At 57.9% G+C, this 115343-nt stretch carries 106 protein-coding genes and 3 pseudogenes (2 of these 109 cut by a window edge); 41 read left to right on the top strand and 68 right to left on the bottom strand.

Annotation, left to right across the window (positions count from 1 at the left end; all coding sequences use genetic code 11):
* The 3 genes from H7850_RS10425 to H7850_RS10435 all read right to left on the bottom strand — a co-directional run.
* A protein-coding gene (locus tag H7850_RS10425) for a transporter substrate-binding domain-containing protein (protein ID WP_227369466.1) crosses the window boundary here: on the bottom strand, window positions 1-448 show its 5' portion. The gene continues 326 nt to the left of window position 1, outside the view; 448 of the gene's 774 nt are visible here — the first part of the coding sequence; the start codon lies at window positions 446-448; its stop codon lies beyond the left edge, outside the window.
* 108 nt (window positions 449-556) lie between these two features.
* Window positions 557-2869, bottom strand: a complete 2313-nt coding sequence (locus H7850_RS10430) for an aminotransferase class III-fold pyridoxal phosphate-dependent enzyme (protein WP_227369467.1) — start codon at window positions 2867-2869, stop codon at window positions 557-559.
* A 57-nt stretch (window positions 2870-2926) separates the two neighbouring features.
* Window positions 2927-4420 carry an aldehyde dehydrogenase family protein gene (locus H7850_RS10435; RefSeq protein ID WP_227369468.1) on the bottom strand — a complete coding sequence of 498 codons (1494 nt, stop codon included), beginning with the start codon at window positions 4418-4420 and terminating at the stop codon, window positions 2927-2929.
* Between the two features lie 126 nt (window positions 4421-4546).
* On the opposite strand from H7850_RS10435, the gene H7850_RS10440 reads away from it, so the two are divergent.
* The 5 genes and pseudogenes from H7850_RS10440 (at window position 4547) to H7850_RS10460 (ending at window position 11164) form a co-directional block, all read left to right on the top strand.
* Entirely contained in the window at window positions 4547-5470 is a 924-nt protein-coding gene (locus H7850_RS10440) for a LysR family transcriptional regulator (RefSeq protein WP_227369469.1), read from the top strand.
* A 187-nt stretch (window positions 5471-5657) separates the two neighbouring features.
* A pseudogene (locus H7850_RS10445) lies at window positions 5658-7048 on the top strand (VOC family protein).
* A 201-nt stretch (window positions 7049-7249) separates the two neighbouring features.
* Complete coding sequence (locus tag H7850_RS10450) at window positions 7250-9451, top strand: thiamine pyrophosphate-dependent enzyme (protein ID WP_227369470.1); 2202 nt, start codon at window positions 7250-7252, stop codon at window positions 9449-9451.
* Window positions 9444-10505 carry an ACP S-malonyltransferase gene (locus H7850_RS10455; RefSeq protein ID WP_227369471.1) on the top strand — a complete coding sequence of 354 codons (1062 nt, stop codon included), beginning with the start codon at window positions 9444-9446 and terminating at the stop codon, window positions 10503-10505. The genes H7850_RS10450 and H7850_RS10455 overlap by 8 nt, the downstream gene beginning before the upstream one ends.
* Before the next feature lie 158 nt (window positions 10506-10663).
* Window positions 10664-11164, top strand: coding sequence for a hypothetical protein (locus tag H7850_RS10460; protein WP_227369472.1), 501 nt, complete (start codon window positions 10664-10666; stop codon window positions 11162-11164).
* 85 nt (window positions 11165-11249) lie between these two features.
* Here H7850_RS10460 and H7850_RS10465 read toward each other — a convergent pair whose 3' ends face one another.
* The 5 genes from H7850_RS10465 to H7850_RS10485 form a co-directional block, all read right to left on the bottom strand.
* Entirely contained in the window at window positions 11250-11414 is a 165-nt protein-coding gene (locus tag H7850_RS10465) for a hypothetical protein (protein ID WP_227369473.1), read from the bottom strand.
* A 155-nt stretch (window positions 11415-11569) separates the two neighbouring features.
* Entirely contained in the window at window positions 11570-12589 is a 1020-nt protein-coding gene (locus H7850_RS10470; protein ID WP_227369474.1) for a hypothetical protein, read from the bottom strand.
* A gap of 208 nt (window positions 12590-12797) precedes the next feature.
* On the bottom strand, window positions 12798-13142 hold the full coding sequence (locus H7850_RS10475) for a hypothetical protein (protein ID WP_227369475.1): 345 nt from the start codon (window positions 13140-13142) through the stop codon (window positions 12798-12800).
* A 70-nt stretch (window positions 13143-13212) separates the two neighbouring features.
* Window positions 13213-13620, bottom strand: a complete 408-nt coding sequence (locus H7850_RS10480) for a PIN domain-containing protein (protein ID WP_227369476.1) — start codon at window positions 13618-13620, stop codon at window positions 13213-13215.
* Window positions 13617-13874 carry an AbrB/MazE/SpoVT family DNA-binding domain-containing protein gene (locus H7850_RS10485; RefSeq protein ID WP_227369477.1) on the bottom strand — a complete coding sequence of 86 codons (258 nt, stop codon included), beginning with the start codon at window positions 13872-13874 and terminating at the stop codon, window positions 13617-13619. Before H7850_RS10485 ends, H7850_RS10480 begins: the two co-directional genes overlap by 4 nt.
* Window positions 13875-14052: 178 nt before the next feature.
* On the opposite strand from H7850_RS10485, the gene H7850_RS10490 reads away from it, so the two are divergent.
* From H7850_RS10490 to purU, 3 genes are all read left to right on the top strand, one after another.
* Window positions 14053-15369 (top strand): hypothetical protein, encoded by a 1317-nt coding sequence (locus H7850_RS10490; protein ID WP_227369478.1) that lies wholly within the window; start codon window positions 14053-14055, stop codon window positions 15367-15369.
* An 86-nt stretch (window positions 15370-15455) separates the two neighbouring features.
* On the top strand, window positions 15456-15629 hold the full coding sequence (locus H7850_RS10495) for a hypothetical protein (protein ID WP_227369479.1): 174 nt from the start codon (window positions 15456-15458) through the stop codon (window positions 15627-15629).
* A 109-nt stretch (window positions 15630-15738) separates the two neighbouring features.
* Window positions 15739-16605 (top strand): formyltetrahydrofolate deformylase, encoded by an 867-nt coding sequence (gene purU / locus H7850_RS10500; RefSeq protein WP_227369480.1) that lies wholly within the window; start codon window positions 15739-15741, stop codon window positions 16603-16605.
* Here the strand turns inward: purU and H7850_RS10505 are convergent.
* Window positions 16602-17771, bottom strand: coding sequence for an alpha-hydroxy acid oxidase (locus H7850_RS10505; RefSeq protein WP_227369481.1), 1170 nt, complete (start codon window positions 17769-17771; stop codon window positions 16602-16604). The genes purU and H7850_RS10505 overlap by 4 nt on opposite strands.
* Before the next feature lie 127 nt (window positions 17772-17898).
* On the opposite strand from H7850_RS10505, the gene H7850_RS10510 reads away from it, so the two are divergent.
* From H7850_RS10510 to uxuA, 8 genes are all read left to right on the top strand, one after another.
* Window positions 17899-18648, top strand: a complete 750-nt coding sequence (locus H7850_RS10510; RefSeq protein ID WP_227369482.1) for a GntR family transcriptional regulator — start codon at window positions 17899-17901, stop codon at window positions 18646-18648.
* A complete protein-coding gene (manD, locus tag H7850_RS10515; protein ID WP_227369483.1) occupies window positions 18645-19856 on the top strand; it encodes a D-mannonate dehydratase ManD in 1212 nt (403 codons plus the stop codon). Before H7850_RS10510 ends, manD begins: the two co-directional genes overlap by 4 nt.
* Window positions 19857-19882: 26 nt before the next feature.
* Window positions 19883-20905 carry a Zn-dependent oxidoreductase gene (locus tag H7850_RS10520; RefSeq protein ID WP_227369484.1) on the top strand — a complete coding sequence of 341 codons (1023 nt, stop codon included), beginning with the start codon at window positions 19883-19885 and terminating at the stop codon, window positions 20903-20905.
* Window positions 20906-20951: 46 nt separating this feature from the next.
* Window positions 20952-21920, top strand: coding sequence for a TRAP transporter substrate-binding protein (locus H7850_RS10525; protein ID WP_227369485.1), 969 nt, complete (start codon window positions 20952-20954; stop codon window positions 21918-21920).
* A 92-nt stretch (window positions 21921-22012) separates the two neighbouring features.
* Window positions 22013-22582 carry a TRAP transporter small permease gene (locus tag H7850_RS10530; protein WP_227369486.1) on the top strand — a complete coding sequence of 190 codons (570 nt, stop codon included), beginning with the start codon at window positions 22013-22015 and terminating at the stop codon, window positions 22580-22582.
* Window positions 22582-23859 (top strand): TRAP transporter large permease, encoded by a 1278-nt coding sequence (locus H7850_RS10535; RefSeq protein ID WP_227369487.1) that lies wholly within the window; start codon window positions 22582-22584, stop codon window positions 23857-23859. Before H7850_RS10530 ends, H7850_RS10535 begins: the two co-directional genes overlap by 1 nt.
* A gap of 5 nt (window positions 23860-23864) precedes the next feature.
* Window positions 23865-25319: a mannitol dehydrogenase family protein gene (locus H7850_RS10540; RefSeq protein ID WP_227369488.1), complete on the top strand. Its 1455-nt coding sequence runs from the start codon at window positions 23865-23867 to the stop codon at window positions 25317-25319.
* A 30-nt stretch (window positions 25320-25349) separates the two neighbouring features.
* A complete protein-coding gene (uxuA, locus tag H7850_RS10545) occupies window positions 25350-26528 on the top strand; it encodes a mannonate dehydratase (RefSeq protein ID WP_227369489.1) in 1179 nt (392 codons plus the stop codon).
* 65 nt (window positions 26529-26593) lie between these two features.
* On the opposite strand, the gene H7850_RS10550 is transcribed toward uxuA, so the two are convergent.
* Window positions 26594-27262: an HAD family hydrolase gene (locus tag H7850_RS10550; protein ID WP_227369490.1), complete on the bottom strand. Its 669-nt coding sequence runs from the start codon at window positions 27260-27262 to the stop codon at window positions 26594-26596.
* Window positions 27259-28245, bottom strand: coding sequence for a sugar kinase (locus H7850_RS10555; protein WP_227369491.1), 987 nt, complete (start codon window positions 28243-28245; stop codon window positions 27259-27261). Before H7850_RS10555 ends, H7850_RS10550 begins: the two co-directional genes overlap by 4 nt.
* An 89-nt stretch (window positions 28246-28334) precedes the next feature.
* On the opposite strand from H7850_RS10555, the gene H7850_RS10560 reads away from it, so the two are divergent.
* From H7850_RS10560 to H7850_RS10580, 5 genes are all read left to right on the top strand, one after another.
* The gene (locus tag H7850_RS10560; protein ID WP_227369492.1) at window positions 28335-29756 is read left to right on the top strand and encodes a coniferyl aldehyde dehydrogenase; all 1422 of its coding nucleotides are present in this window, start codon (window positions 28335-28337) and stop codon (window positions 29754-29756) included.
* A gap of 10 nt (window positions 29757-29766) precedes the next feature.
* Window positions 29767-30294 carry a hypothetical protein gene (locus H7850_RS10565; protein ID WP_227369493.1) on the top strand — a complete coding sequence of 176 codons (528 nt, stop codon included), beginning with the start codon at window positions 29767-29769 and terminating at the stop codon, window positions 30292-30294.
* Between the two features lie 22 nt (window positions 30295-30316).
* Window positions 30317-31921 carry a GMC family oxidoreductase N-terminal domain-containing protein gene (locus tag H7850_RS10570; protein WP_227369494.1) on the top strand — a complete coding sequence of 535 codons (1605 nt, stop codon included), beginning with the start codon at window positions 30317-30319 and terminating at the stop codon, window positions 31919-31921.
* A 97-nt stretch (window positions 31922-32018) separates the two neighbouring features.
* Window positions 32019-32414 (top strand): putative zinc-binding protein, encoded by a 396-nt coding sequence (locus tag H7850_RS10575; RefSeq protein ID WP_227369495.1) that lies wholly within the window; start codon window positions 32019-32021, stop codon window positions 32412-32414.
* A 276-nt stretch (window positions 32415-32690) separates the two neighbouring features.
* Window positions 32691-33608 (top strand): LysR family transcriptional regulator, encoded by a 918-nt coding sequence (locus H7850_RS10580; protein ID WP_227369496.1) that lies wholly within the window; start codon window positions 32691-32693, stop codon window positions 33606-33608.
* A gap of 37 nt (window positions 33609-33645) precedes the next feature.
* Here H7850_RS10580 and H7850_RS10585 read toward each other — a convergent pair whose 3' ends face one another.
* From H7850_RS10585 to H7850_RS10620, 8 genes are all read right to left on the bottom strand, one after another.
* Entirely contained in the window at window positions 33646-34926 is a 1281-nt protein-coding gene (locus H7850_RS10585; RefSeq protein WP_227369497.1) for a TRAP transporter large permease, read from the bottom strand.
* The gene (locus H7850_RS10590) at window positions 34923-35597 is read right to left on the bottom strand and encodes a TRAP transporter small permease (RefSeq protein WP_227369498.1); all 675 of its coding nucleotides are present in this window, start codon (window positions 35595-35597) and stop codon (window positions 34923-34925) included. The genes H7850_RS10585 and H7850_RS10590 overlap by 4 nt, the downstream gene beginning before the upstream one ends.
* Before the next feature lie 142 nt (window positions 35598-35739).
* A complete protein-coding gene (gene dctP / locus H7850_RS10595; RefSeq protein ID WP_227369499.1) occupies window positions 35740-36768 on the bottom strand; it encodes a TRAP transporter substrate-binding protein DctP in 1029 nt (342 codons plus the stop codon).
* Between the two features lie 86 nt (window positions 36769-36854).
* Window positions 36855-37820: an agmatinase gene (speB, locus tag H7850_RS10600; protein WP_227369500.1), complete on the bottom strand. Its 966-nt coding sequence runs from the start codon at window positions 37818-37820 to the stop codon at window positions 36855-36857.
* Window positions 37821-38225: 405 nt separating this feature from the next.
* A complete protein-coding gene (locus H7850_RS10605; RefSeq protein WP_227369644.1) occupies window positions 38226-39788 on the bottom strand; it encodes a BCCT family transporter in 1563 nt (520 codons plus the stop codon).
* A gap of 271 nt (window positions 39789-40059) precedes the next feature.
* Window positions 40060-40530, bottom strand: coding sequence for a thioesterase family protein (locus tag H7850_RS10610; RefSeq protein WP_227369501.1), 471 nt, complete (start codon window positions 40528-40530; stop codon window positions 40060-40062).
* Window positions 40530-41486, bottom strand: a complete 957-nt coding sequence (locus tag H7850_RS10615; RefSeq protein WP_227369502.1) for an L-carnitine dehydrogenase — start codon at window positions 41484-41486, stop codon at window positions 40530-40532. Before H7850_RS10615 ends, H7850_RS10610 begins: the two co-directional genes overlap by 1 nt.
* Window positions 41483-42391 carry a 3-keto-5-aminohexanoate cleavage protein gene (locus H7850_RS10620; RefSeq protein WP_227369503.1) on the bottom strand — a complete coding sequence of 303 codons (909 nt, stop codon included), beginning with the start codon at window positions 42389-42391 and terminating at the stop codon, window positions 41483-41485. The genes H7850_RS10615 and H7850_RS10620 overlap by 4 nt, the downstream gene beginning before the upstream one ends.
* 172 nt (window positions 42392-42563) lie before the next feature.
* Between H7850_RS10620 and H7850_RS10625 the strand changes: the two genes are divergently transcribed.
* Window positions 42564-43331 carry a sulfite exporter TauE/SafE family protein gene (locus H7850_RS10625; RefSeq protein WP_227369504.1) on the top strand — a complete coding sequence of 256 codons (768 nt, stop codon included), beginning with the start codon at window positions 42564-42566 and terminating at the stop codon, window positions 43329-43331.
* 5 nt (window positions 43332-43336) lie between these two features.
* On the opposite strand, the gene H7850_RS10630 is transcribed toward H7850_RS10625, so the two are convergent.
* The gene (locus tag H7850_RS10630; protein ID WP_227369505.1) at window positions 43337-44233 is read right to left on the bottom strand and encodes an AraC family transcriptional regulator; all 897 of its coding nucleotides are present in this window, start codon (window positions 44231-44233) and stop codon (window positions 43337-43339) included.
* A 182-nt stretch (window positions 44234-44415) separates the two neighbouring features.
* Between H7850_RS10630 and H7850_RS10635 the strand changes: the two are divergent.
* Window positions 44416-44526, top strand: a pseudogene (locus H7850_RS10635) (NAD(P)-dependent alcohol dehydrogenase); the annotation flags it as partial.
* A gap of 41 nt (window positions 44527-44567) precedes the next feature.
* Window positions 44568-45569, top strand: a complete 1002-nt coding sequence (locus H7850_RS10640; RefSeq protein WP_227369506.1) for an NAD-dependent epimerase/dehydratase family protein — start codon at window positions 44568-44570, stop codon at window positions 45567-45569.
* A 658-nt stretch (window positions 45570-46227) separates the two neighbouring features.
* On the opposite strand, the pseudogene H7850_RS10645 reads toward H7850_RS10640, so the two are convergent.
* Window positions 46228-46596: pseudogene (locus H7850_RS10645) on the bottom strand (AraC family transcriptional regulator); the annotation flags it as partial.
* Between the two features lie 182 nt (window positions 46597-46778).
* Here H7850_RS10645 and H7850_RS10650 point away from each other — a divergent pair.
* The 3 genes from H7850_RS10650 (at window position 46779) to H7850_RS10660 (ending at window position 49794) form a co-directional block, all read left to right on the top strand.
* Window positions 46779-47831, top strand: coding sequence for an NAD(P)-dependent alcohol dehydrogenase (locus tag H7850_RS10650; protein ID WP_227369507.1), 1053 nt, complete (start codon window positions 46779-46781; stop codon window positions 47829-47831).
* A 62-nt stretch (window positions 47832-47893) separates the two neighbouring features.
* The gene (locus H7850_RS10655) at window positions 47894-48322 is read left to right on the top strand and encodes an organic hydroperoxide resistance protein (RefSeq protein ID WP_227369508.1); all 429 of its coding nucleotides are present in this window, start codon (window positions 47894-47896) and stop codon (window positions 48320-48322) included.
* 95 nt (window positions 48323-48417) lie between these two features.
* Window positions 48418-49794 carry an NAD-dependent succinate-semialdehyde dehydrogenase gene (locus H7850_RS10660; RefSeq protein WP_227369509.1) on the top strand — a complete coding sequence of 459 codons (1377 nt, stop codon included), beginning with the start codon at window positions 48418-48420 and terminating at the stop codon, window positions 49792-49794.
* 119 nt (window positions 49795-49913) lie between these two features.
* Here the strand turns inward: H7850_RS10660 and metH are convergent, their stop codons facing one another.
* A complete protein-coding gene (gene metH, locus H7850_RS10665) occupies window positions 49914-53654 on the bottom strand; it encodes a methionine synthase (RefSeq protein ID WP_227369510.1) in 3741 nt (1246 codons plus the stop codon).
* A 209-nt stretch (window positions 53655-53863) separates the two neighbouring features.
* Between metH and nfuA the strand changes: the two genes are divergently transcribed.
* Together nfuA and H7850_RS10675 are read left to right on the top strand one after the other, a co-directional pair.
* Window positions 53864-54451, top strand: coding sequence for a Fe-S biogenesis protein NfuA (gene nfuA / locus H7850_RS10670; protein ID WP_227369511.1), 588 nt, complete (start codon window positions 53864-53866; stop codon window positions 54449-54451).
* A 130-nt stretch (window positions 54452-54581) separates the two neighbouring features.
* Window positions 54582-55280: a haloacid dehalogenase type II gene (locus H7850_RS10675; RefSeq protein ID WP_227369512.1), complete on the top strand. Its 699-nt coding sequence runs from the start codon at window positions 54582-54584 to the stop codon at window positions 55278-55280.
* A gap of 25 nt (window positions 55281-55305) precedes the next feature.
* On the opposite strand, the gene H7850_RS10680 is transcribed toward H7850_RS10675, so the two are convergent.
* The gene (locus H7850_RS10680; protein ID WP_227369513.1) at window positions 55306-56271 is read right to left on the bottom strand and encodes a DNA-binding protein; all 966 of its coding nucleotides are present in this window, start codon (window positions 56269-56271) and stop codon (window positions 55306-55308) included.
* A 270-nt stretch (window positions 56272-56541) separates the two neighbouring features.
* On the opposite strand from H7850_RS10680, the gene H7850_RS10685 reads away from it, so the two are divergent.
* Window positions 56542-57660: a tyrosine-type recombinase/integrase gene (locus tag H7850_RS10685; protein WP_227369645.1), complete on the top strand. Its 1119-nt coding sequence runs from the start codon at window positions 56542-56544 to the stop codon at window positions 57658-57660.
* A 120-nt stretch (window positions 57661-57780) separates the two neighbouring features.
* Here the strand turns inward: H7850_RS10685 and H7850_RS10690 are convergent, their stop codons facing one another.
* Complete coding sequence (locus H7850_RS10690; RefSeq protein ID WP_227369514.1) at window positions 57781-58614, bottom strand: hypothetical protein; 834 nt, start codon at window positions 58612-58614, stop codon at window positions 57781-57783.
* A gap of 81 nt (window positions 58615-58695) precedes the next feature.
* Window positions 58696-59079, bottom strand: coding sequence for a hypothetical protein (locus tag H7850_RS10695; RefSeq protein WP_227369515.1), 384 nt, complete (start codon window positions 59077-59079; stop codon window positions 58696-58698).
* Window positions 59080-59413: 334 nt separating this feature from the next.
* On the opposite strand from H7850_RS10695, the gene H7850_RS10700 reads away from it, so the two are divergent.
* On the top strand, window positions 59414-59830 hold the full coding sequence (locus H7850_RS10700) for a SufE family protein (RefSeq protein ID WP_227369516.1): 417 nt from the start codon (window positions 59414-59416) through the stop codon (window positions 59828-59830).
* A 28-nt stretch (window positions 59831-59858) separates the two neighbouring features.
* Here the strand turns inward: H7850_RS10700 and yidD are convergent, their stop codons facing one another.
* The 11 genes from yidD to gorA all read right to left on the bottom strand — a co-directional run bounded on the left by yidD (window position 59859) and on the right by gorA (window position 71556).
* The gene (gene yidD, locus H7850_RS10705) at window positions 59859-60239 is read right to left on the bottom strand and encodes a membrane protein insertion efficiency factor YidD (RefSeq protein WP_413614152.1); all 381 of its coding nucleotides are present in this window, start codon (window positions 60237-60239) and stop codon (window positions 59859-59861) included.
* Window positions 60157-60600 (bottom strand): phosphoribosyl-AMP cyclohydrolase, encoded by a 444-nt coding sequence (hisI, locus tag H7850_RS10710; protein WP_227369518.1) that lies wholly within the window; start codon window positions 60598-60600, stop codon window positions 60157-60159. Before hisI ends, yidD begins: the two co-directional genes overlap by 83 nt.
* Before the next feature lie 31 nt (window positions 60601-60631).
* A complete protein-coding gene (locus H7850_RS10715; protein ID WP_227369519.1) occupies window positions 60632-61603 on the bottom strand; it encodes an alpha-L-glutamate ligase-like protein in 972 nt (323 codons plus the stop codon).
* 3 nt (window positions 61604-61606) lie between these two features.
* On the bottom strand, window positions 61607-63115 hold the full coding sequence (locus H7850_RS10720) for an inactive transglutaminase family protein (RefSeq protein WP_227369520.1): 1509 nt from the start codon (window positions 63113-63115) through the stop codon (window positions 61607-61609).
* 7 nt (window positions 63116-63122) lie between these two features.
* Window positions 63123-63968: an ATP-dependent zinc protease gene (locus H7850_RS10725; RefSeq protein ID WP_319799278.1), complete on the bottom strand. Its 846-nt coding sequence runs from the start codon at window positions 63966-63968 to the stop codon at window positions 63123-63125.
* A gap of 185 nt (window positions 63969-64153) precedes the next feature.
* Window positions 64154-65401 carry an acyltransferase family protein gene (locus H7850_RS10730; protein ID WP_227369522.1) on the bottom strand — a complete coding sequence of 416 codons (1248 nt, stop codon included), beginning with the start codon at window positions 65399-65401 and terminating at the stop codon, window positions 64154-64156.
* Window positions 65402-65545: 144 nt separating this feature from the next.
* Window positions 65546-67156, bottom strand: coding sequence for a glucan biosynthesis protein G (locus H7850_RS10735; protein ID WP_227369523.1), 1611 nt, complete (start codon window positions 67154-67156; stop codon window positions 65546-65548).
* 378 nt (window positions 67157-67534) lie between these two features.
* A complete protein-coding gene (locus H7850_RS10740; RefSeq protein ID WP_227369524.1) occupies window positions 67535-67960 on the bottom strand; it encodes an ectoine synthase in 426 nt (141 codons plus the stop codon).
* 92 nt (window positions 67961-68052) lie between these two features.
* Complete coding sequence (ectB, locus tag H7850_RS10745) at window positions 68053-69333, bottom strand: diaminobutyrate--2-oxoglutarate transaminase (RefSeq protein ID WP_227369525.1); 1281 nt, start codon at window positions 69331-69333, stop codon at window positions 68053-68055.
* Between the two features lie 46 nt (window positions 69334-69379).
* Complete coding sequence (gene ectA, locus H7850_RS10750; protein WP_227369526.1) at window positions 69380-69958, bottom strand: diaminobutyrate acetyltransferase; 579 nt, start codon at window positions 69956-69958, stop codon at window positions 69380-69382.
* A gap of 233 nt (window positions 69959-70191) precedes the next feature.
* The gene (gorA, locus tag H7850_RS10755; protein ID WP_227369527.1) at window positions 70192-71556 is read right to left on the bottom strand and encodes a glutathione-disulfide reductase; all 1365 of its coding nucleotides are present in this window, start codon (window positions 71554-71556) and stop codon (window positions 70192-70194) included.
* A gap of 133 nt (window positions 71557-71689) precedes the next feature.
* On the opposite strand from gorA, the gene can reads away from it, so the two are divergent.
* Entirely contained in the window at window positions 71690-72349 is a 660-nt protein-coding gene (gene can, locus H7850_RS10760) for a carbonate dehydratase (RefSeq protein WP_227369528.1), read from the top strand.
* A 65-nt stretch (window positions 72350-72414) separates the two neighbouring features.
* On the opposite strand, the gene msrA is transcribed toward can, so the two are convergent.
* The 4 genes from msrA to H7850_RS10780 all read right to left on the bottom strand — a co-directional run bounded on the left by msrA (window position 72415) and on the right by H7850_RS10780 (window position 80101).
* Entirely contained in the window at window positions 72415-73053 is a 639-nt protein-coding gene (gene msrA / locus H7850_RS10765; RefSeq protein WP_227369529.1) for a peptide-methionine (S)-S-oxide reductase MsrA, read from the bottom strand.
* 75 nt (window positions 73054-73128) lie between these two features.
* Window positions 73129-77226: a translocation/assembly module TamB domain-containing protein gene (locus H7850_RS10770; RefSeq protein WP_227369530.1), complete on the bottom strand. Its 4098-nt coding sequence runs from the start codon at window positions 77224-77226 to the stop codon at window positions 73129-73131.
* The gene (locus H7850_RS10775; protein WP_227369531.1) at window positions 77223-79109 is read right to left on the bottom strand and encodes an autotransporter assembly complex protein TamA; all 1887 of its coding nucleotides are present in this window, start codon (window positions 79107-79109) and stop codon (window positions 77223-77225) included. The genes H7850_RS10770 and H7850_RS10775 overlap by 4 nt, the downstream gene beginning before the upstream one ends.
* A 143-nt stretch (window positions 79110-79252) precedes the next feature.
* The gene (locus H7850_RS10780) at window positions 79253-80101 is read right to left on the bottom strand and encodes a hypothetical protein (RefSeq protein WP_227369532.1); all 849 of its coding nucleotides are present in this window, start codon (window positions 80099-80101) and stop codon (window positions 79253-79255) included.
* Window positions 80102-80326: 225 nt separating this feature from the next.
* On the opposite strand from H7850_RS10780, the gene H7850_RS10785 reads away from it, so the two are divergent.
* The gene (locus H7850_RS10785; protein ID WP_227369533.1) at window positions 80327-80905 is read left to right on the top strand and encodes a superoxide dismutase; all 579 of its coding nucleotides are present in this window, start codon (window positions 80327-80329) and stop codon (window positions 80903-80905) included.
* A 117-nt stretch (window positions 80906-81022) separates the two neighbouring features.
* Here H7850_RS10785 and H7850_RS10790 read toward each other — a convergent pair whose 3' ends face one another.
* Both H7850_RS10790 and galU read right to left on the bottom strand, forming a co-directional pair.
* The gene (locus tag H7850_RS10790) at window positions 81023-82309 is read right to left on the bottom strand and encodes a nucleotide sugar dehydrogenase (protein WP_227369534.1); all 1287 of its coding nucleotides are present in this window, start codon (window positions 82307-82309) and stop codon (window positions 81023-81025) included.
* A 4-nt stretch (window positions 82310-82313) separates the two neighbouring features.
* The gene (gene galU / locus H7850_RS10795) at window positions 82314-83204 is read right to left on the bottom strand and encodes a UTP--glucose-1-phosphate uridylyltransferase GalU (protein ID WP_227369535.1); all 891 of its coding nucleotides are present in this window, start codon (window positions 83202-83204) and stop codon (window positions 82314-82316) included.
* Window positions 83205-83514: 310 nt separating this feature from the next.
* Between galU and H7850_RS10800 the strand changes: the two genes are divergently transcribed.
* From H7850_RS10800 to H7850_RS10810, 3 genes are read left to right on the top strand one after another with little or no spacing between them, the layout of a single operon-like run.
* On the top strand, window positions 83515-84867 hold the full coding sequence (locus tag H7850_RS10800; RefSeq protein WP_227369536.1) for a TRZ/ATZ family hydrolase: 1353 nt from the start codon (window positions 83515-83517) through the stop codon (window positions 84865-84867).
* Window positions 84864-85601, top strand: coding sequence for a bifunctional 2-polyprenyl-6-hydroxyphenol methylase/3-demethylubiquinol 3-O-methyltransferase UbiG (ubiG, locus tag H7850_RS10805; protein WP_227369537.1), 738 nt, complete (start codon window positions 84864-84866; stop codon window positions 85599-85601). Before H7850_RS10800 ends, ubiG begins: the two co-directional genes overlap by 4 nt.
* The gene (locus H7850_RS10810; protein ID WP_227369538.1) at window positions 85598-86278 is read left to right on the top strand and encodes an HAD-IA family hydrolase; all 681 of its coding nucleotides are present in this window, start codon (window positions 85598-85600) and stop codon (window positions 86276-86278) included. The genes ubiG and H7850_RS10810 overlap by 4 nt, the downstream gene beginning before the upstream one ends.
* A 96-nt stretch (window positions 86279-86374) precedes the next feature.
* On the opposite strand, the gene H7850_RS10815 is transcribed toward H7850_RS10810, so the two are convergent.
* The 15 genes from H7850_RS10815 to H7850_RS10885 form a co-directional block, all read right to left on the bottom strand.
* The gene (locus tag H7850_RS10815; protein ID WP_227369539.1) at window positions 86375-86557 is read right to left on the bottom strand and encodes a hypothetical protein; all 183 of its coding nucleotides are present in this window, start codon (window positions 86555-86557) and stop codon (window positions 86375-86377) included.
* A 43-nt stretch (window positions 86558-86600) separates the two neighbouring features.
* Window positions 86601-87362: a YciK family oxidoreductase gene (locus tag H7850_RS10820; RefSeq protein WP_227369540.1), complete on the bottom strand. Its 762-nt coding sequence runs from the start codon at window positions 87360-87362 to the stop codon at window positions 86601-86603.
* A 30-nt stretch (window positions 87363-87392) separates the two neighbouring features.
* Window positions 87393-88154, bottom strand: coding sequence for a tol-pal system protein YbgF (ybgF, locus tag H7850_RS10825; protein ID WP_227369541.1), 762 nt, complete (start codon window positions 88152-88154; stop codon window positions 87393-87395).
* Between the two features lie 21 nt (window positions 88155-88175).
* Complete coding sequence (pal, locus tag H7850_RS10830) at window positions 88176-88730, bottom strand: peptidoglycan-associated lipoprotein Pal (RefSeq protein ID WP_227369542.1); 555 nt, start codon at window positions 88728-88730, stop codon at window positions 88176-88178.
* A 41-nt stretch (window positions 88731-88771) separates the two neighbouring features.
* Window positions 88772-90061, bottom strand: a complete 1290-nt coding sequence (gene tolB, locus H7850_RS10835; protein WP_227369543.1) for a Tol-Pal system beta propeller repeat protein TolB — start codon at window positions 90059-90061, stop codon at window positions 88772-88774.
* On the bottom strand, window positions 90061-91176 hold the full coding sequence (gene tolA / locus H7850_RS10840; RefSeq protein ID WP_227369544.1) for a cell envelope integrity protein TolA: 1116 nt from the start codon (window positions 91174-91176) through the stop codon (window positions 90061-90063). Before tolA ends, tolB begins: the two co-directional genes overlap by 1 nt.
* 9 nt (window positions 91177-91185) lie before the next feature.
* Window positions 91186-91626, bottom strand: coding sequence for a protein TolR (tolR, locus tag H7850_RS10845; RefSeq protein WP_227369545.1), 441 nt, complete (start codon window positions 91624-91626; stop codon window positions 91186-91188).
* 37 nt (window positions 91627-91663) lie between these two features.
* On the bottom strand, window positions 91664-92353 hold the full coding sequence (gene tolQ / locus H7850_RS10850) for a protein TolQ (protein ID WP_227369546.1): 690 nt from the start codon (window positions 92351-92353) through the stop codon (window positions 91664-91666).
* 28 nt (window positions 92354-92381) lie between these two features.
* The gene (ybgC, locus tag H7850_RS10855; RefSeq protein ID WP_227369547.1) at window positions 92382-92777 is read right to left on the bottom strand and encodes a tol-pal system-associated acyl-CoA thioesterase; all 396 of its coding nucleotides are present in this window, start codon (window positions 92775-92777) and stop codon (window positions 92382-92384) included.
* The gene (gene ruvB, locus H7850_RS10860) at window positions 92774-93847 is read right to left on the bottom strand and encodes a Holliday junction branch migration DNA helicase RuvB (RefSeq protein ID WP_227369548.1); all 1074 of its coding nucleotides are present in this window, start codon (window positions 93845-93847) and stop codon (window positions 92774-92776) included. The genes ybgC and ruvB overlap by 4 nt, the downstream gene beginning before the upstream one ends.
* A gap of 8 nt (window positions 93848-93855) precedes the next feature.
* Complete coding sequence (gene ruvA, locus H7850_RS10865; protein WP_227369549.1) at window positions 93856-94467, bottom strand: Holliday junction branch migration protein RuvA; 612 nt, start codon at window positions 94465-94467, stop codon at window positions 93856-93858.
* A 231-nt stretch (window positions 94468-94698) separates the two neighbouring features.
* The gene (gene ruvC / locus H7850_RS10870) at window positions 94699-95235 is read right to left on the bottom strand and encodes a crossover junction endodeoxyribonuclease RuvC (RefSeq protein ID WP_227369550.1); all 537 of its coding nucleotides are present in this window, start codon (window positions 95233-95235) and stop codon (window positions 94699-94701) included.
* A gap of 24 nt (window positions 95236-95259) precedes the next feature.
* Entirely contained in the window at window positions 95260-96009 is a 750-nt protein-coding gene (locus H7850_RS10875) for a YebC/PmpR family DNA-binding transcriptional regulator (protein WP_227369551.1), read from the bottom strand.
* A 119-nt stretch (window positions 96010-96128) separates the two neighbouring features.
* Window positions 96129-97910, bottom strand: coding sequence for an aspartate--tRNA ligase (gene aspS, locus H7850_RS10880; protein WP_227369552.1), 1782 nt, complete (start codon window positions 97908-97910; stop codon window positions 96129-96131).
* A gap of 74 nt (window positions 97911-97984) precedes the next feature.
* A complete protein-coding gene (locus tag H7850_RS10885) occupies window positions 97985-98296 on the bottom strand; it encodes an FmdB family zinc ribbon protein (RefSeq protein ID WP_227369553.1) in 312 nt (103 codons plus the stop codon).
* Window positions 98297-98460: 164 nt separating this feature from the next.
* Between H7850_RS10885 and H7850_RS10890 the strand changes: the two genes are divergently transcribed.
* From H7850_RS10890 to H7850_RS10900, 3 genes are all read left to right on the top strand, one after another.
* Window positions 98461-99408 carry a D-2-hydroxyacid dehydrogenase gene (locus H7850_RS10890; protein WP_227369554.1) on the top strand — a complete coding sequence of 316 codons (948 nt, stop codon included), beginning with the start codon at window positions 98461-98463 and terminating at the stop codon, window positions 99406-99408.
* A gap of 35 nt (window positions 99409-99443) precedes the next feature.
* The gene (locus tag H7850_RS10895; protein ID WP_227369555.1) at window positions 99444-100364 is read left to right on the top strand and encodes a ribokinase; all 921 of its coding nucleotides are present in this window, start codon (window positions 99444-99446) and stop codon (window positions 100362-100364) included.
* 61 nt (window positions 100365-100425) lie between these two features.
* Window positions 100426-101367 (top strand): nucleoside hydrolase, encoded by a 942-nt coding sequence (locus H7850_RS10900; protein WP_227369556.1) that lies wholly within the window; start codon window positions 100426-100428, stop codon window positions 101365-101367.
* 165 nt (window positions 101368-101532) lie between these two features.
* On the opposite strand, the gene H7850_RS10905 is transcribed toward H7850_RS10900, so the two are convergent.
* On the bottom strand, window positions 101533-101805 hold the full coding sequence (locus H7850_RS10905) for an acylphosphatase (protein WP_227369557.1): 273 nt from the start codon (window positions 101803-101805) through the stop codon (window positions 101533-101535).
* Between the two features lie 144 nt (window positions 101806-101949).
* Between H7850_RS10905 and H7850_RS10910 the strand changes: the two genes are divergently transcribed.
* The gene (locus H7850_RS10910; RefSeq protein ID WP_227369558.1) at window positions 101950-102999 is read left to right on the top strand and encodes a Glu/Leu/Phe/Val family dehydrogenase; all 1050 of its coding nucleotides are present in this window, start codon (window positions 101950-101952) and stop codon (window positions 102997-102999) included.
* A gap of 5 nt (window positions 103000-103004) precedes the next feature.
* On the opposite strand, the gene H7850_RS10915 is transcribed toward H7850_RS10910, so the two are convergent.
* A complete protein-coding gene (locus H7850_RS10915; protein ID WP_227369559.1) occupies window positions 103005-103946 on the bottom strand; it encodes a YihY/virulence factor BrkB family protein in 942 nt (313 codons plus the stop codon).
* An 86-nt stretch (window positions 103947-104032) separates the two neighbouring features.
* Complete coding sequence (locus H7850_RS10920) at window positions 104033-105271, bottom strand: O-antigen ligase family protein (protein WP_227369560.1); 1239 nt, start codon at window positions 105269-105271, stop codon at window positions 104033-104035.
* Between the two features lie 124 nt (window positions 105272-105395).
* Between H7850_RS10920 and H7850_RS10925 the strand changes: the two genes are divergently transcribed.
* Window positions 105396-106466, top strand: coding sequence for a bifunctional nicotinamide-nucleotide adenylyltransferase/Nudix hydroxylase (locus H7850_RS10925; RefSeq protein ID WP_227369561.1), 1071 nt, complete (start codon window positions 105396-105398; stop codon window positions 106464-106466).
* 58 nt (window positions 106467-106524) lie between these two features.
* Here H7850_RS10925 and H7850_RS10930 read toward each other — a convergent pair whose 3' ends face one another.
* The 8 genes from H7850_RS10930 to H7850_RS10965 form a co-directional block, all read right to left on the bottom strand.
* Window positions 106525-107442: a LysR family transcriptional regulator gene (locus H7850_RS10930; RefSeq protein WP_227369562.1), complete on the bottom strand. Its 918-nt coding sequence runs from the start codon at window positions 107440-107442 to the stop codon at window positions 106525-106527.
* 109 nt (window positions 107443-107551) lie between these two features.
* Window positions 107552-108970 (bottom strand): cardiolipin synthase, encoded by a 1419-nt coding sequence (gene cls / locus H7850_RS10935; RefSeq protein ID WP_227369563.1) that lies wholly within the window; start codon window positions 108968-108970, stop codon window positions 107552-107554.
* Window positions 108971-109059: 89 nt separating this feature from the next.
* Complete coding sequence (locus tag H7850_RS10940; protein WP_227369564.1) at window positions 109060-110565, bottom strand: fumarate hydratase; 1506 nt, start codon at window positions 110563-110565, stop codon at window positions 109060-109062.
* 102 nt (window positions 110566-110667) lie between these two features.
* Entirely contained in the window at window positions 110668-111369 is a 702-nt protein-coding gene (locus tag H7850_RS10945; protein WP_227369646.1) for an ABC transporter ATP-binding protein, read from the bottom strand.
* 14 nt (window positions 111370-111383) lie between these two features.
* A complete protein-coding gene (livG, locus tag H7850_RS10950) occupies window positions 111384-112154 on the bottom strand; it encodes a high-affinity branched-chain amino acid ABC transporter ATP-binding protein LivG (protein WP_227369565.1) in 771 nt (256 codons plus the stop codon).
* Entirely contained in the window at window positions 112147-113400 is a 1254-nt protein-coding gene (gene livM / locus H7850_RS10955) for a high-affinity branched-chain amino acid ABC transporter permease LivM (RefSeq protein ID WP_227369566.1), read from the bottom strand. Before livM ends, livG begins: the two co-directional genes overlap by 8 nt.
* Complete coding sequence (gene livH, locus H7850_RS10960) at window positions 113400-114320, bottom strand: high-affinity branched-chain amino acid ABC transporter permease LivH (protein WP_227369567.1); 921 nt, start codon at window positions 114318-114320, stop codon at window positions 113400-113402. The genes livM and livH overlap by 1 nt, the downstream gene beginning before the upstream one ends.
* 106 nt (window positions 114321-114426) lie before the next feature.
* Window positions 114427-115343: the 3' portion of a branched-chain amino acid ABC transporter substrate-binding protein gene (locus H7850_RS10965; protein WP_227369568.1), read on the bottom strand. The gene runs 196 nt beyond the window's last position; the window shows 917 of its 1113 coding nt (coding positions 197-1113); its start codon lies beyond the right edge, outside the window — the gene reads right to left on this strand; the stop codon is at window positions 114427-114429.

Here is a 115343-nt window from a genome sequence, read left to right on the forward strand (position 1 = left end):
TGTCGGTAACGTAGTTGTCCTGAAGCGTGCCGCGCTGAACGCCGATAGTCTTGCCTTTCAGACCGTCCGAATCGATCTCGTCCAGCTCTGAGTCGCTTTCGCCAAACCAGGCGGAGTAGGGTTTGATGTAGGGGGCGGAAAACAGCACGGTTTCGCGTCGCGAGTCATTGATCGTCATGGACGACATGATGGCGTCGTACTTGCGGGCCAGCAGGGCCGGGATGATCCCGCTCCAACCTTGAACTATCCATTCGCATTCGAGCCCTAGGGATTCGCATAGGGCGTTGCCTAGATCGATGTCGAAGCCGGTGAGTTCGCCGTTAGGCAGGCGATACTCCATGGGAGCCGTGGGGACATCCACGCCGAAGCGCAGCGAGTCGTCAGCCTGGGCGACGCTGGTCAATGACAGCAGCACACCGGCGGTAAAGGTTACGAGTTTGTTGTTCATGGTGATGAAATCCTATGGCTATTGGAATGTTGTTGCCGAAAGACAGCATCCTGCGACGTTGCTTGCACCCTCTTTTGAGTTGGAAAAATTCGCTTCCATGTATGCCAGTCAATGGCAGTACAGATCGAAACTGGCCTCGAGCTTGGTCAGAAAGTTGTCGACGTCTTCCCGCTGTATGGCCAGCGGTGGCTTGATCTTGAGCACGTTGTCGTCCGGGCCGTCGGTGGATAGCAAGACGCCGTTGAGACGCAGGTAGTGGCAGATGCGCTTCGCCGTGGCCTTGTCCGGGGCGAGCGTAGACGGGCCGTCGATGATCTCGACGCCGATGAACAGCCCTTGCCCGCGCACCTGGCCGACCCGGGCAAAGTTTGATGCCAGAGCCTCGAGGCGTGCCTTCAGCTCAGTACCGAGAGTCGCCGCATGGACCTGCAGCCCCCCAGCCTCGATCTCTTCCAGTACCGCGAGGCCGATGGCGCAGGACACGGGGTTGCCGGCGAAGGTATTGAAGTACTCCATGCCGGTGCAAAAGGCGTTGGCGATGGCGCGGGTGGTCACGACGCCGGCGATAGGATGGCCGTTGCCCATAGGCTTGCCCAGAGTGACGATGTCCGGCGTGACGGCGTACTGCTCGAAGGCCCAGAAGCTGCTGCCGGCACGCCCGAAGCCGACCTGCACCTCGTCGGCGATGTAGACGGTGCCGCGCTCTCGCAGAGTCTGGGTGATGCCTTCGATATAGCGACTCGGCCATACCCACTGGCCGCCGACACCAGCGAAGCTCTCGGCGAAGAAGGCCGCGGGGGGCTCCCGGGCAGCGTCGAGGGTCGCCAGCGCGTCTTCCAGGTAGCGCTCGGCGGCAGTGTCGCCGCGATAGCAGCCACGGTAGTTATCCGGGAAGGGCAGCTTGATCACATGATCCGGCGTTCCCTGCCCGCCGGGACCGTCATGCTTGTAGGGGCTGATGTCGATCATGCTCGACAGGTGGCCGTGGTAGGCGTGATCGATCACCGCCACGTCGTGGCGCCGGGTATATTGACGCGCCAGGCGTAGGGCAAGATCGTTGGCCTCGCTGCCGGAGTTGACCAGGAACACCACTTCCAGATGATCCGGCAGGGTCGCGAGCAGGCGCTCGGAGTAGGCGACGATGGTGTCGTGCAGGTAGCGCGTGTTGGTGTTCAGCTCGGCCATCTGTCGGGCGCCGGCCTCGACGACGCGAGGATTGGCGTGGCCGACGTGACAGACGTTGTTGACCAGGTCCAGATAGCGACGGCCATCCTCGGCGATCAGATAGGCCATGTCGCCGCGCAGGATCTTGAGTGGATGGCGATAGGCATGGCTCAGGGTTGGCGAGAGCATCTGACGGCGGGCCTGGAGCAAGGTGCCGATGCTGTTTCGCCCCGCGTAGGATCCGTCCTGACCGGGTGTCAGGGAGTCATCTTCGGCCAGGCAGGCGGCGTCTAGTGCTTGCGCCATGACTTCGGGAGTTAATGTCGCGAAAGCGTGCCATTGGGTCAGAACTTGCTCTTGGGAGATCGCCACGTAAGGATCGTCCCGACCCTCATCGACGGCCTTCAGGTAGTTCAGCCGGCTTAGCAGGATACGTAGTAGTATGAGGCGTGGCAGGCACTCGAGCTCCACCGCCGTCAACGGCCGGACGCTGTGATAGCCCAGGGTGAGCTGCTCGAGGGCCTCCAGGCGGTCGGGACAGCGGTCGGTCAGATACACGGCGGCGACGGCGAGTTCGTTGACGGTGAAGGCGAGGCAAGCATCGCCGAAGTCGATCAGCCCGCTTGGATACTCGCTATCCGGCGCCTTGAGGAACAGGTTGTAGTCGTTGGCATCGTTGTGAATCAACTGAGTGGGCAGCGCTTCCTCGCGCGCCATGACGAACTCGATGCAGGTCGTCATCATTTCACGCATGCCGGGTTCCAGGGCGTTCGCCTCGGGGCGGGCCGGCAGGCGCTTGTATTGAGACAGGTCCCAGTCATGGCACGGCCCCTGGGGCCAATGCATGTCCTGCAGGGCTAGATCCAGGCGGGCCAGGCACTCGCCGGTGGTGAACAGCTGGGCCTCGCTGGGCGCCATACTCTCGGCCCACAGGCTGCCTGGAATAAGGCTCATGAGACGTAGCCGCCACGTCTCGCCGTCGAGGCTGATGGGCACGCTCAGACGGCCCTCGCGGTCGCGGCGGTGGCGCGGGATCTCGATGCCTCCCAGGTCATGCGTCTCCAGCGCCGCCATCAACTCGGCCTCGGCGAGGGTGCCCGTTGCCTGGCTCAGCTTCGCGATCAGCGATTCGCCATCCGCGAGCGTCAGGCGGAAGTTGAGATCCGCGTAGCCATCGAGTCTCTCGAGGGTGCCGGTAAAGCCGTAAGCGCGCTCTATCGCTTGGGCAATCGTGATGGCTTGAGGACTTGATGGCATGAGGGCATCCTTACGAAGGCGTGCTTGGGGCGACTCCAGGAAGCCGCCCTTGTCTGCTCAATCGAACTTGATCCCTTGAGCCAGGGGCAGTTCGCGGGAGTAGTTGACGGTATTGGTCTGGCGACGCATGTAGCTTTTCCACACGTCCGAGCCGGACTCGCGGCCGCCGCCGGTTTCCTTCTCGCCGCCGAAGGCGCCGCCAATCTCCGCGCCGCTGGGGCCGATGTTGACGTTGGCGATACCGCAGTCGCTGCCCACATCCGAGGTGAACATCTCCGCCTCGCGCACGTCGCAGGTGAAGATGCAGGATGACAACCCTTGGGGCACATCGTTATGCACTCTCATCGCCTCATCGAACTCGCGATAGCTCATGACATAGAGGATCGGGGCGAAGGTCTCGCGCTTGACCAGCTCATCCTGCTGTTCGACTTCGACGATAGAGGGGCTGACGTAGTAGCCCTCTGAGCACTGCTCGATCTGTTGGCGTTCGCCACCGAACACCCTGGCACCCTGTTCCTTGGCCTTGCCGAGCACCGACTGCATCTGCTCGAAGGCCTGGCTGTCGATCAGCGGGCCGACCAGATTCCCCTTCATGGGATCGCCGATGGAGACGCCGCTATAGGCCTTCTTGAGGCGTTCGATTACCTCGTCCTTGACGGATTCATGAACGATCAGGCGGCGCAGGCTGGTGCAGCGCTGCCCCGCAGTGCCCACCGCCGAGAACAGGATGGCGCGCACCGCCAGGTCCAGATCGGCGCTGGGCGCCAGGATCATGGCGTTGTTGCCGCCCAGTTCGAGGATGCTGCGACCGAAGCGTGCCGCGACCCGAGGGCCCACGTCGCGACCCATACGGGTGCTGCCGGTGGCGCTGAGCAGCGGGATTCGGGGATCGTCGGCTAGCTTTTCGCCGGCGGCACGATCTCCGACGATCACCTGGCTTAGATTCTCGGGGGCCTCGTCGCCGAATTCAGCCATGGCGCGCTCCAACAGCGCCTGGCAGGCAAGGGCGGTGAGCGGCGTTTTCTCAGAAGGCTTCCAGATCAAACTGTTGCCGCATACCAGTGCCAGGGCGGCGTTCCAGGCCCAGGGTGCCACCGGGAAGTTGAAAGCGGTGATCAGGCCGACCGGGCCGAGCGGATGCCAGGTTTCACGCATGTGATGCCCCGGGCGTTCGGAGGCGATGGTCAGGCCGAACAGTTGCCGCGACTGACCGACTGCCAGATCGCAGATGTCGATCATCTCCTGCACTTCACCCTGGCCCTCCGGCAGGATCTTGCCGCACTCGTGAGAGACCAGAGCGCCCAGGTCGTCCTTGTGGCGGCGTAGCTGCTCGCCGAACAGGCGTACCAGCTCACCGCGTCGCGGTGCCGGCACCCGACGCCACTGTTCGAAAGCCTGCACGGCCTTGGCAATATGCGCATCCACCGCCTCAGCGTCTTCCAGGCGAACCTTGCCGATCACACTGCCGTCGGTCGGTGTGGTCACATCATAGTCGCCCTGCTGGTACTGCTCGGTCGTTACACCGAGACGCTGCATGAGGGAATCGATCATTGTTCCTCCTGGAAATACTGTGAATCGCGAACACTGCCCAGCAGTATCACCAGAGGCATTGACCCGCCTCAAACGACGTTTTATACAGATGTCATTCCTTTTTTTCTTGATCCTGAGGTGAGAAGCATGAATCGTCAGCATCTGCCGTCTTTAACGGCCATGCAGTGCTTCGAGGCAGCAGCGCGGCATCTGAGCTTCACTCGTGCGGCGGCGGAGCTGTGCCTGACCCAGAGCGCGGTGAGCAAGCAGGTGGCACAGCTCGAGTCGATCCTCGAGCAGCGCCTGTTCCGGCGTGTTCGCAAGCGCCTGCAAGTGACGCCGGAAGGCTCGCTGTATCTCACCGATGTGCGCAAGATTCTGGCTCAGGTCGAGATGTCCATGCGCTACATGCAGTCCTATGGCGGTGAGAGCGAGGTGCTCAAGGTAACTACCCTGCCCACCTTCGGCGCCCGTTGGCTGATACCCCGGCTCAATGGATTCCGCTTTCGCCATCCCAAGGTCTATCTCGATATCAGCAACCGTATCGAACCCTTCGACCTGGAGAAGGAGCGCGTCGATGTGGCCTTCTTCTTCGGTCACGGAGCCTGGCCCAGGGCGGAATGCATCAAGCTGCTCGACGAGGAAGTGGTGCCGGTGTGTGCCCCGACGGTGTTGCCGACGCAGCGTTTGAGCGATCCATTGGCGTTGACCAAGTTGGTGTTGCTACAGAGTGCGACGCGCCCCGAAGCCTGGCACGAGTGGTTCGAGGCGCAGGGTTGCTATACCGAACACAGCTACCACGGGCCGCGCTTCGACACCTTCTCCATGGCGCTACGCGCCGCTAGGGCCGGCTGCGGCGTGGCGTTGGTGCCGCGCTTTCTCGCCGAGGAAGAACTCGAGACGGGCCAGTTGATCATCCCCTGGACGTTCGCCCTGAAAAGCTACGATGCGTATTATCTGGCTTATCCCGAGCATATGGGCGAGGTGGCCAAGGTGCGCGGCTTCATCGACTGGATTCTCGAGCATCGTGAGACGGCAGCTGCTCCGTCTCTTGCTGCGAGCGTTTCATGAAGATCATGCACGATTATTGCCAGGCCTCGGGTGCATTGAGTCTCGCATCAAGAAAAAAAGGAATATGTAGCCCGCCTTTTTTCGCTTGAGCCGCTGCCCTCGGGCTGTTCTCATCTTACCTATCTTTGTCATCGGGCAACTCCGCCAGCAAACCCGATACAGTAATGAACCTTCTCAGGAGTACTGCATGACCACGACGTCCTTCGTCTCCAGCGACGAGATTCGCACGCGTTTCTCTCAGGCGTTATCCGCCATGTACCAGGCGGAGGTGCCGCAGTACGGCACGCTGCTGGAGCTTGCCGATCAGGTCAACCAGGAAACACTTGCGGCCAATCCCACCCTCGCCGAGCGCCTTGAATCTGATAGTGAGCTTGATCGGCTGGACGTCGAGCGCCACGGTGCGATCCGCGTCGGCACAGCGGAAGAACTTGCCATGCTGCGCCGCCTGTTCGCGGTGATGGGCATGCAGCCGGTGGGCTATTACGATCTCTCCGAGGCCGGTGTGCCGGTACACGCCACCGCATTTCGCCCCGTCGACGAGGCAGCCCTCAAACGCAACCCCTTTCGTATCTTTACCTCATTGCTGCGCCTGGAGCTGATCGAGAGTGCTGAGCTGCGCGAGCGAGCTTCGGCCATTCTTGCCGAGCGCGACATCTTTACCCCGGGCGCCCGGGAACTGATCGCACTTTACGAGGAACAAGGCGGCCTCAGCGATACGCAGGCGGATCGCTTCGTTGAAGAGGCGCTGGAGACCTTCCGCTGGCATCACGACGCCACCGTGGATCACAAGACCTATCAGGCGCTGCTCGAAGAGCACCGCCTGATCGCCGATGTGGTCTGCTTCCGCGGGCCGCACATCAACCATCTGACGCCACGCACTCTGAACATCGACGAGGTGCAGCGGCGCATGCCGGACGTCGGCATGAATCCCAAGGCGGTGATCGAAGGCCCGCCCCGGCGCAATTGCCCGATCCTGCTGCGTCAGACCAGCTTCAAGGCCCTGGAGGAGCAGGTGCATTTCGACGGCGAGCACCAAGGCACCCATACCGCCCGCTTCGGTGAGATCGAACAGCGCGGTGCGGCGCTGACAGCCAAGGGACGCGCTCTCTATGACCGGCTTTTGGCAACCGCCCGGAAGCAAACCGCGGGCCTTGATAATCGTGCCCATCAGCAGAGGCTGAGTGAGATATTCGCCGAGTTTCCGGACAGCGAAGAGCAACTTCGCCGCGAAGGTCTAGCCTTCTTCGATTACCGGCTCACCGATAAAGGACGTGAGGAAGGGGCCGAATGCGACGAGGACGAAGAACTGGAAACGCTGATCGCCCAAGGGCTGGTCAGCGCCCGGCCGATCACCTACGAAGATTTTCTGCCGGTGAGCGCGGCGGGCATCTTTCAGTCGAACCTGGGGGGGGCAGTCACGAAACCTACGCCGGCAATGCCAACCGGGAGGCCTTCGAGGCAGCGCTGGGTGCTCCTGTGACCGATGAGTTAGCGCTATACGCCGCCCTTGAAAAGGCTTCCGCCGAGCGGGTGCGAGAGTGCCTGGCCGAAGCCTCTAAACTTGAAGTCGATGGATGATCACGCCGCCTGATTGACTGGGGCCAACAAGAATTAGCGAATCGCTGAATAAATCGCCGAGTGAAATGAAGTGCAAGGCGCACGAAGCACAGAAGACGAGACATAACATGGGGTTAGGCGAGTCTTCGAGCACCGCGCAACACAGCAATTCGTTCATGCAGGCATTTATTCAGTGATTCTTTAGCGAGGAGCCAAACAACAATGAACCCCTTCCCCTTGGAAGAGCGCCTGTTCGAGGTATTACGCGACGGTGACTGGCCGAGCCCCGCCCAGGCGTGGCGTCTCGATGAAGTGGGGCTGACGGCGCCGATGCTTGCGGAGCTGTTCGAGTCCCAGGTGCTCAGCCGCCAACTGGACCTGCATGCCCGGCGGCTGCAGGCCCGCGGCGAGGCGTTCTATACCATCGGCAGCTCCGGCCACGAAGGCAACGCGGCGATCGCCGCCGCGTTTCGGGTGACCGACCCAGCGTTCCTGCACTATCGCGACGCGGCTTTTCTGCTCCAGCGCAGCAAGCAGTTGCCCGGGCAGACGCCAATCTACGACATGCTGCTGAGTTTCGCCGCCTCGAGCGAAGACCCGATCTCCGGTGGCCGCCACAAGGTGCTGGGCTCCAAGGCGCTCAACGTGCCGCCCCAGACCAGCACCATCGCCTCGCACCTGCCCAAGGCGGTGGGTGCCGCCCATGGCCTCGGCCTGTGGCGTCGCATACGCGGATCGGGGGAGTGGCCAACGGACAGCGTGGTGCTGTGTAGCTTCGGCGATGCCTCCTTCAACCACTCGACGACCCAAGGGGCGCTCAACGCAGCGGCCTGGGCGGCCTACCAGGGCACGCCGATGCCCCTGGTCATGATCTGCGAGGACAACGGCATCGGCATCTCCACGCCGACCCCCGCCGGCTGGATCGAACGAAGCATGCGCGGGCGCCCCGGCTTTCACTACATCAGTTGCGACGGGCTCGATCTGCTTGATACCTACCGTGCTGCTCGTGAGGCGGAACGCCTGGCGCGACGCCTCAAACAGCCGGTGTTTTTGCACATGCACTGCGTGCGCCTGATGGGCCACGCCGGTTCCGACGCTCAGCAGTCTTATCTCTCGGCGAAGCAGATCAAGGCCGCCGAGGCTCGCGATCCGCTGCTGTACAGCGCCGGCCTGTTGATACGTCATGGCGTGCTCGAACCCGAGACCATTCAGGCGCTTTACCATCATATTGGCGAACGGGTCGCCCAGGTCGCGGAAGTGGCGATTCGCCAGCCCAAGCTGGAAAGCGCCGAGGCGGTGATGGCCTCCATCGTGCCGCCGCATCGCCCCAGCCGTCGTCAGTCCATCGAAAGTGAAGTCGATAAAACGCCGGCGACCATGGCCCGGCTGCTCAGCCAGACCCTGTATCGGCTGATGGCGGAATACCCGCACCTGGTCATGGCCGGGGAGGACATCGGCCGCAAGGGCGGCGTCTACGGCGTGACCCAGCGGCTGCAGGCCAAGTACGGCGCCTATCGCATCATCGATACCCTGCTCGACGAGCAGAGCATTTTAGGGCTGGGCATCGGCCTGGCCCAGAACGGCTTCGTGCCCATCGTCGAGATACAGTTCCTGGCCTATCTGCACAACGCCGAGGACCAGCTGCGCGGCGAGGCCTCCACGCTCAGCTTCTTCTCGAAGGGGCAGTACACTAACCCCATGGTGATACGCATCGCCGGTCTCGGCTATCAGAAGGGCTTCGGCGGGCATTTCCACAACGACAACGCTATCGCCGTGCTGCGCGACATTCCCGGCCTGCTGGTGGCTTGCCCGTCGAACGCCGCAGACGCGGTGGGGCTCTTGCAGGAGGCGGTGCGCCTGGCGGACGAGGAGCAGCGCATCGTGGTGATGCTCGAACCCATCGCCCTGTATCACTGTCGCGATCTCATTGAGGAAGGCGATCAGCGCTGGAGCTTTGCCGATCCCGGCCCGGAATATCATCTGCCCGTGGGTTCGCTGGGCCAGTGGGGCGAGGGGCGCGATCTGGCGATCCTCACCTACGGCAACGGCGTCTATCTCGCGCATCAGGCCCGGGAGCGGCTCGAGGCCCAGGGCATCCAACTTCGCATCATCGATCTGCGCTGGCTGACGGCGCTGGATCACGACGAGATACATCGTCGGGTCAACGACTGCGCCCAGATATTGTGCGTGGACGAATGCCGCCGCAGTGGCTCGCCCAGCGAGGAGGTCATCACCGGCCTGGTGGAGCGAGGCGTGGAGTCTCATCGCCTGCACCGCCTGACCGCCGAGGACAGCTTCATCCCCCTGGGGCCGGCGGCGACGGTCACGCTGCCCTCGGTCGCGGCGATCATCGAGCGTGCGAAAGCCTTGTTCCCAAGCAAACCGCGTCTGAACGGACAACAACAGGAAGCCGGACATGAGTGAGCTGACCCAGCCATCCCCCAAGGAACGCCTGTTGATCGTCTGCCCCGGGCGCGGCACCTACAACCAGGCGGAGTGGGGCACCCTGACCCGCCACGCCACCGGCAGCGAATGGCTTGCGCGCTTCGATGCGCTGCGTCGCGAGCAAGATCAGCCCACCCTCAGCGAACTCGACGGCGAGACCCCGTTCCGTTTGAGCTTGCACGGCCGCGGCGATCACGCCTCGCCGCTGATCTACGCTTGCGCCCTGACGGATGCGCTGGCCATCGACCAGGAGCGTTACGAGATCTGCGCCGTAACCGGCAACTCCATGGGCTGGTACATCGCCCTGGCCCTCGGCGGCGCGCTGTCCCAGAACGACGCCTTCACGCTGATCAACACCATGGGCCACCTGATGCAGACCACCCTCAATGGCGGACAGCTGCTCTATCCCTGGGTCGACGACCAGTGGCGGCCACAGCCCGAGCGCCGCCGGGAACTGCTGGCGTTGATCGAGAAACTGCATGGCCAGGACGGCAGTGAGCTTTATCTTTCCATCGATCTTGGCGGCATGCTGGTATTCGGCGGCAACGAAGCAGGGCTCAAGCGGCTTACCGAGGAGCTACCGCCAATGGAGCGCTTTCCCATGCGCCTGCATCAGCACGCGGCTTTTCACACGCCGATGCAGGAAGGCGTGAAGGCTGAGGCCAGAACGCGCCTGCCGGCGACGCCGTTTCAGGCGCCCGAGGTGCCGTTGATCGACGGCCGCGGCAAGCTCTGGACGCCCTGGAGCACCGATCCGGAAGCACTGTGGGACTATACCCTCGGCGAACAACTGGTAACACCTTACGACTTCACCGCTGCCCTCAAGGTGGGTGTGCGCGAGTTCGCCCCGGACCGCATCGTCATTCCCGGCCCTGGCTCGACCCTCGGCGGCGCCGTTGCCCAGGCGCTGATCCAGCTCAACTGGTGGGGGCTCGACAGCAAGGCGGCGTTTCAGGCCATGCAGCAGGATGACCCAAGACTGATCAGCATGGGGATTGAAGAGCAGCGAGAGTGGTTGGTGGGAAAGAAGTAGTAGATTAGGTATTTCGTATTGAATGGTGGTGTGTTCGTGAGTGAGCGTCTGTTTGTTTGCGACCCAAAGCGGTCATGCTGAAAAAGGCAGCCGGCACCTTTATTAGCAAAATACAGTGTGCGGTCTAATCACTGTTATTCATAAAAAGAGAAAGTTAAGTGGAAAATATCACACTGCATTCTATAGACAGAGCATCTGAAGAAGCAGTCAGCCTTTGGTCGCTTGCAAGCAGCCAATACCCACTGAAGAACCGACTGATTCAGGAGTATGCAAATACAACAATAATAGAGGTTTTAAGTTCCTTTTCTCTGAATGCTCGTCGAGCAATGGAGGTGCTACCACCAAAAGTTAAATACCCATTAAATTCAGCTCGGTGGCAATGGGAACCGACCAGCAAAGGTGAAAAAGTAGCAGACCTATGGGATGCACTAAACAGAATAATACACGCTCAAAAATTATATGTTGGTTTTGAGCGTTTACCTCATAGTGTGTCGGTTATTGATGGCGGTGCAATAATTGTTCCATATATTCAGGCAGAAACAGACCGAAAGGAATTGGCATTTATCGATCCGTTTTCCTTATCTCATGCATTTTTGTATGATGCATTGCCAGCTCTTATTGAGGCGAGGAGAAATATATCGACCGGTAAAATCCACTGAATGCATAACAAGGCCATCCGCTTCCTTCGGTCGCCGGACGCTTCTTGCGCCGCGCCGTTTATGACAACGCTACATTGCGACAATCCTAATGATCGATGTCGTCATGCTCGTCCATAAAGGCCATCAGCTTGACCTGAGCGCATTGCTCAGGCGTCTGCGCCTGGACTGGCCCAATAGGATTTTTTCGTAGCTCTTGTTTAGCGATCTGATGAACGAGCACGTTCTTCGACCAGCCGAACTTGCGGGTCATGCGTAGCTAGATGCAGAGCGTCGGATGATAGGCTGAGCTTCTGAACGGCAATTAAATATGGGGCAAGATCTTTATTGCCATCTCTAAAGAGATATTAAATCGCTATCACCGAGCCGTTGTTTGAATAGAGGATTTGAGCTGTGGTTACGTTAGTGTTACTCTTTGAAATTTAACATTTCCACAAACTCTGCATCGCTGGGTATGTGCACATTGCTTGTATCTATTTTATCAGTGACCTCTAGCCTATCACATTCAGGCTCAGTGCCTTTGGTAGCTAGACCAATCTGTGCTTTGTTCATTTTTATATATATAACTTTTGCTTTATGACCGTACTTTTGTAAAAGTCCTAGTCTAACTTTTTGCCAATATGAAGGCTTTGAGCTATTGACTTTAATTTCGAATGCTATGCACTCTCCATTCTTATTTCCGATGAAATCATAACGCCCAGGATGTCCAGCAGGGAATTTCTTCATCGCCGTTCGATTTGCTTGTTTCATGCGCTCTTCAGATTCTGTGTCTTTTCTAGCTCTGGCTTTCATTATTTCATCACCAGGATAGGGAAGAGCTTCAGTCTTCATATGCTTACGCCAGCAAGCCATTACATAGTCACTTATTAGCATATTTGTAAGTATGAAATCTTTTCCATAAGGCGCCACTTGTTTGTGTTTGCCGAGAAGCATATCAGTAAAATGATCAAGACAGTGAGTAACCAGTCTATGGCCCTTTAGCTTAATCTCTAAACCATTATTATCATAGGTAGCATGGAAAAAGGGGTTGTATGGCTCAATGCTGTCAAGCCAGTCCTTTTCGAGAAAAGCTTGTATGTTTGCACAAGGAGCTTGATCAGGTAGATTGTCCCGCATAGCGCAGGATGAGCAATCACGACATTCAATCGCTAAATTTTTTATTAGTTGCTGCGGATGGTCTGCCCAGCGAGGCGCTACAGGATCTATCCATTCAGTCTGTAAGCCGCAACCATAATTAAAGCCGAACAACCCCCATGAGTAACCGATTCCCTGATCTGGAATGTTAGGAATCGTAGTGACCTTGTGCATAATCTCCTTGCTACTCGAACTACATCCGAACCTAACTAATTCGTAACCTTCTGCTTCGAGGTGCTTCTGGGCAATATATTCGCCAATATCACCAATCACTGATTGCTTTGTGGTTGCCATTATCTCGCTTATTTGATGTATATGTGGTAATTATACATTAACTTCAACCAATAAATCAGCGGGGCGGCATAAAGTTCTAAGCACAAAATCATTGGAATGTACCCGGTTCAGCGACTGATTTTTTTCAAACAGTGGTTGGTGTATCTCTCAGCTGGTACAGATCCCGAGGAAAACCTTCCTCCGCCGGAGTAACGGCGAGGGGGAAACGTCAGGCTACTGCCGTCAGCGTGAAGTCGACATGCACGGCATCGAAAGGAAATACGATCTGGCCGTCGTCGGTGCGATCCAGAATGCCGGCGTCGAGTAGCGCATGGATATCGCCATGCACCGTCTTTACGTCTCGTTCGACTCGCCGGGCTGCCTCGCGAATGCTCATGGCTTTTTGGCCAGTCATCGCCTTGAGCAGTTGCCAACGTTTACGTGTCATGGTTTGCCACAGCAAGTCCAAGGACGAGAAGGAGATATGAGTGCCTTGCCGCTTACCCTCGAAGGCCGCCAGCGCGCGCCGGGTGACGTCATCGCGTGAAGCGACAGAAAGCGTTACGGTCGTCATGTGCGCCTCCATTGGTCCAAATCGGACTAGAAATTGACCATCAGTTTCGGGAAAGTCGGCGCGCAGTTCGTCACCTGACTTCCTTGGTGCCAGGCAGGGCAAGCGCTCGGCGATCGAAGGTATAGGTTCCCGAGAACGGCTCGTCTTTCGAGCGTGCAAGATAGGCGGCTTTTCTGGCAATCAAGGCATCGGGGAAATCCGCATTCGACTGGCGATAATCCTGCAAAGCCTGCCATACCGTCTCGTCGTCCTCGAACATCAGCGTCGGCTCTTGTAGCAGGCTGTTAATGACGTCGATCAGCGCTTGCTTGTCGGCGCGGTACTTCTTGCCTTTCAGTGTCCAGAGCGTTTCGACAAGGACGATATCCGTTATCAATACCAGGTTATCGCCCTGGATCAGTGCCTTGGCCCGGCGCGCCTGGGCCTCATCATCCTGCAATAGATAGCGCAAGAGCACATTGGTATCGATGGCGATCACGTCGCCGATTTCCGGCTGGCATCGCGCTGCTCCAGTGCTTCTTGCAAGGAGTCTTCATCGCTCAGAGAAGGGTCTCCCGAAAGATGGGCAAGCGCACCCTCGGCCGCGCCAAGGCGTTGTTTCATCAGAGTGATTTGCCCGTCGTGGATGAACACCTTGATCTTGTCTCCAGGCGTAATGCCTACCTCCCGACAAAGATCGATGGGTAGCGTGATTTGCCGCTTCGAGCTGATGGTAGCCAGGGTCTTGGCCATGTGCTTCGCTCCTTTGCGCATCAGGATGCGTAAATATTGAGTATGCTTTACTTTTCGTTAATAGTAAATTTCAAAGCGGCGTCAGCAAATCCATCGATAAACAGCAGTGGTAGCTGATAGAGGAAAGGCAAGCTGTTAGGCTGCTCACACTATTTGTCACCGGCCGCTATAACTCGTCATGCCCACCTCGGCTTCTCCCTTGACGCGCCATGTTCTGGCCGGCCTGCTGATCCTTTCCGGCCTGCTGCTTCAGATTCTTAGCTTCACTGATTTCGTTCCGGCGCCGCATCTGGTGGGTTACGCCTTCTGGCTGGCGACGCTGCTGCTGTGGCGCGACCTGCCCGGGCGTACCCGGCTTCAGGCGGGTATTCTCGCCGGGCTCGGGCTTGCCATGCTGCTGCTGACCGATCTCTATTACGGGGAGCCACTGCACTGGCCTAGTGTGCTCGATGGCAATACCCATGTGGTGGCGATGCTGGTGGGGGTCAGTTTTATCGGATTGATCGGCAACCGCCGGAAACGCTCTCTCGGGCGCTCTGTCACTGGAGTGCGTGGTACCGCCGGCACCTGGCTGGGCGTCCATCTGCTGGGGACCATTCTCAATCTCTCGACGGTCTTCATGATCGGCGATCGTCTGGCCCGGCATGGCCCTCTTTCTTTACCCCAACTGTTGGCCCTCAATCGTGGCCTTTCCAGCGCGGCGCTGTGGTCGCCCTTCTTTGCTTCCATGGGCGTGGTGATGACGCTTGCGCCGGAGATGACCTATCTGAACGTGCTGGCGGTAGGCTTGCCGCTGGCGCTGCTGGCTGGTGTGGTCACGCTGGTCGATCTCTCCCGACGCTTCGATCTCTCGGAAGTGGCAGGGTTTTCCCTCTCGCCGCGCAGCTTGATGATGCCGTCTGGCATGGCGCTGCTGGTGCTGCTCTTTCACTACCAACTGCTGCCGGGGTTGCAGATCATCAGCATCATTACCTTTCTGCTACCGGCAGTTGCACTGATCAGCAATCTGGTTCAAGGGCCACGCTGGACGCTCAAACGCGTTCGTCAGCATGCGCTGGAGCGGCTGCCTGCCATGCGCGGCGAGATCTCTCTTTTTCTCTGCGCGGGGCTTTTTACGCTGGGTCTTTCGAGTTTGATCGATGCCGCGACCGGCGGTGAATGGACGCTTTTTGCCGAGTTTGGCGCTATTCAAGGGGTAATCAGTTTCCTGGTCATCGTGGCCAGCGCTATCGTCGGCCTGCATCCCATCATCGGCGTGTCGGTGCTCGCCTCGATGTTGGAGCTCCAAGGTGGCGAGCAGACCCTGTTTGCCTTCGTCGCCCTCGGTGCCTGGGCGGTGGGTACCGCCGCCGGCCCGCTTTCCGGCATCAATCTCTCATTACAGGGGCGCTATGGCATCAGCAGTTACCGCATGATGAAGCACAACCTGGGTTATGCAGCGGTGATGGCCGGGTTGGTATCGGCGGGCATCTTCGGGCTCGATTTCTGGTTGTGAGGTGAGGAGGTCGATAAAGCCTTCTTGTTAGATCCGCCTCGAATATAGTGGCTACATTTTATTCTCAATAAGAATAGGAGACCGCTATGTCCTGGGAGTTCTTGCTGATGTCATTCGTCGTCGTGCTGTTGCCGGGCACGGGTGTGATCTACACGCTTGCCGTCGGCCTGATCCGCCGCCCCGGAGTCTTGCAATGGATCAGGCGCGCCTTCGCGGGGGCCTTCGGTTTCCTCGGGGCCAGGCTGGCGACTTCTGAGTAATAGTGTCTTGTTGCCGTGTTTCTGGGGCTAAACATGGCGTTTATTCCCAATCCTCGACGCTGGCTGGTTAGAATGGTTATTGCCTTTCATCTTGATCGAGGAGCCTCGCATGAGCGCCACCGACACCTGGATTCTCGCCGCCCAGTGCCCCAGCCTTCTGGGCACCGTGGATGTGGTCACGCGCTTCTTGAAGGAGCAGCGCTGCTACATCACTGAGCTCAACTCCTTCGACGATCGCTTGGCAGAGCGCTTTTTCATCCGTGTCGAGTTTCGTCCCGAAGAAGCGGGTTTCGATGGCGAGTGCTTCCAAGCCGAGTTTGCCCCTCGGGCGCAGGAGTTCGACATGAGCTTCGAGCTGACCCCGCCGGGCCGGCGTACCCCGGTAGTGATCATGGTCTCGAAGACGGATCATTGCCTGAACGATCTGCTGTATCGCTATCGTACCGGTCAGTTGCCCATCGACGTGCGGGCGATCATCTCCAATCATCCGGATCTCGAACCCCTAGCCGCCTGGCACGAGATACCGTATTACCACTGCCCGATCACACCGGAGACCAAACCCCAGCAGGAAGCCGAGGTGTGGCGCATCATCGAGGGAACCGGCGCCGAACTGGTTATCCTGGCGCGCTACATGCAGGTGCTGTCGAGCGATATGTGTGCGCGCCTGAGCGGCTGGGCGATCAATATCCACCACTCGCTGCTGCCGGGGTTCAAGGGGGCCAAGCCCTACCATCAGGCCTACGAGAAGGGCGTCAAGCTGGTTGGCGCCACGGCCCACTACATCAACGACGACCTTGATGAAGGGCCGATCATTACCCAAGGAATCGAGCCGGTGGATCATAGCCACTACCCCGAGGATCTGGTGGCCAAAGGCCGAGACATCGAACGCCAGACCCTGGCTCGGGCGGTGGATTACCACTTGCAGCGCCGGGTGTTTTTGCACGCCAAGCGCACGGTGGTGTTTGCGGGAAGTTAGTGCGTCACCATCTCTGGCCGCAATTCCGACACGCTGCTGCAACCCAGCAGGCCGATGGTCCTGTCGATTTCTCGTTGCAGGATATCGAGGGTGTGCTCGACACCGGCCTGACCGCCGGCGGCCAGGCCATATAGCGTTGCGCGCCCAAGCCAGACGGCATCCGCGCCCAGGGCCAGCGCCTTGACCACGTCCGTGCCGCGCCGAAAGCCGCTGTCGACGTAGAGCTGGCACCGATCACCCACTAGACGTCTGGCCTCGGGGAGCACCTCGAGCGGTGAGCGTGCATGGTTGAGCTGCCTGCCGCCGTGATTCGACAACAGGATGCCATCCACGCCCAGGTTGGCGGCTTTCTCGGCTTCTTCTCCCGAGAGAAGGCCCTTGAGAACGAGCTTGCCCGGCCAGTAGTCGCGCAGCCAGGCGATATCGTCCCAGTTCAGGGAAGGGTCGAGCTGCTCGCCGATCACCGCCGAGGCGCCTTGCACGGTGTCCTTTCCTGGCGGCAGCAGATCACCCAGATTCTTGAAGGTGGGTACGCCGTGTGGCACCAGGACGTCGAAAATCCAGCGTGGACGCGAAAGCACGTGCAGCAGGTTGCGCGCATCAAGCTTCATGGGTTTACGGAAGTTGCGCAGATCCCACTCCCGGTTGCCGTATATGGCGCTGTCAGTGGTGACGACGAGGGTTTCATAACCCGCGCTGCGGCAGCGCTCTATCAGTTTCCTGACGTAGTCGCGATCGCGATAGAAGTAGATCTGCATCCAGGCGTTCACCCCCTCCACGTCGGCAATGTCTTCGAGCGACGTCGTCGAGACGTTGCTGAGCACGAAAGGAATGTGCTTGTTCGCCGCGGCCGTGGCGAGCTTGGTATCGCCATTCTGGGTTACCAGCCCGTTATAGCCCGTGGGGCCGATCACCAGTGGCATGGCGCAGGCAGTGCCCAGCAGCGGCGTGGCGAGGTCGCGCTTGCCGACCTTCGTCAGTGTTCTGGGCTGGAACAGGTAGTCGTCGAAGATGGCGCGATTGCGGGCGAGGGTTTGTTCGTCATCCGCACCGCCATAGATGTACTCGAAGACGAAATTGGGCAGCCGCCTTCGCGCGATACGCTCCAGGTCACCGATGCTCAGTGCCTTGTGATAGCGGGTTCCTGCATAGGGCCGGCGTTTCATCGTCTTTCTCGCGATCTAAATTAAACTAAGGTCTAAGATAAAGTGCTTTCACTCTTCCTTGCATACTACCATACTAGTTGTATCAGATAAGCTAGAGCTGCTCCTACCTAAATAGAGGCGCTTCGACTTGAACACGAGATTGCTGACGCTATGGCAGAAAACAGATGATCGCGGCGCCGTGCGTCAGCGTCTCTATCATGTCCTGCGTCAGTCGATCATTCGTATGGTGCTGGCGCCGGGCCAGGCGCTTTCGGAAAAAGAGATCGCCGACACCTTCGATGTGAGTCGACAGCCGGTGCGCGAAGCCTTCATTCGCCTCTCCGAGGCGGGACTGGTGGAGGTGCGACCGCAGCGCGGTACCTATGTGGTACGGATCTCTCGGCAGGCGGTGCTGGAAGCGCGCTTCGTGCGCGAGGCGGTCGAGGTCGCCGTGGCGAAACTGGCCGCGGAACAGGGGCTGGACGAGGCGACGCTGAACGAGCTTCGGGAGTTGATCGAGCGCCAGCGGCGCTGCGTCGACCCTCAAGACTATGACCGCTTTTTCCAACTCGACGAGGCCTTCCACCGCACCCTGGCCCTGGGCGTCCATCAGCAGGCCGCCTGGCGTGTCACGGAGGAGGTCAAGGCGCAGCTGGATCGTGTGCGTTATCTCAGCGTGCCCGACAGTACCCCGATCGACAAGCTGATCGGGCAGCACACCCGCATCGTCGACACCATCGCACGGCGCGACGTCGAGGCGGCGGCTGAGGCCATGGCCGTGCATCAACGAGAAATCTGGCAGTCGCTGCCCGACCTGGTGCGCCGCTTTCCGGCGATGTTCGAGGATTCGGCAAGCGCGACGCTCGGAGCCGAACGGACCACGGAGGCGGACCTATGAAGATCCGGGATGCCTATGTGATTGTCACAGCGCCAGGACGCAACTTCGTGACGCTCAAAATCGTCACCGCCTCGGGCATTTACGGCATCGGCGACGCCACTCTGAATGGCCGCGAGCAGGCGGTGGTCGCCTATCTCGAGGAGCACGTCATCCCCACCCTGATCGGTCGCGACGCCAGCCGTATCGAGGATACCTGGCACTATCTCTATCGCGGTGCCTACTGGCGGCGCGGGCCGGTGACCATGAGTGCCATCGCCGCGGTGGACATGGCGCTGTGGGACATCAAGGCCAAGGCCGCTGGCATGCCGCTCTATCAGCTGCTCGGCGGAAAGAGCCGTGAAAGGGTCATGGCCTACGCCCACTGCACCGGCCGGGACATCGAGGCTTGCCTCGCCGAGGTGGCCCGCCATGTGGAGGTGGGCTATCAGGCAGTACGCGTGCAGGCCGGCATCCCCGGCATCCCCACCATCTACGGCGTCGCCAAGCGCGAGGGCGAGCGCTACGAGCCGGCGGATGCCGAACTGCCCGCCGAGCACGTATGGAGCAGCGAAAAGTATCTCAATCAGGTGCCCAAGCTGTTCGCCGCGGTACGCGAGCGCTTCGGTGATGATTTGCACGTGCTGCACGACGTCCACCACCGTCTTACCCCGATCGAGGCGGCCCGGTTGGGCAAGGCGGTCGAGCCCTACCATCTGTTCTGGCTGGAGGACTGCGTGCCCGCCGAGAACCAGCAGAGCCTCAAGCTGGTGCGCGAGCACACCACCACGCCCCTGGCCATCGGCGAGGTGTTCAATTCGATCCACGATTATCGCGAGCTGATCGAGAACCAGTGGATCGACTATATCCGCACGCCCTTGACTCACGGCGGCGGCATTACCCATGTCCGCCGGATCGCCGATCTGGCCGCGCTGTATCACATTCGCACCGGCTTTCATGGCCCCACCGACCTGTCGCCGGTGTGTCTCGGCGCGGCGATCCACTTCGATACCTGGGTGCCCAATTTCGGCATTCAGGAACATATGCCGCATGACGTCGCGACCGATCAGGTATTTCCCCACGACTACGTCTTCAAGGACGGCCACTTCCTGGTAGGCGAAACGCCGGGTCACGGCGTCGATATAGACGAAACCCTGGCGTCCCGGTACCCCTACAAGCGTGCCAGCCTGCCGGTCAACCGGCTCGAGGACGGCACACTCTGGCATTGGTAGCCCACCGAATGATTAAGGAGAGAAGCATGCAAGCATTCCAGGTCAACGCCCCCCACGAGTTCGGTATCGTGGATATCGAAGCGCCCCAGGCCAAGGCCGGTGAAGTGCTCGTCGCCGTCGCTTTCGCGGGTATCTGCGGTTCCGACATGCATATCATCCACGGCAACAACGCTTTCGTCCGCTTCCCGCGGGTCACTGGTCACGAGTTCGCCGGGGTGATCGAGGCGGTCGGCGAGGGCGTCGAGGGCATCGCCGCCGGCGAGCGGGTGTGTGTCGATCCGGTGGTCAGCTGTGGCGAGTGCTATCCGTGCCGCATCGGGCGTCCTAATATCTGCACCCGACTGGAAGTCATCGGCGTGCACCGCGACGGCGGCTTCGAACAGCGGGTCGGCGTGCCGGCGGCCAACGTACATCGCCTGCCCGAGCATGTCGGCCTCGATCAGGCGGCCCTGGTCGAACCCTATTCGATCGCCACCAACGTGCTCGATCGCATGCAGCCCATCGAAGGCGATGGCCTGCTGATCTTCGGCGCCGGCGTCATCGGCCTGACCATCCTGCAAGTCGCCCGGGCCAAGGGCCTGACCGATATCACCGTATGCGACGTCATCGATGCCCGCCTGGAGACGGCTCGCTCCCTGGGCGCCAGCCATGTCGTCAACGGCGAAAGGGAAGACATCGAGGCGGTGATGGCCGAACGCACCCAGGGGGAGGGCGTGCCGCTGATCGCCGATGCCGCCTGCGTGCCGGCGCTGTTCCCGTCGCTGGTGCGCATGGCCTCGCCGGCGGGGCGCATCGGCCTGCTGGGCTTCAATGCCACGCCCTGCGATCTGGTGCAGCTCGAGGTGATCAAAAAGGAGCTGACCCTGGTCGGTTCGCGGCTCAACAATCGCAAGTTCCCCGAAGTCATCGAGATGCTCGCCAGCGGGCGGCTCGATGCCACGGCGTTGGTCAGCCATCGGCTGCCCTTCGCCGAGATGAGTGAGGCGATCCACATGATCGATCATCATCCCGAAAGCGCGCGCAAGGTCTTGATCGACCTGAGTGCTTGAACTCCATAGAAATAACAGCCACAACACTGCGTCAGGAGTGACCACCATGCTCAAGCAACTTTTCGCTAGTACCCTTATCGGCTCGACGCTGCTCGCGGCGCCTTTCGCCATGGCCGCCGACTACACCCTCAAGTTCGGCCACCTGGCCAACGAGCAGCACGTCTGGAACCAGGCCGCCAAGCATTTCAAGCAGCAGGTCGAGGAGAACTCCGACGGCCAGATTGAAGTGCAGATTTTTCCCAACGAGCAGTTGGGCAATGAGATGGATACGATCAATAGCATCCAGCTCGGCACTGCCGACATGACCATCACCGGGGAAAGCCTGCAGAACTGGGCACCCCTGGCCGCGATGATGGCAGTACCCTACGCCTTTCGCGATTCGGAGCACCTGCGCAAGGCCGTCGAAGGCGAGGTCGGTGAGCAGATCGAGACTCAGATCGAGGAAAAGACCGGTCTGGTGCCGCTGACCTGGTTCGAGCGCGGGCCTCGTGAATTGACCTCCAACCGTCCCATCAAGAGTCCGGACGAGCTCAATGGCCTGCGTCTGCGTGTGCCCAACGTGCCGCTGTTCGTGGATACCTGGCAGGCGCTGGGCGCCAAGCCGACGCCGATGTCCTTCAGCGAGGTGTTCACGTCGCTGCAGCAGGGCACCATCGACGCCCAGGAGAATCCGTTGTCGTTGATCGAGAGCGCCAGCTTCAACGAAGTCCAGGACTACGTGAACATGACCGATCACGTGCGTAGCTGGATCTACGTGGTGGTCGGCAAGAACAAGCTCGAATCGATGCCGGACGAGCTGCAGCAAGTCGTCATGGATGCCGCCGAGTCGATGCACGAGTTCGAGGCCGAGAAGTTCACCGAGGACCAGAAACGCCTCGAACAGGCCCTCAAGGATGCCGGCATGGAGTTCGTCGAGGTCGATCAGCAGGCCTTCGCCGAAAAGGCCAAGCCCGCCGTCGAAGCCTCGCTGAACGAAGAGCAGCAGGCGCTTTACGAGGCCATCCAGGACCTCTAAGCCATTGCACAACCGGCTTCGCATCCTGAATGGCGAGGTGTGCGAAGCCGGTAATCTCGAAATGAAGTGCATAAAGTATCAAGGGCGCTTACATGAATGAATCCGACATGCAGCCTGGCGACTCTCTCCATGTCATCGCCGAGATACCTCCCTTGGGTGGAGCGTTTGGGCGGCTGGTAACGTGGCTTGATCGCTTGTTCGGTGTCCTGGCCTCCTTGGCGTTGCTGGGCATTGCGGCGGTAGTGTTGTTGCAAATTTTTGCGCGCCTGGCGCTGCCTAGCTCACCGGCATGGACGGAAGAGCTGTCGCGTTATCTCTTCATCTATATGGTGGCGCTCTCATCAGGGCTGGTGCTGCGGCGTAATCGGCATGTCAATGTAGAGTTGTTTCATCAGTTTCTCCCCTGGCGCGGGCAGTTGGCTTATCGCGCCCTGATATGCCTGTTGGTGGGAGGGTTCGCCCTGCTGATGGTGCCCTATGCCATGCAGTACGCACAGATCGGCGCCTTCCAGACGTCGCCGACGCTCAAGGTGCCGATGATTTATATCTTCTTTTCCACTGCTGTCCTGTTTGGACTCAATGTTCTTTACGCGGCGCTGAGCCTGATCGAGGCCGCCGTGGCTATCGTTCGTGGTCCGTCGTCTTACCAGGAGCGCGTGTGATGGAAATCGCCATACTCTTCAGCGTGTTTCTTGTGCTGCTCCTGTTGGGCATGCCAATCGCCTTTGCCCTGGGCATTTCGTCGCTGAGCTATCTGCTTATCGAGGGCATCTCCCTGACGATCGTGCCACAGAAGCTGTACGGCGGTATCGACTCCTTCGTGCTGCTGTGCATTCCCGGCTTCGTCCTGGCCGGCAATCTGATGAACGTGGGCAACATTACCGACCACATCATCCGCTTCTGCAATGCCCTGGTGGGTCATGTGCGCGGCGGACTAGGGCTGGCCAACGTCGGCGGCTCGATGCTGTTCGGCGGTATTTCCGGCACCGCGGTAGCCGATGCCGCCAGCATTGGCTCGGTGATGATCCCCGGCATGGCGCGTGCGGGCTATGACAAACCCTTCGCCGCTGCGGTGACCGCCGCCTCGTCCACCATTGGTCCGATCATTCCGCCCAGTGTGCCGATGATCATCGTCGGTTCGCTGGGCGGCGTCTCGGTGGGCAAGATGTTCCTGGCCGGCGCCATACCCGGGCTGTTGCTAGGAGTGGCGATGATGATCACCACCTACATCCTAGCGGTACGGCGCGGCTACCCGCGGGAGCGGCGCTCGAGCCTCAAGGAGCTGCTCAAGGAAGGGCGCAGCGCCTTCTGGGCATTGCTGATGACCTTCATCATTCTTTACGGGATCATCGGCGGCCTGTTCACCCCCACGGAGGCCTCGATCGTCGCCAGCCTGTATGCCTTCGTCATCGGCATGTTCGTCTACAAGGGACTCAACTGGCGCAACCTGCCACAGATCATCGTTGATACGGTGCTGACCTCGGGGTCGCTGATGCTGCTGGTGGGGCTGGCCAATCTATTTGGATGGATTCTCACCAGCCAGCAGATTCCCCAGCTGATCGCCGACGGCATTCTCAACATCAGCGAAAAACCCATCGTGGTCATCCTGATCCTCAACCTGATCTTGTTGGTGGTGGGATCGTTCATGGAAACCATCGCCGCCCTGATCATCCTGTTCCCGGCACTTCTCGGCGTAGCGACGGGGGTCGGCATGGATCCGATCCATTTCGGTTTGATGGCGGTGCTCAACCTGATGATCGGCCTGACCACACCGCCGGTGGGGGTCTGTCTGTTCGTCGTCTCGGGTATTGGCAAGCTGCCCATGCTGCGCGTGGCCCGCGCCATCCTGCCATTTTTGATCTGCAACCTGATCGTGCTGCTGTTGGTGTCGTATATCCCAGCGCTTTCCCTGTGGCTGCCCAACCTGTTGATGGAGTAACGCCAATGACCCAACTGAAGCGTGCTCCCGCCGCACCGCGCCAGGGCCGGATCGGTATCGTCCATCTGGGCTTGGGCGCATTCCACCGTGCGCATCAAGCGGTCTATTTGGAGCGCTATAGACAGCGAACGGGCGACGCCGCTTGGGGAATAAGCAGCGCCAATCTACGTTCGAGCGTCGGGCTGGTCGATACCCTGCGCGAGGCGGGTCATTGCCATCACGTGGCGGAATACGCCGACAGCGAAAGCGTGACGCTGCGCGAGATCGGCGTGATCGAAGAGACTCTGTTCACCGGCCAGGAGGATGGCCAATGGGGTCGCGATCTCGAGGCGTTGCTGACGCGTATGACCGCCCCCGAGACCCGTATCGTCACCCTGACCGTCACCGAGAAGGGCTATTTCCTGAGTCCGGCCAGCGGCGATTTGCTGATCGATGACCCCATGATCGCCTTCGATATCGCCAATCCCGCTTCACCGCGCACTGCGCCGGGTATCCTGGTCGAGGCCCTGGCGCGGCGCCGAGCGGCTGGCGTCGCTCCCTTCACGGTGCTTTCCTGCGACAACATGCCGGACAACGGCAAGCGTACCCGGGCTGCGGTGAGCCAGTTGGCGGCACGCCGTGACGCGGCGCTCGCCGAATGGGTCGAGCGCGCGGTGGCCTTTCCCTGCAGCATGGTCGATCGCATCGTGCCGGCCATGACCGAGACGGATTTTGCGCGTCTGGCAGAACTCGGTGTCGAGGACAAGAACGCCGTGGTCTGCGAAGCCTTCGCCCAGTGGGTGGTCGAGGAAGACTTCCCCCAGGGCCGCCCGGCCTGGGAGGCGGACGGCGTCGAGATGGTCTCCGATGTCGCGCCGTTCGAGGCCATGAAGCTCAGGATGCTCAACGGCAGCCATTCGCTGCTCGCCTACCTGGGGGCGCTCGACGGCATCGCGACCGTCTTCGAGGCGGTGAGCCGCGACGATCTTGAGACCCTGCTGCGCCGCTACATGCTGGAAGAGGCCGCACCGACCCTGGCCATGCCCGAGGGTACTGACCTCGAGGAGTACGCCGAGCGGCTCATCGCGCGTTTCGCCAACGACAGCCTGCGCCACCGTCTGCAGCAGATCGCCATGGACGGCAGTCAGAAACTGCCCCAGCGCTGGCTCGACGGTGCCGGAATGCGCCTTGAAGCCGGCGAGCCGGTGCCCTGCACGACGCTGGGCATCGCCGCCTGGATTCGCTATACCAAAGGCGAGGATTTAAGCGGCAACCCCTATCCGGTGGACGACCCCCTGGCGGAGCATTTCCAGGCACTGCATCAACGCCACGGCGAAGATGCGGACACGCTTGTGCGGGCCTTTCTCGCTGAAGACGCCATCTTCGCGCCAGAGTTGGCACAAATGCCCGGTTTCCGCGAAGCAGTCGTCACCGCCTACCATACCCTGACACAGCGCAGCTTGAGCGCGGCGCTCGCTTAGCTCGAGCGCGTCTGACACGAGGACATCATCATGGAACATACCTGGCGCTGGTTCGGCCCCAACGATCCCATCCGCCTCGACGAGGTCCGCCAGACCGGGGCCACCGGCATCGTCACCGCACTGCACGACGTTCCCAACGGCGAGGTGTGGACGACCGAGGCGATCGGCGAGCGTAAGCGGATGATCGAGGCGGCCGGCCTCTCCTGGTCGGTGGTGGAGAGCGTGCCGGTCACCGAGGCGATCAAGAAAGGACTGCCCGAGCGCGACGCGCACATCGAGACCTACTGCCAGACCCTGCGCAACCTGGCGGCCTGCGGTATCGACACCGTCTGCTACAACTTCATGCCGGTGCTCGACTGGACCCGTACCGATCTCACCTACCGCATGTCCGACGGGGCACTGGCGCTACGCTTCGACCAGACCGCCTTCGCCGCCTTCGATCTCTACCTGCTCGAACGCCCCGGCGCGGCGCAGGAGTACGGCGACGACGAGAAGACCGCCGCGCAGGCCTATCTCGACACCCTCGACCAGCCGGCTCGGGACAAGCTCACCAATAACATCATCGCCGGGCTGCCCGGTGCCGAGGAACACTATACCCTCGCGCGCTTCCGCGAGGTGCTGGCCGAGTATGCCGAGATCGACGCTGCCACACTTCGCGAGCATCTGGGTTATTTCCTGCAGGCCATCATCCCGGTGGCCGAGGAGGCGGGCATCCGCATGGCGATTCATCCGGACGATCCGCCCCGGCCACTGCTCGGCCTACCCCGGGTGGTTTCCACTGCCGAGGATGCCCAGTGGATTCTCGATACCGTGCCGAGCAAAGCCAACGGCCTGACCCTGTGCACCGGCTCCTACGGGGTGCGCGCGGACAACGACCTGGCGGACATGGCGCGGCGTTTCGGCCCTAAAATCTACTTCACCCATCTGCGCTCCACTCAGCGCGAACAGCCGGACCCGCGCTCCTTCCATGAAGCGCCGCATCTGACGGGGGATGTGGACATGGTGGCGGTGATCGCGGCGCTGGTGGAAGAGGAGCGCCGCCGCGAGCGCGAAGGCGGCCCGCGCCTGCCGCTGCGCCCGGACCACGGCCACTACATCCTCGACGACCAGCACCGCGACACAGCGCCGGGCTACCCGCTCTACGGCCGCCTGCGCGGCCTGGCGGAACTGCGTGGGGTGGAGGTTGCGGTGAAGCAGTTGATGAAGTGAACGTTATCGCCATTAGGCAACACGCGCCCATTATTCGGCGGGACTGATGGGGACGCGTTGCCGACCTAGCGGTTTTGCGCGTTAAGTCCAGCGATAGCCTCAGCCAACTCGCTGGCGTGACGGATTTCGATGGCGCCTTCCGGTGCGGTTTCTTTCTCGGGAAAGTGGTTGAGATGGACTACCCTCATGCCCGCTTCTAGCCCGGCGGCCACGCCGACGGCGGCATCGTCGATCACCACGCAGCGTTCGGGCGGGTAGCCCAGAGCCTCCGCTGCCTTGAGATAGAGTGCCGGGTCGGGCTTCCACACGTTCAGGGTATAGGCGCTGAACAGGTTGTCGCCGAAGTGGTGGGCAAGGCCGGCGCTTTCCATGGCGCAACGGATCTTGCGTTCGGGGCCGTTGGAAACCACCGCCTTGGTGTGATCGGCAAGTGCCTCAAGAACTTCTGGCATACCGGTGATGGGTTCGAGTTCGGCGCGCATGCGAGCCTCCATCATCTCGCGCATGTCGGCTTCCATCCTGGGGAACAGGTTTTCGGCCAGAGCGCCATAACGCGCCTCCTGCGTCTGGACGATGGTAAGAAAGCGCACGCCACGAAATTCCTGCATGTACTGCGCCGCGGTGAAGGGCAGGCCGTAGCGCGGCAGTACCTCCGCCATCACCTGGGCGAGCAGGATTTCGCTGTCGACCAGGGTGCCGTCGGAGTCGAAGAGCAGGCAAAGGGGAGCGGTCATGGTTGACTCCAGGCATTGGCCTCGAGGGCGTCGAGCCGGGCGCGGCTGGGCAGCCCTTCCATATCGCCAAGCACCTGCACCGCGAGAGAGCCGATCAGGTTGCCTCGGCGTGCCGCCTCCTGGGGCGAGCGTCCGTCGAGCAGGGCGCTGACCGTTCCCACGGCGAAGGCATCGCCGGCGCCCACGGTATCGATCACCTCGGCCACCGGGAAGCCGGGCACGGTGACTTCCTCGTTTTGGCCGCCCAAGGTACCGCGATAGTAGCTGCCTTCAGGGCCGAGCTTGATGATTACCGCCTTGGCACCCTGATCCAGATAGAAGCCGGCGATGTCGTAAGCCGTCTCGTAACCGGTGAGCAGGCGGCCCTCGGCGAGCCCTGGCAGCACCCAGTCGGCGTCGGCCGCCAGTTCGTTCAAAGTGTCGCGCATGACGCTTTCACTTTCCCACAGGCTGGGACGCAGATTGGGGTCAAAGGAGATGCTGGCGCCGGCGGCTCGAGCGCGCGCCAGCAGATGGCGGGACAATTCCCGACAGCTTGCCGAGATAGCCGGGGGGATGCCGGTGGCATGTAGATGGCGCAGAGCGGAAAAGTCGACGTTCTCGGCATCTTCAGTAGTGAGATGGCTGGCGGCGCTGCCCCGGCGAAAGTATTCGGTACGCGGATCCGTGCCGCCCACGGCACGCTCCTTGAACATCAGCCCGGTGGGGTGTTCGGGATCGACATTCAGATGGCGACAATCCAATCCTTCCGCTTCCAAAGTTCGGCGAATGAAGGTGCCGAAGCTATCGTCCCCGATCCGGCTTAGCCAACCGACATTAAAGCCCAGCCGCGAAAGGCCGATGGCAACATTGGTATCGGCCCCGGCGATACGACGCTGGAAGCGCTCGACATCCGCCAGATCGCCGGAGGTCTCGGCGATGAATAGCGCCATCGCCTCGCCGAAGGTAAGGATTTCGGGGCCGGAAGTAGGCGATTGCGTCATACTTTTCTCCTTTGGATAGTGGGCCTATATCGTACCGCGTCACAGCGAGTGATATAACGCAGAAGACGCAACGCCAACCGGGATGTTTCATGACCGATCGTTCAAACCTCAAAGTCGATCTTGAATGCTCGCTCGCTGCCCAGCGTGAGGCTTTCAATCGTGAGCCCATGCCGGAAGCGGCGGAGCGCATTGGCCAACTCAAGGCGCTCAAGGAAAGCCTGATTCGCCATCAGGAGGCGCTTTTCGAGGCAATCAGCCGCGACTTCGGGCATCGCTCGCCGGACGAGACCCGCTTCGCGGAGATAGTGCCGGCGGTGCAGGGCATCGATTACACCGTCAAGCGCGTGCGCCGCTGGATGAAGCCTTCCCGGCGCCGGGTCGGGATAGCCTTTCAGCCGGGCCGGGCGCGGGTGGTGTATCAACCGCTCGGCGTGGTGGGCATCATCGTGCCCTGGAACTATCCCCTCTATCTGGCCCTGAGCCCATTGATCGCCGCGCTGGCCGCGGGCAATCGAGCGATGCTCAAGATGAGCGAGTTTACCCCGGCCACCGCCGAAGTGGTGACCCGCTTGCTGGGTGAGGTCTTCGAGGAAGACCGGGTCGCGGTGGTCACTGGCGAGGCGGACGTCGGCAAGGCGTTCTCGCAGTTGCCTTTCGATCATCTGCTGTTTACCGGCAGCACTGCGGTAGGCAAGCACGTGATGCGTGCCGCCGCGGACAATCTGACCCCGGTGACCCTGGAACTGGGTGGCAAGTCGCCGGCGATCATTTCCCAGGACGTGTCCATCGAGCACGCCGCCGAGCGCATTGCCTTCGGCAAGGGTCTCAATGCCGGCCAGACCTGTATTGCCCCGGACTATGTGCTCTGTCCGCGAGAGCGGGTCGATGAACTGGTGGAGGCGCTGCGTCAGCAGTTCACGCGTCTTTATCCAAGCCTCGTCGACAACCCGGACGTCACCTGGATCGTCAACGAGCGCCAGCACAGCCGGCTCGTCGATGTGCTTGATGATGCCCGGGCTAAGGGGGCGCAACTTATTACCGTCAATCCGGCCAATGAGAGTCTTGAAGGAACGCGTATACTCCCGCCAACCCTGCTGCTCGATGTCACTGACGACATGCGGGCCATGCAGGAGGAAATCTTCGGCCCACTGCTGCCGATCGTCCCGGTCGAGAGCATCGAGGAGGCGATGGAGTACGTGGCACGACGTCCGCGTCCGCTGGCGCTGTACTACTTCGGTTACGACAAGGCCGAGCAGCAACGTCTGATGCAACATACTCACGCCGGTGGCATGTGCGTGAACGACGCCGTGCTGCACGTGGCTCAGGAGGATCTGCCCTTCGGTGGCATCGGTGCCTCGGGCATGGGGCATTATCATGGCCACGAGGGATTCCTCACCTTCAGCAAGGCCAAGGGGGTGTTCATCAAGCAGCGTCTCAACACGGCCAAGCTGATCTATCCGCCCTACGGCGGACGGTTGCAAAAGCTGATTTATCGCTGGTTTGTGCGGTAAAGGAGCGCCGATGCCTGTGATGCTTTCACGCCGCGAACTCCTGAAGCTGGGTTTTGGGGCCAGCCTGACCCTGACCACGGTGGGAGTTACGGCGAGCCTCGCGGGTTGCTCATCCGCTCAGCCCGCTGCGGGCTTCATGGTGCTGCGTGACAGCGATTTGGTGCTGCTGACCGCATTGCTTCCTACGGTGATCGGCCCTCATCCTGCATTGCAGCGAGAGGAGAACGCTGCCGAGGCGACGCTTCGTCAGCTCGATCGTAGCCTAGCGGCCATGTCGTCGGCCATTCAAAAAGATGTTCAGGAACTGCTCGACCTGCTCAACCTGCCGCTCACCCGAGTCCCCCTGACCGGTGTTTGGGGCGCCTGGGAAAAGGCATCACCCGCCCAGATCGATGCCTTTCTGGTTCGCTGGCGCGACAGCCGCTTTGATCTGCTTCGCCAAGGGTACAAGGCGCTCAATCAGCTGCTGTCGATGGCCTGGTACGCGCTGCCCATGGCCTGGGCCGAGACTGGCTATCCCGGGCCGCCACGCGTATGAATGATCACAGGAGATAAACCCCATGCCGGTAGCCGATCCGTTCCTGCAGGGCGTCGCCCGGGGGTGGCGTGTACTGGACGCCGCCCGGCTCGATGAGGGTAAGGTCTTCGAGGCCGACGTGATCATCGTCGGTACGGGGGCCGGGGGTGGCACCAGCGCTGAGATCTTGACTAGGGCCGGGCTCTCCGTGGTGCTGGTGGAGGAGGGTTCGCTCAAGACCTCTTCGGATTTCGAGAACGACGAGGCTAAGGCCTACGCCGAGCTCTATCAGGAAGGCGCCGCCCGCATGACGAAAGATGGCGGGATCAGCATCCTTCAAGGACGAACGGTTGGCGGCTCTACCACCGTCAACTGGACCAGCAGTTTTCGCACCCCGGAGTCGTCCCTGAACCACTGGGCCGAGGCCCACGCGGTGACGGGCCTCGATGCCGAAACCCTCGCACCCTGGTTCGAGCGCATGGAAGCACGACTCGGCATCGCTCCCTGGATCGTCCCGCCGAATCCCAATAATGACGTGCTGCGAGCCGGCTGCGAAGCGCTTGGCTGGCACTGGTCAACGATCCCGCGCAACGTGCGCGGCTGCTGGAACCTCGGTTATTGCGGCACTGGCTGCCCGACCAACGCCAAGCAGTCGATGCTGCTGACCACCCTGCCGGCGGCCCTGGAGAAAGGTGCGACTCTGATTCACCGTGCTCGTGCGGAGCGCCTGATAGTGGAAGGCGAGCGGGTCCTGGGTGTGTCATGCCGGGGCATGAACGCCACCCTGAGCCGGGCCGACGGACCTCGCCTGGAGCTTCGTGGCCGCCATGTGGTACTGGCCGGCGGCGGCATCAACACACCGGGGTTGCTGTTGCGCTCCAAGGCGCCGGACCCATTCGAGCGACTTGGCAGGCGTACCTTCCTGCATCCGGTGGCGCTGACGGTGGCCCGGTTCGATCAACGCATCGATGGCTATTATGGCGCGCCGCAATCCGTGCATAGCGACCATTTTCAATGGCGCGAAGGCGTGACCGGCCCTTTGGGCTTCAAGCTGGAGGTGCCGCCCATGCAGCCATGCATCATGGCGGCGCTGTTCGGCGGTCACGGAAGGGAAGGCCTTGCGCGCATGGGTCGGCTCTCTCACAGCAGTGTGGCGATCGCCCTGATGCGCGATGGCTTTCATCCCGAGAGTCAAGGCGGGCAGGTGGTATTACGAAAAGACGGCTCGCCGGTGCTGGATTATCCTCTCAACGACTATCTCTTCGATGGGGTCAGGCGCGCCTACCTGGCCATGGGCGAATTGCAGTTTGCCGCCGGTGCCGAGGCCGTGATGCCGGGGCACAGTCAAGCTCGTCTCAGTCGGGATTGGCCGGATTTTCGCGCGCAGGTGGAGCATCTTAGCTATGCGTTACATGACGTGCGCCTGGCCAGTGCCCACGTGATGGGCGGCTGCGCCATGGGAGACGACCCCCGACATGCGGTGGTCGACAGTCGCGGGTGTCATCATCAGCTCGAGAATTTGTCGGTCCTCGATGGCTCGTTGTTTCCGACCAGCATCGGCGCCAATCCACAGCTTTCCATCTACGCCATCGTTGCCTGCCTAGCGAGCCGGCTCGCTGAGGAGATGAATAGTCAGCGCCATCCTTGACCTCACTCAACATGCCGATGTCGTTAGCGTGCGACCATGATCGATATCGGGGGGTTCAGCCCTCTTTTGTCGTCTCTCATCATTACAGGGAGGAATCATGACCAGCATGCAACGTCCAAGTAAGCCTCGCACCCTGATCTATTCCTGCTCGGGTTGCTCCGACGTGGCGCAGCTCGCCAATGAAACCGCCGTGCGCCTCGATCATGCCGGCGTGGCGGAGATGTCCTGCATCGCCGGGGTCGGTGGCGGCGTGCCCGGGCTGGTGAAGACCGCCCGTTCCGGTCGGCCGATCGTCGCTATCGACGGCTGCCAGATGCACTGCGTCAGCCACTGTCTGGACAACGCCGGCGTCACCGCCACCGAACACGTCAAACTCTACGAAATGGGCTACAAGAAGCGTCGCGGCAAGCGCTACAGCGAAGAAGAGATCGGCCAGGTCTGTGACGATGTCGCTGACCTGATTGCGCGACTGCCTATGCACGAAGGCCTCTGAACCACTTCGAGGCGAACCCAGCACCGCTCAGGCGGTGCGCTTTCCTTCTCCCTTCCGCTTCACGCTCTTGCTAGACTCCTCCCATGCGACTCGACTATCCAGATTCCTCTCCCGAGCCCGTGGGCTTTTTACTGATCCGAAATGTTCTCCGGTGCAGCATAAGCGCTAAATTATAATGGACTACAACGTGGTAGCGCGGGCAAAGTGCTATTGGGCTGATCAGTTTAGAGGTCTTTGAGGTTCGAAGGATCGCGCCCATCAAAGTAAGGTAGGATCATGAGATATTCGGCCAAACATGTGCAAACATTTTGTACTGTCGTGGAAAGTGGCGGCTTCACAGGGGCTCAGTCCCTACTGGGCATGAGCCAGCCTGCCATCAGCACTCATATCCGTGATTTCGAGATTCGCTTGGGTTTTCAACTCTGTCATCGTGGACGGGGCGGCTTTACCTTGACCGAAAAGGGAACCCTCGTATATCAAAAGTGTCGCCAGATGCTTAACGGTATTGCCGATTTTGAGGCCGAGCTAGGTGAGTTGCGCAATCTATTGACCGGTACCCTACGCATCGGATTAATCGATAACACTATTACTGATCCTCATTTTCCTGTCAGTAAGGCCATCAACCGCTTCTATCAACGCCAGGGGGATGTCTCGCTAAAACTAGTCATACTGCCACCAGAAGACTTGGAGCGAGAAATACTCAATCACAATATACATGTGGCCATCGGCCCTTTTCCCAACCGGAATAGTAGATTGAATTACCAACTACTATACAGAGAAGAACATGCCCTATATTGCGGTAATAGGCATCCGCTGTTTCATGTCCCGGATGTCGATCTTGATTTAATAACTATTGGAAAGCATGCAATTTCTTTACGTACTTATCTACAGCATTCCAATCTTTCCAGCATGGAAAATACTCAACGTATTGCCTCGGTCTCTAATATGGAAGCCGAAGCCATTTTGATCAAGAGTGGTATTTTTCTTGGCTCTTTGCCTATCCATTACGCTCGACGATGGGTGGAAAATAGTGAGATGCGTGCCTTCAGTCATCCCGAATTCAAATACCACTCTGAATTTACTTTAGTCACGCGTCAATCGCCCGAGCCTCAATACATCACTAAGCTTTTTATAGAGGACCTGAAAAACGTCGTCTCCAACTCAAGCATTGCCAGCCATGATGATAATGCTTGATATCGTGACATCGATACATCTGCCCCCGAAACTACCTTTACCTGAAGGCAAGGTCTCTTAAGAAAAGCGATATTTGTGGAAAAGCTATCAGCATAACTGTTGCAAACAACAGGATTATAAGGAAGGGAGGAAGACCACGAATCACGTCCACAAATGGTCGCCGGAATACTGCCACGGCAGTGAAGATGTTACATCCGAAAGGTGGTGTGGCCGCACCAATGGCCAATTGTAAAGTAATGAGTACGCCGACCAGAACGGGATCCAGTCCGGCAGCTTTAACCAGAGGTGAGAAAATAGGCACCAAAATAAGGATGACAACGATTGAATCGACGAACATACAACCGATAAAGAAGGCAATATTGATCGCGATCAGAGTAACTACGGGGCCTGCACCATCCAGACCGATGGAGGAAATGATCTGTTGCGGTACTTGAGCGAAGGATAGTACCCAAGAAAAGACAGCGCCAGCGGCGATCAAAATAAACACCATCGACGTTATCGCTCCCGTAGATAGCGCTATGTCATAAAAATCACGTAGCTTGATCGAACGAAATACGACCCACTCTAGAATCAATGCATATAGCACACAGACAGCTGCTGCCTCGGTAGGGCTAAAGATGCCGCCATAGATACCACCCACCACAATTAACGGAAAACCAAGCGGCCACAATGCGCGCCGAATGGAAATAAAACGTTCCTTCCAGGTGGCCTTTTCCTCTACAGGTATATCATGACGTTTGGCATACCAGATACAATATAAAGAGAACAAGATGATAATAAGGAAGCCGGGACCTAAGCCTGCAATGAATAGTTCGGAAATTGACGTGCCTGAGATGACGCCGTAGATGATCATCCCAATGGAGGGAGGGATTAAATAAGCTAAATCTGCGGCGTTGACGATCAAGCCAATGGTAAAACTATCCTTGTAGCCCGCTTTCAACATACGTGGGCGCATGGCCCCTCCGACAGCCACCACGGTAGCCTGTGTTGAACCACATACTGCCCCGAACAAGGCACATGCAGAAGTGACAGATACGGCTAACCCGCCTCGGATATGTCCCATAAAGCGCATTACCACATCGACCAGGCGATCGGCAGAGTGGCCTCGAGTGATGATATCCGCAGCCAATATGAACATCGGCACTGCAATCAATGCGGCTGGCTGTATTCCACTGATCATCTGTTGAATCGTTAACTGTAGGCTCAGGCCGGGAATATAAAAAATAAAAGCGGCAATCGCCGCGACCAGTAACGGCATCATCATGGGGAACCCAATCAGCAGTAAAACCGTCATTACGCCTAGCATCATTACCGTCATGGCCGGCCCTCCCCGTGATCGTCACTGCTAGCCTTATCGCTTCTTGTGCCTCTTTCACCCTCGGCACCGGATAGCTTATGGTCCTGCTCATAAAGATGTAATATTTCAGCGGTTTCGGGGTCTTCGTACTCATCGACTTGGCTATAAGAGATATAGACATTGGTATCGGAAAAGTTAAGATTTTTCAGAACAGTCAAAATGTACTGTACACCCGTAATCAAGAATCCAATAATTACCCAGATATAGGTGAGATAAAGTGGAAACTGCAGTGCTGGGGTGATTTGTCCTCTTCTGGCGATTTTCTGCACATATTCAAAGGCGTACCAAGCCAGTAACAGCATGACAGCCCCAGTTAAAGTGGCGATAATTATCATGAAAATCTTTTGAACACGCGGTGATAGTGCATCATATACGGCGGACATACGAATATGCTGCCCCTTACGTGTTACATAACCGAGGCCGAAGAAGGTAACGATAAGAATAAGAAACTGGTTAAGTTCTTCAGAAAAATAGATGCTCTGTGAAAAAACATAACGCCCAATCACATTTGCTATCGTATTGGTCGCCATGATAATAATTCCCCAAGCAAGCACGAAAGCTTCCGCCTTGCCGATCCAGTTATCTACCTTGGCCACGAAATGAGTCAGATTGGAATTATTGTTGGTCAGCATCTTTACCTCCAGACACGATATGGCTAGGTCACTCAATGAGCGCTCAAGGTGTGATGCCAGAATAAAGGCAGCTTAATCAACATCTGGCCCCCATGCTTGGAACATGCAAGTGTTGCGCCGCCCAAGGCGGCGCAACGTGATGCTACTTTTCCATGGAATCGATTTCTTGGTTTAAATCGTCGAGCAGTTTTTTACCGCGCTTACCGGTAATGTCGGTATAGGCTTTATAAGTATCTCGGGTACGTTCTTCAAAAGCTTTCTGCTCTTCTTCGCTAAGCTCTATAATTTTAATATCTGGCTTGTTTTTCTTGATATTTTCCAGTTTTTCTTTGTTGTAATCGGCAACGGTGTCGTAAATGAATCCCTCCATATCTTGTAAAGTGTCGTCAATCAACTGTTGCCGTTCAGGTGCCAAGGATTCATACCAGTCGCTTCCGGATACGACGGCAGTAACCAGATCTCCTGCACCGGCCCAAATCATATAGTCAGACACCTCATAAAACTTCATCTCTTCTATGGCTGGCACGGGGTTGACTTGCCCATCCACTTGGCCTAGCTGGAGCGCCCCATAGACCTCACCGAAGTCCAGTGGCGTGGGGCTAGCCCCCATATCTTCATAAGCCTCAAGCAGGATTGGCGAAACCATGACTCGCATTTTGAAGTTATCGAAATCTTCGGGAGTACGTATCTCACGATTGGTCGTCCATACTTGCGGGCCTTCGGAATACAGGGTTTGAAGTTTTAGCCCCTTGGATTCGAAATCATTTCCTAGTTCGTTATAAATAACATCGCTTTCACTGAGGACGCGAGAAAGCTTCTCTTCATCGGACGGAAGAGTATAAGGCAATAGGAAAATTTGTGACTCGGGAACGATTGTCCCCAGGTTACCTATCGAAACATTGGCAAATTGGACGACACCATCGGCTGCCAGCCCCACTAATTCTGTTGGAGTCCCCAAGGAGCCAAGATGGTAGATAGTGACAGTGATATCGCCATTTGTTTCAGACTCGATACGCTTCTTGAACTCCTGCGCATAGGCATCCATGATGGAGTTGGGGATTTCCTCAACGGCGAATTTCCACTGTTCCGCCATTGCGATAGCCGGCACAAGCGTTGCGGCTAATGTGGTAGATAGTAGGATGTTTTTCAACAACGTTTTTTGGTTGAACATTGTAACACCTCATGTTTGTTCTTATATAATTATTAATTTTATTATTAAATAAAATTAATAATGCATGGTTAACTCTAAATCTCTTGTTATTTGTTCTGACGTAACTTTCTTCCGTGGAATACATAGCCTATTAAGTTCATCAGGACTTGGGCCGCCAGAATGCTGGTGGAGTCGGTGGGATCGTAGTCAGGGGCCACCTCGCAAAGATCGATACCGACCACTTCACCTTGGTAAGCGATTTGCTGCAGGATTTCCATGACTTCGTAGTATTGAAAGCCTCCATGACTTGGAGTGCCTGTTCCTGGCGCAATGGAGGGATCGAACCCATCGATGTCGATGGTAATATAGTAATTCACTCCTTTCGGAATCCGATCTAATACGCCCTGCACTCCCAGTTCACGTACTTGACGTACGGACAGAATCGTAGAACCGGCCGTTTCTGCTTGCTTGTGGTCTTCCCGGTTGGATGAAGATACATTCCGGATACCCAGTTGTGTCAGACCACTGATGAAGTCCTGTTCGCTGGCACGACGCATCGGATTGCCGTGTCCATAGCGCACCCCATGACGCTCATCGACGAAATCCAGGTGCGCATCGATTTGAATGATATGAATCGGGCCGCGGCCTTCAAACGCGCGTACGCAGGGCGCATTGACAGAATGGTCCCCTCCCACGACGACAGGCAGCGCGCCAGACTCGAGAATCTTGCGGACGCCATACTCGATGTTGGCGTGGCTAGTCTCGGTATTGGTATGCACCATATCCGCATCGCCGATATCGACGATGTCCACATCTCCCAGATACATCGTATCTTCTTCGTAGGAGTAGGCGCCGCCGTGGCCGAAAGAAAATAGTGTCGATGCTTCACGTACTGACCGGGGTCCCATCCGTGCCCCCGAGCGCCACTGGGTGCCACAATCGAAAGGGGCCCCCATGAAAGCGACGTCCGCTTTGATATTATTCCAATTCTCGCAGATAGGATTTTTTCCGAAGGTACAGATGCCGACAAACGGCAGGTTCAGACGGCCAGACTCATAGTTGTTACTCTCCATCTTTTCCTCTCCCCTAAATACGCTGTAACGGATTTTGCTATTGGTAATAGCTCAGTCCATCAAGCTCGAACCTCATATTCTGTGGAGCTCCTGAGCGTCGCTTAACTATTGCAAAGGGTTTTACATAGAAAAATACATAAATTCGTATATTCACATTATAAATTTTGATGTTTCGTGGCGAGGTTGCATCTCCTCTTGCCTTGGCTATCTGGCTCACGAAATAGGAAATCTATCGTCGCGTTGTTTGCCAACAGCCCGATGGCGTAAGGCCTGGCATGAAAGCGATAAAAACGACCAGCTTTATTGAAGGGCAATATAGTCGGTATAAATAATAGACAATTCCGACAGGCCGCTATAGAAAATCGCCGCGGCGGTGCTGGGTTGCGCCCGGCGATTTAGTGGGGCCTAATCCTTTGCCAGTCGCGCCCGACGCGATTCCTGGAACAGCGACACCAGCACGCCAAGCGTCATGATCAGGATGACCACGCTCAGTGGCAGGGCAGCGGCGATCAGGGCGGTCTGCAGCGCCTCGAGCCCGCCGGCGACCAGCAGTGCGGCGGCCACCAGGCCGATCACTACGCCCCAGAACACCCGAAAACGCTGAGGAGGGTCGTCGCTGCCCAAGGACAGGATGGTGGTCAGCACCAGGGTGCCGGAGTCCGAGGAGGTGACGAACCAGCTCATCAGCAGAAAGACCATCATCGCCGAGAGGGTCCAGCCGAGGGCGCCGGTGCCGGCGATGCCGTCGGCGCTGGCGAACAGCGCGGCAGGCAGGTTCCAGGCATTGACCAGCTCTATGATGCCTGCCGTGCCGGGGCCACTCGATGCATGCAATTCCTGGTAGAGCGCGGTACCGCCGAAGATGACCAGCCACACGAAGATGATCAGGGTCGGCACCAGCAACACGCCGAGCACGAACTCGCGCAGAGTGCGGCCCTTCGAGATGCGCGCGATGAACAGTCCGACGAAGGGCGCCCAGGCGAGCCACCAGCCCCAGTAGAAGATGGTCCAGGCCTGTTGCCACTGGGCCGGTCCCGGCTCATCGGCGAACCACAGCCCCATGGGCACGAAGTTGACGGCATAGTCCGCCATGGTCTCGCCGAAGATCGTGATCAGCCACAGGGTAGGGCCACCGATCAGAAAGGCGCCCACCACCAGTACCGAGACACAGATGTTGAGCTCGGAGATGATCTTGATGCCTCGCTTGACCCCGGAGACGGCGGAAAGGATGGAAACCACCGAAATCAGTGCGATGAGTATCAGCTGGGTGTCGAGGCCGGCGCTGACGCCGATCAGGCGCTCAAGGCCCACCGACATCTGGCTGACACCGAGACCCAGCGAGGTAGCGACGCCGAACACGCAGCCCAGCACGCCGAGGACGTCGACCACGTGGCCGATTGGGCCGTAGATGCGATCGCCGATAAAAGGATAGAGCGAGGACCGCAGCGCCAGCGGAAGGCCGCGGCGATAGGCGAAGTAGGCCAGCGCCATGCCGACGATGACGTAGACGGCCCAGCCGTGCAGGCCCCAGTGGAAGACCGCCACGCGCAGGGCATCCACGGCGCGTTCGTGGCCGATGGCGGTGGCGCCGGCCATGTCGGCGTGGGGGTTGTTGGGATAGCCGAAGGAGCCGCTGTCGTCCAGGTAGAAAATCGGCTCGGCGACGCCAAAGAACAGGATGCCGATACCGATACCCGCGGAAAAGAGCATCGAGAACCAGGAGAAGTTGCTGAACTCCGGGCGGCTGTCGTCGGCGCCGAGGCGTACGCTGCCGTGTCGGCTCAGCACGATATAGAGGCAGACGGAGATCAGCAGCATGATAGTGATCAAGTAATAGCTGTCGAAGGTGGTTTCGATCCAACCTCGGGCCGTGCCGAAGACGCTGCCGGAGAACTCCGGATCGATCCCGGTAAATAGGACGAAGGCGAGTACCAGCAGCGCGGAGGTGATGGTCATGCCCTTGTGCATATTGCGAAAGAAGCCACGGTGTGTCAGGACGGCGTCCGGATAGGTATGTTGAGATTTGGAAGCGTCAGGGGTGGCTGGTTGTTGTGATGATGGCATGGTCGGTTCCTTTGATGACGAACGAGGATCAGGCGTATCTATAGAGAGATTCCTTCTGTTGGCCGGGCAAGGGGCCGGCGGTCCCTGCGCGCTGTCTGAAAACTGGCTACCGTTCGCCGATTTTCAGACAGCGCTTGAGGGCTTCACGGTACACGCGAAGATACCGGGTAAGCGTCTAGCGATGTGCTGGTGGCAGGCCGATACGCCGGCCGGCGAGCTTGGGCCAGGCGTCCTGTGCGGTATGGGGCAGGCGCTCGATCTGTTTTGCCACTGGGGCCGGGAACGGCGCCGGGCGGCCACTGTCGCTGCCCATGCCCATGCCCATCAGCATCTGCTCGCTGGTGGCAAGGCACTGGCCATCGGCGTCCTGCATCTCCATGAAGACATGCAGGCGTTTGGCGTCCTTGTCCAGCAGCATCACTTCGACGGCGAGTACCTGACCTTCATGGGCCTCCCGGCGGTAGCACAGGTGGGTCTCCAGAGTGTAGATGGTGTAGGCGTGCTCGGCGCGGCCCGCTTTATCCAGGCCGATGCGACCCATCAAGGCTTCCAGGGCCAGGGAGAAGACGCGGGCGTACTCCGCGTCGTTCATGTGACCGTTATAGTCCACCCACGCTGGCGCGACCCGGGTATCGAGGATACGCATCAGATGCGCCCCTGGAGCCCTTCGGCTTCCGGCCAGTACTTGTGCACCAGATCGAGCAGCTCCACCAGGAAGTCGTCCCGGCGCTTATCAAGCTGCGCGACGCTGCGATCTCCGGCCTGATGCTCGCAGCCTTTGACGACCTTGTCGATCAACTCGTCGGTGAGTTCCGGGGCTTCCAGCTTGGTCCAGGGTAGCTTCAATGCCGGGCCGAACTGCTCGAGCATGTGACGCATGCCCGCATCGCCCCCGGCCAGATGAAAGGTCAGGAAGGTGCCCATCAATGACCAGCGCAGACCGCAACCGTAGACCACCGCCGCGTCGATTTCCTCGGTGGTGGCCACGCCGTCGTTGACCAGATGCAACGCTTCCCGCCATAGGGCTTCCATCAAGCGGTCGGCGATATGACCCTCGATTTCCTTGCGTACGATCAGCGGGCGCATGGCCATGGCCTGATACAGCGCCTGGGCGGTTTCTATCTGCGCCGGTGTGGTGGCGTCGCCGCCCACCAGCTCCACCAAGGGTAGCAGATAGACCGGGTTGAAGGGGTGGGCGACGATCACCCGGCCCGGGGCGTTGGTGCAATCCTGCTGCAGATCCGTGGGCTTGAAGCCGGAAGTGGACGAGCCGATGATCGTGGCCTCCGGGGCAGCTGCATCCAGCTTGGCGAGAATCTCGCGCTTGAGTTCGATGCGCTCCGGCACGTTCTCCTGCACCAGATCCGCGTTTGCGACCGCTTCCTCCAGGCTATCGACGAAGCGCAGCCGCTCCTGACTGGCGCCGTCTGCCAGGCCGAGTTTTTCCAGGGAGGGCCAGGCGTTTTTCACCGCGTTGCGAGTGCGCTGCTCGGCACCTTCCATGGGATCAAACGCTACCACGTCGAAACCTTGCGCCAATGCCCGGGAAATCCAGCCATTGCCGATTACCCCGGTGCCGATGACTGATAGCTGCCTGCTCATGCCTGGCCTCCTGCAGTTTTACCAGTGTTGGGATCACGCAGCTTCAGGAAGGCGCGAGTCTCGGCAGGTGTCATGACCTTGCCGCCCAGGTTCTCGATGATGCCGGCGGCCTTTTCCACCAGCTGGCCGTTAGTGGCCTTGACCCCTTTGCTCAGATACAGATTGTCTTCCAGACCGACCCGGGCATGACCGCCCAGCAGCATGGCCTGAGCGACCATGGGCATTTGCATGCGGCCGATGCCGAAGGCGGCCCAATTGGCGTTGGCCGGCAGCTTGTTGCGCATGGTCATCATGGTTTCAGTGTCCGCTTCCGCGCCCCAAGGGATGCCCAGGCAGAGCTGGAACAGCGGATCGCCGTCCAGCAGTCCTTCGTCCTGCAGCTGACGGGCGAACCACACATGGCCCAGATCGAAGCATTCGAGCTCCGGCTTGACGCCGGCCTGCTGCACAAGACGTGCGTGCTCGCGAAGCCAGTCCGCGGTATTGATATAGACCATATCGCCGAAGTTGAGGCTGCCGCAGTCCAGGGTGCACATCTCCGGCAGCAGCTCGCCCACCGGGGCATGGCGCTCTGCCGGGGTTTGCATATCGGTACCTGGGCCGCCCCGAGTCGGATCGTCGGCATCCGGAATCCAGTCGCCGCCGCCGCCAGCGGTGATGTTGATGACGATGTCGGTGTCGGCCTCGCGGATGCGCTGCACTACTTCACGAAAATGCTCGATGGAGTGGCTGATGCCGCCGGTTTGTGGGTCGCGCACGTGCAGATGGGCCACGCTGGCCCCAGCTTTGGCCGCTTCGATGGCGGCATCGGCAATCTGCTCAGGCGTCACGGGAACGTTGGGGTTCTTATCAGAGGTATCGCCGGCACCGGTCAGGGCACAGGTAAGGATCATGTTGCGGTTCATGGGAAGAACTCCGTCATTGAATTGACGTTAGTGTGGTGGAAAACCGAGCGCCTCAATCGACACTTTGCGACATGGTGTTGACGTTTTGCGTCGCTCTTCTTGAACGTGTCGGTTTCGGCTGCGCTCCAATCCGATATACTCCGCGTCGAATTTCTCAGAACAGGATGTCTGCGTGCCATTCCTCGATGCGCTTTCCCCGCTTTCCGGCACTCTTGAGCTGGTACTGATTGCGCTGTCGGCGCTCACCTCGGCCATTTCGGCGAGTGCTGGCATCGGCGGCGGCACGCTCTTGATCATCGTCATGGCGCAAGTGATGCCTGCAGTGGCGCTGATCCCGGTGCACGGCATGGTCCAGTTCGGCTCCAACCTGGGGCGCGCGGCACTTACCTGGCGGCATATCGATCGTAGGCTGATCGCTGCGTTCTTGCCCGGTGTCGTATTGGGCGCCCTGGTCGCTGCCTGGTTATTGATTCGCCTGCCCGGTGGAGTGCTGGAGCTGTGTATCGCACTGTTCGTGCTCTACTCCTGCTGGGGGCCGAGCCTACCCAAGCGCAGGTTAGGTCAAGGCACGACGCTGCTTGCCGGCGCGGTGACCACGCTGCTGTCCAGCTTGATCGGTGCCAGCGGCCCGCTGGTGGCGGCTTTCGTCAAGCACAGCCAGACCACCCCCTTCGCCCGAGTGGCGACCTTCGCTGCTTGCATGAGCCTGCAGCACCTGACCAAGGCCTTCGTATTCGGCTTCGCCGGCTTCGTGTTTCGCGACTGGCTGGGGCTGATGATCGCGATGATCGCCGCCGGCCTGCTGGGCACCTGGCTGGGGCTGCGCTTGCTGAAAGGGCTGAGCGCCGAGCGCTTCGACAGCCTGTTCAAGTGGATGCTGACACTGCTGGCGCTGCGTTTATTATGGATGGGAGTTGAACAGATAATCACCCCTCAGTAATCGATTCACGATGCCTGCAGGGCACGCTCCTCCTTGCGATGCCGTAGAGGCGAGGTGCCGAAACAGCGCTTGTAGTCACGGCTGAACTGGGAAACGCTGCGATAGCCCACCGCCTCGGCGATCTGATTCACGTTGTAAGCCTCCTGAACGAGCAGCTGCTGCGCCTTGATCAGGCGCAGCCGCTTGAGATATTGCAGTGGCGAGGCGTGGGTGATCTGCTTAAAGTGCTGGTGAAAGGTCGAAAGACTCATATTGGCCTGGCGAGCCAGGACCTCAATCGAGACCTCCTCCGCGTAGCGGGCATGCAACCGCGACAGCACCTGGACAATTTGCGAATAGTGGCCCTGGTGATGCACCAAAGCGCGAAGGGCGGCCCCTTGCTGGCCCTTCAACGCTTCAAATACCACGTCGCGCTCCCGCAGCGCTCCCATGGCCGCGATCTCAGCGGGGTCGTGCAGCGTCTGCAACAGTCGTACTACCGCGCCCTGCATGCCGTGGGTCATCGACACCGAAGCCATGGGTACGGGCGATTCTTCATCCTGGTCGTCGTGCTCTCCCATGGCTGCGACCAGTTCCCCCAGCAGCGCTGGATCCAGGCGTATCGACACCCCCAGTAGCGGCGACTCGCGCGACGCATGAGTTTCGCACTCGAAAGGCAGCGGCAGCGTCTGTACCAGATACTGCCCTGGGCCGTAGTGAATCTCGCGATCGCCGAGGTAGCCGATCTTGTAGCCTTGGGCGACGATATTCAGGCTTGGTTCGTACATCAGTGGCGTACGTGGGATGGGGCGGCGTAGCGCCATCAGTGTTACCGACGGCAGTGACGTCGTGATGTAGCCGTCATGCGTGATCAGGGGCGCGATCAACTCGATCAGGTCATCGGTCGAGGGGGAGGCAGGCATCTTGGACTCCTTGATTCAGGACGGGACGATTATGCCAATTTATACCCTTATTGATCCCCAGGGGCGTCTTGATTTAGTAGAAACGTGCAAAAATCCCGCAGGAACGTTGATCCCATTCCCTGGCGGCACTTCCTATAATGCTTGCATTACTTTGGCATTCACACCAACCGAAGAGACCTGCTATGAGTCAGACCCGTGCTTATGCGGCGCATGCCGCCGACCAACCTCTGGCGCCCTTCAATTTCGAGCGTCGCCAGCCGCGCAAAGACAACGTCGCCATCGAAATCCTCTATGATATACCGGTCATCAATTTCCCTATTCGGGGTGTGCAATCATGAACAAGCAATCCACGACGCTGTGTGTCGCCGGCGGCAGCGGCCTCGTCGGCTCGAACATCGTCAAGACGGCGCTCGCAGCCGGTTACCGCGTCAACGCCACGCTGCGCGATGCCAGCGACAACAGCAAAACGCGTCACCTCCAGGCGCTCCCCGGTGCGTCTGAGCGGCTGACGTTGTTCTCGGCTGAGATGACCGACACCCACAGCTTCGATGAGGCCATGGCAGGCGCAGACGGGGTATTCATCGCCAGCCTCGCGCCGCGCCATAGCGGGCCGGACGGCACCCCGGCCAGCGAAATGGACGACGAGCAGGGCTGGCGCGACATCATCCGACCGACCGCTGACGGTTGTCTGGCGATCATGCAGGCCGCAGCGCGTGCCGGCACCGCGAACGTGGTGATCTGCAGCAGTACCAGCAGCACCAATCCGCCCGAGCCGATAGCGGTGAAAAACGAGCTGGACGCCGTATCGGATGCCGAAGAGCAGATGAGCCGCAAAAAATACACGGCCGCCGAAAAGACCGTGATGGAACGCGAGGCCAAGGCCTTCGCCGCCGATAACGGCCAGCGGCTGGTGATTCTGCTGCCCACGTTCATGCTCGGCCCAACGGTGCTGCCGCAGCATCTCGAGCGCGGCTTGCATGCCAGCCTGGCTGCAATGGTCGAGGGACGAAAGGGCCAGCACGAAACGGTGCCCAACGGCTCTGCTTCCATGGCCCATATCCACGACGTGGCCGCGCTGTTTCTTGCCGCCTATGAACAGTCGGCCGCCGAAGGGCGCTATTTCGCGGTCTACGACAGCTGGACTTGGGCCGACATCTACGCCGCCCTGGCGCCGCACGTGCCCGAAGCTGGTCTACCGGCGCCATTGACGGGCTCGGCAGAAGAGCCGACACAGTTCGATTTCACCCGGCGCGACAGCTTGGGTGTCACTTTCCGCGATATACCCACGACGCTCGCCCAGACCGTCGACTGGATAAAACAACGGCCGTTTGGTTAAGTGCGAAGCAGGGCGACGGACCCTGCGCACCCTGACTCCGATGCCCGGCGCTAACCCAAATTTGCGCGCCGGGCACATGGAAGGCTGTTGCGGACAGACCACGGCGCTGCGCATTCGACACCGAGATATAGCGACCCGGCTACCGGACCCGGAAGAATCCGGCTGAGCCGGTTGAATCGCTATGGTTTAACTTTCATCGCTAAATGGCGGCGTTTTGTCCGGGGTGACCGGAGAATTTGGACAGAATCGTACGCTAAGAGAGCCCGCCCCGCGAGCGGCGCGCTATCGCGCATGAAACATGAGGGCATGGTATTGAAGCAGATGCGCGGGCACTAAAAAGGCCGATCGGCCATTGGTGTGTTCGCACCCGACTAGGAGAATGGCCCGCACGGTATCGGCGTGGAGTCGTTGAAGGCAGAGCCTGTGGTCTGGCCTCGCATGAGAGATTGAATCGTTCGCCGCCGTGCTTTGTCCGCGCACCTGCCATTCATAGCGTGAGGCAATTCCCCATGACCCCCATGACGCAAAAGCACTTGTTGATCATCGTGAACGCGCCTTGTGCCGGCATTGATATTGGCGGACGTGAACACTGGGCTGCCATCAACCCGGATCAAAGTGTTCATCCGGTACGCTGTTCTTCGACATTCAGCGGCGATTCTTCATCCTGGTCGTTGTGCTCTCCCATGGCTGCGACCAGTTCCCCCAGCAGCGCTGGATCCAGGCGTATCGACACCCCCAGTAGTGGCGACTCGCGCGACGCATGAGTTTCGCACTCGAAAGGCAGCGGCAGCGTCTGTACCAGATACTGCCCTGGGCCGTAGTGAATCTCGCGATCGCCGAGGTAGCCGATCTTGTAGCCTTGGGCGACGATATTCAGGCTTGGTTCGTACATCAGTGGCGTACGTGGGATGGGGCGGCGTAGCGCCATCAGTGTTACCGACGGCAGTGACGTCGTGATGTAGCCGTCATGCGTGATCAGGGGCGCGATCAACTCGATCAGGTCATCGGTCGAGGGGGAGGCAGGCATCTTGGACTCCTTGATTCAGGACGGGACGATTATGCCAATTTATACCCTTATTGATCCCCAGGGGCGTCTTGATTTAGTAGAAACGTGCAAAAATCCCGCAGGAACGTTGGTCCCGTTCCCTGGCGGCACCTCCTATAATGCTTGCATTACTTTGGCATTCACACCAACCGAAGAGACCTGCTATGAGTCAGACCCGTGCTTATGCAGCGCATGCCGCCGACCAACCTATGGCGCCCTTCAATTTCGAGCGTCGCCAGCCGCGCAAAGACGACGTCGCCATCGAAATCCTCTATTGCGGTGTTTGCCATAGCGACCTGCATTTTGCCCGCAACGACTGGGGAGTGACACGCTTTCCCATCGTGCCCGGCCACGAGATCGTCGGTCGCGTCACTGCCGTGGGCGATGAGGTGAGCCAGTTTCAGGCCGGCGATCTGGTTGGCGTCGGCTGTATGGTCGACTCTTGCCGCCACTGTCAGCCTTGCCGCGACGGCGTCGAGCAGTTCTGCCTCGAGGGTGTAACCATGACCTACGGCAGTGATGATCGACAGGATGGCAGCTTCACCCAGGGCGGCTACTCTGATCAAATCGTGGTCAGCGAACACTTCGTACTGCGTATGCCCGAAGGCATTGATCTTGCCTCCGCTGCACCCATTCTGTGCGCCGGCATCACTACTTACTCACCGCTGCGACACTTTGGCGTCAAGGCCGGTCATCGGGTCGGCGTGATCGGCATGGGCGGTCTCGGTCATATGGGCGTCAAGCTGGCCAAGGCATTGGGCGCCGAAGTGACCGTCTTTACCCGTTCTTCGGCCAAGGTCGAAGAGGCTCGCCATCATGGCGCTGATCATGTGGTGGTTTCTACCGACGACGAGCAGATGACGGCAGTCGCCGAGACCTTCGACTTCATGCTCGACACCGTGCCGGTGCAGCACGATCTCAACCCCTACCTGGCGGCTTTGAAGTACGACGGCACCCATATCCTGGTCGGCCTGCTCGAGCCGATCGAGCCCACCGTCGAGGCTGCCAACCTGGTAACCAAGCGTCGTGTGCTGACCGGTTCGCTGATCGGCGGTATTGCGGAAACCCAGGAACTGCTCGACTTTTGTGCCAAACACGACATTCGCTGCGACATCGAGATGGTCGATATCCAGGACATCGACACTGCCTTCAAGCGCATGGAGAAAGGTGACGTGCGTTACCGTTTCGTCATCGACATGGCCTCACTCAAGGCCTGAGGCGATTAGGGCGGTGTTCAGCAATTTCTTGATTTTTTTATCCACCCGACAGGCGAATATTCATGTCTCTAGAAAAAGTGCTCTATCGCGCCCAGGCCAACGCCACCGGTGGTCGTGACGGCCGCGTCACATCTTCTGAAAAGGCGCTGGACGTCAAACTCACGACACCCAAGGAACTCGGTGGCAGTGGTGGTGAAGGAACGAATCCCGAGCAGCTATTCGCCGCTGGCTATTCGGCTTGCTTTCTCGGCGCGTTGAAACTGGTTGCCTCTCAAGAGAAAGCCAAGTTGCCCAACGATACGCAGATTCAGGGCGAGGTGGGCATTGGTCCGCTTGCCCACGGGTTTGGTATCGAAGTGACGTTGACGGTCAACCTGCCGGGCATGGAGCGTGAGCAGGCCGAAGCGCTAGTCGACAAGGCGCATGAGGTTTGCCCGTATTCCAACGCGACTCGCGGCAATATCGACGTCACGCTCAACGTTGAGGTGTAAGCAAGAAGGCGCGTCAGGACCAGCCAGGGAACAAGGCTTGCGCCAGAACCCCGTTCCAGACGGGTTTTATGAACCATTGCAAAAGGACGAACGACATGGCAAAGACACATCAAACCATCAATCCGGCGACCGGCGAGACCATCGCCACCTATGACGTGATCAGCGATGAGCAAGCGCTGCAGGCACTGAATGATTCTCATAAGGCCTTTCTCGAGTGGCGCAAGACTAGCCTCGAGGAGCGTGGCAACATCCTGCGCGAGATCGCCAAGCGCCTGCGGGCGAAGAAGGGTGAGTACGCCGCGCTGATGACCCGGGAAATGGGCAAGCCGATTTCTCAGGGCGGTGATGAGATCGAGTTGTGCGCCGCGATCTGTGAATACAGCGCCGATAACGCGGGTAAGATGTTGGCGGATGAAGAACGCGAACTCGACGGCGGTCGTGCCCTGGTCAGCTATCAGCCCATCGGGGTGATCCTGGGCATCCAGCCCTGGAACTTCCCGTTCTATCAGGTCATTCGCTACAGCATCGCCAACATCATGGCGGGCAACACGGTGCTGCTCAAACACGCCCCCAATGTCTGGGGGTCGGCGGTGGAGATCGAGAAGGTCTTCCTCGAGGCCGGCCTGCCGGAGAACGTGTTCCGCAATCTGCTCATCGATGCGGATCAGGTCAACCAGCTCATCGAGCACGAATACGTGCGCGGCGTGACCCTCACCGGCAGCCCGCGTGCCGGCAGCGCCGTGGCGGCCAAGGCCGGCGAGTGCTTGAAGAAATCCGTACTGGAGCTGGGCAGCAACGACGCCTTCCTGGTGCTCGACGACGCGGATATCGACCTGGCGGCCGAAACCTGCGCCCAGGGCCGTATCTACAACAACGGCGAAACCTGCGTGGCCGCCAAGCGCTTCATCGTGGTGGATTCCGTCTATCAGCAGTTCCGCGACAAGTTCGTCGAGAAGATGCGCCAGATCGAGTACGGCGACCCGACCGACGAGAATACTCAGCTCGGTCCGATCGCCCGGGACGACCTGCGCGATACCCTGCATGACCTGGTCAAGCGCTCCATCGACGCCGGGGCAACCTGCGTGTTCGGCGGCGAGATTCCCGACGGCCCGGGCTATTTCTACCCCAGCACCGTGCTGGAAGATTTGAAGCCCGGCATGCCCGCCTATGATGAAGAGCTGTTCGGCCCGGTCGCATCGCTGATTCGGGTGAAGGATGAGGACGAAGCCATTCGCGTGGCCAACGATTCCCGCTACGGCCTCGGCGGCGGCATCTTCTCCAAGGACGAGAAGCGCGCCATCGATATCGCGCGCAACCTGTTCGATACCGGCATGGTCAACATCAACGGCTACAACATCGCTCAGCCGCAGTTGCCCTTCGGCGGCGTCAAGGACAGCGGCTACGGCCGTGAGCATGGCGGCTTCGGCATGAAGGAGTTCGTCAACGTCAAGTCGGTGATGATCGTAGAGTAATCAGCGCGCCGGTCTTTGACCTTGCGACGTAAACAGAAACGCCCACATCCTCAGCGGATGTGGGCATTTTTTCGTGTGCTGCTAGCGAGTTCCAATTGCCCCGCAGCGATCAGCCAACATCATTCCGGGTCGTAGGAGAGTACCGGCGACAGCCAGCGCTCGAGCTCGCTCATGGACATCCGCTTGCGTTCCGCCAGCGCCTCGACTTGATCCCGGGTGATCTTGCCGGTGGAGAAGTACTTCGACTCGGGATGGGCGAAATACCAGCCCGACACCGCCGCCGCGGGCCACATGGCGAAGCTGTCGGTTAGGATCATGTCAGTTTTGGCTGGAGCATCCAACAGACGGAATAGCGTCGCTTTCTCGGTATGATCCGGGCAGGCCGGATAGCCGGGCGCGGGGCGGATGCCCTGGTATTTCTCGGCGATCATGGCGTCATTATCAAGAGCTTCTTCAGGCACGTAGCCCCAGTACTCCTTGCGCACTCGCTGGTGTATGCATTCGGCAAAGGCTTCCGCAAGACGGTCGGCCAGGGCCTTGATCATGATGGCGTTGTAGTCGTCACCGGCGGCTTCGTACTGCTTGGCCAGCTCGTCCGCGCCATGCCCGGTAGTGACCGCGAAGCCGCCGATCCAGTCCGGCTTGCCAGTCTCCTTGGGCGCAATGAAGTCCGCCAGGCTATAGCAGATGCCGTCCCGGTTCTTGGTCATCTGCTGACGAATATGGTGCAGGTGCTCGATGACCGTCTCTCGGGATTCGTCCGCATAGACCTCGATGACGTCGTCATCGATACTATTGGCCGGCCACAGGCCGATCACGCCCCGGGCGTTGATATGTTTTCCGTCAACGAGTTTACGCAGCATGGTCTGGGCATCATCGAACAGGCTGCGAGCCGCTTCGCCCACCACCTTGTCATCGAGGATCTTGGGATATTTGCCACTCAGCTGCCAGCTCAGAAAGAACGGCGTCCAGTCGATGTATTCGACCAGCGCCTCGAGATCATAGTTCTCGAACACCTTGAGACCGGTGAAAGTCGGGGCGGGCGGGGTATAGCCTTGCCAATCCGGCTGGAAGCGGCGTTCCCGAGCCTCGGCGTAGGAGAGGTCCGCCGCCTTGGGCCGTCGCTTGGCATTGCGCTCGCGTACCTTTTCGTACTCGGCGTGAATGTCGGCGATATAAGCGGGCTTCGCCTCCTTTGACAGCAAGCGGCTAGCAACGCCTACCGCGCGCGAAGCGTCGGTCACGTAGATTACCGGCTGGTCGTACTGCTGATCGATCTTGACCGCGGTATGGGCCTTGGAGGTGGTGGCGCCGCCGATCAGCAGCGGTATCTCAAACCCTTGACGCTGCATCTCTTTCGCTACGTGAACCATCTCGTCCAGCGACGGTGTGATTAGCCCTGAAAGCCCGATGATGTCGGCTTTTTCATCGATGGCGGTCTGCAGAATCTTCTCGGCAGGCACCATCACGCCCAGATCGACCACGTCATAGTTGTTGCACTGTAGGACCACGCCGACGATGTTCTTGCCGATATCGTGGACATCGCCCTTGACCGTAGCCATGACGATCTTGCCCTTGGCCTGAGTATCTTCGTCTTTTTCCGCCTCGATATAGGGCAGCAAATAGGCCACCGCTTGCTTCATGACGCGTGCGGACTTGACCACCTGAGGCAGGAACATCTTGCCGTCGCCGAACAGATCGCCGACCACATTCATGCCATCCATCAGAGGCCCTTCGATGACCTCGATGGGACGTGGAGCACGTTGGCGGGCAATTTCCGTGTCTTCTTCTATATAGGCGGTGATGCCCTTGACCAGGGCGTGCTCGATGCGCTTCTCGACCTCCCAGCCGCGCCACTCGAGATCTTCTTTCTTGGGGCCGCTGCCGGCGTCGCTCTTGTAGCGTTCGGCAAGGTCCAGTAGCCGCTCGGTAGCATCCTCGCGGCGATTGAGCACTACGTCCTCCACGGCGTCACGCAGCTCCGTGGGCAGGTCATCATAGACCCCAAGCTGCCCGGCGTTGACGATGCCCATGGTCAGGCCCGCCTTGATGGCGTGATAGAGAAAGACCGAGTGGATCGCCTCGCGCACGGTGTTGTTACCGCGAAACGAAAACGACACGTTAGAGACACCGCCGGAGAGCATGGCATGGGGCAGATTATCGCGAATCCAGCGACAGGCCTCGATGAAATCCACCGCGTAGTTGTTGTGCTCCTCGATGCCGGTAGCAATGGCGAAGATGTTGGGGTCGAAGATGATATCTTCGGCGGGGAAGCCGATATCATCCACCAATAGGCGATAGGCGCGTTCGCAGATCTCAGTCTTGCGCGCCAGGCTATCGGCTTGGCCATCCTCATCGAAGGCCATGACGACGATGGCGGCGCCGAAACGCCGACAGGCCTGAGCCTGTTCGCGGAAGGCATCTTCGCCTTCCTTGAGAGAGATCGAATTGACCACCGCTTTGCCCTGGACGCACTTGAGACCGGCCTCGATAATTGACCACTTCGAGGAGTCGATCATGATCGGTACCCGGGAAATATCCGGCTCCGAGGCGACCAGATGCAGGAAGTGCACCATCGCCTCCTGGGAGTCGAGCATGCCCTCGTCCATGTTGATGTCGATCACCTGGGCGCCGTTCTCGACCTGCTCCAGGGCAACCTCCAGGGCGGTATTGAAATCTTCTTCCTTGATCAGGCGCTTGAAGCGGGCGGAACCGGTGACGTTGGTGCGCTCGCCGACGTTGACAAACAGCGAGTCGGCTTCGATGTTGAAGGGTTCGAGTCCTGATAGCCGACAGGCAGCGGGTCGTTCGGGAATCTGTCGTGGCGCAATGCCATCCACCGCATCACGGATCGCACCGATATGCTCCGGCGTGGTGCCGCAGCAACCGCCGATGATGTTGCACAGGCCGCTTTCTGCGAACTCGCGAATGATGGCCGCCATCTCTTCGGGGTCTTGATCGTACTCGCCGAATTCGTTGGGTAGCCCCGCGTTGGGGTGCGCCGAGACCAGGGTGTTCGCCTTGCTGGAAAGCTCTTCCAGATAGGGCCGCAGTTCCGCAGCCCCCAAGGCGCAGTTCAAACCCACGGAGAAGGGCTGGGCGTGACGCACCGAGTTCCAGAACGCCTCGGTGGTCTGGCCCGAAAGGGTACGGCCAGAAGCATCGGTGATGGTGCCGGAGATCATCACCGGCAGGCGTTCGCCGCGCTCGTCGAACAGTTCCTCAAGAGCGTAGATCGCCGCCTTGGCGTTCAGGGTGTCGAAGATGGTCTCGATCATGATGAAGTCGGCACCGCCCTCGATCAGGGCGATGGCGGCTTCATGGTAGTTCTCCCGCAGCGCATCGAAAGTGACGTTGCGCTTGGACGGGTCGTTGACGTCCGGCGACAGCGAGGCAGTACGGCTGGTCGGCCCCAGCACACCGGCTACATAGCGCGGCACGCCGGTTTCCTCGCCAACTTCGTCGCATACCTGACGTGCCAGGCGGGCGGATTCGCGGTTGAGTTCCACCACCAGCTCTTCCATGCCGTAATCAGACTGGGATAGGCGGGTGCTGTTGAAGGTGTTGGTCTCGATGATATCCGCACCGGCTTCGAGATAATCGCGGTGGACGCGCAACACCAGTTCCGGTTGGGTTAGCGCTAGCAGGTCGTTGTTGCCCTGAAGCTGGGACGGCCAGTCCTTGAAACGTTCGCCACGGAACTCTTCTTCGCTCAAGCGGGCATTCTGCAACATGGTACCCATGCCGCCATCCAGGATCAGAATGCGCTGGGCCAGGGTCTGTTTAAGAGCATCTGGCAGGGGAGCGGCGAGGTTAAGTGGGCCAAGCGAGTCCTGCAGTTGAGAAGTAGCGGCAGCCATGGTTAGCGTCAGTCTCCAGCGATCGGGGGGGGGCGTGCGCGTTTTCCGAGCGCATCACAGTCAAAAAGGTGTTTGAAATTATCTGAATATCTTATCAGAAAGCGCGCGGCGCTGGGCACCAGGCTATAACCAAGTATTTCACTCGGGATTGTGTTGCGAGGGGAATTTTTTTATCATTAGGGGCATAACTTTCATGATGAGTCGTATCCATGAGCGAGAACATCCAGATCACCGATAGCGCCCAGGACTACCTTGCAGAACTGCTGTCGAAGCAGAATGTCGAGGGCATCGCAGTACGCATCTTCATCACCCAGCCGGGCACGCCCTATGCGGAGACCTGCCTGGCTTATTGCCGGCCTGGCGAAGAAGAGCCTAGCGATGAGAAGGTGGCTCTTGAGAAGATAACCGTATATCTCGACAAGAACAGTTTGCCGTTTCTGGAAGAAGCGGTGGTGGACTTCAATGCGGACCGCATGGGCGGCCAACTGACCATCAAGGCGCCCAACGCCAAGATGCCGAAGGTCAATGCGGACAGCCCTCTGGAAGATCGCGTCAACTACATTCTTTATAGCGAAATCAATCCCGGACTAGCAGCCCATGGCGGTGAGATTCGCTTGATCCAGCTGACGGAAGAGGATATCGCCGTGTTGCAGTTTGGCGGCGGCTGCCAGGGCTGCGCGGCGGTCGACTTGACCCTCAAGGATGGGGTGGAAAAAACGCTGCTCGAACGCATTCCGGAGCTGGCCGGTATTCGTGATGTGACGGATCATACGGACACCACCAACGCCTACTACTGAGCAATGCTGTAACGCCGTTGCTGAAAGCGAGCCGCCGAATTGAGTGGCTCGCTTTATTTGTTCAGTCGGGCGCCAATTCTGCCCTGATCGCAGGACTGCTCGCACTTACCGTGACCGAGGAAGGTGACCCATGACTAAAGACGTGCATCCATCGATCATTGTTTTTGATATCAACGAGACGCTTCTCGATATTACGACCCTCGAGCCACTGTTCGAACGTCTCTTCGGCGGCCGATCCACATTGAGAGAGTGGTTCGCGCAACTAATTCTCTACTCTCAGACAATGACTCTTTCGGGCCTTTACACGCCATTCGGCGAGCTCGGTGTAGGAATCTTGCGAATGGTCGCTGAGATACACAACGTGACCGTCTCGGAGAGTGACGTTGAAGAACTGAAGGATCGGATAGGCTCCATGCCTGCACACTCCGATGTCATCCCGGCTCTGACAAAACTGCAGGAGGCGGGTTTTCGGTTGGTGACCTTGACTAATTCGGCAAGCAGTTCACCCCCCACGCCGCTTGAACGGGCCGGAATAGGGGAGTTTTTCGAACGCAGCTTCAGTGTCGAGTCGGTTCGGCAATTCAAACCGGCCCTGGACACTTATCGTCACGTGGCACAAGAGATGAAAGCCGAAACCTCGGATCTGTGTCTCGTCGCCTGTCATTTATGGGATACGATTGGCGCTCAGGCTGCCGGTTGCCGTGGTGCACTCATCACGCGGCCTTATAACACCACCTTACCCGCGACTGAAGTGCCGGACCCGGATCTCGTCGCACCGGAACTGACGGATCTTGCCGACCAGATTATTAAGCGCTGGCAAGCATCCTGAAAACCGAGCTGGCTTGGCTCGATCTTCAATACACAAACGGCGGCAGGGGTGTCCTTGCCACCCGCGTCTCAGCCTCTCTTAGCGCTTCCTGCAGCTGCTCGAGCCTCTGATCCCGCTCGGCAATCTGAGCCTCCAGTTGTTCTTGTTTGAAAATCATTTCTCGCTCGGTGTCCCCGAAACGCCGTAGCTCCCACTTCGCTTCGCGGTGACGCGCTTCCTCTTCAACCAGCGCCGCGCGTTGTTCCTGTAGAGACATTTCTAGCCCCTCGACGCGTTTGTCTGTTTGCGCTTGACGCTTGACGTGCTGCTTTTCCTGTTCCTGGCGTTCGCGTCGAGCATCGTCGAGTAGTGCCATGAGCTTGGCCTCGGCGGTTTCATGCCGCTGTTCCTCCTGGGCAATTCGCGCATCAAATTGTCGTGCTTGCTCATCCAGGGCCTGTCTATATTCAGCGGCCTCCGCGTTGCTCTGCTCACGTAGCTGATCGAGTCGCTCTTCCAAGCGTGCGTTTTTTGCTGCCGTGCTTTCACGTTCGGCATGGCTAGCGTCGAGCTGTGCCTGAACTTGAGCCAGGACCATGCTCTTTTCATCGAGACGTGTCTGCAAGGCTGCCAAGTGCTCGGCCATGGCGGATTCGCGCTGGATAGCGTCTTCTGCTCGGCGCTGGGCTTCCTGTTCGATGCTTTGCGATTCGTAGACACGCTGATCCGCTTCTTCACGATATTGGGCCAAGCCTTGTCGCGCCGCTTCCTGGGCCTGATGCCACAGCTCCTGGGTCAAGGTCTGCAGCGGTTCGGGCAAGTCCTGAGCGGGCGGTTCGTCGCGATTCTCCTCGCGCTCGATCTTCCATTGTCGCAGATGTTCGCTGAGGGTGGTGAAGCTGCCGGTACCGAGCACCTCGCGAATCTTTTGCACCCCCGGCGTTTCACCCCGTTGCAGCAGTTGGTGAATGGCTTTTTGTACGTCTTCATACCGAACGCCGCTACGCGCCATGGTGCTCTCCTGTTCGAACGGACCGCTCAAAGAGCGGTAATGCGGAAGATTTTAGCGCCATTTGCCAACAAATTAAATTATTACGTAATACATAAAACGTAATTTTATTTATCAAAACAAACAAAAATTCATGATTACGCGCCTTATCTTGAATTTTTACCGCGTAAGATGAACAATACCCTCATCGTGTATTGTTGGATAGAAGCGCCTAAAGTGACTAAGGAATACCGGCAGGGCAGCGATAGCGGTGATGGCGGCAATAGAGAAGTGATGGTGGCTGAGTCGAAGAGCATGTCTAAGGCGATGCCGACCACTGTTTCAGCGCATATTGTTGCTAATAGCGACGCCCAGGCTGTCGAGCAATGGCTCAAGGAGTACACTGCGAGTGCGCAGACGTTTCGCGCCTATCGCAAGGAGGCAGAGCGCTTGCTTCTATGGCTCGATGCGCAGCGCTTGAGTCTTGCGAGCGTGGATCGTCGACGACTCGATGAGTTCGAAGGCTTCCTAACGAATCCGCTACCCGCCGAGCAATGGGTGGGGCCGCCACGGCCGCGTTCGCATCCCGATTGGCGTCCTTTTCGCTGCCCTTTGACTGCCGCAAGCCGTCGTCAGAGTCTGATCATCCTGCAGGGGCTGTTCAGCTGGCTAGTGGAAGCAGGCTGGGTAGCCCACAATCCCTTTCGCTTGATGCGGGACAAGCGCCGGCGGCTGGACAATCGACAAGAAGAAATTGAGCGCTATCTGGAGCGGCCGCTGTGGGACTGGCTATGGCAGTGGCTGAATCGGCCTCTGGAAGAGAGCGCGAGTTCACGGGCGCACTTCCTCTGGCGGCGGCGACGGCTGATTTTTGGTTTCGCCTATCTCCTGGCCCCACGTATCAGCGAAATGGCCTCGGCCAGGATGGGCGATTTCTTTTGCAGGGAAGGGCGCTGGTGGTGGCGTGTCATCGGTAAGGGCGACAAGCTTGCAAGCATCCCGGTACCTGCAGATATGCTTACATTGCTTGGAGAGTGGCGCGAGCACCTGGGATTGACTGCGTTGCCTGAAGCGGACGAGTCAGGGTCGGTACTAAGAGGGCTCAATGGTAAACGCAGCTTGGGTGACAATCAGCTTTATCGGTTGATAAAGATGAGTTTCAAAGAGGCTGCTCAAGAGATTGAGATAGATGAAGGCGGGGCTGTCTTTGCGCAAACGCTACGAAAGGCAACACCGCATTGGCTGCGTCATACAGCGATCACTCATCAGGCCCAGGCAGGCATCGAACTGCGTTATCTTGCTAAAACGGCGCGTCATTCACGCCTTGATACCACAGCACGCTATCTGCACACCGAAGCAGACGAATGGCAGCGTCAGCTTGCCGCTCATCAGCTTGAAAGCCGTCGGCTCTGAATAAAGTTCAGAATGGGAAAATTACTTCCGTAAAAAAACAATCAGCGGGGAGGGGGAGGTCCCGCTGATTGATAATCTAACTTACCGGCAGTTCCACCGGATGCTGCTGCTTACTACTACTTACTGAGCGAACTGTTTGATGGGCACGTCCAGTGCGATGGGCTGATATTCGCTATCGTCATAGGTTTCAGCACTCTCGATCTCTTCCATGCTCTTGTCTACCTTGAGCTGACCCTGCTCGAGCTGTAACTCATCAAGTGGCAAAACGACTTCATCATTCGTGCCCTTGACGCCGAGGACGGCAAAGAGCTTCTTGCTGTCCTTGTCGACGACGAGCTCCTTGATCTGACCAGCCTCGTTGTCTTTGGATGTCATCAGCGTGCGCTCGAGAACTTGCTCGCCTTTCATCTCCATCAACGACTTCTGCGATTGTCCCTGAGAACTTTGAGACTGCCCTTGTTGGCCCTCACGCTGGATATTGACCTTGGCTTCTTCCTGTTCGTAAGAAACCTCAGGCTGGCTTTCGCTTCTGTTCAGGTTGACCTGAGGCGCGTCTGCTTTTTGCAACTGAACCTGAGGCTGAGCCTGCTCGACGTTGACATCCGGATTGGACTCGACAGAGACGTCCGGCTTAGGCTGCCGGATGCTGATCTTGGGATCAGGCATGTCCACTTTTACATTGGCATCTGGCTGAGTGACCTCGATGCGGGGCTCAGGAATTCTGATAGTGACTTCTGGCGCCGGCTGGAACACCTTGATCTTTGGCTGCGGCTGATCGACTGTTACAGTCGGACGTGGTTGTTCGACATTAACGACCGGCTTGGCCTGATCAATCGTGATATCGAGGTTGGCTTCTTGTGATTCTGAATCTTGTGCGAATGCGGAACCACTTGCTATAGCAAGTGCCAGAGTACTGACTGCAAATGCGTGGGGGAGTGTGCTCAGTAGTTTCATATTAAATCCTTCCTTGAATTATGATTGCTTACTGGGTTCTAGTAATTTTTAATTTCGGCTAACGATTGAACTAATAACTATTCAATTTTCTGAGTTTAGCTCTTCAGGCGTTACACGTTTTTTACTATCGGAAGGCTCGTCGGGATTCCTGCTATCTTCCTGACTAGCAGAAATTTCCGACTCTCCGCTTTGCTCTTTATTGGGCTTCTCCTTCGGTTCAAGACGCTCTTCCTGAGCACCTTGCGACGAGGAAGACTGCTTTTCACTCTTTGTTTTACCTTCAGATGACGAAGACTGCTCTGAGGTGCTTGAAGCCTCGGTATCAAAGCTTTCTTCTTCGGACTCACAGGCTGAAAGGCTGATTGCGCCTAACAGAACCAAGCTTGCCAAAAGTGCTTTTTTAGCACCGGGTTTATGCATGTACGCTTGAGAAGCGGAGGGTGTTTTATCGATTGAGTGACGCATAGGCAAGAATCCTTTTTATGTGGCTCATTTCTATGAGCAACGACTTCGTCCATATTCTTAACATCTCGAATATAGTGACCTGAAACAACAATATCCATATCGAATTCATGGGCACTTAAATGAAGCTAGTAGAGTCGATGGGACAGGTCAAAACAAAAATTTATTTTTAACTCAGGTTATTATAATGCGTTAATTACTGAGGCAGATTGTCAAAATAGCAAGTAGCAGGGTTAGAATTTTTGCATTAATAGTAAAATTGTCGACCTGCTGCAGGCGGTAACACCCTTGTTTCGTTATACTGGGCTGTCGTTGAAAATCAGTCAGGAGAAGCGCAGTGAGTATTCAGGAGGCTCAAACCGAGCTGATCGAGGAGTTTGATTTATTCGATAACTGGATGGATCGTTATCAGTACATCATAGACATGGGTAAGCAGTTACCGGCTTTTCCCGAGGATATGAAGACGCCAGAGACGAAGATCGATGGCTGCCAGTCCAATGTCTGGATTCATCACGAGCGTCAGGGCTCGGCACTTCATTTTGATGCCACTTCGGATGCCGCCATCGTTTCCGGGCTGATCGCGGTACTGATGCGCATTTACAACGATCGCACGCCAATCGAAATTGCCGAGACCACACCGCGCTTTCTGGAAGAACTGGGGCTCGACAAGCATCTTTCACCGACACGTGCCAACGGGCTGCATGCCATGCTGACGCGTATTTATGCGGTGGCGGAGCGGGAGGTAGCGCACTAGGGCCTTGCCGAATAACCGTAGTGCGTAGTCAACGTGACGAATCCTCAAAGCCGTTTGGTTCATCTTCAAAAGGAGTGTGGCAAGGGCGTTCATTTTTTTGCGGCACTGGATCGATGCCGCCCGCATGCCAGGGATGGCACTTGGAAATACGCTTTAACGCTAGCCAGCCCCCCTTGAAAGGCCCATGTAGCTGCAAGGCCTCGATGGCGTAATAGGAGCAGGAGGGCCAGAAACGACAGCGTGGGCCAAGTAGAGGGCTGATGCCGTACTGATAAAGGCGAATAACGCCGATTAATAGGATGGATAGGCCACGTCGAAGAAATTGTTTAATCCTTGCTGCCATAAAGAGCACTCGGATCGATAAGGGGTTTGGCATCCACGTGGCCACGCTCGTCGTCAAGCGCGACATAAAAGCAGCTTCGCCTGCCAGTATGGCAGGCAGGGCCGGTTTGTTCGACACGAAGCAGCAAAGTGTCACCATCGCAGTCGAGATGAGCCGATTTCAGATGCTGTTCCTGACCGGAAGATTCCCCCTTGCGCCAAAGCTTGCATCGGGAGCGGGACCAGTAGCAGACGCGCCCGGTATGCAGCGTCTCTTCCAGAGATTGTCGATTCATCCAGGCCAGCATCAAGACTTCGCCGCTATCATGCTCCTGGGCGATGGCGGGTATCAATCCATCTGCATTCCAGCGAACGGCATCAAGAATCTGTGGCAGTGGATACTGAACGCCCGGCTCGGCCGCTTCAAGTTGCTTGAATAGATCGCTCATCTTTTTCCTGGGTTTGCCTGCGCTTGATGGCTCAGGAGGCAAGTGCCGCCTCCTGAAGTTCGCCGCGACGGGCAAAATGTTGCTGTGAGAAGGCTACTCGGGCATCCACATCGATGCCTTCCGGCTGCCGCTCGACAAGGTCGAGTCGCCTACGAAGCCCTTCACCATTGGCCATCTGGATGGCGAGCCCCGGACGTGCATTGAGCTCCAGCAGCATGGGGCCATGAATCTTATCCAGCACCATGTCGGTACCTAGATAACCCAGCTTTGTCATCTCATAACAGCTGGCCGCGAGGTTCAGCAGCGTATCCCAGTGGGGCACCCTGAGACTGACAAGCTCCTGGCCGGTATCCGGATGATCCAGGCGTGTGCGGTCGAACTGGACGCCGCGCACAGCAGTGCCGGTGGCGATGTCGATACCGACGCCGACGGCGCCCTGGTGGAGGTTGGCCTTGCCATCCGACGCGGCAGTGGACAGGCGCATCATCGCCATGACCGGATAGCCCTTGAATACGATCACGCGAATATCCGGTACGCCTTCATAGGTGTATTCCGCCAACGATTCGTCGAAAGCAATCAGCGCCTCTACCACCGCCACATCCGGTGACCCCCCCAGGGAATAGAGCCCCGACAGAATATTGGAGACATGGCGCTCGAGATCCTCGCGGTACAAGCGGTGGCCACTTGGCTTGATGTAGCCTTCTTTATCCTGATTCTCCACCACCAGGATGCCCTTGCCTCCGCTGCCTTTTGCGGGCTTGATGACGAAGCCAAGATGTCCCTCGACCATCCTGGCGACATGCTTGACACTGAACTGGTTGCTGATGGTGCCAATCAGATCCGGCGTGGTGACACCGAAGCGCTTGGCCAGCAGCTTCGTTTGCAGCTTGTCGTCCACCAGCGGGTAAAGGCGACGATCATTGTAGCGGCCAATATAACGAATGTTGCGCCGGTTCATGCCGATGATGCCTTTAATTCTCAACTGTGAAGGGGTTGCCCACATGGCTCAATCCTCCGTAATCGGCTTGAAGCGGCGCAACTCCAGCAACCGATAACCGGTGTAGTTGCCCAGCAGCAGGATGAATGCCATCAGGATCAGCTGTACGCCAAGGAAGTTGAAGGTGATATGGCGTATCCAGGGATTGTTCATGGCCAGATAAGCAAGTACCGCCGTGAGCAAGCTGCCGCCCCCCTGAATCAAGACCTCCTTGGGACCTTCCTCTTCCCAGAGAATCGACATGCGCTCGATGGTCCAGCTAAGGATGATCATCGGGAAAAAGGTGATCGTAAGACCCGCGTTCAGCCCCATGCGATAGGCCACGACGGAGAAGATCGAGATGATGGCGATGACCGTAATGATCACCGCCGATACTCGCGCCACCAATAACAGGTTGAGATGTGAAAGATAACTGCGGATCACAAGGCCCACTGCCACGACGAGCAGGAACCCGATGAGTCCGGTGAACAGCGTGGTCTGGATAAAGGCAAGGGCAATGAGCACTGGCATGAACGTGCCGGAGGTCTTGATGCCGATCAGCACTCGCAGTAACACGACCACGAGCGCGCCGATCGGAATCAGCAAAATGGTCTTGAATAGCGACTGTTCTTCCAGCGGGAGGCTGTGAATCGAGAAATTAAGCAGGGTATCGTTGGCCAGCTGATTGCGTACCGCCACGGATGCCGGCTCATTGTGTTGCAGCATGGAGAAGGTGACCTTCGAATCACGTCCGCCTTGCACCTCGAGAGCAGCTTGATCGCCAGCTTCCCAGAGCAGGAGATTATCAGGACGACCCTGCTCGCCACTGGTGGGGTTGATGATGACCCAGTCACCATCCGCATTGAAGACCTGTATCCAAGTCGTCAGGCTTTGCCGCCGACGCCCGTCTTCAAGCAATAGACCATGAATCTTGCGGGCCGAAACACCAGCCTGATTAAGCAACTTTACCAGTAGCGAGGGGCGGTCGAACTGGGTCAACAGCAGGCGGGCATTTTCATCCTGCCTATCGCCACTAAAAGCACGCACCAACTCCCTAGAGAAAGTAAAGGCGTCAGAGGAGCGTCGATAAGCCTGATCGATGACCTCTTGCGCGGCCGTATCATAGGGACGTGCCCAGGATACCTCCTCATCCGGCGGCGGAGGCTCGACCCGAGGCCGAGCAGCATTGGGAGCGACTAGAAGCTGAACCGAATAATAGAGCTGTTGGCTACCGCGGGCTTCTCGAGTGGCCCACTGTGCCCGGCGCCCCTGGTCATCATCCAGAAAGGAGAGTCCGAAACCGGAAGAGCCCGTATTCTCCGTCAGGATGCGAAACCCTTCCTGATTGGTGGGTAGTGCCAGATTCACTTTGGCAGAACCATCTTCGGCGATGAAATTGACCTGGGCTTCGACTTCCCAGACTTGGCGCTGTTCGCCGGGTACCCATGGCACCTCGAATGCAACATGGCGATACGCGGTCACTGCGATGCCGGCTATCAGCAGGACGCCGACCAGAAGATAAAAGGGGACACGAGACATAAAAGCGTTATTCCTTGTCGTCTTTACCATCGCGGGCTTCGTCTTGAGCCGCGCTATCGGCAGATTCACCGCCTGGATATTCGGGACGTTCGTGCAGGTAGCTCTGAGATACGTCGATCAACGCAATATCCAGCATGAAGCGCCGTCCGAGCAGTACGGGATAGTCCAGATGGGAGCGATCGTTGAGGGTGAAATCGACGTTTTGCTTGATCGGTCCGAGACGCATCAGCAAGGTGATCACCGGACGGCTCTCTTCCCCGGAGGCTTGAACGATACGCACACGCCGGGTGATCTCCGCTTCGATAGGCTTGTCACGGACGCTATCGATGACGGTGTCGTCTTCATCAAGCGCCAAATTGAAGCGCACCCAGTTTTCTCCCTCCCGCTCGAACTCGGTGATATCTTTCGCGGAAATGGAAGCGGTATTGGCACCCGAGTCGATCCGTGCCTTCAGATAGGTGCCGATGGTAGGAAAGCCGACCCATTCGGTGCGCCCTAATAAGGTCTTGTTTTCCAATGCCTCTATATCGCTAGTGGGGCAGTCTGCGGGCGGCGCACTCGTTTCATCACCCAAATTCTTGATTTCGGCCCGTAGCGATCCCAGCGTACCACTCATGGCGTTGACACTTTCTCCAACCTCATCGAGACGCGCCGTGTGCGATTCGAGACGATCAGCATCGCTTTCGCAGCGCTGGGCCAGACTGTCTTCAAGCGCGCTCAAGCGCGAATCGAGTTGAGGCGTGGTGACCAAAGCGTCGAATCGACTCTCGTCTGGTGATTGAGGTTGGAGCGCGCAGCCGCCCAAGAGCAGCATTCCGGCAGTGAATGCCAGCATCACGTTTCGTATTGGCATGATCATTGAAATCCTTGAAAATCCTCATTATACGCGCTTGTCTGCTGACAAACCCGCCTGGCAAATGGGCCTGATGATAAGGAGTCCCTGTGGAAACGTCCATGCATCCATTCGAGATAAAGCCGATAGGGCCATTGCCTCGATCAACTCTCAGAGGGGCAAATTAGCCCAATGTTAGGCTTCAGTCAGGCAGATCGGCGTTCCGGTCTTAACAGCTTACCCTGCATCCATTTCCGAACGCCCAGCACGAAGGTCTCCTGGAACATCATGCAAAACAGTACGGTAAACAGCAGGAAGACAGGATATAGCCATATGGACGTGTCTCCGGCGGCATCCATGCACTGGCGAATGCTGGTCAGGCAAAGGCTCGGCTCGCCGCTGAGCACCCGTTCAACGCGGGTGAAGATGACAAATAAAGGCACATGAAGCGCAAACATGGGCAATGACGCGCCACCCAGACGATGAGCCAGACGGCGCATGCCAGCGCCAGAGGAGGGCGACCAGTGTGCAACGACGAAGATCAGCGCGAGCTGGGCGGGCAGTAACAGCCCATTGTGCAACAGGTAGTACCAAAAAGAGTCGTGATGACGCAGCAGCCAGACGCCAACGACGATACAGATGGCCACGAACAAAAGCGCCAATGACTGCGCGGCGCGTCCCATCGAGAGGCCTAGTTCTCGGCGTTTCGTATAGAACGAACATAGCAGAATACCGGCCAGGAACTCAGGCAGTCTTATCAAGGGGTTTCGATGCAGGATGCCCGTTTCCGGCATACCGAAATCCGTATAGGCGATCACGATGATCGGTGGGATCAGATAGATCGCATTGAGAAGCATCATGGCCCTGAACGGGGATTTGATACGGAAAAGCCGCGGCGCCATCCAGGGGAAGGTCAGATAGAAAAAGAACAGCGCAGAGATAGACCAAGTGACAGGGTTGAAGGTTAGATAGAGTGGATTCCAGGCATGCATCAGCGTCAAGTTCAGAAGGGCGCTCAACGCCAGCTCTGCGTTGCTCATGTAGTGCGTTATGCTTTCCAGGCTGGAGCCGTTGTTGGTGTCGTAAAGCACGAAACGTATCGAGGCATTCGCGTCGGCTTCCGTGATGACCAGATAGCCAATCAGCGTCGAAACCGCCATGGCCAGCAATACTGCGCCAATATGAATCGGATAAAGATTGGAGAAACGCTTGATCCAGAAACTTCTTGCTGGCTCACGCATGCGCTGGCGATCATCAAGATAGACGTGGGCTAGAAGAAACCCTGAAAGAACGAAGAAGGCACTGGTGGAAAAGAAGCCGATATCCGTGATGTACCCAGACCATCCACTGATCGATTTGTAGGTATGCAGCGTATGGAATATGACGATATAGAGTCCAAGCCAGAATCGTAGCCATTCCAGCCCTATGAATCGTTCCTTTTTGCTTGCTGCCACTTGTTTTTCCATTCGAGCCTTGGAAGGAGTCAATTCATTCGAGTCTTGTGTTCAGCTAAATAGAGAAAATCGAAAGATGCACACCGGCTGTTCAAACGCCATGCAACAACCGGCATGCATCGATTTCCACGCGTTGATGCTTTTTCAATTGGCAACAGGCATGCGATAGAACCAGGTCTCTGAAAGCGGGTGATCGCCGTCTTGCAAGTGCGCGCGTATTTCCAGCGGCCGAGAATCATCGTTACGCTTGACCCGCAAGACGGCACGCCAACCGCCTTCGCCGGTGTTGCGAATGACTTGACTTTCGACCAATTCACCGTTGTCACCCACATTGATCTGAACGGTAGGCTGGGTGTCCGGCGACAGCGAATCCAATGCCGGTCCCTTGAAATCGATAATGAAAGCGATCGAACCATCGGGCTCACGAATTAGATCGTTCTGACGCACTTCGCCGCGAGAGCGCATGGTGCTGTCGACCCAGGACGAGGATGCATCATGGTAGTGGTTTTCGTTTTTGGTCCAGGACATGCGGTAATTGAAATCGGCAGCTTCACCGACTTCCGGCATTTCATCGGGCTTCCACAAAGCCACCATATTGTCGTTGGTTTCATTTTCGGTCGGGATCTCGATCAGTTCCAGGGCGCCGGACCCCCAATCGTTTTGCGGTTCTACCCAGGCGCTCGGACGCAGATCGTAACGATCGATCAGATCCTCGTAGTCATGAAAGTCGTGACTGCGCTGTAGAAGGCCATAGCCTTTCAAGGCTTCGATGTGTTGTTCACTGACTTCCACCTCTTTTGGGTTGACCAGCGGGCGCCATATCCAGCCAGCTTTTTCACCGTGCACCAGCAACCCGTTGGAGTCGTGTATGGCGGGGCGGTAATTCAAGGTTGGCGAAGGCTGACTCGGGCCGAAGAGGAACATGCTGGTCAATGGCGCAATACCCAGCTTCTGAACAGGATTGCGCAAGAAAATACGCGATTTTACATCGAGTTTTGAATCTTCCCCTGGCTGCAGGACAAAGCGGTAAGCTCCTGTTGCACTGGGAGAGTCGAGTAACGCGAAGATGGTCAGGGAATCACTGTCAGGGCTGGGTTTCTCGATCCAGAATTCGCGAAAATCAGGAAACTCCTCGCCGGAAGGCGCATCCGTTTCAGACGGGGTTTCCGTATCGATTGCCAGCCCGCGGCCGGACAGCCCATAAATCTGGTTGCGGCCAATCACGCGGAAATAGCTGGCGCCTTGAAAGACCATGATCTCATCGTCGATGGTATCGGGATTATTGATGGGGTAATGAATCTTGAGACCCGCAAAGCCCAGATCCTGGAGATCTTCTTCAGAAAGCTCTACATCACCATAGTGAAAGTTTTCAGGCTTGAAGGCGATTTCATGAACGCCGCTATCATCAATCACGTTCATTTTTACGGCGCTGACATAATGCATTCCTTCATGAAAAAAACTTAAATTGAAGGGTAGCTGTTCATCACGCCACAGAGCACGATCCATTTGATACTGAATCTGAGCGTATTGCTCATATTCAAGATTCCGCAGCTTCGGAGTCGTATTGGTCTCCGGAGGCTGATAATCTTGCTGGCCGAGCTGTTTTGCCTTGTTCGCCACGTCCTCGAAATCGAAAGCCAAGGCTGCTGGAGCCGTGAGTGCCATCCACAATCCGGCCATCATGGTTAAACGGTAAGGGCAAGCAACGCGTTTTCTATCAAGGGTGGTAATGCGTTGCAGTGTCGAATCGCTCACATGTCACTCCTTCGTTGGATTCTTGAAGATCGCTGTCTGAATGCAGGCGCTGGGAAGAGTACATTTTAATAGACTACAGCTGAAGCGCTGATCGCCATCTTGGTAGAGGGATAAGCAGAAAGAAAGGAGAATGGTGGAGGTTTGTCATTCTTTGAACATTATCTGCCTGAGTCCTAGTAGACACGCTTGAGCCATGAAGGCTAAAAAAGAAATGGGACAAGAATCATCACGCGAATACTTAATTTAACATAATATACATTATGCGAAGTTAAAGATGCCTTTTCCATGAATCCCATGAAGCTGTGAATCAACTAACAGCGACCCTAATGACATTGTCATCAGGGTCGCTATGGTTCCGATGTTTGTCAGCGTGATGATTTAGAGCGGCTTGTTGTCGTCTGCTTCGTCTGCCTTTTCGTCCGCTGGCGCGTAGGAGCCATCTTCCCGGTGGTTTTCGTTACCGGTCAGGCCCGGTGTGAACACGCAGGCCAGGTGCATGGTCTTGCTGGCTCTCAACAAGTGATCGTCATGTTGATCGAGAATATAGATATCGCCCGGCTTGATCGGCCAGATCTTGCCATCGGCCAAGGTTTCTACTTCACCTTCACCTTCGATGCAGTACACCGCTTCGAAATGATGCTTGTAGTGAATGTGAGTTTCGGTTCCTTCATAGATCCGCGTGATATGGAACGAGCACTTGCCGCCATCCTGGGCCAACGACAAACGCGTACTGTCCCAATTTCCATTGGCGGCAGTTACAAAGCGCTCGGTGTTGCGGGCTTCTTCGAGATTGCGAACGATCATGAGCGATATCCCTTTCTTATGAGTGTCTTATAAACATCTTGCTGAAGCATGCGGACGCCAATGCGCCCGCATGGTCGTGTCAGTCAGCAACTTCAGCTTAGAGCTTCCTTGGCACTGGCTTCAAGAATATCCAGTCCTTCGACGAGATCTTCGTCGCTGATAGTCAGCGGGCACAAGCATTTGATTACCTGACCATCCGAACCGCAGGTTTCAATGATCAGCCCGTTCTTGAAAGCCTGAGCGGTGATCTTGTCGGCAACATCGCCCGAGCCGACATCCAGGCCGCGCATCAATCCGCGTCCGCGCTCGCTTGCAGAGTGCCCTTTTTCGCTTAGACCCTTTTCGTTCAACCAGGCGGCGATCTTCTGAAAACGATCTTCGACGATACGCCCTTTGCGCTGTACATCGCGCTCGAGCACGTCATTGGACCAGAACTCGCGCATTGCGGCAGCCGCCGTGGTGAAAGCCAGCGCAAACCCGCGGAACGTACCGTTGTACTGGCCCGGCTTCCACTTATCCAGTTCCGGGCGCATCAGCACATGAGCAAATGGCAGCCCATAGCCGGATAGCGACTTGGAGTTGGTGATGATATCCGGGGTGATGCCCGCATGCTCAAAGCTGAAGAACTTGCCGGTACGCCCGCAGCCTGCCTGAATGTCATCCACGATCAGCAGAATCTCATGGTCGCGACAGATCTGCTCCAGGCGCTTGAGCCAGTCGAGGCCCGCGACGTTGATACCGCCCTCGCCTTGCACGGTTTCAATGATTACGCCTGCGGGACGATCAAGGCCACCGGAGTTGTCGCCCAGCAATTTCTCGAAGTAATCCAGGGTGTCGACATGGTCCCCCATGTAGCCGTCAAAGGGCACGAAACTGGCCCCCTGAGTGGGAATACCGCCAGTAGCTTCACGGAACTTGCGGTTCCCGGTAGTCGCTAGCGAGCCCATGGTCACACCATGAAAACCGTTGGTGAAGGACACGATGTGATGGCGGCCGGTGGCAACCCGAGCCAGACGAATCGCTGCCTCTACGGCATTGGTACCCGTAGGGCCAGGCAGATGCACCTTATAATTCAGGTTACGCGGCTTGAAGATGACCTCTTCCAGGGTTTCGAGATAATCCCGCTTGGCTTCGGACCACATATCCAACCCGTGGACGATACCGTCGGAGGAGATGTAATCGACCAGTGCTTGCTTGATCTTGGGATTGTTGTGGCCATAGTTCAGTGTGCCCGCACCTGCCAGGAAGTCGATATAGCTCTTCCCGTCTTCGGTATGCAGCCTAGCACCCTGGGCTTTCGTGAATACTGTCGGAAACGAACGAGAATAGGTACGAACGTCTGATTCCATGCGTTCGAGAATCTTGGTCTGCATGCTATAACCTCTCATGAGATGGCTAAATAGAGTGGAGAATCTTGGATTAGATGTGCTGGGGGTCAAAGGGACCGATGCGCACCAGGTTTTCGGGGTCGTGCTCTCCGCCCAGCTGCTCGGTGGAAAAGTATTCCCGGCTGTTCAACGGCGCCTGCCAGCGATCGGCGAGCCGTCTGAACAAACCCCAGGACGCGGCGTTATCCGGTGTTATCGTGGTTTCAAGATGGCGCACCGATGACAATTCGGGTCGGCCCAGGATCGCCTCGACCAGGCGCCTTGCCAGACCGGTGCCACGGGCCTTGTCGCCCACGGCCACTTGCCACAGAAAATAGGTGTCCGACGCGCTCTGCTTGGTATAGCCGGATACGAACCCCACGATTTCGCCCTCTTCATTGGTGGCCACCGCACTGCTATCACGAAACTGGGTGGCCAGCAGCAGATAGGCATAAGCAGAATTGACATCCAATGGCGGGCAGGATTTTACCAGCTCGTAAATGCCCCAACCGTCTCCCGTGGCAGGTTTTCGAATGAACAAAGGGTTGCCAGTCTGTCCGACGATGGCATCTGCAATGTTGCTTTTAGCCAAGTCCGCTGACGGGGTAAACGGTGGTGTGGATGCATCCATGTCCAGGGTCGCCATTGCGAGAATAGATAGATTGTAACAGGCGCATGAGCATCAATCAAAATATAGCATTATTGCCATAAGCTGTATCCATAATTATTTTTTATGCAAGTGGTCGCCACTACTTGAATCGATTTCTCAAGTTTAGATCAATATCTGGCATGACGAACTAAAAAAAGCCGCCTTCTGAGGCGGCCTGAAATTTGCTGGTTTACTCGGATAGAGGTGCAAAGAGTTCAACAACGCGTTGGCGTTCTCATGGTGACGAACTCTTCCGCCCCGGTAGGATGGATGCCAACCGTCGCGTCGAAGTCCGCCTTTGTCAGCTTCGCGCGAACTGCGATGGCGATCCCCTGAATCAACTCACCGGCATCTTCCCCTACCATATGGGCACCGACCACGCGGTCATTGGCATCATCGACGATCAGCTTCATGAGACAGCGCTCGTCGCTACCCGATAACGTATGCTTCATGGGGCGAAAATCCGCGGTGTAGACGCGTATCGCACCGAACTCTGCTCGGGCTGCTTCCTCGGATAGGCCCACGGTGCCTATATTGGGATGGCAGAATACGGCGGTGGCAATGTTGTTGTAATCCATTGTAGGTAACTTCTCGTCGGCGAAATGCACGCGAGTCATGTGCATTGCTTCGGCTAGCGCAACCGGTGTAAGTTCCGGTGCGCCGGTAACATCGCCCAGAGCCAGAATGGAAGGTATGGAGGTTTCGAAGCGATCGTTGACCTTGAGCGTGCCATCGGGATTCAGTTCGATATCAAGCTTATCCAGTCCAAGCCCTTGAAGATGCGGACGCCGCCCCGTGGCTGACAAGAGCGCATCGACTTCGAGGGTCTCACCGTTGGTCAGAGTGACTTTCAAGGAGTCGTCGCTCTGTTTTTCAACGGATTCGATGTTGGTCTCGAAATGCAGATTGACGCCCTTCTTCTCCATTTCGTTCCGGGTGAACTCCCGTATCTCATGGTCGAAACCACGCAGGAACAGTTCACCGCGATAGACCAGATGCGAATCGCTACCCAAGCCGTTGAAGATGCTCGCAAACTCGACTGCAATATAACCGCCTCCCAGTACTAGAAAGCGCTTGGGAAAGGTCTCGAGGTCGAACACATCGTTGGAGTTCAGGGCGTGTTCTTTACCGGGGAAATCCGGTGTCCAGGGCCAGCCGCCCACTGCCACCAGAATTTTTGCTGCGCTGATGGTTTCACCGACCACTTCCACGTTATGCGCATCGATGACTCGCGCGCGACCGTTGATCAAGCGTACATCGGCGCCTTCGAGTAAGCGCCCATAGATACCATTGAGGCGCTTGATCTCCTCGATCTTGTTGTCCCGAAGCGTTGCCCAGTCGAACTCTGCCGGCTGAGGGAGTTGCCAGCCAAAGCCGGCGCTTTCAGTGAAAGCCTCGTGAAAATGAGCCGCATACGAATAAAGTTTTTTGGGGACACAGCCGACGTTGACACAGGTACCGCCCAAATAGCGATCTTCGGCAATGGCGACGCGAGCGCCGGTGGCAGCTGCCGTGCGTGCGGCACGCACACCGCCGGAACCGGCCCCGATGACGAACAAGTCATAATCGTAATCAGTCACGTTGATTGTTCTCCAGTCTTGATTTGTGGCGATGATACCAGCCAAGTGCGTTCCTCGGGAGTAATGCTGTCGATTGACCCAGCCTATGATGAAGGGTAAAAATTCAGGTTAGATCCGCCTAAGGAAGAAAATAGTGAGCGATATCGAGAGACTGCTCGAGCAGAATCGAACCTGGTCAACGTCCATGCGTAAAGAGGACCCCGAGTTCTTTTCTCGTTTGTCTCAACAGCAGAACCCTGACTATCTATGGATCGGCTGCTCCGACAGTCGCGTACCGGCCAATCAGATCATCGATCTGCCACCGGGTGAAGTCTTCGTTCATCGCAACGTGGCCAACATCCTGTATCACAATGATATGAATGCGCTATCAGTAGTGCAGTTCGCTGTCGATGTACTAAAGGTCAAGCACATCATGATCGTAGGCCACTACGGCTGTGGGGGAATCAAGGCCGCTATCACCGGTGGCGAGAACGGCATGGTCGATTTCTGGTTACATTCGGTACGCGAACTGTATAGCCGCCATCGCAGTGAACTTGGAGAGTTACCGCTCAAGCGGCAGGTCGACCGTATGTGCGAACTCAATGTCGAAAGTCAGGTGAATACCCTGGCCCATACCAAGATCGTTCAGCGCGCCTGGCTTCGGGGTCAACCACTATCATTGCATGGCTGGGTCTATAGTCTGGACGATGGCCTGGTCAACGAGCTCGATTGCAGGATCGACGGTCTCGATCAGGTGCCACAGCTTTATCGCGTCGATCGTTTCGAGCCAGTGGCGGATAGCGATAGCGATTGAGGTCGGTTCATCAAGAATTCCGCCTAGCCGTCTACTTGGGGTGACACTGTAAACGTTTATGAGAGCTATCCGCTTATCGCGCAGCTCACCCCTGTTCCCTTCAACCCACAGTAACCATTGGGGTTGCGGGCCAGGTACTGCTGGTGATACTCCTCAGCATAGTAGAAATTCTCCAAGGGCTTGATTTCCGTGGTGATGGCATCCTGGCCGGCGTCTTGTAGCGCCTGCTGATACTGATCACGGCTTTCGAGTGCCTGGCGCTGTTGAGCATCGCTGGTGGTATAGATCGCTGAGCGATACTGGCTCCCCACATCATTACCCTGGCGCATGCCCTGGGTTGGATCATGGGCCTCCCAAAAGGCCTGCAGTAATGACGCCAGACGAGTTTCGTTCGGGTCATAGATCACACGTACCACCTCGGCATGACCGGTACGACCACTGCAGGTTTCTTCATAGCTGGGATTGGGCGTAACCCCTCCAGCATAGCCCACCGCAGTGACGTACACGCCGGGTAGCTTCCAGAACAAGCGCTCCGCACCCCAGAAACAGCCCAGCCCCAACACGATGTCTTCATACCCTTCAGGAAAAGGCGGCAACAGTGAACGTCCATTGACCAGGTGTTTGCCGGAAATGACCATTGCCGCATCACGCCCGGGCAAGGCTTCATCGGTAGAGGGTAGCTGCTGTTTGTTACGTGCCAACATGGCAAATACTCCTTTCAAGCGTTCAGGCATGTTCGATAGCAACGGCATTATTAGACGACTAACAAGGAGCAATGTTCAACGTTCTTCACCCCCCTCACTACGGCCAAGATTGAAGGTGTAGATCAAGTCTACTGCTTGAGCCGCACCGGATACCGCTTGCACATACAGGTTCTGAAGTAGTTTATAGCGCAGGGTCAATTCCGCGATAGGTGAAAAAATACCAACGCCATAACTCACCTTGAGATCATCGAACAGATAGCCGCTGACCACTACCTGGCTGTCATCGCCGCTGCCAGCGGTATCCAGTGCCAAGTCATTGATGCCGAAGGCCTGCCCTACTTGTCCTACGGCATTGCCCGTACGTGACAATGACAGCCCGATCAGCGCGGAGGTCAATGCGCTGTCGGCTCCAGCGCCTCCATCATCCGGAGCGCGACCACGCAGCAGATAGGAAAGTGCGCGGCTTTCATCCATGGCCGGCTCGGAGAAGATCTTCAACCGCGGCTGTTCCGCCGGCCCCGTGACGCGCAGTCCCGCGATCACACCATCCTCGGTGACGTCGGGGTTGCGGATAGCCTCGAATTGCAGCCGTGGCTGAGAAGCGGGTCCGCTGAACAGAACCTGGCCGCGACGAATGATCAAGTCCTGCCCAAAAGCCTGATAGCGTCCGTCTTCCAGATTGACGTCGCCAAACAACTGCACCGGGCCACTACCTTGGCGTACCTGTAGCGTACCGTTCAAGGAGGTTTCCAGGCCATAGGCTTCCAGCTGCACATCTGGCCCCAGAACCAATTCGACGTCGACGTCGAGTTGCATGCCGGCTTCATCCAGCGCCTGGGAAGTGGCCTCTCCAGCACGTTGACCGGCTTGTTCTGCGGCCTGTTCGGCCTTGCGCCTGGCTTCCTCCTCGTCCTCCCGGGTGATGACCACCGCATCGGAACTTGGCGCGATCGCCGAGGGGGGCGTACCTGCCACGCTCAAACGTGCCCAGGGGATGCGGACCTGGCCGCCGATACGTAGCAGTTCAGGCGTCGCACGAATTTCGAGATCCGGGGCCACTCGTAGTCGTCCGAAATCCGGCAGCACGACTAGCAACGGATCGTCGGTGCCGTTCAAGGAAATCTCCGCCTGCCACTCCTGTGGCGTTGGCCAGCTGGCCTGGCCGTCGAGGTTGATACGCCCTTCTTGCGCCTCGACGAAACCCGCGATATCGGCATTGTCCCCCCGCAGTTGAATAGCAAGGGTGCCATCACGCATCTTGACGGGGATGTCCTGGCCTTGGGCACGCAGCTCGTCCAGACTGACATCGCCGGTGAGGCGTGGCTCTTTCAGACTGCCCCCAAGTCCGACATCCGCATTGAGGGAACCCTCGAGTTCATCCAAGGCAGTCGTCAGGCGTCGATATGGTGCCAGTCGAATGTCATCGATACCCAAACGCCCATCGAGGGTCGCTTGCCCTGTCGGATCGTCGATCTTAAGATCGAGCCGTACCACGCCGGCTTGTTCGAGGCCCAGGCGTGCTTCTATCTGTGCCTTCGAGTCGCTGGCATCGAGAGAGGCGTTCAAAGAGGCCCCGGGCACCGACCAAGGTTTGCCAAATGCATCGCGACCATCGATGGCGAGATTACTCTGCACCTCGGCTTGTGCCGACCAGCGCCCGCCGGAAGCCCAACTAAGATCGAACTGACCATTGGTCTGGCCCTCTGCCGACCAGTTTTCCGGCAGTGCGGCGGAAATCATCGCCATGGGGAAGTTGCTGAGTTCCAGCGTGGCGCTACCACGTTCGGCGGACGCCTTGACGGTATCGGTGGCACAAAGACGCCCACCCTGCTGGCGGACCAGACAGAATGGCGACGCCTCAACGCTGCCGGCGGTTAGGTTGGCATTGAAGGCCAAGGCATCTTCCAGACGCAGGTCCGCCTGCTCACTATCCACCTCTAGCGATTCGAGACGCCCCTTGTAGCGATCGCGAGCGGCGTTGAGACCGCCTTGTAACGCCAAGGATGCCCGGGAAAGCGGCATGTCTTCCGCCGCGTCCGCGGAAAAATCGAGTTGGTGATCCGAAAGCCGGCCATCGAGCGTCAAGTCGATAGCGGAAAAGCGCTGCCCTGCTGCGTCGACACCGCTGACATTCAGGACGACATCAAGAGAAGGATTGTCTAGCCCTTCGATATCGGCCTTGAGCTGCAGGCTATTCAGCGAATTCTGCGCATAGCGTAGATCGGTGGCATCCAGGCTCAGATCGAGCTGAGGTGCCTCGAAGGTACCTTCCACCGAGAAGCGGCTCTGAATGCGCCCGCTCAGCTCCGGCAGCAGGGTTTGCAGTGCCGGTGCATCGATCTCGCCGGAGAGATCCATGCGCTCTGCGATATGGCCTTTGGCGGTCAGACGATTCTTTCCCTGGCGCAGGCGCAACTGTTCGATGTTCCAGCGCATGTCACTGTTTCCGTTGAGCTGTGCGTTAAGTGACAACGGGCGATCCTGCAGAGTGCCATCGATATCGAGCTTGGGGATGTCTACCTGCCAATCTCCCTTCTCGGTCATTGCAAAATGCGCCTGAGCATCGCCATCAAGGCGTCCACTCACCGCATCTGTCAGCGCATCGAGCGAAAAATCCTCCAGGTGCAGCGTGGCATTGACGTCCACGTCCGGCGCCCAGCGTGCTTCACCACGGCTGATCAAGGAGCCGCTGCCGGTTGAAAGTGCGAGAGGCGTCCAGGAAAAGCGTTCCAGATTGCCCTTGCCTTTCAGCGCCACTTGCACTTCCTCTGGTAGCGCAGAGCCGGAAACGACGCCGGATAACGCCGCTTCATAATCGCTCAAATCGCCATCGGCCTGGAACACGAGATCCTGCACCACGTAACTCTCAGGCGTTGCTTGGGCTGGAGATTGTGTTGAGATTGAGGATGACGCTTTCTGGGACGGTTTATCCTGAGTCTTCTGAGACGGCTCTGGTTCAGGCTGAGGCAAGGGCCACTCAAGGCGTTCAGCACTCAGAGCGACATCAAAGGGCTTTGTAGGAGCCAGCACGTCGGCTTGAGCCTTCAAGCGCGCCGCGAGTGGTCCCGTGGCGTCCAGATTGGCAGTAAAATCCGCCAAGCTGCCATCGAGAGTCAATTGAAGGCGCTCGCCGCTCAAGGGCTGCTGATGGATGCGTGCATCCAAGTCGAGCCCCAGCGGGTAATCATCCTTTAGCGTGACGTTTGCGGAAAGTTCAGCATCCGCTGCCGTCGAAGCCAGTGCCAGGCTGGTGAGGCGCACCTCGTGGCCTTGCCCCTTCAAACTGATCGCTAGGCGTTCCACCGTCTGCTCGGTTGGCCCGGTGATACGAAAGTCCTCGACCACCAGGCTGGGAACATTGACGTCCATAGGCAGCTCGATGTCCGGCAGATCCAGGCGCTCGCGCTCTTCCAATGGGCGTGTGTCCGCTTCTGCCGGCTCGTCGGTAGCCGACTCTTCTGCCACTGCTTCTCGAGAATTACGTGTGACGACGCCGTTGGCGGCATCGATCGCCTCGCTCGTCAGACGCTTCTGGGACAAAACCGGCATGGCCTGGTCATTTTCATCGGAAGATGCGTCTTCAGGCATGTCATTCATCACCAGGGCCTGACCCGGCGACACTGGCAGACGCAACTCGCTGTCAACCAGGCGCGTGGGCAGAAGCGTGGCGCTATGACCGGCAAGCCGGGCACCGGTGGTAAAGCGCTGCCAGGTCAAGCGGGTGCCATCCGCCAGACGTACGTCCACATCACGCAGTTCGATCGCGCGCAGTTCGATAGGGAACGGCAGAGCGATCGACGGCATTCCGCCTTCATCCGTCGTTTCCGGTTCTGGCTCGGCCTCTTCGCTTTGGGCAATGCGAACATCCACGCCTTCGAGCTGCAACGCATCCAGACATAGCTTGCCGTCGAACACGCAGTCGTCCGCCCAGTCCAGGTGTAATCGCCCAACCTGGATACGCGCCGGGCCTGCATCGAGTGCAAGCCCCGTCAGCGTGAACTCGTCCAGTAGTGCCCCACTGACGCTTTCCACCTGCAGAAAATCACGTTTCTCGGCCTGGGATATCAACCACTGAGTGCCCCAGGGCGACAGGGCCAAACCCAGAAGAAACAACAACAATCCCAACAGCCAAAACGGTAACCACAGCAATAAACGAAGCAAGGGAAAAATCAAAACTCGGGTCCTATGGCGAAATGCAGCCGGAAGGCGTCGTCGTTATCGAAGGGGTGCGCGATATCCAGGCGAATCGGGCCTACCGGAGAGATCCAGCGCACACCAAGCCCTGCTCCGGTTGCCAGATCCTCCGGCCACCAGTCGTTGAAGGCATTGCCGGTATCGACGAAAGCCGCCCCCCACCAATCGCCGGTGACCCGTCGCTGAGCCTCGAGGCTGGTGGTGAACAGTTGTTGCCCGCCCAATAACTCGCCGTCTGCGTTTTCCGGTGCAAGACTTTCATAGCTATACCCGCGTACGCTTTGGTCGCCGCCGGCAAAAAAGCGAAGTGATGGCGGGATCTTCGAGAAATCGTCGGTACTCATGGCCCCGATACTGGCGCGGCCAACGAAACGCGTATTGCTCCCCCACATGCGAATCCATTGGGTATCGAAAATGCTACGCACGAAAGTTGCACCGGACCCCCATACTTCGTCGGAAACTTCAAAGGTAATACGCTGGCTGTCGCCCCAGGTAGGAAAGCGTGGGTTGCGCGTGCGGGTGCGCGCCCAGCTGACCCCTGGGTAGTAGAGCAGTACATCCGTGTCCTGGTCCGCTTGAATGTAATCCTCATAGGTCGTGCGGAAATAGATGCGCTGTATCCAATCGTTGTCGAAACGCCACCGGCGCGCGAACTCGATCGAGGCTTCGAGGCTTTCGGTATCTTCGATATCGCGATTCTTGAGCCCGTAGAGCACTTCATAGCGATCGCGCAGTGGATTTTCCAGCGGCATCAGATATTCGCCGCTGAACTCCTGCTCGGGACCGGACAAGTACAGATTATGATTGAGACTATCGCCATCTTCGTTGAGCCAGGGCTGCTCCCAGGTAAACTTGGTACGAGGCCCCACATCCGTGGCAAAACCGACGCCCACTTCAAACTGGTGACGATCCGCGGGTATCAGGGTGATATCGATGGGCACCCGCGGTGGCCGTTCGCTGCCGGTGCGAACCGCCGCCTCGATAGCGCTACTTGCCAATAACGTGGGTTTCTGGGGTTGCATGGGCGATGACGTTGACTGACGATCGACGGCCTCCCACCAGCTGCGCTGTGCCTGGGCGATGGTGTCCGCGCCCTGCTGCAGCCGTGGCCGCACCGCTATGCTACGAAACCAGCCGGTCTCACCCAGGCGCTGGTTGTATTCCGCCAGATCGCCGGCGAGGTAAGGATCGCCCGGCTCGAAATTGAGCATGTTGCGCAGTCGCAATACATCGATCTGACTGCCACGGTAATCAACATCGCCAAAAATATGACGTTCGCCACTGTCGAGGGTCAGGTAGATGCGCGCACTCTCCTCCCAGGGGCGTATCTCCAGGCGATGATCCGTAAAACGTGAATCGAAATAGCCACGCTCCAGCGACAAAGTAGATAGATTGCTGCGCAAGCTGTCGTAGCGATCCTGGCGTAGTGGCTGGCCTACCTTGAGCGGCGTACTAGCAATGACTTCCTGAAAGGCCTCATCGTCCTTGGCATCGTTGAGCAGGGTTACATCGAGTACGGTTATCTTCGCTCTGGCGCCTGGTTTGATGGCAATTTTTGCCAGTTCGACCCCCGCTTCATCCTGCTTACCTTCACCCTTTCCCTTTTTACGCTGCAGCGTAATATCGAACTGGGGCTCGTAGTAGCCAAACGCTTTGAGCGCTTCGCTGGCACGATGCGTGATCTCGTACTCGAGTCGATCTTGCCCGTATTCGCTGGCATCGAGTTCGGCCAGGTAGTTTTCGACATTCTCGGCGACTTCATCTCCTACGCCTGTGATTTCCGTGTCGAGTGCTACTGCCTGGAAACTGCAAGAGAGTAATACCAGCAGAATCAGCGGTTGTTTGAGAGGTGGCGTACCCATGGTCGATCAGTTTACTCCCGGCGGCCAAAGTAACGAGGCTGTGCTGGGTAGAAACGTGATATGACGACAAGATCGCTCAAGTATTTGCGTTGTTTTGGGTGCGTGCATTTCCCTTGCTCCTTCCCCTACCGCGTAGTTGTCGATTACTCCAGGCGATCACCAAGATTCTCCACGCTGGCACTTAACGCAAGCTGGCCTTGGCGCAACTCCGTAAGGCTTGCACGGTTGGATTGAATCGCTGCGTTCAGTTCTTCAAATCGGGCTTGTCGCTGCTGGCTGACTTCTTCCAATGCCTCGATGCGTGAACTGACACTATCCATTCTTTCTTGCACTGTAGCCAGAGTTTTGTCGAACTCCTGCCCGACAAGCGACTGCATCTGATCCTCGAGCCCGCGGATAGTTCCACTCTGGGTTTGTAGCTGCTGTTCGAGGTCGCCTCGCTCGGTACCGGCGTCCTTCAAGCGCGTGTCGAGTGCTGCTCGAGCCTTGTTGCTACTCTGTTCCAGGGTGGCCAGGGAGCGTCCCATGGCATCGAGAGTCGCAGAAAGCGTATCGCGTTCCTTGCGGGCAGATTCGATTCGCTTAGCGGTTGCTTCCGGGTCAGTCTTGGCAGCATGATCCTGAAGCGTCTTCAGTAGTGTCGTGAGTTCTTGTTGACGCTCATTCAAAGACTGCTGATTCGATGAAAGTTCATTCAGCTGTGCCTTGAACCCGGCACCCTGCTGGCGATCGTCCAGACTATCAAACCGGGCGTGCAGATTGGAGAGCTGGCCATCGAGTTCGCGCTGCTTGAGTTGCCACTCCTGGCGATCGAACCAGTAATAGACCCCCATCGACACGAGTGCCGCCAACAGGATCAAGCATAACAACCATAGAGCGCGAGTCTTGACGCGGCGTTCACGCCGCGGGGGCGAACGATGCCGGGGTGTCGTCTCATTATCCGGCTCCGGCACGATCGGCGTCGTCATTCGCGGCTCGTCCGAGCGATTCATGCAATCTCCTAAACTATCTGTCCTGGGTTATTCACGTGATTCTGCGGACATAAAGAGTTCGTCGTTCGTTGACCTAGATGCTACCGCCTGGTTAGGCCATTGGCATAATTGGCTCTTAGGCGACAGACTGCTAAGATGATACGACACCATGTACGCAGATGCTTGGTATCATAAGGTTTTCTATCAAGTGCTGTATTCCAAGGTGAATTCAAAAGGAGTTAACCAATGGCATTCGAACTACCTGCTCTTCCCTACGAGAAAAATGCACTGGAACCGCATATCTCGGCGGAAACCCTGGAGTATCACTACGGCAAGCACCACCAGGCGTATGTAACTAAACTCAACGAGCTGACCGATGGCACCGATGACGCCAACAAGTCTCTTGAAGAGATCGTCAAGTCCGCGTCAGGTGGTTTGTTCAACCAGGCGGCACAAGTCTGGAACCACACCTTCTATTGGCACTGCCTCTCTCCCAACGGCGGGGGCGAGCCCTCCGGCGCACTCGGCGATGCCATCAACGCCAAGTTCGGCTCCTTCGACAAGTTCAAGGAGGAGTTCAGTACCAAGGCGGCGGGGAACTTTGGTTCCGGCTGGACCTGGCTGATCAAGAGTGATGACGGCGGCGTCGAGATTTTGAATACCGACGATGCGGATAGCGCAATCGCTCACGGCAAGACGCCATTGCTGACCATCGATGTTTGGGAGCATGCCTACTACATCGATTACCGCAATGCCCGTCCGAAGTATCTCGAAGCGGTCTGGAACGTGATCAACTGGGATTTCGTGGCCCAGAACTACAGCTGATATTCCCTTCGAGGATTATATCGGCTCGTTGCAGGATTGCTGTAATACATTACGCCCCGCACTGCGGGGCGTAATTGTGTCGGTGGTTGGTGAATCGGTCGCTGATTATGCCAAGCGTCACGGGTCCGCTCGGCGACCGATACCGCGATAGATCAACCCCCTGGCCGCGACATAGCTGGGATCGTAGATATTGCGCCCATCCAGAATCAGTTTGGCTCCCAACATTTCCTTCAGACGACGCCAATCCGGATTCCAGTAGGGTTTCCACTCGGTAACCAGCATCAAGGCATCCGCCCCTTCGCAGGCCTCATAGGGATTGTTGGCACAAAGTGTCAGCAGCGGATGATCTCCCACCTCGGCGCGTACGGCGGGTAAGGCGGCGGGATCATGGAGGCGCACATGCACCCCCTGGGCCCAGAGTGCCCGCAGCAGCGTCAGTACAGGGGCATGATCGATGCGCGCCGTGCCGGGTTTGAACGCTGCCCCCCAGATGGCCACGGTACGCCCTTCCAGCTGCCCATGAAAATGACCCCATAGCTTGCGGAACAGGGTCTCTTTCTTGTTCTCGTTGATATCGAGTACCTGTTCAAGAAGGTAGGACTCCCGACCGGTTGCCATCTGTACGTCCGCCAGACGCATCAAATCCCGGGAAAAGCTGGGGCCACCGAAACCACAGCCCGGGTAGAGATACTCATAGCCGATCCGGCTGTCGGCGCCCATGCCTTTACGTACATGTTCCACATCGACCTCGAGGGAATCCGCCAGTCCCGCCACTTCATTCATATAGCTGATGCGGGTGGCCAACATGCCGTTGATGGCCAGCTTGGTCAGCTCTGCGGCGCGGCGCGGCATACGATGAATATTCTCGGCACGACGGTTGAAAGCGCGCAGCAACTCGCGTACCTGCCGCTCGGCCCAATCGTCTTCACATCCGAGCAGCCAGCGCGACGGTCGCGTGAACGCTTGCCAGGCGCGTCCTTCCTCGATCATGTCTGGCAGCATCACCGCTGCCTGGGAGGCATGCCGCAGCAGCCCTTCCAGTACTTCGGTCTGGCCGATCGGGAACATGGAGTTGTTCACTACCACCAGTGGCGACGTCTGATGCTCGGCAATGGCATCGATGAAATGTTCCGCGGTTTCCCGTTGATCCGGTGCCAGGGCCAACCAGACCACATCCGCCTCGGTAAGTGCGGACGGGGTCTCGACGAGCCTGAGAGCGCCGGAAGAGCAACTCTCTTCGAGCTGATCGATAATCACGGGCTCGCGGTTCAACCACTGGGCTTCGCGTAGCTGCGGCCAGGGCATGTCCGGATGCGGGTACCAACTTACCTGGTGCCCTACCGAAGAGAGCGCGGTGGCGGCAACGGCGGCAGCCAACTCGCTGCCATATACGATGATACGCATCGATTCAGCCCTCGTTGGCGTAGCGCTGGAGCAGTTCGTTGAAGCCTTTGCCAAACTTGGGATGGCGCTTGGCTAGTACCAAGGTAGCCTCGAGATAGCCGAGTTGATGACCGCAATCGTAGGTCGCTCCCTGCATGCGATAGGCGGCGACCTTGCTGTCCTTGCGCAGTGTATCGATGGCATCGGTCAGCTGGATTTCATTTCCCGCGCCGGGGGTGGTCTTGGCAAGCAGCGGAAAGATTGCGCCAGGCAAGAGATAGCGGCCGATCACCGCCAGGGTGGAAGGCGCTTCTTCGACGTCGGGTTTTTCCACCATGCCGGTGATCGGCGTGCTCTTGCCAGCCTCGGGGGAATCTCCCTCCAGAGCGACGATGCCATATTTGTGCACCATGTCCTGGGGAACGTTCTCGACCATGATCTGGGCTTCGCCCCTGGCATCGAAGGCTTCGATCATGCCGGACAGATCGTTGCGCTCGAGTCCTTCATCATCCACCAGCACATCCGGGAGCAGCACGGCGAAGGGGGCATCATCTCCAATCACCGGCCGGGCGCAAAGTATCGCATGACCCAGACCCAGCGGTTCTGGCTGGCGCACGCTGATGATGCTGACGTCCTGTGGAATGATGGCACGCAACTCCTCGAGCAGCTCCTTCTTGCCCTTCGCTTCCAGCGTCGTTTCCAGTTCGAAGTGCTTGTCGAAGTGGTTCTCGATGGCGCTCTTGCTGGAGTGCGTTACTAGAACGATCTCCTTGATGCCTGCTTTCACGGCCTCTTCGACCACATACTGAATCACCGGCTTGTCGACGATCGTGATCATTTCCTTGGGAATGGCCTTGGAAGCGGGCAAGCAACGAGTACCGAGTCCGGCAACGGGTAGAACGGCTTTACGAATCATGGGGTCCCTCCTGCATGATGAATGAATTAATCGAATGAACTGCCCATCGATTTTTAGTGAAGATTGCGAATTCTGACGTCATGCCAGTAAACCTGCAATGCTGCCACGTTCCGGCGTATTGATCACGCTATGCTCGCAAATGGTGGCTTCGATCAGTGTAACGGGATTGATATCGAACATTGGATTGAATAGCTCCAAGTGGTGGTCGTCATTCACGCCTCTGCATGGAGAAAAGGATGTCGCGCAGCGATACCGCAAAGGACGGCGAGAAATAGTAGAATGCTTCGCATGATACCGAAGGAGGACTGTAATGCCATCCATCGCGACCCAGGAAGTCGAGTTACTGATTGAAGCCCGCTGGGTTCTACCGATGAGTGAAGGGCTGCCGGTGCTCGAAAACCACGCCATCGCTATCAAGGATGGCAGACTGCTGGGGCCTTGGCCGATTGAAGAGGCGCATGACTGCGTCACTGCCAAACGCAGGCTGCGTCTCGAGCATCATGCCCTGCTGCCGGGACTGATCAATGCCCACAATCATGCCGGCATGAGCCTGATGCGAGGCTATGCGGATGATCTACCCTTGATGATCTGGCTCAACGAGCACATATGGCCCGCAGAGGCGAAACATGTCTCCCCGGAATTCGTGGCGGATGGTACGCGCTTGGCGATGGCGGAGATGCTGCGCTCAGGCACCACCACCTTCGCCGACATGTATCTGGCTCCGGAAGCGGTCGGTACCGTACTCGAAGAGGGTCTCATGCGCGTACAGCTATGCACGCCGCTGATCGATTTTCCTACGCCCTGGGCCACGGATTTCAGCGCGGGTCTCGAGCTTACTCAGGCGCTGTTCGAACGTTACCGCCACCACCCCACGATCTCCCTGGCTTTCGGCCCTCACGCCCCCTATACCGTAAGCGACGACAGTCTGCAGCGATTAGGCGCAGTGCAAAAGCGACTGGGCCTTCCCATTCAGATGCATGTCCATGAAACTGCAGATGAAATCGAGCAGAGTCTGGCGCAATACGGCAAACGCCCATTGAGACGATTATTCGAGTCAGGGCTGCTGGGCCCCCACTTCCAGGCGGTGCACATGACTCAGATCGACGACGACGATCTGGCTATCCTGCAGGAAAGTGGTGCCCAGGTGGTTCATTGCCCACAATCCAACCTGAAGTTAGCCAGCGGGTTCTGTCCGGTGGCACGCTTGCAGGAGGCCGGCGTCAATGTGGCGCTGGGCACCGATGGCGCTGCCAGTAACAACGATCTGGACATGTTCGATGAGCTCAAGAGCGCTGCGTTACTGGCCAAGGGCGTGAGTGGCAGCGCTGCCGCCTTGCCCGCCATGGCGGCCCTGGCCATGGCGACTCGAGACGGTGCCCAAGCCCTTGGTATGGAGGATCGCATCGGCCAGCTCAGTCAAGGCTTTGCCGCGGACCTTATCGCCGTGGATCTACAGGCTGTCAATACGCTGCCGGTTCACAACCCGGCCTCCGCCATCGTGTATGCCATGAACAGCCGCCAGGTGAGTCATGTCTGGGTTGACGGTCAGTGCCGAGTCAATGATGGTGAACTAATGAATATCGATCTCGATCAACTCATCCCCATGGTCGCCGAGCATCAACGGGCCATGGCGGATATCTGCCAACCAGGAGAGGCGTCATGAACCCAGCGCAACATACAAGCAAAGACCCCCGGGGCAATGTGGATCAGTCCGAAATTGCCAAGTTCGATGCCCTTGGCAGCAGCTGGTGGGATCGAGACGGCGATTCCAAGCCCCTGCATGATATCAATCCGCTGCGGCTGGATTTCATCGACAGCCGCGCCGGCCTGGCGGGCAAACAGGTGATCGATGTGGGTTGCGGTGGCGGCATACTGAGCGAAGCCATGGCGCACCGGGGAGCCAAGGTCACCGGTATCGACATGGGCGAAGCGCCCCTGGCCGCGGCCAGGCTGCATCAGGAAGGGACTGGTGCCAACGTGGCGTATCGCCAGGCAAGTGCAGAAGAAATGGCCGAAGCACATGCGGGCGAGTTCGACGTGGTCACGTGCTTGGAAATGCTCGAGCATGTACCGGATCCCGCCGCAATCGTGCGAGCGTGCACCACTCTGGTAAAACCTGGCGGCCATGTTTTCTTCTCGACCATCAATCGCAATCCCAAGGCCTATGCCTTTGCGATACTTGGGGCTGAATACTTCCTGGGACTTCTGCCCAAGGGAACCCATGAGTATCGCAAGTTCATACGTCCTTCGGAGCTTTCCACCTGGTGTCGCGCCACGGGGTTGCGGGTTCGCGAACAGACCGGGCTGACCTACAACCCGGTGACGCGGCATTATCGTCTGAATGCTCGCGACGTCACCGTCAACTACATGATGCACTGCTCTCTGGAGGCGCTGTGACGGCTCCTTCTCTAGCCCGCCCCCAGGCGTTGTTGTTCGATCTCGATGGTACCTTGATCGATACCGCGCCGGATCTGGCCCGGGCTACCAACGCATTGCGCGATCATCATGGGCTCGAAGCGCTACCCTTCGAGACGATTCGACCTGAGGTCTCCAATGGCGGCAGTGCCCTGGTTACCCTCGCGCTGGGCCTGGAGCAGGATCACCCTGAACACGCCTCGGCCCGAGCGTATCTGCTGGATGCCTACGGCCAAGGTGTTGCCATCGATAGTCGGGTGTTCAACGGTCTGGAGCGCTTGCTCGAATACTGGGCCCGTCCGCCCCGGAGCTGGGGCATCGTCACCAACAAGCCGCGAGCCTATGCCGCTCCGCTGGTCGATGCCCTTGGCCTGCATCCCGGGGTGCTACTTTGCGCCGACGACTTACCGGTGCGCAAGCCGAACCCCGAACCGCTCTGGGAGGCGGCAAGACGTCTTGATGTTGCGGCACAAGCGTGCTGGTACATTGGCGATCACATTCGCGACATGCAGGCGGCACGGGCCGCGGGCATGCGCGCCATCGCCGTGGGTTATGGCTATATCGATGAGGACGAAGATCGGCAGAGCTGGAATGCGGATCAATGGTTTGAACGACCAAGCGATCTGGTGGTCGCTTTACTGGAAGATGAAACTCACTAGGGCCTGTTGACGTTTCATTCACGGCCGCGCTGGCGCCAGTTTTTATTCGGGGCAAGGCAGTAGGAGAGACATTTGGTTATTCCAAATGAACGACGACTAACGCAGCAGCGGATAAAAACTGGCCCAGCCCTTCGGGTTGCGCAGCAAAAAACGCCATTCTGCGTTGCGAAGCTTGAAAAGGGAATAACCCTCCCCTGCGCTTCGCGCCTTGACTGACACTTTTTGATGCAGCAACGCGGTTCGCGATGAAACGTCAACAGGCCCTACCGAACCCGTCATGAAAGACGCCTCCAGGCGGAGGCGTCTCTTATCGATCACTCGATCATTGCTTGGGCGGCTGCGCATCGAAACGCTCACCGCTGTGGCCGCTACTCTCCGGCCCCATCAGCCATAGATAGGTAGGCATGATGTCCTCTGGAGTGCGTAAAACGCCAGGGTCTTCCGCGGGAAATGCCGTCTTGCGCATTTGAGTGCGGGTAGCACCCGGATTGAGGCTGTTGACACGGATGGAGGTCAGGTTATCGAGTTCATCCGCCAACACTTCCACGAAACCTTCCGTCGCGAACTTTGAAACAGAATAGGCGCCCCAGTAGGCGCGTCCCTTGCGGCCGACACCCGAGGAGGTAAAGATTACCGAGGCATCCGAGGATGCCTTGAGCAGCGGCAACAACGACTGGGTCATCCAGATCGGCCCATTGATGTTGACCTGCATCACCTGCTCCCACAACTCGGGGTTGTAGTTCTCGAAGGGCGTGATGCGCCCCAGTAATCCCGCATTGTGCAGGATACCGTCAAGCCGGCCAAACTCCTGATCAAGCGTTTCGGCCATATCCCGGTAATCCTTGAGTGTCGCCCCTTCGAAATTCAAGGGAAAGATGGCCGGTTGCGGGCTACCCTGCTGCTCGATTTCGTCATAGACTTTTTCGAGCTTGGAAATGGTGCGCCCAAGCAGAATTACCGTTGCACCATGGCGGGCATACGTCAGCGCAGCTACGCGCCCGATACCATCCCCGGCCCCTGTCACCAGAATGATTTTGTCATTTAGCAGATCGGCGGGTGCCTGATAATCAAGCTTGTCCGTCATCATGACTCCTTGATGCTTCGAGTAATTTGCTTAAAGTCCCGATTGATTCATGAAATCCGCGGCCATGCTGGCAGCATTGCTTTGCGGAAACTCCTGACGCACGCGAGCCAACAACTTCTTGCTTTCATCCGGCTGCCCCTGGCGTGCCTTCAGCAGACCCAGCTTATACAGGGCATCCGGCATCTTGTTGCTCTGGGGATAGTCTTCAATGACGCGATTGAACGACTGGGCGGCGGGTTCGAGCTCGGAGCGACTGGAGTAGAGCTCGCCCAGCCAATAATAGGCATTGGCGCGTAGCGGGGAGTCTGGATACTCATTGACGAAGGCCTCGAAATCCTCGACGGCAACATCGAAATCTCGCGCCTGCACTTTCTGAAACGCTGCCTGGTACGCTTGCTGAGCGTTACTCTGGCTGTTATTTCCAGAAGTGCTGCCAGGCGCTGGGTTGGCCGGCGCTTCCTGGGTGGCCTCGGTAGCTCGCGGAGCCGGACTACCACTCTGGGTCGTACGTTGTTCCAGATCGAGATAACGCTCTTGAGCAAGCTGTTTTTGCTGTTCGAGTTGATAGCGCAACTCTTCGATCTGACCACGCAACTCTTGAATCTGACGCTCGTTCTCCTGAAGCTGGTTGAGTATCCTCAGATTCGCGCCGGCAGACGCCCCTCTTGCCTGGGTATTCTGATAGAAGTTGTTCGATCCCGATGAGAGATCTTGCACCGTTGGAGCGGCCCCTACGGACAGCGGGAGCAACAATGCTCCCGCGCCGCACAGCCTTTTCAGACCGTGTTTCATGATTGACTCCGTAGCAACAGCTTAGTAATCGAAGACTACGCGACGATTCTGCGCGTAGGCGTCCTCGGAATGCCCATCGACTGCGGGACGTTCTTCACCATAGCTGACGATTTCAATTTGAGAATCGTTGACGCCTTGCACGGCAAGATAGCGCTCTACCGCTTTGGCGCGACGCTCGCCCAAACCTAGATTGTATTCGCGCGTGCCACGCTCGTCACCGTGACCTTGAAGTATTACCTTGGCATTCGGGTTCGAACGCAAGTACTGGGCATTCGCGTTCAATGTAGACTCGAATTCCGGCCGAATGGTTTCTTTATCATAGTCGAAATAGATGGTGCGCTGTTGGGGAACGCGTTCTTGACCTTGACCTTGCATGCCTTGGCCTTGTCCCTGCATGCCCTGTCCTTGCCCCATGCCAGTGCCGCCAACCTGTCCCGTGGTTGTTCCCTGCCCCCCGGCGCCACCGGCGCTACCATCCATGCTGCCATCCTGGGTTCCGCCAGTGCTGGAACAGCCCGCCACGAATGCGAGTGCCACGACGACAATCAGACTCTTTACGTAGTTATTGAACTGCATTATTAACTCCTTATTCGGAATCGAAATGACGCGATTATTTTTTAATTGAGAAATGGCGACCAAGCGGGTTCGCGCACATCGCCTTGGGCGGATGGCAAACGATAAGACGCTTTGCCATCCGCGGACACCACACCCAGAACACCTCGGTTACCTTCCTGGGTAGCGAAGATTATCATGCTCCCGTTCGGCGCAACACTAGGCGACTCATCCCAGCGAGTGTCGGTCAAAACCGTCAAGCGATCGGTCTTCATGTCTTTCCTGGCAACATGATAACCATCGCTGGCACGGTGAATCATGAATATGTCCTCACCGATGGGAGAAAAGCGCCCTCTCGAGTTGTAATTACCGGTGAAGGTGATTCTTTTTGCCTCGCCACTGGAAAGATCATAACGGTAGAGCTGAGGGCCACCACTGCGGTCGGAAGTGAATAGAATACTCTCTCCATCCGGCGACCAGTCCGGCTCTGTATCGATAGCTGAATTATTGGTTAAGCGTTGAAAATTACCGGCAGCAATATCCAGGGTGTAAATCTCGGGCTGCCCGTCCTTGGAAAGCGACATGGCTAGTTTGCGTCCATCCGGTGACCAGGTTGCTGCACCATTGATGCCTTCAAAAGAAGTCACCTGAACGCGCTGACTATTAGCCAGGTTCTGAACATATATGGCAGGCCGACCCGTCTCGAAGGATGTATAAGCAAGCTTGTTGCCATCCGGCGACCAGGCGGGTGACATGATGGGTTCATCGGAGGTCAGAATCCGCTGGCTGTTATGTCCATCCGCATCGGCAATGTGCAAACCATAACGCCGATTATCTGCTGCGCCTTCCGCGGTAACATAGGCGATCTTGGTAGAGAAGGCGCCGCGAATGTCGGTCACTGCTTCGAAAATCTGATCGCTGATGTAATGCGCCGCCGAACGCAATTGATTCTGACCGACGGTAACCACCTCACCCAGCATGCGGCGCTCACCGTAGATATCCAACAACTCGAATTGAATGCGATAGTCGTTTCCCTCCGGAGTGACCTGACCCACGACCAGGTAGTTGCTATCCACTGCGCGCCAATCACGATAGTTGACCTGCTCGCTACTATGAGGCGTAGCAATCAGGGCGTTATCCGCAAGAGGAGAGAATTGACCGCTGTGCGCCAAATTGTTGCGCACGATTTCAGCAATATTCTCTGGCAGATTGGCTTGCCCTTGCTGGGCAAAGGGCACTATCGCAATGGGTACGGCACGATCGCTACCTTGAGTAATCTCGATTGTAAGATCGGCCTTGGCAAGCGTGCTGAGCATTAGCAGCAGGGCCGTCAGCATGGCGAACACGGGTTTCATCAACGGGCATCCTTGGGATTGAAGTTCAAATTGAATTGACGAAATTGTCGTTGAGCGGCGCCGGGTAGGTCGCGCATCTCGCGAAATGGCGACGCACGCTCCACTGCCTGCAGCACCGAGCGATCGAAGGCGGAGTTGCCGCTACTCTCGTTAATTGTAGCGCTGGCCAGCTCCCCGGTGGGCAATAGTTGAATGCGCACGGTAGCCTGTAACTGACCGCCGCTGGTCGGAGGTAGAATCCAGGCTTGCTCGATAGCGGCTCGCACCAGACTCTCGAAGCCGTTGGCGGCCTGCTCGGCCTGTTTGGCATTGGCAATGGACTCCGCTTCTCCAGCTATCATGCTCTCGAGAGACGATTGAGCAGCACGTTTAGCCGCAGCGGCAGCTTCCTCGGCCTTGCGCCTGGCTTCTTCCTCTTTCTTGCGCTCGGCTTCGGCGGCGGCCTGTTTCTTGGCCTCCTCGGCCTTCTTGCGCTCAGCTTCGGCAGCGGCCTGCTTCTTGGCCTCTTCGGCCTTCTTGCGCTCGGCTTCGGCAGCGGCTTGTTTCTTGGCTTCCTCGGCCTTCTTGCGCTCGGCTTCGGCAGCGGCCTGCTTCTTGGCCTCTTCGGCTTTCTTGCGTTCGGCTTCGGCAGCGGCTTGCTTCCTGGCCTCTTCGGCCTTCTTACGCTCGGCTTCCAGTTGAACTTGCTTTTGGCGCTGCTGTTCACGCTGTTGGGCTTCTTGCTCAGCCTGCTGGGCACGGCGCTGAGCCTCGGCTTCGGCCTGCTGTCGTGCCTCCTCCCTCGCTCGCTGCTCGGCTTCCCTGGCAGCCTGAGCCTCGGCTTGCACTTGCGCTGCTTGCTCCTTGGCAGCTTCCTGTTCGGCCTGACGCTGAGCCGCTTGTTCCTGCTCGGCTTGCTCGGCGCGTTGAGCGGCTGCCCGTGCCTCTTTCGCGCGCTGCGCCTGATCGGTAGTGGTCTCGGTGCTGACTAACGTTGCTTGAACGATAGACGTACTACTTTCTTCAGGCTCACCGGCGGGCCAACGCATGGCGGCAACCAGCAGTACCACGACGTGTACGCCAACGGCCAGCAGTGTTGGTACTCCATAGCCTACTCGCTTTTCGTGTCTTGCCATTCCGCGTCCTCAACTGTCGCCTGGAGGCGGATCCGAAATGAGCCCGACATTCGGCACTCCAGCAGTCTGCAAGGTACCCATCAATGTCACAACCTGGCCATAGGCGACATTACGGTCACCGCGGACCAGCACCGGCGTTTCCGGACGGCGTCCTAGAATGGCGATAACCTTGTTGCTGATATCATCCAGGGATATCGCCGTTTCTTCATCTCCCAGCGAGATGAAGTACTGCCCTTCCTTGTCCACCGACACGATGATCGGTTCGTGATCTTCCATCGCCTCGATAGGCTCCGATGTGACTTCCGGTAAATCGACCTGTACGCCCTGGGTCAGCATGGGCGCAGTGATCATGAAGATTACCAGCAGTACCAGCATCACATCGATGAAAGGCACCACGTTGATCTCGCCCATGGGCTTGCGATTGGAATCGCGGTTGAATGGACCATGCATGGCTTGGGTTCTCCCTCAATGCTCTTTTCGTGCGCCCTCAGGCCGCTTCGCGCTCACCGCGTCCCTGCAGGTTGCGATGCAGGATGGAATGAAACTCTTCCGCGAAGTCTTCGTACTTCCCCAGCAGGCGGTTGGACTGAGCGGAGAGGCGGTTATAGAAAATGACCGCGGGAATGGCCGCAAAAAGGCCCATGGCCGTGGCAATCAATGCTTCGGCGATCCAGGGGGCGACAGTGGAGAGCGTGGCCTGCTGTGCCATGGAAAGACTCTGGAAGGAACCCATGATGCCCCATACCGTTCCGAATAGCCCGATGTAAGGGCTGGCGGAGGCTACCGTGGCCAGAAAGGTCAAATGCAGATTGAGGCGCTCCTCTTCCCGGGACCAGGCGACCCGCATGACACGCTGAACGCCATCGAGTACTGCCTGAGTGCTGCCGGTCTTGGGCAAGAGGCGATTGAATTCCCGAAATCCTGCGCGAAAGATATGCTCGGCGCCCAGGGACTCCTTCTCCGGAGGTGCCTCGCGATAGAGTTCATTAAGATCGATCCCGGACCAGAAACGGTCCTCGAAGGCGCGGTGCCCTTGCTGGGCGCGGCGTAATACCATGCCCCGCTGAAAAATGACTATCCAGGAAGCAATCGAGGCGGCCAGCAGTAGCAGCATGACAAGCTGGACAACCAGGCTCGCATTGATCATCAAATGGATAATGGACATTGAATCGTTCACGGCTGTTCTCACTGACTAAGGGTATAAATTATTCACGTAGAACCGCGGCCAAAGCCGATGGCCAACGGACGGGTTTGAGCGTCGATGATTCCACACAGGCGATATCGACGTTCGCATCGCACAAGGGTTCCCCTCGAACGGTGACTTGTTGATGAAAACCGAGTCGACAAGCTGATCGATCGATGGCCTCGACGCTGATCTCCAGTTCATCGTCAAGCCTTGCGGGCCTGATATAACGACACTCCAGGCGATGTACCACCAGTTGAATGCCAATGTCGAACAGGCCCTGCTGGGTCAGATTGCGCTGCCTCAGCCATTCGCTGCGCGCGCGTTCCATATACTTGAGATAATTGACGTAGTAGACGATGCCGCCGGCATCGGTGTCCTCGATGTAAACCCGCACCGGGAAACTGAATATGTTCACTGCTCGAGACCTCGACTGTCACCGAGCGCCTCGTCCGTGGCCGCATCTGGAATCGCGCTGGGCGTCGTTTCGGTGACAGGGATGCCGAAGTGCAAGAAGGCTTGACGTGTCACCATGCGTCCGCGAGCGGTACGCAGCATGAACCCCTGCTGGATCAAATAGGGTTCGAGCACGTCCTCGATGGTATCGCGCTCTTCGCTGATGGCCGCTGCCAGGGAATCCACACCCACGGGGCCGCCATCGAATTTCTCGATCATCGTCAACAACAACCGGCGGTCCATGTGATCGAGGCCGTGGCTATCCACGTGCAGCATGTTGAGAGCTAGATCGGCAATGTTGGCGGTCAAGCGCCCATCGCTGCGCACCTGAGCGTAATCCCGCACGCGACGCAGCAATCGATTGGCTATGCGCGGTGTGCCTCGGGCGCGCTGCGCGATCTCCGCGGCACCGCCCTGCTCGGCTTCGATTCCAAGCAAACGTGCAGAGCGCGCCACGATCTCGGTAAGCTCGTCGATATCGTAGAATTCCAGGCGTTGTACAATACCGAAACGGTCCCGCAACGGCGAGGTTAGAAGCCCCGCCCGAGTCGTTGCACCCACCAGGGTGAATTCCGGTAGATCGAGTTTGATCGAGCGGGCCGCTGGCCCTTCGCCGATGACGATGTCCAGCTGGAAATCTTCCATGGCGGGATAAAGCACTTCTTCTACCGCCGCGGGAAGGCGATGGATCTCGTCGATGAAAAGCACGTCGCCGGCCTGCAAGTTGGTCAGCATCGCTGCCAGATCGCCAGCGCGTTCGAGTACCGGACCGGAAGTCGATTTGATATCGACCCCCATTTCTTCGGCGATGATATTGGCAAGAGTCGTCTTGCCCAACCCCGGGGGGCCGAACACGAGTGTATGATCGAGACTATCGCCACGGCCGCGAGCTGCCTTGATGAAGATATCGAGCTGCTCGCGCACTCGCGGCTGGCCGATATAATCCGCCAGGCGTTTGGGGCGAATGGCATGGTCTACCCGCACCTCGCCTTGCTGGGGCTGAGCGGCGATGAGTCGATCGCTATCGATCATGTGCTTGCTTACCCTACCATCTTACGTGTGAGAGCGGCTTTGATCAGCGCTTCGGTGGGCTGCTTCGTGTCCAGCCCGGAGAGCATTCGCGCAGCTTCCGTCGGCTTGTAGCCCAGGCTGACCAGTGCGGCTTCCGCATCGGCAAGGGGGTCGCTGGGGCGCAGGGACGTCGCCATTTGCTGTGTATCGTTCAGACCGTCCAGCTGCTCGCTGCTCCAGTGCGGGAAACGATCGCGCATCTCGACGATCAGACGCTCCGCCGTCTTCTTGCCCACACCCGGGAGCCGGGTCAACGCCTTGACATCATCGTCCATGACGCAACGAATGAACTGATCCTGCTCCATGCCGGAAAGAATCCCCAGAGCCAGCTTGGGTCCGACGCCGTTGACCTTGATCAATGCACGAAAAAGCGCTCGCTCGGGTTCGCGGAAAAAACCGTACAGCAGATGGGCATCCTCGCGTACGGTGAGATGGGTATAGAGCTGCACACTCTCGCCAACACCGGGTAAGGCGACGAGCGTATTCATCGATGCTTCGAGTTCGTAACCGACCCCTCCGACATCAACCACCAGCCAAGGCGGCTGCTTTTCCAACAGAGTGCCACGTAGGCGTCCAATCATGCCTTCACAATCCCTCAAATAACTGGGGTCACTATACTGATAGGGTTCGCAACTGACTAGGCTATGTCTGAAAAGTGCCTGCACTCGCCCATACAGCGTTAAAAATCGACTCAAAGTACTCATTTACACCGCGTAAACTCCGTCTTTTCGTCGATTTTTGCCTTGTCTGGCCATCGCTCGTCGACTTTTTAGACAAAGCCTTGTGTCTCCAATAAGGGTCAACGACGATAATCAACCGGGGCGATAATCCCGCCAGCGTTGCCCGCGACCTCGCCGACCGCCATAACTACCCTGCTGCACCAGGCCGCTGCGTGCATGGCTATGAGTCAACGCAATGGCCAACGCATCCGCTGCATCCGCCTGGGGTGTGGCACTCAATGCCAGTATCGCGGTAATCATGTGCTGTACCTGGGTCTTGTCCGCGGCGCCGGTACCGGTCACGGCCTGTTTGACCTGACGCGGCCCGTACTCGAAAACGGAAATTCCATGGTTGGCTGCGCAAACGATCGCCGTGCCCCGGGCCTGACCCAATTTGAGTGCCGAATCCGCATTACGTGCCATGAATACCTGTTCGATGGCAAATTCCGCCGGGCGATACATCGCAATCAACTCCGCCACCCCGGCATACACCTGGGCAAGCTTCTGAGCCAGGTCATCGGCCTTGATGCGGATACAGCCGCTGGCTATATAGCGTGGGCGAGTCGAAGAAAGATCCAGCACGCCATAGCCCGTGATACGTGAGCCAGGATCAATGCCGAGCACGATCATGAAAAGGCGCCCACTGCAGAATAGTTACTCGAGTTGTTCAGCAATATCGTCATCGAAATCCGCGTTGGTATAGACATTTTGCACATCGTCCAGATCTTCAAGCATATCGATCAACTTGACGACCTTTTTCGCGATATCGACATCGGCAATGGTGGAATAGGTTTCCGGATACTTGCCGACCTCCGCATTCTCCGGCTCAAGGCCGGCTGCGATCAACGCATTCCGGACCGCAGTAAAATCCTGTGGCACGGCAACCACCTCGATGGTGCCATCTTCATGGGTAACCACGTCCTCGGCCCCAGCCTCCAGCGAGGCCTCCATGATGGCTTCTTCATCACTATCCTCTGGAAAGCTCATGCGCCCTTGCGTATTGAACAGGAACGCCACGGAACCGGAAGTGCCTAGATTGCCGTCCTGCTTGTTGAAGGCGTGGCGCACGTCCGAGGCGGTTCGGTTGCGATTGTCCGTCAGACACTCTACCAGTATGGCAACGCCTGCCGGGCCGTAGCCTTCGTAGCTGAGCTCTTCCATATCCTCCGCGTCGTTGTTACCGACACCCCGATCGATGGCACGCGCGATAGTGTCCTTGGTCATGTTGTTGGCGAGCGCTTTGTCCATGGCCGTGCGCAGCCGCGGATTGTCATCTGGCTCACCCCCGCCCTGCTGGGCGGCCACGGTCAACTCACGTATCAACTTGGTGAAGATCTTGCCTTTCTTGGCGTCCTGGGCAGCTTTGCGATGCTTGATGTTGGCCCATTTACTATGGCCAGCCATTTGCGATCTCCTTGAAAATTGCCAGTACTAAGAAAAAACCGGCGTCACCCATTAAATGGTGCGCCGGTCGTCGATGCCAACAGGCTATTTGAAACAGCCTGGCACCCTCTCAGACCGCATTACTCATTGTCAGGCGCAGCCTTTTGCTTCTGGCGCAGGCGAATATGCAGGTCCTTGAGCTGCTCCGAGGTCACCTCTCCCGGTGCATCCGTCATCAGACAGGCGGCGCTCTGAGTCTTCGGGAAGGCGATGACTTCGCGGATGGTACGCGCACCGGTCATCAGCATGACCAGGCGATCGAGGCCAAACGCAAGCCCGCCATGGGGTGGTGCGCCATACTGTAGCGCATCCAGCAGGAAGCCGAATTTCCCTTCGGCTTCTTCCTCGCCGATGCCGAGAACCTCGAAGACGGTGCGCTGCATGGCCTGATCGTGAATACGGATCGAGCCGCCACCGAGCTCCGTGCCGTTGAGCACCATGTCATAGGCGCGGGAAAGCGCCTTGGCAGGATTCGCCTTGAGTTCGTCGCCGGAACAGGACGGAGCGGTGAACGGATGGTGCAGCGCCGATAGACGCCCATTGTCGTCCGCCTCGAACATGGGAAAATCCACCACCCACAGCGGCGCCCACTCCTGGGTATAGAGATTCAGATTCTCTCCCAGCTTGACCCGCAGCGCGCCGATCGCCTCGTTGACGACGTTGATCTTGTCTGCACCGAAGAAGATGATGTCACCATCCTGGGCGCCGACTCGATCGAGCAGGGATTCGACGATGCCGTCCATGAACTTGACGATGGGCGACTGCAGCCCCTCGAGCCCCTTGGCGCGCTCGTTGACCTTGATCCAGGCCAGCCCCTTGGCGCCATAGATGCCGACGAACTTGGTGTACTCGTCGATCTCCTTGCGTGAAAGCGTGGCACCGCCGGTGACCTTGAGCGCCGCCACGCGGCCATCATCGGCGTTAGCCGGCCCGGAGAAGACCTTGAAATCGACCCCCTTCATCAGGTCGTCCACGTCGATCAGTTCCAACGGGATACGCAGGTCCGGCTTGTCGGAGCCGTAACGGCGCATGGCTTCCGCATAGGGCATGCGCGGGAAATCCGGAAGATTTACCTCGAGTACATCGGAGAACAGCTTGCGAATCATGCGCTCGGTGATCTGCATGATGTCGTTTTCGTCGACGAAAGAAGCCTCGAGATCGATCTGGGTGAATTCCGGCTGCCGATCGGCGCGTAGATCTTCATCCCGGAAGCACTTGGCGATCTGATAATAGCGGTCGAACCCGGACACCATCAGCAGCTGCTTGAACAGCTGGGGTGATTGGGGCAACGCGAAAAAGTGCCCTTCGTGGGTGCGGCTGGGTACCAGATAGTCCCGCGCCCCTTCCGGTGTGGCCCGGGTCAAAATGGGGGTCTCGATATCCAGGAAGCCCTGGTTTTCCAGATAAGCCCGCACGCTATGGGAAATACGCGAGCGCAGACGCAGCTTCTCGATCATGTCCGGACGGCGCAGGTCGATGTAGCGATGCTTCAGGCGCACCTCTTCACCCACCTTGCCATGCTCATCGAGCTGAAAAGGCGGTGTGGCAGCGGTATTGAGCACCTCGACCTGCTTGGCCAGCACCTCGATCATGCCGGTGGGCATGTTGGGATTCTGCGTTCCCTCAGGGCGCGAGCGAACACGCCCGCGAATGCGCAGAACGAACTCGTTGCGCGCGCGATCGGCCGTGGCAAACGCATCCGGGGTGTCGGGATCGACCACGACCTGGGCGATACCATCGCGATCACGCAGGTCGAGAAAGATCACGCCCCCATGGTCACGGCGGCGATGCACCCAACCGCAAAGTGTGACCTCCTGATCGATCAGGGACTCGTTCAACTGGCCGCAATAGTGGCTGCGCATGGAAAATCCTGTTCTGTTGCTTTGACGGGTGATGCGTCACCATACTCGAGCAGTGACACTGGGTTGCCATTGGGTCAGGCGGTGTTCTTGCTATTCTGGGGCTTGGCTTTTTGGGACTTGCCATCCTGAGAGCCGCCATCGGCTTTCTTGGCATCAGGCGCTTTCGACGCATCGCTCTTGTCGCCGGCCAGGTTTTTCTTGCCGCCGGATTTGAAATCGGTTTCGTACCAGCCGCCGCCGGCGAGCCGAAAGCCCGCGGCAGAGATCAAGCGTGTCAGCGCCTGCTGCTCGCAATGAGGACATTGCGTCAGCGGCGCGGCATTGATTTTCTGTAACTTTTCCAGACGCTGGCCACAGGCTTTGCACTGATATTCATAAATAGGCATGGTTTTCAACTCTCAGAAACAAAACGACCGCAACAAGAACCGGCGGTACAGGAGAATATGCGGTCTGGCAGCATGCTTTCCAAGACGCCTTCGAAAGCGGCATATTATAGCGTGCAGCGGCCCCTGGCGGGCAAGACCTCCGGACATATGCAAGGAGTAAAACGATGAAGGCTGTCATTCTGGACGCCGCCACCCTGGGTGACGACATAGATTTGGCCCCCCTGCGCGATGAGGTAAACACTCTTGAAGTGCACGATCTCACGACGCCCGAGCAGTGCCTGGAACGGCTTCAGGACGCGGAGATCGTCATCGTCAACAAGGTCAAGCTGGAGGGCGATCTACTGTCGTCCTTGCCCCGGCTAAAACTGATATGCCTATTGGCTACCGGCACCAACAATATCGACATGGAAACAGCAAAGCGCCAAGGCATTCAGGTCAGGAACGTCACCGCCTACGGCACCGCTAGCGTTGCGCAACATACCTTGATGCTGATGCTGTCCCTGGCCAATCGATTGCCCTTGTATCAGAGTGATGTAATCGAGGGCCGTTGGAATAAGAGCCCTTTGTTCTGCCTGCTGGAGCATCGCACCTTGGAATTGGCCGGCAAGCGTCTGGCTATCGTGGGCAGCGGCGAATTGGGTCAGGCGGTAGCGCGTCTGGCCCAGACGTTCGGCATGGAGGTAATCTTCACCGCTCGACCCGGCAACGAAACTCAAGATAAGCGGCCCGCACTCGCCGATATTGCGCCCAGCCTTGATGTGCTCAGCCTGCACTGTCCGCTGACCGAGGATACCCGGCATCTTGTCGATGCGGTCGTACTGGCCCGGATGAAGCCGGGTGCGCTGCTTATCAATTGCGCCCGGGGGGGTATCATCGATGAGGAAGCGGCACTGCAGGCATTGAGAGAGAATAGAATAGGCGGGCTTGGCGTGGATGTGCTGCCTAACGAGCCACCCCGGGAGGGGCACCCATTGATCGATGCCTTGAACGAGGGCGATCTCAATCTCATCGTGACCCCACACAACGCCTGGATAACCCCGGAAGCCCGGGCGAACGTGGTGCGCCTGACCGTAGAGAATCTTCGTTCGTTCAAGACGGGTGTCATTGTATGAACCCTCTACTCATCTGATGGCCCAACAGGAGATTTATGCTCTACAACTACGGCTCAATCAACATCGATCATGTCTATCGGGTGCCTCATCTTGTACGCCCCGGCGAGACGCTGGCCAGCCACAGCTATCGGCAAGTGCTTGGCGGTAAGGGCGCCAACCAGTCCCTGGCGATTGCTCGGGCCGGAGGCCATGTGATGCATTGGGGGCTTCTGGGTCAAGTCGATCATTGGGTGCTCGAGACACTCTCCAGCGCGGGTGTCGATATCAGCCGGGTCGAATTGACCCTGGAGCCCAGCGGCCATGCGCTGATTCAGGTGGACGATCAGGGCGAGAACGCCATCATCCTTCATCCCGGCGCCAATCATGCCTTCACCAATGCGCAGCAGGATGCGTTACTGGCGATTCCAAGCGCCGGCGATTGGCTGCTCCTGCAAAACGAGTGCAATGCCCTGGATAGGCTCATTACTCTGGCGGCGGAACGCGGCTTGCTGGTAGCCTTCAACCCGGCGCCCATGGCAGCGAATGTGCTCCAGTTACCCCTCGAACGCTGTCAGCTTCTGTTTCTCAATCGGGGCGAAGCCGCCGATCTGATCGACGAACAGGCCCAAGCACCGAGTGAACGCTTGCTCGATGGCCTTAGACGGCGCTTGCCCGAAGTGGAAATAGTCCTGACACTGGGCCGCGAAGGCGTGTGCTATCAACACGGCGATACGCGTCTGCAACTCGAAGCGCATCGGGTAGATGCACTCGACACCACGGCTGCCGGCGATACCTTCATCGGTTATTTCATGGCGGCACGCCAGCGCAATGCCGATGTGGAAGATGCATTGCGCCTGGCGAGCACCGCAGCAGCATTGTGCGTGCAACGAGAAGGCGCCGCGCCCAGCATCCCGGTCGTCAGCGAAGTCGAGGATTCGACTCGCGACTGGCCGATGCCCGAGCTACATGCGATTTGAACACGCATCCTGAGCAACGATTAGCCATTCATACACGACTCAACAGCACAAGGAAGACTTCATGACCACGCCCATCATTTTCGACACCGATCCTGGCGTCGACGATGCCCAAGCGATTGCCATCGCTCTGGCCCATCCCGATATCGAGCTGCTGGGATTGACCACGACCTACGGTAATGTGGATATCGATACGGCGACCACCAATGCCTTGCTGGTATCAGAGCTTGCCGGGCAGCAGATTCCTGTCGCCCAGGGCGCCGCTGCACCCCTGGTCAAGACCAAGCACCCGGCGCCGGCGCATATTCATGGTGCCAACGGGCTGGGCGATATCGCGCTTCCCGCGGTTCAGGGCAAGGCCATGTCGTCGAGCGCTGCGGAGTTCATCGTCGAACAGGTCAATGCTCGCCCGGGCGAAATCACTCTGGTGGCGGTAGGCCCGCTAGGCAATCTGGCGGCGGCACTGCAACTCGATCCGGCGATAACCGGCAAGGTGAAGCAGGTCGTGGTCATGGGCGGATCGATCAAGGAAGGTGGTAACGTCACGCCGGTGGCCGAAGCCAACATGTTCAACGACCCTCATGCCGCCTCACGCGTGTTGACGGCGGGTTGGCCGCTGACCCTGGTGGGGCTGGATGCCACCCAGCGCTGCGTGCTGAGCCCGGCGGATATGGAAAAGATTGCCGCCGGTCAGGGTCGCCTGGGTGAAGTGCTGCAAGGTAGCTACGGTTTCTACAGCGATTTCTATCGTGAATTCCTGGGTATCGATGGCTGCTGCCCTCACGATAGCTGTGCCCTCGCCTGGTTGATGCGGCCGGAGCTATTCACCACCGCGCGCGGGCATCTTAGCGTCGAGACCGACGGTTTCGCCGAGGGCCAGACCATCTTCGCGCCGGAAGGCCGCCCCTTCCTGGGCGAGCGCTGGTCACAAACCCCGGTGGTCGAGGTTTGTCTTACTGCCCAAGGCGACAAGGTGGTTGAGTGGATCGTCGAGACATTGAGCTGATCGCCTTTTCAAGAGGCGTTGAGGAATCGCTGAATAAATTGCCGAACGAAATGAAGCGCGAGGCGCACGGAGCACAAAAAACTAGACATAACTGGAGGTTAGGCGAGTTTTTGAGCACCGCGCAACGAAGCGACTCGTTCGTGCAGGCATTTAGTCAGGGTTTCCTTAGTCGGTTGTGAAGCTCGAATACTCACACCAGTCAATGTTGTCGACCTGAACCTGGGTCACCTGCGCTGCGGGTGGCCCTTGTCCTAGCCATTCGATCATCTGATCGACCTTCTTTGTCTCACCGCAAACCGTCACCTCTACGCTGCCGTTAGCCAAATTGCTGGCACGCCCCGCAAGCTCCAACTCTTCGGCGCGTTTTTTCACGGCATGACGAAAGCCCACACCTTGAACCCGGCCGCTGACGATGGCGTTGACGCAATGCTTGTCCATGCTGCTTCCTCCCTGTGCTGACATGAACGCCATTTTTAGCATTATTGCGGTCGTTATCCAAAACCGGGAAATCTCGCCTAGTTTGTCTTAGTCTGGAAGCAGTAAGCCTTGAGCTTTCAATCCTTTCAAGCGGAGTAAATAACAATGACGCTCTTCGCCCATCCGGATTTCGATCATCACGAGCAGATCGTTTATGGCCATGATCGGGCCAGCGGTCTGCAGGCGATCATCGCTCTTCACAATACTTACCGCGGTCCAGCACTAGGCGGGCTGCGCATTCATCCCTACCCAACGGAGGAGCGGGCTCTTGCGGACGTGCTGCGCCTAGCCCGTGGCATGACCTACAAGTCCGCCCTGGCCGATCTACCCTTAGGCGGCGGCAAGGCGGTCATTATTGCCGACCCAAGGCGGCACAAGTCTCCCCCGTTGCTCGAAGCGATGGGCCGATTGATCGAAACCCTGGGCGGGCGTTACATCACTGCAGAAGACTCCGGGAGCAACGAGCAGGACATGAAGACAATCGCCGGTGTCACCAGGCATGTCTCGGGACTGCGCCGTCAGGGCGGTGACTCCGGTGATCCATCACCGTTTACCGCTTGGGGTGTTTTCAATGCGTTGCGCTGTGCGGTACGCCATGGCCTGGAGCGCAATGATCTGACCGGCCTGCGCGTCGCGATCCAGGGTGTCGGCAATGTCGGAGCTCATCTTGCCCGTCATCTGCACGCCGCGGGCGTAAAGCTGGTGCTTGCGGATGTGGATACGCAAGCCGTAAAGCACCTGGCCAACGAGCTACACGCCGACATAATGTCTCCGCTCGATGTTTTCGATGCGGATGTCGATATTTTTGCCCCCTGTGCCATGGGGGCCGTGCTCGATAAACGAGTGTGTGAACGATTGAAAGCGGATATCGTCGTTGGCGCCGCCAACAACCAGCTCGCCACCCCGGAAATGGCGGACCGGCTGCACCAGCGGGGGATTCTCTATACCCCGGATTACGTCGCCAACGCGGGCGGGCTCATCGAAGTGGCCTGGCAGCGCCGGGAGGACTACCATCACGACTCGGTCATGGCCCATATTGCGGGTATCGAGCGTACGCTTGACGAGATATTCGATCGCGCCGACCGTGAGCAGTGCAGCCCCGCGCCAATTGCCGACCGTTTAGCCGAAGAACGTTTTTCTCCAGGAATAGCCTGATTTCCCTACTTTTTTATTTGGGGCTCGCCCTTTTGGAAGCGCTCCCGGGGCAGTACTTCCCGCTTGACCCGCACCGCCATGTTGCGAGGACGGATGGTTTTCCCCTTCTCTTCGAGATGAGCGCGGGTCAACGCCGCGCCGAACAGCAGAATCAGCGATGAGTAGTAGACCCAGAGTAGAATCAATACCACGGAACCTGCGGCCCCGTAGGTCGAAGCTGTGGCCGTATAAGCCAGATAAGCGGCAATACCAAAGCGCCCCAGGGAAAACAGTATCGCGGTAATAATCGCGCCCAGCATCACATCGCGCCAACTAAGCACGACATCAGGCAGCACCTTGAAAATAGAGGCAAAGAACAGTATGACCGCGAGCAATGAGAGAAGCTGTTCCGCTCCTCCTACCAGCCCTTTTACCCAAGGCAACCAGCCGCTAGCAAATTGAAATACCGCCTGAACCGCTACCCCGGTAACCAACGAAACCAGCAACACGAAGCCGATGGCCAGCACGACGGCAAGGGATAGAAGGCGACTCTTGAGGAACAGAAGAAGACCGTTACGATCCGGCCGCGGAATCACGCCCCAGATAGTATTGAGTGAAAACTGCATCTGGGCAAAGACCGTCGTGGCCCCTACCAGCAATGCAACAAATCCTAGCAGTGTCGGTATGATGCCAGAGGTTTCGATACGCGATTGAGTAACGGCATCTTCAACGGCACTCGCGGCGCCAGGCCCCATGACCCCGGAGAGCTGAGCAACAATTTGTCCTTGGGCGGCATCTTCACCGAGCACCAGACCGATGACCGTGACGGCGATGATGATGGTAGGCGCAAGGGAAAATAGGGTATAGAAGGCCAAGGACCCCGCATAGCTGAAGGCGTTGTGATCCAGCCAGAGTTGAACTGCGTTGCGTACGATGCGAAACCAACTGGCAATCTCATTTTTTATCATGGTCACTTCTTCCTTGAGTCTGGCTCTTGACTACTTCTTCACTACTACTGCTTGGTATATACGGTGCTGCATAAACAGACAATACGCTAAACATCATTCGATTTGCATCGCCGCTCCCGAGCACGCAAGACACTCCATAATACCGTTAACCAGGATACGTACATGACGATGCCGCTATCAAAAGCGAGAAATGTCTGGGTTACACCGAATCCCATGTAAGCTACCGGCAGTGCCGCTCCTGCAATGGCGAAGGCTCGCAATCGAATATCCGGGCTGCGCAGACGCCTTGCAAACAAAAACAACGGTACCAGATAGAGTGCCAATAGCGACGCCAGCCCGCCGATTCCCCGCTTGAGCCAGCCGTCCAGCACATCGTTGTGAACATGATCGAACTTTTCCAGGTAAGGGTGAATCGTCCCTTTTTCGATCAACTCGTCTCGCGCCTGTAAATAATCTGATTCCCCCCAGCCCAGCAATGGTCGCTCGGGGATCAAAATGAGCGCGCTACGCCACATTTCCAGGCGAGCGCCCACGGAGTTCGTCGCATCTCCTTTTTCTGCGAATTCCGCGTAACTACTGAATATGCGCTGTACCCGCTCCTGAACTCCCAGGTGAGGAATCGCATAAGCGGCCACTGGACCAACCAAGAAGAAGATTGCCAGCCCCATCAACCAACGCCTGGATAAATGCTGGCCGTATCCCAGATACAAGACGCCAAGCATGAAAGGAAAGCATAGCCATCCTCCGCGGCTACCGGAAAGAAAAGAGCCCAGGATTCCACTGGCCGCGCCAATCACCAAGAGGATGCACCATGCCAGCCGTCCGCTGCGCGTACTCCGGCTCAATGCCCAGCCCAACCCCGCGAGGCAGAAAAATCCCAGCAACAGGCTAAGATCGCCAAATTGAATGGCATCCACGGAGCCGAATCCGCTGGCACGTCTTTTGCCGTCAATGAGCGTCTGCCAACTCGCCCAGCCACCTGTGAGCAGGCTGCCCAACGCCATTCCGATCCACATTGCCGCCGCCGAGGGTGGAAAGGCCAGGAGCAACAGCAAGCTGGGAATAGCGAGAAAAACATAGATAGAACTCTCTACTAGCGCTGGAGACTGCCTGTCCAACCAGAACCCCAGTATGCTCACCCCGGCATAAAACAGCAGTGTCCCGATAATTGCCCATTCCTGCCGGCTCAACGCAGATCCTGAACGCAGAATCGGCAACAAGACGCTACCTGCCACTAACAGCGCGGGTCCGACGAAATACCCCAAGGGAAGAACCAGCGCCACCGCGCCCAATAAGAATACTGCCAAACTTGTATAACGGATCATGCTCTCTCTCGTGTTCATTGCCTTGTGGCTCGCACAATGCCCGACCATAATGGCCTGTCAGATTGACCGCCATGAACGACTCGCCAGATCAACAGCAATGGCAATCGCGCCGGACCCAAACCTAATGCCCCATTATGACTTCGACTGCCTGGTCTTCATCGGCCGCTTTCAACCTCCCCATCTTGGCCATCTGGCCGTACTGAATGAGGCGCTCAAGCGCGCACGCCAGGTCATCGTACTCAGTGGCTCCGCCTGGCAGGCCCGGTCGCTACGCAACCCCTGGCGTTTTGAGGAGCGGCGCGACATGCTGCGCAGCTGCTTCGACTCTCAGGAGAATCAGCGTCTCGAAATTGCTCCACTGCTGGATGCGCTCTATAACGACGACGTCTGGGTGCGTGACGTACAGCGCAAGGTCCGCGATATTGCTCGACCTTCTCAAGGAAAGCTACCGCGTATCGGTCTTATCGGCGCCAGTCGCGGACAATCGAGCTATTATTTGAGTTTGTTTCCGCAATGGGAATCGGTCAGTGTGCCTTTGGTAGAAGGAATCTCGGCTAGCCGAATTCGTGAGCGGCTGTTTCGTTCAAGTGCCTCGGCGTCGGATTATCTCTCGACCGGTGGCGCGCACGATTTACCCCCGGGCGTACATCGTGCCCTGAACGCCTTTCAGAACACTGGGTTCTACCGTCAGCTACTTGAGGAGCAGCATCTGCTCGAGCAGTATCGCAGTGCCTGGGCCGAGGCCCCCTATCCACCCATTTTCGTCACCGTGAATGCGGTGGTCGTCCAGTCGGGGCATGTCCTGTTGGTCAAGCGCACGGCGGCCCCGGGCAAAGGGCTACTGGCATTGCCCGGCGGATTTATCAGCCCTCACGAACGCTTGCTCGATGCCTGCCTGCGTGAGCTGCGCGAGCGCGTGCGTCTCAAGGTACCGGAACCCGTGCTCAAAGGATCACTGCGAGGCCAGCGGTTGTTCGACGAGCCGCATCGCAGCTGGCGAGGACGCACCTTGGCCGAAGCGTTCTATTTCGCCCTGCGTCCCGACCAGCAACTGCCGCGCCTGAAACCGGTCAAGGGCGGTGATAATGCACGCTGGGTCGCTCTGGCGGATCTTGAACCCGACACCCTGTTCGAAGACCATTTCTTCATCATTCAGAACTTCCTGGGGCTACCCGCCGGCGGGCTGAGCCCATGACGAGAGGCGCTCAGACGCTCTTCGATCGATGATTGGCGTGCCTGGATCAGCCTCCGGCTCAGGCCTGGAGCAAATCCTGCGGCAGCGTCATCATCTGCTTCCATAGCTTCTCGGCCCCGGGTTTATGCACCAGGGAACAGCGATAAAGTCGCACTTCAAGAGGGATATCCCACTCTTCGCCGCCAGCCCGAACGAATCGTCCCGTATCAAGCTCCGTGCGGATACAGAAATCGGGAATCCAGGCCATGCCTACCCCTTGCAGCGCCATCCCCTTAAGCCCTTCCGCCATGGCGGTTTCGTAGATCGTCTTTAGACGCAGGCGCAAAGGATCGTTCTTCAGCAGTATGCGAACACTGCGCCCAAGAAATGCCCCCTGAGTGTAAGCGAGATAGGGGATCGCCTCATTGCCACCCAGAGGGAAGCGCGGCTGCCCCTGCGCATCGGGCAGGCAGATCGGTATCATCTTGGCGTTACCAATGGAAAAGGACGGAAATATTTCCCCGTCGAGTTGCATGGTGGCGTAGGGATCATGGTAGCCGAGCATGAGGTCGCAATTGCCTTCCCGAAGCACATGGATGGCATCGCCAACGTTCATTGCGACCAAACGTGTTGGCAGCTCTCCTACCCCTTTTTGTAGGCGAGAAATCCAACGAGGGTAAAAATCCAGTGCCAGGGAATGAGCGGCCACAACATCCAGGGCTTCGTTGGCGATCGAAAGGCCGCGTAAATGTCCTAGGCTTTCATTGAGCTGCTCGACCAAATTGCGGGCGGTAACGACGAATAACTGCCCTTCTGGTGTCAAACCGATGGGGGTTGTTGAACGATCCACCAAAACAGTGCCGACCGCTTGTTCAAGAGCGCGAATGCGTCGGCTGAAAGCCGGCTGAGTCACATGACGTTGGCGTGCTGAAGCAGAAAAGCTGTGCGTATTGGCCAGAGCGACAAAATCTTCCAACCATTTGGTTTCAAGGTTCACCGTGGCTCCCTAGTCCATAATTGTCAACACGACTGAAATTGATGGTTCTAACCGGTAAAATCAATAGTTTACTTAAAGCCGGGCAAGCTTGCCACGAGCACTCTTTGATTTATTGGACTGGGGAAAACAAGTAAGCGGCACGGGAGACGAGCTTGCGCCACAAAGGACGCTGCTGCATCTCATCCAGTGTTATTTCCCGGCAGTTGGTAAAATCATGTTCGAGCATTTCCCTTATTTCACCGGCAAAATAACGATCAGGAATGAAGGCAGTAATTTCAAAATTCAAGCGAAATGATCGGTTATCTAAATTGACTGTACCAACCGCCGCACTATGTTCATCAATGAGCATAATTTTCTGATGTAAAAATCCAGGTTGATAACGGTATATTTTCACACCAATCTTGAGCATGTCCGGCAGAAATGAAAACGCGGAAAGATATACGAGGAGATGATCGGGGCGTTCAGGGATCATCACTCGTACGTCGACACCTCGCAGTGCCGCAAGACGCAAGGCATCCTGAACGCCTCTATCCGGTACAAAATAAGGACTCGTCACCCAGAATCGATGCTGCGCATTGTGAATGGCGTTTTGTACCAGAAGACTGGCGGTTTCCTGGCTGTCCGCTGGCCCAGAGGGCACGATCACTACGTCGTGACACTCTTCGCAAATCACCCGAGGCTGCCAATCCAGCGCAATGACACTGCCCGTCGCCCAGTGCCAGTCTTCCCAGAACGCTTCCTGCAGACCCAACACACTGGGGCCCGAAAGGTTGATGTGTGTATCGCGCCAAGGCCCGTGGCGAGGGTCCTCGCCGAGATACTCTATCCCGACGTTGAACCCACCGGTCCAACCGAATTTACCATCGACGACCATGACCTTGCGGTGATTGCGAAAATTGAGCTGGAAACGGTGCCGAATCCCACGTGACGAGTTGAAAGCGCTGACCTCGGCGCCGGCCTTGCGCAGATCATTCAGATACCCTTCTCCCAATCGCCGAGACCCCACTTCGTCATACAGGAAATAGATCCGTACACCCTGCTCGGCCTTCTTTTCCAACCGCCGTTTGAGCTCGAGCCCCAGGCGGTCCTGACGAATGATGAAGAACTGAATCAGGATATAGGACTCGGCGGCATCGATCCCCTCAAACAGGCTTGCGAACGTATCCTTGCCATCGATCAAAAGCTCTACCCGATTACCGGTAGTCAACGGCATCTGCGCCAGATGTTCCATGGCGCGCACGTTGCCTTCTCGGGCATCGACCAGATAAGGATCGATCAGTGGCCGATAGCGTACCAGCACACGGCGCAAGGCGCTGTCGCGCTCACCTCGGGCTGATACATAACCGTAGAAACGCGGCCGACCAAACATCCAGTAGGCCGGAACTGCTGCATAGGGAAAGGTTATCAATGTGACGATCCAGGCAACCGCCCCCTGGGAAGTCCGGCTCGACATCAGAGCCAGCAACGCAGACAGCGCTCCCAGAAGATGGATCAAAAAAATGCCAAGACCTAGCAGCCAGGCGGCCATTACCTCTCCCTAGCAAGGCATACAGAACGGTGTAGTCCAGGCAAGGCCTCGCCGATCGTGAGGCCTTGCGCTATAGAAAAGTCACTCTATCAAACCTGGGCGGCAATGATCTCTTTCCATCGTGCCGGTCCGGTCTGGTGAACCGACTCGCCCTGGCTATCCACCGCCACGGTCACCGGCATATCCTCTACCTCGAACTCATAGATCGCTTCCATGCCCAAATCTTCGAAGCCGACTACTCGCGCCTTCTTGATCGCCTGAGCAACCAGATATGCAGCGCCCCCAACGGCCATCAGGTAGACCGCCTTGTTGTCGCGAATCGCTTCGATAGCCATCGACCCACGCTCAGCCTTGCCTACCATACCCAGCAACCCGGTTTGTTCGAGCATGGTGCGGGTGAACTTGTCCATCCGCGTGGCGGTGGTGGGTCCAGCCGGGCCAACCACCTCATTGCCCACTGGATCCACGGGGCCAACGTAATAGATGAAACGCCCCCGCATATCCACCGGCAGCGGCTCGCCCTTGGCCAGCATATCCACCATGCGTTTATGCGCCGCGTCTCGTCCAGTCAAAAGCTTGCCAGAAAGCAGCACCGTATCGCCAGGCTGCCAGCTCTGTACGTCCTCGGCAGTCACTTCATCGAGATTGACTCTTCGTACGTTGTCGTCCACCTCCCAGGCAATTTCCGGCCAGTCTTCCATTTTTGGCACCGGCAATTGAGCAGTACCATTTCCATCGAGGGTGAAGTGTATGTGCCGAGTAGCGGCGCAGTTGGGAATGATCGCCACCGGCTTGTTGGCCGCGTGGGTGGGATAGTCCTTGACCTTGATATCCAGCACGGTAGTCAAGCCGCCCAGCCCCTGGGCTCCGATACCACTCTTGTTGACCTTATCGAACAATTCCAGGCGTAGTTCCTCGGCGCGATCGGCTGCACCGCGGGCTTGCAGTTCCTGAATGTCGATAGGATCAAGCAGCGATTCCTTGGCAAGGGTCATGGCCTTTTCTGCAGTGCCACCGATCCCGATACCCAGCATGCCCGGCGGACACCACCCTGCCCCCATCTTGGGTAGCTGCTCGAGCACCCAGTCGACGACATTGTCCGAGGGATTGAGCATCGCAAACTTGGATTTGGCTTCGCTACCGCCGCCCTTGGCGGCCACGTGGATTTCGACGGTATCCCCAGGCACCAGCTTGTGATGAATGATGGCGGGTGTGTTGTCGCCGGTATTGCGGCGCTTGCCATCTGGATCTGCCAGGATCGAGGCCCGTAGCACGTTATCTGGATGCCGATAAGCGCGACGCACCCCTTCGTTGATCATGTCATCCAGGCTCATGTCACCTTCCCAGCGTACATTCATGCCGATATGGGCAAATACCGTGACGATGCCGGTATCCTGGCAAATGGGTCGATGCCCGGTGGCACACATACGTGAATTGATCAGGATCTGAGCGATGGCGTCCCGGGCTGCCGGGTTTTCCTCGCGCTGATAGGCCTGATGCATGGCATCGATGAAATCTTTGGGGTGATAGTAGGAAATATACTGCAAGGCATCTGCAACGCTTTGAATCACATCGTCTTGATGAATCACGGTCATGAGCTTGAGGCTCCTGGCAAAGGTATATTTAACGTCTCGAATTGTACCTCATTTCATCTAGAGTTAGAGTTTCAAACATGAAAGATAACGGTATAAATAGTGTTAACCCCCTAGATAGGCACGCCGAACATCATCGTTGGCCAGCAACGCCTGGCCGCTGTCCGCCAGGACTACGCGTCCGTGCTCCAATACATAGCCGCGATCGGCAATCGACAGTGCCTTATGGGCGTTCTGTTCGACCAAAAAGATGGTAGTACCTTCTTCGCGCAGCTTGGCGATGATCTCGAATATCTGTGCGATGATGATTGGCGCCAGCCCCAGGGAAGGCTCATCGAGCAACAGTAAACGCGGTCGGCTCATGAGCGCGCGGGCGATGGCCAACATCTGCTGCTCGCCCCCGGACATGGTGCCGCCACGCTGGTTGAAACGCTCTTTCAAGCGCGGAAAGAGCGTCAGCACATGCTCGATGCCCTCGGCGATCTCGCGCTTGCTGCGATAGTAACCGCCCATGGCCAGGTTCTCTTCCACTGTCATGCCGGTGAAAATACGTCGCCCTTCCGGAACGACGGAAAGCCCGGAGCGCATGATGCGGGAAGTGGGCCAGCCCTGAATCTCCTCGTCTTCGAAGCGTATCCTGCCGGAAGTGGGAATCGGATCGCCGCAGATCGACATCAACAAAGTGGTCTTGCCGGCCCCGTTGGATCCTACCAGGGTGACGATTTCCCCCTGGTTCACTGCCAGAGAAACCCCATCCAGCGCCTGTATGGGGCCGTAATGTGTCGTGAGATCGTCGATTTCAAGCATTGCTGTCGTCATGGTCACTCCTCGCCCAGATACGCCTTGATCACCTCGGGGTTACGCCGAATTTCCTGCGGCGTACCATCGGCTAGGGGCTTGCCCTGATTGACCACATAAATGCGATCGGAAATATCCATGACCAGACTCATGTCGTGCTCGATCAGCAACACCGTGATGCCCTCTTCCTGCTTGAGCCGGACGATCATGTGATTGAGATCTCGCGTCTCGTTCGGGTTGAGTCCCGCTGCCGGCTCATCGAGCATCAAAAGACGGGGCTGAGTCACCATGCAGCGGGCAATCTCAAGACGCCTCTGCTGCCCATAGGCCAGATTGCCGGCTTCGCGGTTGGCGAAGTCGATCAACCCCACTCGTTCCAGCCAGTGGGCGGCCCGCTCCATCACTTCCTGCTCTCGCCGGCGATACCCTTTCGTGAGCAGCAAGCCCTTGAGCAGATTGCGCTCTGTTTGCATGTGCTGAGCGACCAAGAGGTTTTCGATGACCGTCATTTCCTTGAACAGCCGCACGTTCTGGAAGGTACGCACCATGCCGGCCCGGGCGATCTTGAAGCCGGGCAGACGCTGCATGGGGCGCCCCTTGAACAGCACCTCGCCACTCGTTGGGCGATAGAAGCCGCTGACGCAGTTGAAAACCGTAGTTTTACCGGCGCCATTGGGACCGATCAGCGAGACGACCTCTCCGGTGCGAACCTCCATGCTGACCTGATCTACCGCCAACAAGCCACCGAAACGCATGGAGAGATCGCGCACACTGAGCAATTCGGATTCAGCCACGTTTCAACTCCATCTGCGGGCGTTTGAGCGGTAGCAATCCTTGGGGGCGCCACACCATCATCATCACCATGATCAGCCCGAACAGCAGCATGCGATATTCGTTGAACTCGCGGGCGATTTCGGGCAGCAAGGTCATGGCGATCGCGGCCAGGATTACCCCCAGCTGAGAGCCCATGCCGCCCAGTACGACGATTGCCAGCACGATGGCGGACTCGATGAAAGTGAAAGATTCAGGGCTGATGAACCCTTGTCGTGCGGCGAAGAACGCACCGGCAAACCCCGCAAAGCTGGCGCCGATGGTGAAAGCCGACAGCTTGATACCGGTAGGATTGAGCCCCAAGGACCGACAGGCAATGTCGTCCTCACGCAGCGCCTCCCAGGCGCGGCCGATGGGCATGCGCATCAGACGATAAATGACATAGACAGTCGCCAGGGAAAGCAGCAAGGCCAGGATGTATAAGTACATCACCTTGTAGCTCGGATCGTAGGGAATACCGAAGAATTCGTGGAAAGGAATATTGCCCTCATCGGCCCGACGCGAGAATTCCAGGTTGAACAGCGTCGGCTTGGGGATGCGTGAAATGCCGTTGGGCCCGCCGGTGAGTTCCGTCCAGTTGTTGAGCAGGATACGAATGATCTCGCCGAACCCCAACGTCACGATGGCGAGATAGTCGCCTCTCAGCCTGAGCACTGGAAATCCCAGCAGGTACCCGAACAGCGCCGTCACGATGCCGGCGAGCGGCAACGCCTCCCAAAATGAAAAGCCAAGATAATTATTGAGCAAGGCATAGGTGTAAGCGCCTACCGCGTAAAACCCGACATATCCCAGATCGAGAAGCCCAGCCAGACCCACCACCACATTGAGCCCCAGCCCCAGCATCACATAAATCAACGTCAGAGTGGCCAAGTCTATCGCGCTACGCTCTGCAATAAAGGGAAACAGCAATAGCGCACCGATGACCAACGCGATCATCAGACGTCGCTGAGCATGATTTCTGAGTAGGGGTGGCAGCGTGAAGCGGGATCCAGCCCAGGTCTGGCGTCTCAATGCTTCGATTTTGGGGCGAAAGAGCTGATGAAAGAACACTACGACCACGGCAACACCCAACCACAGCCAGGTCATGGGTCCTTCTACCGCAACGATAGTATTGACGCCTTGGGAGCGCAGTTCGACACCTAGCACCGAGGCGCCCAGTAAAAGCGTCAGCCCTGCGGAGAAGCCGGCATGCAGTAATTGACTTGCCATCAGATCTTCTCCACTTCCGGCTTGCCAAGAATACCCCAGGGGCGAAACAGCAGGATCAGAATCAGCAGACCAAAAGCCACCACGTCCTTGTACTCGCTAGAGAGATAGCCGCCAGTGAGGGCTTCGGCGATACCGAGAATCAGACCGCCCAGCATGGCGCCGGGAATGCTACCGATCCCGCCAAGCACCGCAGCGGTGAACGCCTTGAGCCCGGCAAGAAAACCGATGTAAGGGTTGACGACACCGTAGTACATCCCCAACAGCAGCCCTGCCACGGCGGCCAAGGCTGCACCGATGACGAAGGTCATGGAGATCACAAGATCGGTGTTGATTCCGAGGAGATTGGCCATGCCCCGATCCTGGGAACAGGCACGACACGCACGACCAAGGCGCGAGCGGGAAATGAACAGCGCCAGTGCGCCCATGCTGAGCAGCGTGACGACGAAGATGATGACCTGCATGTAGGAGAGGTTGACGACAAACCCCTCACCACCGAATTCCCAGCCCCCGGGTAACAAATTGGGAATCGCCTTGTCCCGGGAGCCTTGCGCCAGCCGCATATAATTCTGCAGAAAGATCGACATGCCGATGGCGGAGATCAACGCAATCAGCCGTTTCGAACCGCGTACCGGTCGGTAAGCGACCCGCTCCACCGCAAAACCGTGAGCGCTGGCAACAATCATGGATACCAGCAGGGCCGCCACGATCAGAAACAGCGTGTTGTCGATGCCCATCATCGCCAGCCCGGTGATGACGATAAAAGCGATGTAGGTGCCGATCATGTAGATTTCGCCGTGGGCGAAATTGATCATGCCGATGATGCCGTAGACCATGGTGTAACCGATAGCGATCAGCGCGTAGGTGCTGCCGATCGTCAGGCCATTGATGGTCTGCTGCAGGAAGTAGAGGAGTTCATCCATGGAGATTACCTGCAAAACATCGCCCGGTCAGTTTGTGACCGGCCGGGCGAGAATCGTTGTCATTGTCGTTATTTAATGTGCTGAACCAATCGAACGCGATCACGCATCATTTGGCTTCTGACTTGGTACCATCCGCATGCCAGTTGTAGACGACGAAGTTGAACTCCTCGAGATCCCCCTTCTCGTCGTATTTCACCTCACCAATCGGCGTATCAAAGGTGTTTTCGTGCAGATAGCCAGCTACCTCGTAAGGATCGGTCGACTCGGTTGCTTTCATTCCCTCGGCCATCAGATAGACGGCGGTATAGGCGGGCATGACGAATGGGCCGGAAGGATCCTGATTCTTGGCCTCGAAGGCCTTGACCAGGTCGGCGTTGGCCGGATCGGTTTCGAAGGCCTGAGGCAGCGTGACCAGCAGCCCTTCCGATGCCTCACCGGCAATCTTGGAAATATCCGGGTTGCCGACACCTTCCGGCCCCATGAACTGAGCATCGAAGCCTAGCTCTCGGGATTGGCGCAGCAATAACCCCAGCTCTGGGTGATAGCCACCGTAATAGACGAAATCGACGTTCTCGCGCTTGAGCTTGGAGATCAGCGACGAAAAGTCCTTGTCACCGGAGGTAATGCCCTCGAACAGAACCACATTGACGCCAGCCTCCTCGACGGTATCACGCACGCCGGTCGCGATGCCCTCGCCATACTGCTGCTTGTCGTGGATGATCGCCATATTCTCGGGTTTGGCCTGCTCGGCGACGTACTGGCCGGCAACCGGGCCTTGCATCGTATCCAGGCCGATGGTGCGGAAAACGGTCTCGTAGCCGGCTTCAGTGATCGCCGGACTGGTGGAGGCCGCCGTGATCATCAGGATTTCTTCCTCGGCATAGATATCCGAAGCGGGTTGGGTCGCGCTGGAACACAAATGCCCTACCACGAACTGCACACCGTCATTGACGATCTGGTTGGCCACTGCCACCGCCTGCTTGGGGTCGCAGGCGTCATCGTACTTTACACCCTTGAGCTGCT

Origin of the sequence: Halomonas sp. M20 (assembly GCF_020622265.1) — a bacterium.
Taxonomy (GTDB): domain Bacteria; phylum Pseudomonadota; class Gammaproteobacteria; order Pseudomonadales; family Halomonadaceae; genus Modicisalibacter.

Excerpts from the sequence above, each read along its gene's own strand:
- H7850_RS10605 (WP_227369644.1), bottom strand. The coding sequence starts at position 39,788 with ATGCACAAGGGCATGACCATCACCTCCGCGCTGCTGGTACTCGCCTTC.
- manD (WP_227369483.1), top strand. The coding sequence starts at position 18,645 with ATGAAGATCCGGGATGCCTATGTGATTGTCACAGCGCCAGGACGCAAC.
- H7850_RS10525 (WP_227369485.1), top strand. The coding sequence starts at position 20,952 with ATGCTCAAGCAACTTTTCGCTAGTACCCTTATCGGCTCGACGCTGCTC.
- H7850_RS10695 (WP_227369515.1), bottom strand. The coding sequence starts at position 59,079 with ATGCGTCACTCAATCGATAAAACACCCTCCGCTTCTCAAGCGTACATG.
- H7850_RS10690 (WP_227369514.1), bottom strand. The coding sequence starts at position 58,614 with ATGAAACTACTGAGCACACTCCCCCACGCATTTGCAGTCAGTACTCTG.
- H7850_RS10495 (WP_227369479.1), top strand. The coding sequence starts at position 15,456 with ATGTCCTGGGAGTTCTTGCTGATGTCATTCGTCGTCGTGCTGTTGCCG.
- H7850_RS10740 (WP_227369524.1), bottom strand. The coding sequence starts at position 67,960 with ATGATCGTTCGCAATCTCGAAGAAGCCCGCAACACCGAGCGCTTTGTA.
- H7850_RS10455 (WP_227369471.1), top strand. The coding sequence starts at position 9,444 with ATGAGTGAGCTGACCCAGCCATCCCCCAAGGAACGCCTGTTGATCGTC.
- H7850_RS10800 (WP_227369536.1), top strand. The coding sequence starts at position 83,515 with ATGCCATCCATCGCGACCCAGGAAGTCGAGTTACTGATTGAAGCCCGC.
- ubiG (WP_227369537.1), top strand. The coding sequence starts at position 84,864 with ATGAACCCAGCGCAACATACAAGCAAAGACCCCCGGGGCAATGTGGAT.
- H7850_RS10440 (WP_227369469.1), top strand. The coding sequence starts at position 4,547 with ATGAATCGTCAGCATCTGCCGTCTTTAACGGCCATGCAGTGCTTCGAG.
- H7850_RS10520 (WP_227369484.1), top strand. The coding sequence starts at position 19,883 with ATGCAAGCATTCCAGGTCAACGCCCCCCACGAGTTCGGTATCGTGGAT.
- ruvB (WP_227369548.1), bottom strand. The coding sequence starts at position 93,847 with ATGATCGATAGCGATCGACTCATCGCCGCTCAGCCCCAGCAAGGCGAG.
- ruvA (WP_227369549.1), bottom strand. The coding sequence starts at position 94,467 with ATGATTGGACGCCTACGTGGCACTCTGTTGGAAAAGCAGCCGCCTTGG.
- H7850_RS10450 (WP_227369470.1), top strand. The coding sequence starts at position 7,250 with ATGAACCCCTTCCCCTTGGAAGAGCGCCTGTTCGAGGTATTACGCGAC.
- ybgF (WP_227369541.1), bottom strand. The coding sequence starts at position 88,154 with ATGAAACACGGTCTGAAAAGGCTGTGCGGCGCGGGAGCATTGTTGCTC.
- H7850_RS10570 (WP_227369494.1), top strand. The coding sequence starts at position 30,317 with ATGCCGGTAGCCGATCCGTTCCTGCAGGGCGTCGCCCGGGGGTGGCGT.
- H7850_RS10575 (WP_227369495.1), top strand. The coding sequence starts at position 32,019 with ATGACCAGCATGCAACGTCCAAGTAAGCCTCGCACCCTGATCTATTCC.
- H7850_RS10680 (WP_227369513.1), bottom strand. The coding sequence starts at position 56,271 with ATGGCGCGTAGCGGCGTTCGGTATGAAGACGTACAAAAAGCCATTCAC.
- H7850_RS10565 (WP_227369493.1), top strand. The coding sequence starts at position 29,767 with ATGCCTGTGATGCTTTCACGCCGCGAACTCCTGAAGCTGGGTTTTGGG.
- H7850_RS10555 (WP_227369491.1), bottom strand. The coding sequence starts at position 28,245 with ATGACGCAATCGCCTACTTCCGGCCCCGAAATCCTTACCTTCGGCGAG.
- H7850_RS10890 (WP_227369554.1), top strand. The coding sequence starts at position 98,461 with ATGAAGGCTGTCATTCTGGACGCCGCCACCCTGGGTGACGACATAGAT.
- H7850_RS10535 (WP_227369487.1), top strand. The coding sequence starts at position 22,582 with ATGGAAATCGCCATACTCTTCAGCGTGTTTCTTGTGCTGCTCCTGTTG.
- H7850_RS10620 (WP_227369503.1), bottom strand. The coding sequence starts at position 42,391 with ATGAACCGCAACATGATCCTTACCTGTGCCCTGACCGGTGCCGGCGAT.
- H7850_RS10940 (WP_227369564.1), bottom strand. The coding sequence starts at position 110,565 with ATGACCGTGATTCATCAAGACGATGTGATTCAAAGCGTTGCAGATGCC.
- H7850_RS10610 (WP_227369501.1), bottom strand. The coding sequence starts at position 40,530 with ATGCGTATCCTCGATACCCGGGTCGCGCCAGCGTGGGTGGACTATAAC.
- H7850_RS10465 (WP_227369473.1), bottom strand. The coding sequence starts at position 11,414 with ATGACCCGCAAGTTCGGCTGGTCGAAGAACGTGCTCGTTCATCAGATC.
- H7850_RS10945 (WP_227369646.1), bottom strand. The coding sequence starts at position 111,369 with ATGCTTGAAATCGACGATCTCACGACACATTACGGCCCCATACAGGCG.
- H7850_RS10725 (WP_319799278.1), bottom strand. The coding sequence starts at position 63,968 with ATGCCAATACGAAACGTGATGCTGGCATTCACTGCCGGAATGCTGCTC.
- H7850_RS10875 (WP_227369551.1), bottom strand. The coding sequence starts at position 96,009 with ATGGCTGGCCATAGTAAATGGGCCAACATCAAGCATCGCAAAGCTGCC.
- H7850_RS10925 (WP_227369561.1), top strand. The coding sequence starts at position 105,396 with ATGCCCCATTATGACTTCGACTGCCTGGTCTTCATCGGCCGCTTTCAA.
- H7850_RS10435 (WP_227369468.1), bottom strand. The coding sequence starts at position 4,420 with ATGATCGATTCCCTCATGCAGCGTCTCGGTGTAACGACCGAGCAGTAC.
- H7850_RS10780 (WP_227369532.1), bottom strand. The coding sequence starts at position 80,101 with ATGAATCGCTCGGACGAGCCGCGAATGACGACGCCGATCGTGCCGGAG.
- ectB (WP_227369525.1), bottom strand. The coding sequence starts at position 69,333 with ATGCAGACCAAGATTCTCGAACGCATGGAATCAGACGTTCGTACCTAT.
- H7850_RS10775 (WP_227369531.1), bottom strand. The coding sequence starts at position 79,109 with ATGGGTACGCCACCTCTCAAACAACCGCTGATTCTGCTGGTATTACTC.
- H7850_RS10660 (WP_227369509.1), top strand. The coding sequence starts at position 48,418 with ATGGCAAAGACACATCAAACCATCAATCCGGCGACCGGCGAGACCATC.
- H7850_RS10430 (WP_227369467.1), bottom strand. The coding sequence starts at position 2,869 with ATGCCATCAAGTCCTCAAGCCATCACGATTGCCCAAGCGATAGAGCGC.
- H7850_RS10910 (WP_227369558.1), top strand. The coding sequence starts at position 101,950 with ATGACGCTCTTCGCCCATCCGGATTTCGATCATCACGAGCAGATCGTT.
- tolB (WP_227369543.1), bottom strand. The coding sequence starts at position 90,061 with ATGAAACCCGTGTTCGCCATGCTGACGGCCCTGCTGCTAATGCTCAGC.
- ruvC (WP_227369550.1), bottom strand. The coding sequence starts at position 95,235 with ATGATCGTGCTCGGCATTGATCCTGGCTCACGTATCACGGGCTATGGC.
- uxuA (WP_227369489.1), top strand. The coding sequence starts at position 25,350 with ATGGAACATACCTGGCGCTGGTTCGGCCCCAACGATCCCATCCGCCTC.
- H7850_RS10560 (WP_227369492.1), top strand. The coding sequence starts at position 28,335 with ATGACCGATCGTTCAAACCTCAAAGTCGATCTTGAATGCTCGCTCGCT.
- H7850_RS10650 (WP_227369507.1), top strand. The coding sequence starts at position 46,779 with ATGAGTCAGACCCGTGCTTATGCAGCGCATGCCGCCGACCAACCTATG.
- H7850_RS10550 (WP_227369490.1), bottom strand. The coding sequence starts at position 27,262 with ATGACCGCTCCCCTTTGCCTGCTCTTCGACTCCGACGGCACCCTGGTC.
- H7850_RS10540 (WP_227369488.1), top strand. The coding sequence starts at position 23,865 with ATGACCCAACTGAAGCGTGCTCCCGCCGCACCGCGCCAGGGCCGGATC.
- H7850_RS10915 (WP_227369559.1), bottom strand. The coding sequence starts at position 103,946 with ATGATAAAAAATGAGATTGCCAGTTGGTTTCGCATCGTACGCAACGCA.
- pal (WP_227369542.1), bottom strand. The coding sequence starts at position 88,730 with ATGCAGTTCAATAACTACGTAAAGAGTCTGATTGTCGTCGTGGCACTC.
- msrA (WP_227369529.1), bottom strand. The coding sequence starts at position 73,053 with ATGTTGGCACGTAACAAACAGCAGCTACCCTCTACCGATGAAGCCTTG.
- H7850_RS10640 (WP_227369506.1), top strand. The coding sequence starts at position 44,568 with ATGAACAAGCAATCCACGACGCTGTGTGTCGCCGGCGGCAGCGGCCTC.
- H7850_RS10790 (WP_227369534.1), bottom strand. The coding sequence starts at position 82,309 with ATGCGTATCATCGTATATGGCAGCGAGTTGGCTGCCGCCGTTGCCGCC.
- H7850_RS10675 (WP_227369512.1), top strand. The coding sequence starts at position 54,582 with ATGACTAAAGACGTGCATCCATCGATCATTGTTTTTGATATCAACGAG.
- H7850_RS10505 (WP_227369481.1), bottom strand. The coding sequence starts at position 17,771 with ATGAAACGCCGGCCCTATGCAGGAACCCGCTATCACAAGGCACTGAGC.
- H7850_RS10900 (WP_227369556.1), top strand. The coding sequence starts at position 100,426 with ATGACCACGCCCATCATTTTCGACACCGATCCTGGCGTCGACGATGCC.
- H7850_RS10815 (WP_227369539.1), bottom strand. The coding sequence starts at position 86,557 with ATGACGGGTTCGGTAGGGCCTGTTGACGTTTCATCGCGAACCGCGTTG.
- H7850_RS10715 (WP_227369519.1), bottom strand. The coding sequence starts at position 61,603 with ATGTGGGCAACCCCTTCACAGTTGAGAATTAAAGGCATCATCGGCATG.
- H7850_RS10785 (WP_227369533.1), top strand. The coding sequence starts at position 80,327 with ATGGCATTCGAACTACCTGCTCTTCCCTACGAGAAAAATGCACTGGAA.
- ectA (WP_227369526.1), bottom strand. The coding sequence starts at position 69,958 with ATGGATGCATCCACACCACCGTTTACCCCGTCAGCGGACTTGGCTAAA.
- livH (WP_227369567.1), bottom strand. The coding sequence starts at position 114,320 with ATGGATGAACTCCTCTACTTCCTGCAGCAGACCATCAATGGCCTGACG.
- yidD (WP_413614152.1), bottom strand. The coding sequence starts at position 60,239 with ATGTCGCGCTTGACGACGAGCGTGGCCACGTGGATGCCAAACCCCTTA.
- galU (WP_227369535.1), bottom strand. The coding sequence starts at position 83,204 with ATGATTCGTAAAGCCGTTCTACCCGTTGCCGGACTCGGTACTCGTTGC.
- speB (WP_227369500.1), bottom strand. The coding sequence starts at position 37,820 with ATGGAGAGTAACAACTATGAGTCTGGCCGTCTGAACCTGCCGTTTGTC.
- hisI (WP_227369518.1), bottom strand. The coding sequence starts at position 60,600 with ATGAGCGATCTATTCAAGCAACTTGAAGCGGCCGAGCCGGGCGTTCAG.
- H7850_RS10485 (WP_227369477.1), bottom strand. The coding sequence starts at position 13,874 with ATGGCCAAGACCCTGGCTACCATCAGCTCGAAGCGGCAAATCACGCTA.
- H7850_RS10885 (WP_227369553.1), bottom strand. The coding sequence starts at position 98,296 with ATGCCTATTTATGAATATCAGTGCAAAGCCTGTGGCCAGCGTCTGGAA.
- dctP (WP_227369499.1), bottom strand. The coding sequence starts at position 36,768 with ATGTTCAACCAAAAAACGTTGTTGAAAAACATCCTACTATCTACCACA.
- H7850_RS10580 (WP_227369496.1), top strand. The coding sequence starts at position 32,691 with ATGAGATATTCGGCCAAACATGTGCAAACATTTTGTACTGTCGTGGAA.
- H7850_RS10490 (WP_227369478.1), top strand. The coding sequence starts at position 14,053 with ATGCCCACCTCGGCTTCTCCCTTGACGCGCCATGTTCTGGCCGGCCTG.
- H7850_RS10920 (WP_227369560.1), bottom strand. The coding sequence starts at position 105,271 with ATGATCCGTTATACAAGTTTGGCAGTATTCTTATTGGGCGCGGTGGCG.
- metH (WP_227369510.1), bottom strand. The coding sequence starts at position 53,654 with ATGGCTGCCGCTACTTCTCAACTGCAGGACTCGCTTGGCCCACTTAAC.
- H7850_RS10475 (WP_227369475.1), bottom strand. The coding sequence starts at position 13,142 with ATGACGACCGTAACGCTTTCTGTCGCTTCACGCGATGACGTCACCCGG.
- H7850_RS10720 (WP_227369520.1), bottom strand. The coding sequence starts at position 63,115 with ATGTCTCGTGTCCCCTTTTATCTTCTGGTCGGCGTCCTGCTGATAGCC.
- H7850_RS10685 (WP_227369645.1), top strand. The coding sequence starts at position 56,542 with ATGGTGGCTGAGTCGAAGAGCATGTCTAAGGCGATGCCGACCACTGTT.
- H7850_RS10895 (WP_227369555.1), top strand. The coding sequence starts at position 99,444 with ATGCTCTACAACTACGGCTCAATCAACATCGATCATGTCTATCGGGTG.
- H7850_RS10820 (WP_227369540.1), bottom strand. The coding sequence starts at position 87,362 with ATGACGGACAAGCTTGATTATCAGGCACCCGCCGATCTGCTAAATGAC.
- tolA (WP_227369544.1), bottom strand. The coding sequence starts at position 91,176 with ATGGCAAGACACGAAAAGCGAGTAGGCTATGGAGTACCAACACTGCTG.
- H7850_RS10630 (WP_227369505.1), bottom strand. The coding sequence starts at position 44,233 with ATGCCTGCCTCCCCCTCGACCGATGACCTGATCGAGTTGATCGCGCCC.
- nfuA (WP_227369511.1), top strand. The coding sequence starts at position 53,864 with ATGAGCGAGAACATCCAGATCACCGATAGCGCCCAGGACTACCTTGCA.
- tolR (WP_227369545.1), bottom strand. The coding sequence starts at position 91,626 with ATGCATGGTCCATTCAACCGCGATTCCAATCGCAAGCCCATGGGCGAG.
- H7850_RS10905 (WP_227369557.1), bottom strand. The coding sequence starts at position 101,805 with ATGGACAAGCATTGCGTCAACGCCATCGTCAGCGGCCGGGTTCAAGGT.
- H7850_RS10470 (WP_227369474.1), bottom strand. The coding sequence starts at position 12,589 with ATGGCAACCACAAAGCAATCAGTGATTGGTGATATTGGCGAATATATT.
- purU (WP_227369480.1), top strand. The coding sequence starts at position 15,739 with ATGAGCGCCACCGACACCTGGATTCTCGCCGCCCAGTGCCCCAGCCTT.
- H7850_RS10530 (WP_227369486.1), top strand. The coding sequence starts at position 22,013 with ATGAATGAATCCGACATGCAGCCTGGCGACTCTCTCCATGTCATCGCC.
- H7850_RS10655 (WP_227369508.1), top strand. The coding sequence starts at position 47,894 with ATGTCTCTAGAAAAAGTGCTCTATCGCGCCCAGGCCAACGCCACCGGT.
- aspS (WP_227369552.1), bottom strand. The coding sequence starts at position 97,910 with ATGCGCAGCCACTATTGCGGCCAGTTGAACGAGTCCCTGATCGATCAG.
- cls (WP_227369563.1), bottom strand. The coding sequence starts at position 108,970 with ATGGCCGCCTGGCTGCTAGGTCTTGGCATTTTTTTGATCCATCTTCTG.
- H7850_RS10585 (WP_227369497.1), bottom strand. The coding sequence starts at position 34,926 with ATGACGGTAATGATGCTAGGCGTAATGACGGTTTTACTGCTGATTGGG.
- livM (WP_227369566.1), bottom strand. The coding sequence starts at position 113,400 with ATGGCAAGTCAATTACTGCATGCCGGCTTCTCCGCAGGGCTGACGCTT.
- H7850_RS10615 (WP_227369502.1), bottom strand. The coding sequence starts at position 41,486 with ATGAGCAGGCAGCTATCAGTCATCGGCACCGGGGTAATCGGCAATGGC.
- H7850_RS10590 (WP_227369498.1), bottom strand. The coding sequence starts at position 35,597 with ATGCTGACCAACAATAATTCCAATCTGACTCATTTCGTGGCCAAGGTA.